The following is an 89,202-nucleotide window of genomic DNA, read 5'->3' on the forward strand; positions in this document are numbered from 1 at the left end:
ATGGGCATCCATTTACACAGACGTATCCTGTTAATCCACCAAATTATCACGGAGGAGGTCATTCACAATATCCTACTCGACCACTGCCAAATTATCCTAGTCAAGGCTATCCAAACCATAGTTATCCATCTTATCCAAGCTACCCACCACAAAATGGTGTGACGATTATTTATAATCATCAATTTCCAACCAAAACAGAATACTCAGGAAATAGCTACGGTTATGTGAATGGTGATGGTGGTTCAATACAAAGTTCAGAATATACCTTAATTACTGATTGGCGCCGTTATGGATTGCCCGATCCGCAAGTGGGCATGCATTGGGTTTATCAAAATGGGCGTTATGTGCAAATTCCAAATGGACGATAAAATGGAATGATTTTCCTTGAAATTGAAAGCGCTCTCTTTACGTAAAAAGGGAGCGCTTTTATTTTTAAGCCAACTCGTCATCTTCAGGGCGTGGCGTTTTGCCGTGAGGTAGGGGTTTTTCTGAGTGTTTGTCTCGTATAACCGATGGATAAGTCCAAGATGCATATCGCACCACCAAAATGGCAATCGCTAAAATGAGGATAGAACCTGTAATAATAACTTGGCTAATATCGGCTTTATGGTTGTGTTGAATATCTGAAATAAGTAATCGAGTGAGTGCTGTGATGGCGATATAAATCAGAAAACGTACAGGCATGTGATTGGTTTTAAAGTAAATACCAACCATCGCCCCCAACTCTAAGTATATGAATAACAATAATATATCATCAATGCTGGCATATTGTTTAACGGTTAAAATTTCGAATATGGTATGAACTGCTGACCATGCGATCATACAGCCAATAATAAATAGGGCAATGTAGTGAAAAGCTTCTACTGCAATATTGCCAAACTTGTCGAGGAGGTTTTCTACTTTCTCTATACGTGGGTCTTTGTTCATTTTATCCTCCAATATGTGCTTTTACGGTTTACGAAAATATCTATAGTAAAAAGCATGCAAGTTTCATGCACATGAAAGGCAAATGAAGAATCTTTGATATATTTTATGAGCTTCTTGATGTTAGTTTTAATATCGTTATTTGGATGGTGATTGAGAATAAAAATGTATTTACCTACTCATTTTCAACAAGAAAATATGGCTGAACTTTTTACTTTAATTGAAAAGAATCCTTTAGGAACTTTGATTGTAGTGCATGATGGTGAAATTGAGGCCAATCATATTCCATTAGCATTAGATTGTTCAGTTGGAGAAAGTGGCATTTTGCGTGGACATATTGCCAAAACGAATCCTTTATTTGAATTATTGGAAAATGCTCAATCTGCCTATGTGATTTTTCATGCTGATCAAAATTATATTTCGCCAAATTGGTATGAAGGAAAACAAGAGCACCATCGAGTTGTACCGACGTGGAACTATAGGATAGTACATGTCAAAGGAATAATTCGTAAGGTGAACGATGAAAAGTATTTACGTGGTATTTTGGCACGATTGACTCGAACTCATGAAGCAACACAACCGATTCCGTGGAAAATGGGTGATGCTCCGAAGGATTTTATTGAAGAACAGTTAGAGAAAATTGTTGCAATTGAAGTTGAGATTGAATCGATTGTTGGTAAGTTTAAAGTTAGTCAGAATCGGTCGAAACAAGATGTTGAAAATATAGAAAAGGCTTTGGAAAATTTAAACCCTAAAATGGCGCAGTCAGTGAAGAAATATTTTCCTCAATAGATTGTAATGAAGATAAATGTATTCAACTGCTAAAAAAAAATGCCCAAATAATTGGGCATTTTTTATTTTAAATTAAGCTTATGATTGTGTTGTGAAATAGCCTTCACTGAAGTCCATAATCACTTCAGAACCTGCTTTAATTTTCATAATACGTGAACTTAAATCAGGCAAGATACGTTGAATGAAGTAATGTGTAAGCGCAAGTTTGTCTTGATAGAACTGACCTTCTTTGTCTTTTGCAGCATTGGCAATTTTTGCAAACATATACGTGAAGCTCAGTAAACCTACAGCATGTAGATAATCTACGGCAGCAGCATTTGAGTACTCAGGATTTTCTTTTGCACGTTCAAGAACAAATTGAGTAATCATATCTACTTCAGTTGCAACATCTAAAGTTGCATCTTTAATGAAATTTAGGCTCGTGTCTAAATCATTGGCAAAATCACGGATTTCTTCAATGTATTCAGCAATGAATTCACCGTTACATTTAATGGTTTTACGACCAATTAAATCTTGTGATTGAACGCCATTTGTACCTTCGTAGATTTGTGCAATACGCAAGTCACGTACACATTGCTCCATACCCCATTCACGAATAAAGCCGTGACCACCGAAAACCATTTGCGCATCAATTACTGCATCAAATGCTGTATCTGTTAAATATGCTTTTGCAATTGGTGTTAAAAGTGCAACACGATTATTTGCTGCTGCAACTGCTTCAGGATCAGTTGAGAATTTTGTAATGTCTAATTGTTGGCCGACATAGACTGCAAATGCACGAGATGCTTCATTGTTTGCACGAGCATTGAGTAACATACGGCGTACATCGCCATGAACTAAAATGCTATCTGCTGGTTTCTCAGGAGATTTAGCACCTGTTGGGCTACGACCTTGTAAGCGATCAGTCGCATATTGTGCTGCATTTTGGTAAGCATATTCAGAGGCACCAAGACCTTGAATACCCATAGACAAGCGCTCGTAGTTCATCATAATGAACATCGCAGCTAAGCCTTCATTTTCTTTACCAACGAGGTAGCCTTTAGCAGCATCAAAGTTCATCACGCAAGTTGCAGAAGCTTTAATCCCCATTTTGTGTTCAATAGAACCAGGACCTGCTGTATTGCGCTCACCTAACGAACCGTCAGCATTAACAATAAATTTCGGTACGATGAATAACGAAATACCACGAGAACCCGCAGGTGCATTTGGTGTTTTTGCAAGTACGAGGTGGATGATGTTCTCAGAAAGATCGTGGTCACCACCCGTAATAAAGATTTTAGTCCCTGTAATATTGTACGTACCATCTGCATTTGGTTCAGCTTTGGTTTTGATAATACCCAAGTCAGTCCCTGAATGTGGTTCAGTCAAACACATCGTACCTGACCATTCACCTGTATACATTTTAGGTAAATAAGTTTCTTTTTGTTCTTGTGATGCATAGCTGTTTAACGCCATACCTGCACCCACAGAAAGAAGCGGATAAAGCATAAATGAGGGATTAGTTGCAAATAACATTTCATCTGACAGCACAGTCAGCATTTTTGGCATTGCCTGACCGCCCCATTCTTCATCAGCACCTAAGCCAATCCAACCGCCTTCAGCGTATTGTTGGAATGCGGCTTTAAAGCCAGCAGGTGTTGTCACTGCGCCATTTGCAAATTGAGCACCTTCTTCATCGCCTGAACGGTTTAAAGGCAGGGTTACATTTTGCGCAAATTTTGCCATTTCTTCTAAAATAGCTTCAGCAGTAGCAGCATCGACATGCGCTAAATTTTCATTTGATTGCCAGAATTGTTCTGCATTGAAAACATCATTCAGGATGAATTTCATATCCGCAAGAGGAGCGTTATAAATTGGCATATTGGTTCACCTATTGGTTTTTTGAATCGGATGACTTTAAATCAGTTTAATTGAACAGCATCAAAGCAGTCAGGAGATTTAAGGTAATTTATGTGACTATTTATGAAGAAAAAGGATAAAGAAAAAGGACCGTCAAAGCTATGACCGTCCTTTTCTATTTCTGCACTCAAGAGTGCAGAGTTTTGGTGTGTTTGTTCAAAAAACGACTTAGAATGCGAAGTCTTCTGGGCTTAGTGCCATGAGGGGATCAAGACCGCCTGCAATTACGTCTACATGTGAACGAACACGTGGAAGAATCTTTTTGAAGTAGAAGCGAGCAGTAGTTACTTTAGCCGAATAGAAACCAGTTTCAGTAGAACCTTCTGCCAATTTTTGTTGCGCAAGAAGTGCCATACGAGCCCATAGGTATGCAAGTGTTACATAGCCTGAGAAGTACATATAATCGACTGCGGCAGCACCCACTTCGTCAGGGTTTTGCATTGCTTTCATACCAATTTGCATCGTTAAGTCACCCCACTCTTTATTGAGTGCAGCAAGTGGCTCAAGGAACTCTTTCAAATCAGCATTGTCTTTGTTTGATTCGATAAATTTGTGCACAATTTTCGTGAAGTCTTTCAACATCGCACCTTGTGTACCCAATACTTTACGACCTAACAGATCAAGTGCTTGAATTTCAGTTGTACCTTCGTATAAGCAAGAGATACGTGTATCACGTACAATTTGCTCCATACCGTGTTCTGAAATAAAGCCGTGACCACCGAATACTTGTACGCCGTGTTTTGCAGACTCTGAACCTGTTTCAGTTAAGAATGCTTTTGCAATTGGCGTTAACAATGACAAGATATTGTCAGCAAATTTACGTTCTTCTTCAGTTTCACCTTGTTCAACGATATCTGCATATTGAGACAAGAAGTAGACCAATGCACGACCGCCTTCAGCAAATGATTTTTGCGTCATCAGCATGTTACGTACAGCAGGGTGAACAATGATTGGATCTGCTTCTTTTTCAGGTGATTTCGGACCTGAAAGTGAACGCATAGCTAAACGATCTTTCGCATATGCAAGCGCACCTTGGAAAGATGATTCAGAAGCTGTTAAACCTTGTACAGCAGTACCAATACGCGCAGTATTCATGAATGTGAACATTGCATGTAAACCACGGTTTTCAGGGCCAATTAAGAAGCCTTTTGCATTATCAAAATTGATGACGCAAGTTGCATTTCCATGAATACCCATTTTGTGTTCAATTGAACCACAACGTACAGCATTACGTTCGCCAATTGAACCATCAGCATTCACGTTGAATTTTGGTACGATGAACAGTGAAATACCTTTAGTGCCTTTAGGCGCGCCAGGTAAACGTGCAAGTACGATGTGGATAATGTTATCCGCCATGTCGTGTTCACCAGCAGAGATAAAGATTTTCTCGCCAGAAATTGCATAGCTACCATCAGCTTGTGGTTCAGCTTTAGAGCGGATAATACCAAGGTCAGAACCTGCGTGAGATTCTGTTAAACACATGGTACCTGTCCATTCACCTGAAACAAGTTTCGGTAAATACGTTTCTTTTTGTTCAGCAGAACCATGATGCTCAACGGTACGCACCGCACCATGAGAAAGACCAGGGTACATACCCCAAGACCAGTTTGCAGAACCGACCATTTCAGAAATCGCAGTACCCAATGAACCTGGTAGACCTTGACCACCATGTTCTTCAGGAACAGAAAGAGAAGGGAAACCAAGCTCTACATATTTATCATACGCAGCTTTAAAGCCTGTAGGTGTTGTTACAACGCCATCATTCCAAGTACAACCTTCACGGTCGCCGACTTGGTTCAATGGTGATAATTCATTTTCACAAAAATCTGCACCAGCTTCTAAATATTGGTCAACCAATTCACGGCTTACGGTGTCCTTGAATGCAGGGAGTTTTGCATAATGTTCTTCAGCATTTAATAATTCATGCAAAACGAATTGCATATCGCGTAAGGGTGCTTTGTATTGTGGCATATCGTTTTCCTCAATACTGGTTAAACCAGATTTATAATCTTAATAAATATTGATGATGTATCATTAAAAGAGATACATCTAAGTTCCGTTACATCGTGCAACATCTTAATGTCAGGTACAAGTATTTCATGTTGTTTTCACCGTGACTATGAAGTCAATAAAAACTTCAAATGTTGCAAAATTGCATTGAGTGTAAATGGTTTATATGAAAAAAGAATAATTGGAATGTTCCAATTCGTAAAAAGATATGTCCAAAAAAAATCGCTCAAATTGAGCGATTTTTTGCTTTTCAGATTTAAATTTTACGATGCTTTTAGTGTAGCCGTTGATGCAACAGGTGCAGACGCGGTATTTTGTGCTTTCGGTAATGGATTAAATTTTACAATACATGTACCGTCAACAGTTTGTTCGCCAAATTTAACTTGTACAGTTTTACCGTTGCTTTGACCTTGGCAAGCTTTGAAAATAGCTTGTTGTTGCACTTGACGTTGTGCAAGGCGTTGGTCAAATTGTTTCGTCAATTCAGCACGTTTTGCATCAGTTAGCATTGTATCTTGGTTCATCCCACCATGATGCATTCCATGGCGCATATGATCTGGGCGTGGTGTATTTGCATCGTCACGCATGTTTTTACGCATTTCTTTCATTGCTTTACGGTCAGCTTTGAAAATCATGTTACATGTACCATCAACACTTTGTTGACCCACTTTGACTTGAATGGTTTGACCGACAGTTTTACCATCACAAGCTTTTTGAATTTGCTCACGCATCTCTTTACGTTGCGCATGCATTTGTTTCATTTCTTCACGTTGTTCTGGTGACATTTTGTTATGGTGTTGATTGTGATCTTGACGATCCATCATACGACCATGATGATCATTTTTTGAACCTTGAGTTGATTGGCATGCGGTTAAAGCCCCCATGCTGATAACACTTGCTGTAACGAGTACGATTTTTGTCATTGCTTTCATTGTTACTACTCCAATGAATATTTTAAATTATGTTGATGGAGTTAAGATTAAATAATAATGATGTAGAAACAATGGAGAGAATTTTGAATCCGTGTTGAGTACAATGGAAAAATGAGAAGAAAAATGTGAGATTGTTTTGAAAATACGCCGTGTCCCCATCGCATTACGCTTGTTCCTGACAGTACTGTTAACAACATTACTGATTACGACAGCAAGTATGGGGGTTTTGCATTGGACAATGCAAAAGAACTTTGCCAAATATGTTGCCGATGTTGAGATGCAGAAGCTCGATCATCTCATTGATAATTTGGGCGGTGTTTACGGTATTTATCAAGACTGGGGTAATGCAGTTCAAGCACAAATTTTTCAAATTGAAGGTGATGCTGCACCCGATGATTATGATAAGTTGTCGCGTTGGTGGTTACGTCGACAGTATGATATTGCCTTACAGCAACGTTATTTTAAAGAACATACTTTACTTACGCCAATGACAGCGCAAGGTACCTTGTCTGAACAACAAAAAATGGATCAGGAAGAGTTGCGTATTCTCGAAGAGAACCTACCTTCCGAATATCAACCATTTGAAGGATTGAAGTTTCCGCTTAGTGAAAATCAAAGTTTATTTAGACCGCCTGAAAAAAATAAAGACAGTAAATCATCGACACAAACTATGATTTCACTCGATCAAAAAGATGGTAAGAAACGGTTCATTTCTATGCCTGACCGTTTAGGTTTAAGTTCGCGTTTATCTTTGTATGATGCACGTCGTCAATTTATTTTAGGCGAACCTGCGGGAGATCAGGTGTCGTATCGTCCAATTAAAGTCAATGATAAGGTAGTTGGCTATCTGGGCTTGAAACCCGTTTTAGATCAGGATGATGCGCTAAGTATTAATTTTTTTAGTAATCAAAAGCGTTATTTAGTCTTGATCTATATTCTGACTTTCTTAAGTAGTTTAGTGGCTGCATTATTATTGGCAACCTATTTTAAAACACCAATTCAACGTCTTTTAAAAGCTACGCAAGAATTGACTAAGGGTAATTTTCAGCATCAGGTAATTGTGAACCGTAATGATGAACTTGGAGATTTATCGACAGAGTTAAATCACTTAGCGACTATTCTCGATCAACACGAAAATTCACGCCGTCAATGGGTGGCAGATACCTCACATGAACTCAAAACGCCACTTGCTGTGTTACAAGCGCAGATTGAAGCGATGCAAGATGGTATTCGTAAACCTACTCCTGAGCATTTTGATGCAATGCTACGTCAGGTTAGCAGTCTGAAGAAACTCACTCAAGATTTGGCAGATTTAGCACAAGCCGAAGCGCAACAATTGAATTGTTATTTTGCTGCGGTAAACCCTTGGTCGGTGATTGTGCAAGAAGTTGAAAACTTTAAGCCGAAGTTTGAGCAAGCAGGCTTGAGTGTACATGCGCAAGGCGAGGGGACAATATTACAACTGGATGTTGACCGCTTTAAGCAAATTATTGTCAATTTACTGGGCAATAGCATTCGCTACACCGAAGCCGGTGGTGAAGTGCAGATTCATACACGCCAAGATGCTCACAGTTGGTCAGTCATTGTGGATGATAGCCCATTGGGATTAGATGACGCTCAATTGAAAAAACTCGGTGAGCGTTTTTATCGGGTGGATGATTCTCGAACTCGCAGTACGGGTGGTACAGGTTTAGGCTTGGCATTGTCATGTAAAATCGCACAGGCTTTAGGTGGTACATTACGTTTTGATCATTCGCCATTGGGTGGATTACGCTGTATTTTGACCTTTCCCAAACAACAGCCCTGAATTAATCATTGTATAAAAGGAAAAATCACGCATGAAACATATTATGCTAGTAGAAGATGAAGTGGAACTTGCACAATTGGTGCGTGATTATCTTGAGGCGGCTGGTTTTGAAGTCAGTATGTTTCATGATGGTCAGGAAGCTTATGACAGCTTTCAGCAACGCAAACCAAGCTTGATGATTTTGGACTTGATGGTGCCTCGTATGGATGGTTTGACCATGTGCCGTAAAGTTCGTGAACAGTCCGATTTACCCATTATTATGGTGACCGCACGTACTGAAGAAATTGATCGTGTACTCGGGCTCAATATGGGAGCAGACGATTATGTCTGTAAACCTTTTAGCCCGAAAGAATTGGTTGCTCGCGTACAAGCAGTTTTACGTCGTTTAGAGCGTAAAGCAGAACCTGAAGATCATAATCTTTTCCGTATGGACAAAGCACAACAACGTATTTGGTATCAACAAAAGTCGTTGAACTTAACACCAACTGAATTTCGTTTATTGGAATTATTTTTAGATCATGTCGGGCAGGTTTATTCTCGAGCACAGCTTTTAGACCATATTAACCCTGAAAGTTTTGATGTGGCTGACCGTGTTATTGATAGTCATATCAAAAACTTAAGACGTAAAATATCAGAAGCTGCTGAAACAGGGAATCGTCATGAATGGATTCAAGCTGTATATGGTGTAGGCTACCGTTTTGAGTATCCTGAAGATAACTTCTAAAGCTAGATTGCTTTTTTGTGGATAAATACAGGTTTATCCACAAAAAAATATAGATAAATAGACATCACTGAATTTTTACGTGTAAATAAAACAATAGATCATAAAAAATTAAATATTTATTGTATTGAAGAGTGAATTTTTAACGCTTGTTTTTGTACTTTTGTGAGCGTTTGTACCACCAATTCATAAGATGTGCTGATCAAATCTTCGAGTAATTCTTTGGAAATTTGCTCACCTTCATAAACTGAAATCCAATGCCGTTTATTCATGTGATATCCCGTGTGAATAGATGGATAAATATCACGTAACATATCGCCGTTTTCAGGTAGTACTTTTAAATTGATAAATGGCTGACCTTGTAATGTCGATGTCAGTAAAAATACTTTATTCATGACTTTAAAGACGGGAATATCCTCGCCGAAAGGATAGCTTAGTTCCGCTTGAGCTAAAGTCTTTGCAAAACGTAGCGCATATTGCTGAATATCATTTCCTGTCATGATGAGCTCCTATTATTTTCTAAGGATAAATTTCGATGGCTGTTCCATCATCAACGAGTTTCCAAATTTCATCCATATCGACATTTCTAACGGCTATACAGCCCCAAGTCCAATCACTTTTGGGTAAATATTGCATTAAACTTGATAATTTTTGAACTTGTGCTGTGGTTGCTGAACCATGAATCATTACATCGCCACCTGCTGAAACACCAAGCTGATCCGCTTTTCTCTTATCTTTTTCATTTGGATAAGAAATGTGGAGTGATTTATAAAAAGCACTTTGAGGATTGCGCCAATCGAGTGTATAGCGTCCTTCAGGTGTTTTACCGTCACCTTCTTGAACTTTGTGTCCAAGTGGATCAAAGCCAAGTCGCATGACATAACTGCGAATAATGTGTTCATCATGTAGAAGTTGAACTCTACGTTCAGCTTTATATACTTTGACTTCAGTAATAGGACTGTTTTGCCGAATTTTTTGTATTTCACTTACTGTTAAATTTGGGAGGAATTGCGCAGTGTCTGTTGTGGGAATATATTGAGCATATTTTTGATAAGCATAAACACTTAAAATACTGAGTGTCATTAAACCGAAAAGAAGAAATATCATTTTTTTATTCATAGGTGTTTTTTATACAGAGGCTTATGTTTTATTTTGCTTATTTGAAATATTAAATGCCATAGTGACTTTGTGTAGTATATTGAGAATTGATTGTTTATTAAAAATTAAATTAATTTAAGTATTTAATAAAAATAATAAATAAATGATAATTTATACAACATTTTATTGAGTTTTTGCCAAATAAACTATATTTTGAGCGGGCTTTATATTTATAAAAATGATTTTATTAAAAAGAGGGATTTCTGATGTTATTTAAAAAAACATTATTAGTAGTTATGTGCAGTACAGTGATGGTTGCTTGTGGTGGTGGTGGGTCATCATCTGGAGATAGTTCAACAAGTGGTGGTAATGGTAATGTTGTTGTTCCTACATCGGATTTAGATAAAGCGAAACAACTCATTGATACAACGAAAGCAATAATTTCTTATTATGATGGTTTTGAAGATATTGCAGACAATTATAAAACCCCAGTAACAGTGATTAATGATACGGCATTAGATTTAAGTCGTGGAACAGGAATGGTTCTACTTCTTGCTGAACTTGCTTTGGAAGATGCAAAAGGACAATCAAAATCATATAATGCTGATGCATTAGAAGCTTTACTTAAGCAAGAGGCAATTAACAATGATTATCCAATTGAATATGATTTAAAAAATAACACTCTAAATATTCAAGTGACAGCAGGTTCTGTTCAAGTAACTGGTTCAACGGATGTTGCTTATTGGGATGGTTTCAAGGATGGTATTTCTTGGGATTGGAGTAATTCGCAGTGGTGGATAAATAAAGGTAATTTTATTTATACAAACCAAGCAACGGTGAATGTAAATAATGTTGTGATAGAAGCCCCTTTTGTTTCCAATCAAAAAATATATAACTTTAAAATTGCGAAAGGTGGTGTGATTGATATCACCAATGTAGCTAAACAAAAAGCAAAATTTAGTTTTACAGAAGATAGTACAGCACAGTTAGTTTATGCTGTTTCAAATACAATGAATAATCAAGAAACTTTACCAACAACAGCGGCATTAACATTAAAAGGTTTAGTTTTTGAAAGTGCCGATGTGAAAGCGACATTAAGTGAGGTTTCATCTGAAGCTAAACAAGCCCAATTTAAAAATGGTGTTGAAACTGCCGAACAGCTGATTCCATATAAATTGACTTTGAAGGGTCAAGTTGCTTATCTAAAAGAAGTACTAAATTTAGATGTAACATTTAAGCTCAATAATGATTTATCTAAAGCTATTGATATGAGTGCTGGTGAAACATCAACAAGCTTTATCAATGCAGATTTGGCAGTCAAACTTGATGGTAATCTCAAAGGTGCAAATGCAGCACCAACACCATTTAGTATTGGGATTACAGCAAAACGTGCTGAATATACTAAAGGCAATGCAACTGTTGCATTGGCTGTAGATAAAAATGCATTAGATATTGAATTAACTGCAACGGATATTGATAAAGAATCACCAATTGTGAGTGGTTTAATCAAACATAAAAATGGTGCATTTGTACAGGTTGCAGATGTACAAAAATTTACTTCTGCAGATGTGAAAGTCGGCAGTACAAGTTATGGCACTATTACGAAAAATTCATCAGATCAGTATGTGACTAAATTTATTGATAATACGATTACTTACATTACTCCTTAAACTCTGACTTGAGAGAAGAGGACAGCATATGCTGTCTTCTTTCAAATTGAATGAAAAAAAATCTTATATTTTTAATGCTGTGCCCAACATGGGTATATGCGGAACAGTCTGTTCGTCTTTCTGTCAATGCTGAACTTTATAGTGAACCAGTATCTGTACATGCTTTTTTAGATGATTGGGAAACTTCGAATCTAAAAAAAGGAAAAAATGCTTTTGCTTCAGGGAAAATGAAACTTGAAACCCAAAAAGACAATTGGACATTGGGTTGGGTATGGAGTTATGACTATCAACTAAATTTTAGTGAAGACATGGCAAAGTTGTATTACCAAATTGAAAATGATCAACTTATTGATGGTAACAGGCGCTATGATTTAGAACTCGAAGCGCAGCATGTTGATACGGTTGGAACACGATTTGCCTATGATTGGAACATGGGCTCAAATTGGAAAGTTACAACCGGTGTAACAGCGCTAATTGGTCGTCATTATGTTGATGGAAATTTTAAAGCTACAGGTCAAACAACAAATATGACCGAGCTTATGGATCGTGTTGATTGGCTCAATGGGTATTTAGGTTATAGTTACGATAAACCTGCACTCAAAGAAGATGAATTGGGTTGGAATGGTAAGACCAATAAAGGTTATGGTTATAGTTTTGATTTAGGTCTGGCAGGGAAGATTGGTCAAAATTGGTCGGTCAATGTACAGCTTGAAGATGTATTGGCGCATCTTTATTGGGACAATGCACCTTTTACACGTTATTCACTCTCATACGATCAAGACGGTCGCCCGCGTATGAATATCGCAGGGCAACTAAGTACAACAAAAGAATATAAGCAAAAGTTACCTTATAAAATAACCTCTGAGATTCGTTATAAACCAGAAACTCAACCATGGAGCTTGAGCCTGAGTAGCTTTTCTAATGAATATTTAACTTTAGCTCAATTGAATGGGTTTTGGCAGACTGAGCCTATAAAATACGGTATTCATATTGAACCACAAACACAGTCTTTAGGTTTTTCTGCACAACACAAAAATATTGGCTTTAAATATATGGCAGATGATCTTGCAACAAATGATGCGCATCGCTTTAGTACGTATTTATATGCACAATATTTTTGGTGAGAGCCATAGAATTGAAGTTCATTTAGGTGTGTTGAGTTGTTAAGAAGAACAACTCACCATTACTTCAGGTACATCACTTGGCAAGGGGGCGAGGTCTTTTGCACATTCCAAATCAGGTTGCTTAGTAAAAGGCTGACTGAGTAATTTAAACAGTCGATCGACTTCTGAAAAATCACCGCGTTCAGCATGTTCAATTGCTTTTTGTGCCATGTGGTTACGCAGAATATAAATAGGATTGGCTTTAAGCATTTCAGCATCCAATTCACCTGTATTTTGATTTTTACGAATATTTTCATACTGAGTAAAAAAGTCTTCAAACTGACGACGATCAATACAATCATCTTTAATAGCTTCGTATTGTTTATTTTGCATACGAGTAAAGCTGTCGGTGTAATCCAGTTGCTCACTTTGTAGAATTCTTAAAAAAGCCATTGCACAATCGAAACTGTCTTTATGGAAAATTGGTAGACCTATTTTCTGACATAGACCATGGGTATAATTTTCTAAAAATGTCGGTTCAAAATGCTCAAGACAATTGGCTAAATCTGTTTTGAATTGTTCTTTAGTTTCAGGTTGGGTAAGTGGAATTAAATTATTTAACCAATTCCACAAATTCCAATGTGCCATACTCGGCTGATTTTGATAAGTATAACGACCATTATAATCACTATGATTATTGATCCAATTTGGACGGAAGCGTTCCATAAAACCGTATGGACCAAAGTCCAAAGTTGAACCTGTGATATTTAAATTATCGGTATTCATCACGCCGTGTGCAAAACCGACTAATTGCCATTTTGCAATCATCACAGCCGTATTTTGAATGACTTTAGTGGCAAAAGCTAAAATAGGCTGCTCTGCTTCTAAACATTCAGGATAGTGCCATTCGATACATTTTTGAGTAAATTCTTTCAGTAATTCAGGTTGATATTGATTGATCCACTCAAAATGTCCTAAGCGAATATGACAGTCTGAAGTACGGAGCATCATAGCACCAAGCTCTAATTTTTCACGCTGTACACCTTGAGCTGAAGATGTAAACCCAACCGAATTACTCGAAGGTACACCAAGTGAATTGAGTGCATGACCTGCTAAATATTCACGAATGACCGAGCGTAAAACTGCACGACCATCACCCATACGGGAGTAGGGGGTTGAGCCCGCACCTTTTAAGTGTAGGTCTATCGTCTGCTCATTTTTATTTAAAATTTGTGCGATGAGTAAGCCTCGACCATCGCCCAATTGTCCTGCCCATTGTCCAAATTGATGTCCTGCATACACCATTGCGAGTGGGTGAAATTCAGGAAATGTTTTTTGTCCGCTACAGATTTCAATCCATTGTGTTTTGTCTTCATCAGACCATTGTAATTCATCCGCCAATGTTTCGTTGAAATGTCCTGCTTTTGCACCTTTGAGCGGTGAAGGCATTTGCTCATGGTAGAGTTTTGGATTGAGTGATGGATAGCGTGGATTGAATTTCATAACAGAACATCAGCAAGGCTTTGCTGAAACTATAGCAAAGTTTAAAAATGGATTCGATGGTTCAAGTGTTGTATTCACATAGGCTTAATCTACAATGAATAACTTTGCCCCATTTTCTGTAGATGAGCGATGTGCTTCAGCATGATCTGCAACTTGATAACTCATTCCTGCTGTGAGTGTAAATATACGGCCATCTTCAAGTTCGGTGTGTAATTCACCTTCTAAGCAAAGGAGGATATGACCTTTATAACACCAATGGTCTGCTAAGTAATTTTCTGAATATTCAACCATTCGCACACGAATATTGTCAAATTGTTGAGTACGCCAAAGCGCATATCCGTGTTCACCTTCATGGCGAGTTGTAGGGATATTTGTCCAATTGGTAATCCCAAAAGGAATATGATTGATATTCACTTTGTTCTCTTTTATTTTAAAAGTTTAAGGTAAAAGAAAAGCTCCATTTCGGAGCTTTTCAATATTCATTAAAATTAAACAGTATTCTTTTTAATGCCACGCATCAACGTTTCTAAACGATCACGATGGAAAGCAAGTTTTTGTTCAACCAATTGAAAATCAACTTTAAGTTTGACATCCATTTGGTGAATCTTTTCAGCCACAGACGCTTTCTTCGCTTGAAGTTCTTGCTCTTTTAAAGCAGCCCAATCATTAAGCGTATGCGTAAAAGCTTCATATTCTTGTGAAACTTTGTGCTTCATTGCAAGAATGTCAGCATTGACATCATGACCATATACAGCAAGATCCTGTTGGGCATATTTAAAGCGCATCGCAAGTTCAGCTTTTTTGATATTAAAGCTAGGAATACGACGTAAATTTTTGGCTAAACCCAATTTAGAGCAAGACCAAATCAGCCATTTTGTTGGGTCATATTGCCACCATTTAACCCCATTACGATAGTCATATTGGAAGATGTGATGGTAGTTGTGGTAACCCTCACCCCAAGTCGCAATCGCAAGGACGAAATTATCACGCGCTGTATTTTCATCTGTATAAGGACGTTTGCCCCACATATGACACAGTGAATTAATAAAGAATGTAACATGGTGACTGAAGATTAAGCGCAATAAACCACCTAATAACAATACACCCCACATATCACCAGTTGCCCAACCAATTGGCAATAAAATACCTGCATGGACTGCAATAACCAATGGAATGTAGTATTTATCTTGGAACATCACGACTTTATCATTCAATAAATCGGGTGCATTTTTATAGTTTGAACCACCAGATGGATAGTTACGAAGCATCCAACCAATATGTGCGAACCAAAAACCATTGTTGATAGAATACGGATCTTTTTCCACATCATCAACATGACGGTGATGGGTACGATGACCTGAAGCCCAGAAAAGAATACTGTTCTGAACGGCAAAAGTTCCCATAATCATTAAAATAATTTTTAATGGCAGTGTTGCTTCATAGGCACGATGCGCCCATAAGCGGTGATAACCCGCAGTAATGCCTAGACTGCTTACACCAAGCAGTACAAACAAACTGATCCAAGCAGCTACGCTAAAATCATGATGCCACGCATAAAGTGGAATGGCGATCACAGCAACAATAGGAAGAAAAACTAGAGCAAAAACAGCGATCCAGTTAATCGGGGCTTTGGGTAGGGGAGCATTCATCTCCAACAGCACTCCTGAGAACCTTGCATTAAGGCTAAAAGTCAAAAATATAGTTTCTGTTTTCAGGCTATATATGACCACATATTAACATGAGTGAATAGGGCTTCACTATGATTAGTGTACATCTGTATTGTATAAAACAGTAACAGAATAAAACATAGATTTTAAGGGTTTGATCGAAAAAAAAGAATGACACTAAAGTCAGTAGATACGGAAGTGTTTTTTATTCAATTGAAATCCTATAAGACTGTAGAATTGAACTTCAATCCTATTGTTTATTAATTTAATTTATATAAAAAATAGGCTTTTATGTAAAACAAAAGTATTTATTTGATTTGTTCTAAAGCTATTTGCATCATTTTAGGAAAGTCAGTGATCAGTCCATCAATTCTTAGGTTACGTAAATGTTTGGCTCGTTCAATATCATTCACTGTCCATACACTGACCGCTAAACCTGCTTTTTGTGTTGTTTTGATTATCTCATCTGTTGCCAACTGATTCATCCAACCGATTTGACAACATTGTAATTCTATAGCTTGCTCAATGGCTTTTTCGCCAATGTCATTTTCTATGAGTAAACCATGTTTAAAATAGGTGTTTTGAAGGATTAATGCATGATGAATTTTAAGGTCAAAACTGGTGATTATGGCTGTATGCTCAAAGCCTCTGAGTTGTTGTTGTAATTCGGCAATTAATTTTTCAGCTTGTACTTGAGTATCTACTGCTTTGACTTCGACTTCAAGATGAGCAAAGTCATGCATGATGTTTAAGCTTTGGCGTAAGGTTGGTGTTACTTGCTTTTCCCAATCCATCCAAATATTGGCTTGATTGTAAGCTTCGAGTTGAGTGCTATCTAGTTGGTAGAGTTTTTGATCTATGGCAGTGGTTCTGAGGAAGTTGTCATCGTGCATAACAATTAACGCATCATCTTTGAGTTGCCGTACATCAAATTCGACTGCACGGATGCCTAAGTCATGGATATATTGAAATCCACCGAGTGTGTTTTCAGGTGCTTCTCCGCGCGCACCACGGTGTCCGATGATTTTCATAATGAACTCTATTTGCTTTTTTTCTAACTAAAAGTATAAGTTGAACATAACCGCATATTGTATTGAAACGTTAAATGAATTTTAAAAAATATCGGGTACTATATTTGCTCCGCAAGAGTATAAAGGGGAGGAGATCCCTCCCTAGCCCTCGCCTAAGAGGAGAGGGAATTTTTATTGTATATTTAAGCAAAATTAGATCAAATCGTCTCATTAATATTTTTTTGCCAAAGCACTTCGCTACCACCTTCCGCACGTTGTAATGCACGAGATGCAACAAAGAACCAATCAGATAAACGATTGAGTAATTGCAAAGCTGTAGCTTGAATATTTTGATCACGACTGTGTACTGTCATTAAGCTACGTTCTGCGCGACGACATACAGAACGTGCTTGATGCGTATAGCTACACACCAATGTTCCTGATGGCAAAATGAATTCTTTCAACATGGGTAAATCTTCATTCATTTTGTCAATTTCGTTTTCCAAATAGTCAATCGCAACTGATTGTAATAAATGATAATTGGGAATACACACTTCACCGCCTAAATCGAATAACCAATGTTGAATCAGGCTCAGTGATTTATCCCAAGGTGCTTTATCTGCAATGGCACTCACCGCAATTTGGGAACGCAATACGCCGACAATAGAATTCAGTTCATCGACATCGCCTAAAGCATCAATGCGTAAATCATCTTTAGCTACGCGTGAGCCGTCGCCCAAACCAGTCGTTCCTGAATCGCCTGTACGAGTATAAATTTTACTTAAACGGTGACCCATAATGTTTTTCCTTAAATTGCTAATTTATTTGTCTAGAGACGAAAAAGGATAATGCCATGTTCATGACATTATCCTCAAATTTTATGTACTTAGATTGTGCTTTAAAATCTTAGCATTTATCTTAATACTTAAATGTCACACCTGCCGATGCAAGACGACCACCATTCACATAGTAGTAACCATTGCTATACGATGTGGTTTTGTATTCGACATCGCCAATGTTTTGAATATTTGTGAAAAGTTTAACATTTGGATTTACATTCCAAAAAGCATTCACATCAACTGTTGCATAGCCTGAAACACTGCTATTTTTCGGTTTAGACTTTGCCGATACAGATGTGCTGATGCCATATACGTCGTTTTGAATTCCTGTCGTAAATGTCAAACTTTGACGTGAACGACGTGCGAGATCTTTATCTGTTTCTTTGTCTTTTGGCTGTACATAAGCATAAGACAAGTTGGCAAATAAATCGTCATTTGCCCAATCTAAATTGAACTCACCACCTGTAAAAGTAGCTTTTTTAACATTATATAAACGACCTTCGTAAGTGACAGGATCAGTTACATAAGTAATCAAATCATCGACTTCATTACGATAAGCTGAAATGCCTGCTTTTAAATTATCCGTAATTTTTTGATCTAAACCAATTTCATACGACATGCTTTCTTCAGCTTTGAGATCAGGATTACCCCCCCAACTTAAAGCATATAAATCGTTATTGGTTGGCGCACGGAATGCTGTACCAATATTGGTATAGACGCTAGTAGAAGGTAAAACTTGATAGCGAGCAGCAGCTTGACCTACAGTATGTGTACCAAAGGTTTCATGATCTTCGACACGAAGACCCAATTGTGTATGAAGTTTTTCAGTCTGATATTGATGTTGAACAAAGTAACCCGTACTTTCGACTTCTTTGTCGTAATCTACACCATAAAAACCACTTCCTGACACAACATCAGATTCAATATTTTTGGTTGCGACACCTGCTAAGATATTTTGTGTTGGCGTAAATTGCCATTTAGCAGTCAACTCGGCTTCTTTAGTGGTGTTGAAAATTGAATCATTTGAGTCATTTTGCTCTAAGTCATCTTTGAATTGTGACAAACGAGCATTTACTGAAAGGCTATCATTGACATTGATACGACCTTTAAGATTAATCACTTCATTTTTAAAATCTTGTGAAACATTTTTAAGACCAATCAGATTCCAATTTGCATCATTGATACCATCAACATAAGTTGCAGTACCTTGGTTTTCTGAATAGTCAACAGAAGCTGCATAGCGTTTTTTATCAATACCGAATTTTGCACTTACGCCTTTTTGATCATAAGCGCCTGCTTTGACATTACTGTCTTTAAAATCGGTAACTTGTGTACCATCTGATTCAAGACGTTGTCCGCGAATTTGGGCATATACACCATTTTCAGCAAGGTCAGCACCAATAACCGATTTATAAGTATTGTGTTCGCCAATTTCACCTGTAACAAATGCACCTGTTTTTTCAGGTGTTTTTGACACTAGCTGAACAACACCACCAATTGCATCTGTACCATACAATACAGATGCAGGGCCTTTAAGGACTTCAATTTGTTTGATGTCCGTGGTATCAATAAAGGCAAGTGAAGCTGAACCTGCTGAACCAGTATTGAGACGTACACCATCACGTAGGACAAGGGTATGCGTTGAATTTGTGCCACGGGTGAAAATTGATGCCGCTTGACCATAACCGCCATATTGCATCATATCAATTGATGCATCGCTCATGAGCAAGTGAGGTAATTCGGCAATTGGCGATTGTTCTAAAATATGAGGTTCAATAATTGAAATGCGTGCAGGAATATTTTCAATTTTTTCTTCTGAGCGCGTCGCTGTAATTACAATAGGTTGTAATTTGGCTGAGCTATTTACAGAAGATTCAGCAGAAACAGTAGTAGAAAATCCCATTGCAATCGCAATAGCACCTACAAGTGCGGTAGGTTTGAAAAGAATAGACATGATATGCTCCATACATTCACTCCCCGTGAATGATTGGTGGATGGGCACAACAGGCGGGTATCCGGACTTAAATATAAATATTGCATTGCAATATTGACATATCCACCTTCCCACAAAAAAATTGCAGTGGTGTAAATCTTATGACTTATAACGATATGCGGTTCATTTTACCGTTGCGGGGGCAGTGTCGGATTTCCACCAACTTCCCTAAAGCTAAAAAGCTTCGCTTGCTGTAAGTGGGCGAAGTATAAAGTTTGCGGAACATTTAAACAATGTCCTTTCGATCAGATGATAGAAACCATAAGTTTGTTCTTAAAGCTGGATTCCATCTACAGAAAAATACACAATAAAATTGATTGCTCTAGAATAATAATCAGACTGAACTACACGCAAGTTTAAAAAATTGGATTACAATGGTTCGCCTTGATATTCTCTATATGGCGATGTAACCCATAAAATCAGAGCGTTGAATATGCGTACCCGTGCCAAAATTTGTGGTATTACTCGAGTACAAGATATAAAAGCGGTGGTCGATGCAGGCGCAGATGCCATTGGTTTTGTATTTTTTCCACCGAGCCCACGTAGTGTCAATAAAGCCGAAGCAATTGCATTGGTACAGGCAGTTCCTACTTATGTGCAAGTGGTGGGTTTGTTCGTCAATGCGACGGCAGATGAAATTGCCGAAATTCTGAAAGATGTACATCTAGACATATTACAGTTTCACGGTGATGAAAGCCCTGAACAATGTCAGCAGATTGCCAATCACGTTAGGCGACGTTGGTATAAAGCGATTCAGGTTAAACCTGATGTGACTAGTGCTGAAATGATCGAAACGATTCAGCAATATCAACAAGTAGGTGCGAGTGCTATGTTACTAGACGCATGGCATCCTGAGCTCAAAGGTGGCACAGGGCATCGTTTTGATTGGACACAGTTCCCAAAACTCGATATTCCTTTAATTTTGGCAGGTGGTTTAACACCTGAAAATGTTGAAGATGCGATTCATACCACAGGTGCTTATGCCGTAGACGTAAGTGGTGGGGTAGAATCAAGCAAAGGTATAAAAGACCAACAACTCATAGAACGCTTTATGCAAGGAGTCCAACGTGGATCAGCAAAGTAATCAACAAGATAATTTACAAGATCAAGTGATTGACTATACCCAATTTCCTGACAAAAACGGGCATTTTGGTATCCATGGTGGACGTTTTGTATCAGAAACTTTAATGGCAGCACTTGAGGATTTAGAAAAACTCTATTTCCGTATGAAAGATGATGCACAGTTCTTGGCAGAGTTCGACCGTGATTTGGCGTATTACGTTGGACGCCCAAGTCCGCTATATCATGCTGAGCGATGGTCAAAAGAGTTAGGTGGTGCGCAAATTTATTTGAAACGTGAAGACCTTAATCATACAGGTTCTCACAAAGTGAATAACACCATTGGTCAGGCGTTGTTGGCTAAACTTTCAGGTAAAAAACGTATTATTGCCGAAACAGGTGCAGGTCAACATGGTGTTGCTACGGCAACAATTGCAGCACGTTTAGGTCTTGAATGTGTCGTGTTCATGGGGGCAGAAGATGTAAAACGTCAAGCCATGAATGTGTACCGTATGCGTTTACTTGGTGCGACGGTTGTACCTGTAGAAAGTGGCTCTAAAACGTTAAAAGATGCCATGAACGAAGCAATGCGTGATTGGGTAACAAACGTAGATTCGACGTATTATGTGATTGGTACAGTGGCAGGTCCACATCCATACCCTCAATTGGTTCGTGATTTCCAATCGATTATTGGTCGTGAAGCACGTAAACAAATTCAAGAGCAAGCAGGTCGCTTACCTGATGCCCTTGTAGCATGTGTGGGTGGTGGTTCAAATGCGATGGGCTTGTTCTATCCATTCTTAAATGATCAAGATGTGAAAATGTATGGTGTTGAAGCGGCTGGCTATGGCATCGAAACGGGTAAACATTCTGCACCATTAAATGCAGGTCATGTTGGCGTACTTCATGGTAACCGTACTTATTTGATGTCTGATGAACAGGGTCAGATCATTGAAACGCACTCAATTTCAGCAGGGTTGGATTATCCTGGTGTTGGTCCTGAACACAGTTTCTTAAAAGATATGCATCGTGTGGAATATGTACCAATCAATGACAATGAAGCGTTACAAGGTTTCCGTGATTTAACACATATTGAGGGAATTATTCCTGCGCTTGAAAGCTCACATGCAATGGCATACGTGACGAAACTTGCACCTACGATGTCGAAAGATCAAATTATTATTGCGACTGTTTCAGGTCGTGGAGATAAAGATTTGATGACCGTTGCGCGTATTGATGGCGTAGAAATGGTTGATATGTAAGGATTCAATATTCCCCCTTTTATAAATGTGAGGAATATTGTTTCTAAAGAGTGGATTTTAAAATGAGTTACTCTAAGTCCCCCCTTTAAAAAGGGGGATTTTTATTTTTAAGGATTGAAAATGTCCAACTTATTTATGGTTATGCTCGGTGGTCGTCATGCACGAGCAAATACAGAAGTGCATGATGTGGTTTTCGCAATCGGTGATACCTTACAAGAGACCTACCCTCAATTAAAAAATGTATGGTTTGGTGAAAAGAAAGGTTTACATATTGATGCATGGATGCAAATCAATGCTGTACAAGGTGAAGGAAGACATTATCAAATCCAATTTGCAGATACACAGCCAAATTTACATGATGAAAAACTTTGGCTGATTAATTTAGGAGGCTATGATGCTCGTGAATTTGGTGAATTGCATCGTTATATTTTGATTGTTGCTCCAAGTTCAGATTTAGCAAAACAACGAGGTAAAGCGTACTTTGCAATGCATTGGCAAAAACAACATACAGATCGTGTACTAGAGGTAGATGATTGTTTACCCATTGATTGCATTGGCGGGCGCTACATTAGACTGCTTGAAGGTCAATTTTTTCCCAATCAATGGGAAAATACTTACGTATGTGTTGATTAATTTATACTTAAGTCGAGTTGCTTTTTACAAATTAAAAATATTTATTAAGAACTAAATTACAATAACTTGGGATGTGTGTATAAATTTCAAACATTAATTTACAAAAAATAGGCGTAAGCTACATCTAAGACACATAAAAATATTAAGGTTGATACATAGCCATGTATTACTCATTTATCTCTAAATCAGTTTGTTGTGCTTTGGGAAGCTTCATTTTAGGTGCTTCTCTTAGCCATGCTACTGATGCATTTAGCCCAGAAAGTCCATGGATGCTGGGTGATTGGAATGGCCAACGTACCGCATTGAAGCAAAAAGGTTATGATTTTAACTTTGGCTATACTGGGGAGTTGGCAACGCTATTGGATTCGAAAGAGCATTCAAGCCATGGTACTGAATACGCTGACCAATTTGCGATTGGTACGCATATCGATTTAGAAAAAGTCCTTGGTTGGAAGGACACCGAAGCACAAATTACCGTGACTGAACGTAATGGTCGTTCGCTTTCTCAAACCTCTGATGCACTTAATGGTCATTTAAGTTCATCACAAGAAGTTTGGGGACGAGAACAAACTTGGCGTTTAACTGATTTTTGGATCAAGAAGCAATTTCTCGATCAAAAGTTAGATGTCAAAGTTGGACGTTTTGGTGAAGGCGAGGATTTTAATAGCTTTGATTGTGATTTCCAAAATTTAGCTCTGTGTGGTTCACAAGTTGGTAACTGGGTTGGTGATCAATGGTACAACTGGCCTGTGAGTCAATGGGCTGCGCGTGTGAAATATAATATTAACCCTGAAGTTTATGCTCAAGTTGGTGTTTATGAATATAACCCTGAAAATCTTGAGCGTGGAAAAGGTTGGAATCTCAGTACCGATGGTTCAAAAGGCGCAATCATTCCAGCTGAAGTGGTTTGGCAGCCGAAAATAGGGAATAAAAACCTCTCTGGTGAGTATCGTCTAGGATATTACTACAGCACTGCAGATGCTGATGTAATTAAAAACTCAAATGAAACTGATCACAAACAAGGTGGATGGGTCGTTGTGAAACAACAACTTACTGCACATCATGGTGATACTTCTCGTGGTTTAACTGGCTTTATAAACTTAACGTTGCATGATTCAAAGACCAATGCAGTTAGTGATATGCAAAACGTTGGCTTGGTCTATAAAGGCGCATTTGATGCTCGCCCGAAAGATGAAATTGCAATGGGCTTTGCACGTATTAGCATGAATGATGATGTCAATGATGCAAATCGTGTTAACAACACTATTGATACACGTGGTTTACAAAGTGAAGAATACGATGCCGAAATTTATTATGGCATTCATGCGACAAACTGGTTAACAGTTCGTCCAAATATTCAATATATTCGCCATGTTGGCGCTTATAAAAATGGCGAAAATACATGGGTTGGCGGCATTAAATTTCAAACAGCATTCTAATTTTTAGATGGCAGGTATTTGAGTTTGGTCGCTCTATCTTTTATGTCAAATGATGATCTTTAAGTTAGATCGGTCAGATATCTGTTATCTAAAAATTATAAAAGGTGTCCATAGTTGAGTTGTCTCAATATGGGCTTTTATAAGTCTTAAAAATAGGTGGTCATTATGAATACTCCATCTTCGGCAGGCTCAGTACTGAGAACCATTGCAGCAATTATTGCTGTAATCATTGGTTTAGTACTTCTGCTTGGAGGGATTTATCTTGCAGTGCTTGGTGGGTCTTGGTACTACATCATTGCAGGTTTACTCTTCATTGTTACAGCAGTTTTATTGCATAAATTAAAAAGTTCAGCACTGATTGTATATTCTGCACTTGTTCTAGGTACAGTCGTATGGGGATTGTGGGAAGTTGGTTCAGACTTTTTTGCACTCGCACCACGATTAGATATATTGGGCGTATTTGGTTTATTCTTATTAATTCCTGCGGTTACTCGTGGATTCCGTGAAACTAAAAGTGCAAAAATTGCATTAACAAGTACATTGGCAATCACCATTGCAGTGATGGTCTATTCAGTTTTTAATGATCCGCAAGAAATCCGTGGCACTTTAACCACGAAACAACCGACTCCTGCTTCGATTGAGGGTATTGCTGATGGCGATTGGCCTGCTTATGGTCGCACTCAATCAGGTTTACGTTATTCACCACTCACTCAAATTAATGAAACGAATGTCAAAGATTTGAAAGTTGCTTGGGAATATCATACGGGCGAGTTTAAAACTGAGAATGATTCAGGCGAAACCACCAATCAGGTCACACCAATTAAAGTTGGAAACAATGTTTACTTGTGTACCACTCACCAACGGTTGGTTTCTCTTGACCCAACAACAGGTAAAGAGAAATGGGTATATGATCCAAAACTTAAATCTGACAATACATTCCAACATTTAACGTGTCGTGGTGTTTCTTACTATGATGCAAATAATACAGTTGGCTTTGCTACAAGTTTACAAGCTAAAAAATCATCTTCTACAGAATGCCCTAAAAAAGTCATTTTACCTGTCAATGATGGCCGTATTGTTGCAGTTAATGCTGAAACTGGTAAAGCCTGTTCTGACTTCGGTCATAATGGTGAAGTTGATTTACAAAAAGATATGCCATTCCCTTATCCAGGTGGTTATATCCCAACATCTCCTCCTGTTGTCACTGGTACAACCATTATTATTGGTGGTTCGACTACAGATAACTTCTCAACTGAAGAACCTTCTGGTGTGATTCGCGGTTATGACGTAAATACAGGTGAGCTTCTTTGGGTTTTTGATACGGGTGCAGAGAATCCAAATCAGATCCCTGCTCCAGGTCAAAAATATGTTCAAAACTCACCGAATGCTTGGGCACCGTTGGCTTATGATGCAAAACTAGATATTGTTTATGTGCCTACTGGTGTTGGTACGCCTGATATTTGGGGCGGAAACCGTACGGAATTACATGAACGTTATGCAAATTCTATGCTTGCAATTAATGCAACTACGGGTCAATTGATTTGGAATTTCCAAACAACACACCACGATTTGTGGGATATGGATGTACCTGCGCAACCTACTTTAGCCGATATTAAAGATAAAACAGGGCAAACTGTTCCTGCAATTTATGTATTGACTAAAACAGGAAATGTTTTTGTTCTAGACCGTCGTACGGGTAAAGCAATTATTCCTATCAATGAACGTCCTGTACCACAAACAGTGAAACGTGGTCCGCAAACCAAAGGTGAGTGGTATGCTAAAACTCAACCATTCTCTGACTTCAACCTTGCGCCTAAAGATAATTTAACCGATAAACAAATGTGGGGTGCAACCATGTTTGATCAGTTGATGTGTCGTGTTTCGTTCCATAAATTAAATTATGATGGAATTTATACGCCACCTTCTGAAAATGGAACTCTCGTTTTTCCAGGTAACTTAGGTGTATTTGAATGGGGGGGGATGTCACTCAATCCTGACCGTCAAATTGCTGTAATGAATCCAATTGGCTTACCATTTGTTTCGAAACTGATTCCACAAGATCCAAATCGTGAAAAAACGGCCAAAGGTGCAGGTACAGAGGCTGGTGTTCAACCAATGTATGGCGTGCCTTACGGCGTTGAAATTAGTGCGTTTCTTTCACCATTTGGTTTGCCATGTAAACAACCTGCATGGGGTTATGTTGCTGGTGTCGATTTAAAAACGCATGATGTTGCTTGGAAACGTCGTATTGGTACAATTCGAGATAGTATGCCAGGTATTCCATTACCACCATTTAAAATGGGTGTACCAATGTTGGGTGGTTCAATTTCAACTGCGGGTAATGTGATGTTCGTAGGTGCAACTCAAGATGATTACATTCGTGCGATCAATGTCACTAATGGTGATGAACTTTGGAAAGGTCGTCTACCAGCAGGTGGACAAGCAACACCAATGACGTATGAAAGCAATGGTAAACAATACGTTGTAATCATGGCTGGTGGTCATGGTTCATTTGGTACCAAAATGGGTGATTCTATCGTTGCTTATGCATTGCCTGACAAATAATAATTCTCTTTAGTGATATATCCAAAAAGTCTGACTCGTCAGGCTTTTTGTTTTTTTATTTACAATTGTAGAGTTTTTTTTGAAAATAACAGTAATGCGTATAATGCAGACAAGACAGAACCTGATATCTAAAAAGATAATAGCATTGTAAGTAAAGGTCACCTCAAATTTTAGATGCAGAATAAACAAGGGACATATCGGGCGTATTTCTTTAAAAATACTTATCATAAAAAATCATAAGTAATGAATAAAAACATCAATGATCTGTATAAAATGACAATTTAAGATGAAAGTGTTGCTAATCAAGTCTTTGATGAATGCTTATCAATAAAACCGTTATAAAGTATGGAAAAAAAACATTTTATTGATAGATGAAATCTCGTTATATTGTGCATCGTTATAATGAATCTACTAGCTGTACGCCATGTATTTATATACTGATTTCGATCAACAACTGATCAATGAACGTGTTGCCCAATTCCGTGATCAAACGGAACGTTATTTAGCGGGTAAACTCACAGAAGACGAGTATCGCCCTTTACGTTTACAAAATGGACTTTATGTGCAACGTTATGCACCGATGCTTCGTATTGCAGTTCCTTATGGTTTGATGAACTCAAATCAGTTGCGCAAAGTCGCAGAGCTTGCAAAAGAATATGACCGTGGCTATGCACACGTATCAACACGTCAGAATATTCAGTTTAACTGGCCTGCGCTAGAAAACGTCCCTGATATGTTGGCTGAGCTTGCAACGGTTCAAATGCATGCTATTCAAACCTCAGGAAACTGTATTCGTAATACCACAACGGATCAATATGCGGGTGTCGTAGCGGGTGAAATTGCTGATCCACGTGCAACCTGCGAATTGATTCGCCAATGGTCAACTTTCCATCCTGAGTTTGCATTTTTACCACGTAAATTTAAAATTGCAGTATCTGCTTTAGAAGAAACAGATCGTGCTGCAACTGCATTTCATGACATCGGTGTCTATATCGTACGTAATGAAACAGGCGAGATGGGCTATAAAATCAAAGTGGGTGGTGGCTTAGGTCGTACTCCAATTATTGGTAGCTTCATACGTGACTTCTTGCCACGTGAAGATTTAATTGCCTATTTAGAAGCGGTATTGCGTGTGTATAACTTGCATGGTCGCCGTGATAATAAATATAAAGCACGTATCAAAATTTTAGTTAAAGCTCTGACGCCTGCTGTCTTTGCTGAAAAAGTTGAAGCTGAATTTGCTGAAACCATTAAAACTTTGAAAATTCAGCCTGAAATTTTGGAAAAATTAGACGAAGAATTTACACCGTTTGATTATCAAAATTATGTAGATGAAGATTTTACTGCACAGTTTGCAGAACATCCAAAATTCAAACAGTGGTTTAACATCAACACCAATGCCCACAAAGTTGCAGGTTATCGTATTGTGACGATTTCATTGAAACGTACAGGTGTTGCACCAGGTGATATGACCACTGAAGAAATGAATTTGATTGCAGATCTTGCAGATAAATATACTTTCGGTGAATTACGTACTACACACGAACAAAACATTTCTTTGGTCGATGTACCACAAAAAGATTTGTTCGAATTGTGGCAAATCCTTGATCAAAATAACTTAGCTCGTGCGCATATTGGTTTTATTACCGATATTATTTGTTGTCCGGGTGGTGATTTCTGTTCATTGGCAAATGCAAAATCAATTCCAATTTCAGAAGCGATTTCACGCCGTTTTGATGACTTAGATACCATTTATAACTTAGGTAAACTTGATCTTAATATTTCGGGTTGTATGAATGCCTGTGGTCATCACCATGTGGGTAATATTGGTATTTTAGGCGTAGATAAAAAAGGCGCAGAATTTTATCAAATTACACTTGGCGGTAATGCGGATCACGATGCATCGATTGGTGATATTCTCGGTCCATCATTTGCAGCAGACGTTGTACCTGATATTGTTGAAGAAATTTTAAATACCTATTTAGATTTACGTGCAGAAGGCGAAGAGTTTATCGAAACTTACCGCCGTGTCGGCATTCAACCATTTAAGGAGCGCGCATATGCTTAATACAGCACTTCAAGTCCTCTCTAAAGATGGCTCAATTGCAGACAATACTTATCAAGTGATTGGTGAAGATGGTGTATTACCGCAAGGTGATGTGGTTTTAACTGTTGAGCAGTTAGATCAAATTGGCAATATTTCAGGTAAAAAAGCACTCTATATTACTGTAGATGCTTCACCTGAAACCAATGCATTTCCGTTGGATCAGCTTGATGCAATCTTTATTGAATTTGCAGGCTTTAATGATGGTCGTGGTTACTCGTTTGCTGCATTGTTACGCCGTCAAGGCTACCAAGGCGAGCTTCGTGCAACAGGCGATGTTTTTAAAGATGTCTTGAATTATATGAAGCGCTCAGGTTTTGATACTTTCGTCATTAAAGAAGGTAAAGATATTCAAGAGGCTGCTTCAGGTTTGAATGATTTTAAAAATCCGTACCAAGCATCTACTGCTGTTGATAAAGCAAGTTATCAAACAGGTGCTTAATTCTGTTTGATCACTAAAAGCCTGCATAATGCAGGCTTTTTATTTTGTGGTGTTGAATAAAGATTTAGATATTTTTTATATAGTTGATGATGCTCCATTTTGGTGCGTGCTCATGTAATATGGGGTTACCTAAGTTTAAGGCAATAGGTTTATTGTTTTTGGAATATTCAAAATAAAAGTTCATACCTGATTTAAAAAGGTTCGGCATTCACTTTTATTTTTAGTCTTTTTATTTACTAAGTGACATCATTCTTATGCAAAATTCTATTCGTATTGGTATTGCTGGTTATGGCAATCTTGGGCGTGGTGTTGAAACTGCGATTCAAAAAAATCCAGATTTACAATTAGTCGGTATTTTTAGCCGTCGTGAACCAAAAATGGTTTCTCCATGTTTTGTGGAAACGCAAGTTTATGCTATGGATTCATTAAGTGATTTCCAAGATGAAATTGATGTTTTAATTTTATGTGGGGGCTCTAAAGATGATTTGCCACAACAAGGTCCGATTCTAGCGAGTCAGTTCAATACAGTAGATAGCTTTGATACGCATGCTCGTATTCCAGAATATTTTGCGGCGGTAGATGCACCTGCGATTGCTAATAAAAAAACAGCGATGATTTCAATTGGTTGGGATCCAGGGATGTTCTCAATTAACCGTTTATTTGGTGAAGCCTTATTACCTGACGGGGAAACGTATACCTTTTGGGGGAAAGGCTTAAGCCAAGGGCATTCAGATGCAATCCGTCGTATAGATGGCGTGAAAGCAGGCGTGCAATATACAATTCCATCGACAGATGCGATTGAAAAAGTACGTAGTGGTGTGCGTCCAACTTTAACGACTAAAGAAAAACATCAACGTGAATGTTATGTGGTACTTGCAGATGGTGCGGATGCAAAAATAGTCGAACAAGCGATTGTAACCATGCCAGATTATTTTGCAGATTACGACACGACTGTGAATTTTATTGATGGAGCGACATTGAAACAAAACCATCAAAAAATGCCACATGGTGGTTTTGTGATTCGTAGTGGTAATACGAGTGATGAACAGAATCAAGTGGTTGAGTTTTCATTAAAATTGGAGAGTAATCCTGAATTTACTGCGAGCGTATTGGTTGCGTATGCACGAGCATGTTATCGCTTGAACCAAATGCAACAGTATGGTGCGAAAACAGCATTTGATGTTGCGCCAGGTTTATTGTCGATGAAAAGCCCAGAACAATTACGCAAAGAATTACTTTAAGACCATTATTGAAAACTGAGTAGAATGCCGAATGAAAATTCGGCTTTTTTATTGAAAAATATTTGAAAAAGTTAATCACTACAATTTTTTTTAGTCCTCGGCGTTCTAAATTTGCAATGTTCTATGTTGTAAAACTGCCTACTTCTACAGCATGAATCTCTGCATAATTAATAAAAATAATTTATGGTGAATGCAATGTTGAATCAAAGCACAGGTGATCTTTCGCTACTCAAAGGTTGGAATGCAACCTTGCCGAATACGGATGTTATGCCCGTGATGTTTCTCGGACATGGTTCGCCAATGAATGCAATACAAACCAATGAATTTACACGCACTTGGAATAGTATCGGTGCCGAATTGAAAACGCAGCCTACAGCAATTCTATGTATTTCTGCACATTGGTTGACGCAAGGTGGGACGGCTGTCACTGCAATGCAAATGCCGAAAACCATTCATGATTTTGGTGGCTTTCCACAAGCACTTTTTGATGTGCAGTATCCTGCGCCAGGAAATAAATCTTTAGTGGATGCAACCATTGATGAAGTAAAAAGTATTCAAATTCACCAAGACCACGAATGGGGCTTAGACCATGGAACATGGAGCGTGCTTTGTCATGTGTTTCCACAAGCAACCATTCCCGTTGTTCAACTGAGTATTGATTATAGTCAAGGTGCGCAATATCACTATGATTTAGCCAAACAACTTTCCCAATTACGCCGTAAAGGTGTGTTAATTGTGGCAAGTGGTAATCTCGTCCATAATTTAAGGTTGATTCCGCGCGGTCAAATGAATGATTATTATGGTTTTGATTGGGCTTTAGAAGCCGATGCGAAAATGCAGAAATTTCTTTTAGAACATGACCATCAATCATTGATTAATTGGGATAAGCAAGGGCAAGCGTTTCATTTAGCCATTCCAACACCTGATCATTATTATCCAATGATTTATGCACTTGCATTGCAAGAAGATAAAGATGAGTTAAGTCTTTTTAATACGCAGGCTGTCGGCGGCTCAATTACAATGACTTCATTCCGTTTAGATCAAAATTGATGATGATATGAAAATATTGAATTCTAAAATGTCTAAGTGAATAAAAAGGTGAATGTTAAAGTTCACCTTTTTATATGCAATATTTAACTTCTATTTAACATTACGAGTTTTTAAAAGGACGTTTATTTTTAAAATAAGGGTGTATCAATAAATTTATAGAAGAACATTGTACCGAGTGTGGGCTCAAATAATAACGGGACTAAAAAACCATAAGCCGCACCCGTAATATGAGCACGATGTTCAATTGAAGGTGAATGTCCTGTACGAAGCGCATAAAAACTATAACAAAGATAAATGGTACCGAAAACAATCGCTGGTATTGGAATGAAAAAGAGGTAAATCATGCTCCATGGGTCGAATAGAATTGCACTAAACAAAACTGCATTGACTGCACCAGATGCCCCTAAGCTACGGTAAGCATTGAAATTTCTATTGTGTAAATAACCAGGAATTGCCGCAATAATAATTGCACTACAATAAAAAAGGACAAAGCCCATGCCATGTAAATAGTCTCTAAAAAACCACTCTACATGTCGCCCAAAGAAATACAACGTAAACATATTAAAGAAAAGATGAACGCCGTCATTATGAATGAATCCATGTGTGAGAAAGCGGTCATATTGTCCATGTTTAATGGCTGATATATTAAAAATCAGTCGATTCATAATATTACGATGTTGCCATGCCGCAATGGAGGTGAGAATCGTAATTAAAATAATCAGTAATGTGTGACTTAAGCCTGTAATCATTTTTGTCGCAAGAGAGTTATTTTCTTTACACTATAACCGATATTTTGCACAGTCCATAGGCTGTGGTTAGTCAAAATTATATTGAAAATGCCAGTTTATTCAGCGTTAAGTTGGCAATTGACCATCCATTTAATGCCAAATTGATCGGTGAATGCTCCATATAAAGCTCCCCAAAATGTTTCTGCTAAAGCCATTTCAATTTGACCGTTTACGGATAGTTTTTGAAATAAACGTCTAGCTTCTTCGACCTCATGTGCCTCTAAGTTGATTGAAATATAGTGATTATTACCTTTGCTGAAAGAGGGATGGCTTTGTGCACAAAACTGTTCAGTGGTATCAGAACCCATCAATACGGTAAATTCATTAATGGGTAGTGAAATATGTAAGAGATAATCTTGCTCATGTTCAGAAACTTGTACATCAGGTAGTTCTGAATAACGTTTGAGAAAAGAAAACTCACCTCCAAAAACGGATTGATAAAAAAGAAAGGCAGCTTCGGTTTCACCTTGGAAATTGAGATAATGATTAAGTTGCATGGTAAGCCTTGTTTATTGTTTTGAGGCATTTAATTTAGCAGAATAAATCTTAAAAAAAGATGAATCTTATGTATTTAAATGTGAATGGGAAATAAGAATATAAAAATTATAAATATAAAAAATCCCTCAATGGGCGAGGGATTTTTTATAGCAGTTTTAATTTAAAAATAAATTAAAGAATTTCAATCGCTACTGCAGTAGCTTCACCACCACCGATGCACAGCGCTGCAATACCTTTCTTACCACCTGTACGTTTTAATGCATGGATCAGTGTCAAAATAATACGTGATCCTGTAGAACCAACTGGATGACCAAGCGCACATGCGCCACCATTAATGTTGACTTTTTCAGCATCAAGTTTGAACTCATCCATTGCTGCCATAGTCACCATTGCAAAGGCTTCATTGATTTCCCAAAGGTCAACTTCTTGTGCATCCCAACCTGTTTTTTTCAAAACTTTTTCAATTGCGCCCACAGGTGCAATAGTAAATTCTGATGGATGCTGAGAATTTGATGCGTAGGCCACAATTTTTGCCAATGGTTTTAAACTTTTAATTGCAGCATGATCGGCTGTTGTAAGTACCAATGCAGATGCACCATCTGAAATTGAACTTGCATTGGCAGCGGTAATCGTACCGTCTTTGGCAAAAGCAGGGCGTAAGGTTGGAATTTTTTCAATATTGGCATTGAAAGGTTGTTCATCTTTATCAATAACCACATCACCTTTACGACCTGATACGGTTACAGAAACGATTTCATCTGCAAAATAACCTTCGGTAATCGCTTTTTGAGCACGTTGTAAAGAACGAATAGCAAATTCGTCCATTTGCCCACGTGTATAGCCACGGGTATTTGCCATGTCTTGCGCAAAAGAGCCCATAAGACGACCCGTTTCAGCATCTTCTAGTCCATCAAAGAACATATGGTCTTTCACTTCGCCATGTCCCATACGATAACCTGCACGTGCTTTTGGCAAGATATATGGTGTATTGGTCATCGACTCCATGCCACCAGCAACAATTATATCTGCTGAACCAGCTTTGATCGCATCAGCCGCTTGCATGACGGCTTTCATACCTGAACCGCATAATTTGTTAATGGTTACAGCACCGGTTGAATCAGGTAAGCCCGCTTGACGCATTGCTTGGCGTGCTGGACCTTGTTTTAAGCCTGCAGGAAGAACACAACCCATAATGACTTCTTGTACATCATTAGGTTGTAATCCCGCACGAGCAACAGCTTCTTTAATGGTTACAGCGCCGAGTTGTGGTGCTGTGACACTTGTAAGGCTACCTTGGAATCCACCCATTGCTGTACGGGCACCATTAACAATGACGATGTCAGTCATGATTTGTCTCTCCTAATGTGTTGTTTCCATCTTAAACGCTAGCAGTATATTGCAATTTACTCAGGATAAAAGTCCGAACTAAATCGAGAAACTGAACCCATGGGTTCTAATTGCATTTATCAGATTTATCAATACGAACGTGACCCATTGGACTCACTGGATAGTAATTATATTGCTGTTTATCATTAAAACTACAGTAGTGGAATCCGCCCGCTGCACCACGTGGTAGACCTGTATCACCTTGGAAGGTGAGGGTATTTTTAGTATTGGTGGCATTGTTGATAAAGCGAAAAGTACCATAACGAATTTCAGTTTTCAGCGTAGAATAAATTATTTCATTATTGTCAATTATTTTATTGTTATTAGTGTCTGAGAAAATAATTATTCCGTTGTGCCATTGGTTGATTTCACACTTTTCCATGTGTTCAGATGAGCACATTACAACTGTATTATGATGAGTAGAAGCTTGAGTCTTAGCTAAAGCGACTTGTTGGCGGACGAGTGCAGGTACTCTATTTAGCTCTAAGTTTTCTTGTAATTTGTGATACATCGGCAGTGCAAACGTCGCAATAATGCAGAGTACAGCAATAGTGATGACAAGCTCAATCAACGTAAAAGCACGTTGTTTATAATATAAGTACATGTTTTTATCCAATTTATTTTTTATAGTTCTTTAACTAATTTGCTTTTTAATTTATATTTGTTATCGAAGGCTTTCATAATAAAATATTTATTACTATCGCTTTCGATTGCTGTTAAAATACAGTGATTAGGAAGACTAAGCTATAATCGTTATAAAATTGAGTAAAAAATTACCGAATTACAACGGAAATTGTAAGTAATTTTGTCAATAATTTGCTTGATTAAAGTTATCAAGCACTTGGAAAATTTGCTAAGTGTTTGTATGATTCAACGTGAGTAGCTTAAAAATAATACTGGGGTATAGATAGAAAGCTTATCTCAGGAAGCCGAAATATTTAGGCTGAGCTTGAACAACAATTGTTATCTCTGGAGGATATCCATGAAATTGAGTCGTATCGCACTAGCTATGCTTGTTGCTGCACCTTTAGTTGCAGCTAATGCTGGCATAACTGTAACCCCATTAATGGTTGGTTATACTGTCCAAGACACTGATCATAACAACAATAAGTTAACTTCTAGTGCTGAACTACAAGACGATTTATTCGTTGGTGCTGCACTTGGTGTTGAACTTACGCCTTGGTTAGGCTTTGAAGCTGAATATAATCAAGTTAAGGGTGATTTAGACGGTAATACTGGTGGTGCTGAATACAAGCAAAGTACTATTGCTGGTAACTTTTATGCTACTTCTGATTTGATCACTAAAAATTATGATAGCAAAATCAAACCTTATGTATTGTTAGGTGCTGGTCAAACTAAAACTGATTTTGGTTCATATAGTCCTGATGATAAAAAAGATACTATCGGTAATGCTGGTGCAGGTGTATTTTGGCGTTTGAACGATGTTCTTTCTCTTCGTACAGAAGCTCGTAGTACTTATGACTTTGATGAAAAATACTGGCGTTATACAGCTTTAGCTGGTCTTAACGTAGTTCTTGGTGGTCACTTGAAGCCTGCTGCTCCTGTAGTAGAAGTTGCTCCAGTTGAACCAGCTCCAATGCCTGTTGCTCCAGCTGAGCCAGTTGTTGAAGATTTGAACATGGAACTTCGTGTGTTCTTTGATACAAACAAATCAAACATCAAAGATCAATACAAACCAGAAGTTGCGAAAGTAGCTGAAAAATTAGCTGAATTCCCGAATGCGACTGCTCGTATTGAAGGTCATACAGATAACACTGGTCCACGTAAGTTAAACGAACGTTTATCTTTAGCTCGTGCTAACTCTGTTAAATCTGCACTTGTAAATGAATACAACGTTGATGCTTCTCGTTTGTCTACTCAAGGTTTCGCTTGGGATCAACCGATTGCTGACAACAAAACTAAAGAAGGTCGTGCTATGAACCGTCGTGTATTCGCGACGATTTCTGGTAGCCGTACTGTAGGTCAATAATCATTTCGATGATTAATGATTGAAAAAAAGCGACTCAAATGAGTCGCTTTTTTTTGCTTGATTTTTAGAAAATAGAAAAAAATTAAGTTATTTGTACGCGATATAAAGTCAATAAAAAAAGCCACTCTCAAGTGACTGACTTCTTTATTGAATCAAATGAAGAGGGGAATCTTAGCTAAATTCACCTACTGAGCGTTCTTTTGCCCATTCTCGTAAAATAAATTTTTGTAATTTACCTGTTGATGTTTTTGGAATATCCCCAATTACGACATCTTTAGGTACTTTGAATCGTGCTAAGTGTTGCTTACAAAACTCAATTACATCTTCAGGTGTAGTCTCAGCACCTTGTTTAAGTTCAATAAAAGCACATGGAACTTCTTGCCAACGTGGATCAGGTTTTGCAACTACAGCAGCAGTCATAATGGCAGGATGGGTATAAAGTACTTCTTCGACTTCAAGGGATGAAATATTTTCACCACCTGAAATAATAATATCTTTTGAGCGATCCATGATTTTTGCATAGCCATCAGGTTGGCAAACAGCAAGATCACCTGTATGAAACCATCCACCTTTAAAGGCATCTTCAGTGGCTTGGGTATTTTTTAAATAACCTTTCATTACAATGTTACCACGGAACATGATTTCTCCCATGGTTGTGCCATCATTGGGAACGGGTTGCATGGTTTCAGGATCAAGTACACGCATACCATCTTGTAGCGGATATGGGACACCCTGACGTGAGTGCAATTGGGCTTGCTCTTGAATGGAAAGCTCACTCCAACCTGCTTGTGAAGCACAAAGTGCAGATGGACCATAGGTTTCAGTTAAGCCATAAACATGATTCACTTGTACACCAATATGATGCATGCCTTCAATAATTGCCGCAGGAGGTGCTGCACCCGCAACCATTACTTCTACACGATGATTAAATTTAATTTGTTGTGCTTTTGGTGTGTTGATCAGCATAGAAAGTACAATAGGTGCACCGCAGAAATAATCAACTTTGTGTTGATCAATCAATTGATAAACAAGTATAGGATCGACTTTTCGTAAGCAAATATTGGTACCGCCATTCGCAGCAATTGTCCAAGCAAAACACCAACCATTACAATGGAAGAGTGGGAGTGTCCATAGATATTTACAGCGTGGGGTCATTCCACAGGCAATAATATTACTTGCAGCATTAATATACGCACCACGATGGTGATACACCACGCCTTTTGGATTACCCGTTGTACCTGATGTGTAGTTCAGGCTAATCGCATCCCATTCATCATTAGGCAACTTCCATTCAAAATTTTCATCACCTGCTTGGAGCCAATCTTCATATTGAATCTGACCAATGCTGATTGCTGTTGCATGATTTTCATATTCAACATCAGCAACATCAATCACGAAAATTTCTTGTGAAACTAGAGCTAGTGCTTCTTGAGCTACCGCTGCAAATTCAGGATCGACCAGCAAAACTTTAGATTCTGCATGCTCAATCATAAATGCAAGCGTTTTTGCATCAAGGCGAGTGTTGAGTGTATTGAGTACTGCACCTGCCATGGGTACAGCAAAATGTGCTTCAATCATGGCTGGAATATTGGGCAATAAAACTGAAACAGTATCATTTTTACCAATCCCCAATTTTTGCAATTGATCTGCAAATTGGCGACAGCGCGTATAAGTATCGCGCCATGAAATACGGCGCTCACCATGAATAATCGCATCCTGATATGGATAAATGTATGCAGCACGTTCTAAATAACGCAAAGGCGATAATGCAACAAAATTTGCTGTCGTGCGAGGTAATTCATCGTAAGCACTAACCATGTTCAACTCCATCTATATTTATTGTATTTCCGTGTTTAAAAGATATGCATTCTTTGATGCGAATGCATTTATTCTTTAGTCGGGTGTATCTTTTATGTTGAAATAATGAGAGATTTTATGTGTAATAAAATATCAGGTTTTATATTTTAAGTTTATGATATTTATGGTTATTATTTGAATTTAATAAGTTGGTTAATGATGTCGATTGATCATGGTTTAAAAAACTGAACTAAGCAGTTTAGTTTTTTTATAATTTAATGGTGCTTCTCCCGTCCATTTTTTAAATGCCCGTCTAAATTCACGTAGTTCACTAAAACCCAATTGCGTACTAATATCAGTAATAGAGCAGTTATTATTCATTAATTGCATTGCTTTGTCTTGTAAAACCTCTTGACGAATACTCTGAAAATTTAGACCTTCAATCAGTAGAATTCGGCGTAGTTGTCGTTCGCTGATCTTAAAAAGTTGTGCAATGTGCTCCATATTTAAGCGTTCAGGTAAATGTTGTTCAATGAGATGATAAATTTTTTGATGGTAATCAGGTTGATTCATCTTTTGAAAAGAAGCATAAGTTTGCTCGCAAATTTGAATCGCTGCCATATAGTTCGCAGGGCTGTGACTATTTAAGGGATGACTTAGAATATTGGCATCAAAACGAATACAGTTTCGAGTTGCATTGAAGCTGATCGGACAGTTAAAAATATCTTGATAAAGCGAAATATTCTCAGGGGCTGCATAACTTAACTCAATGCTCAGTAAACTCTTGTGCTCCCCAATCATGCTTTTTAAAAAAGTGGTAATACTTGCAAGCACTTCATCACAGAAAAAAGGCAGAAGAAAAGCATTGGGCTGTCGTTCGGTAACAGTCAGTTCTAAAATTTGATGGTTAATTTGAACGTGTAAATCGAGTGCGCTTCCTGAAATAGGATGGTAATGCAGGCCAAGGTTTAATGCCTCTTCAATATTTCTACATGAGCGCATGGTAAAGCCTAAAATTCCCATTGAAATTAATGCTTCATTACTACCAATCAGTAAACCTAGAGGTAATTTGGGGTCATGGTGCTCTACCGCACGTTGAATGATGTGACTGATGGTTTGGAAATCAAGGAAACCTTCACCTTGGCGAAGTTGATTAAGATGAATATCTAGCCCATCAAACCATGAAGAATAATCGAGTTGATGTTGTTCAGCATAATGAATTAAGCCTGAAATGAGTGTAGGAGGCATGAAATGTGTTTGATTTTTATGTAGATGATGATATGGCATGTGTCCGATTTGCCCCCTATTTTTATGATAGTTTCCCCTATTGTATATTGCATAAATCTGCTTAACTTTCAATCAGGATTTATGGGTTTAAAATATCAGGGATGGTCTATGTATCATGTGGGTTGGAATAAACAAGAAATAAAAATTGAGCCAACAGGTTATGCAATGTTTGGTTATGGTATGTGGACGCATCGTGCAACAACAATAAGAACCGCACTTTATGCACGAAGTTTTAGTATTCAAGATGCATCTGGGCAGCGTTTATTATTGTGTTGTGTAGATTTGGGCTGCATTACTTATGCGATGCGTCAAGGGGTAGTGCAGCAATTACAACAACAATTGGGAACAGCATTTCAAGAGAGCTATTTCGCTTTAATGGCAACACATACACATTCAGCACCCGGTGGTTGCGGTTTTGAGGCTTTATATAATATGCCAACACCAGGATTTGTTCCTGAGTATTTACAAGCGATAGTGAATTCGATTGTTGAGAGTGTTGTTCAAGCGATTGCATCTGCACAAGATACTGAAATTCGTATGACATCTACGGCATTTTTGCCTGAAACTCCTGTGGCATGGAATCGTTCATTGCAGGCATATAACCGAAATACAGATGTTGAACAAAAAACTGAGCAGCAAACCCATTTAGCTATTCAACGTGAAATGCAATTACTCGGGTTTTATCGGCAAGGAAAATTACAATCGTTCATTTCGTTCTTTGGTGTGCATGCGACTTGTTTAGGTAATACCTTAAATGCCCACGATGGTGACAATAAAGGTTATGCCGCTGCATTTGCAGAACAGCAATTACTGCAATTGACTCAATCTGATGATGCTATAGCTATTTTTGCACAGGCGACAGCGGGGGATGTATCCCCACATTTTCATGGTAAAAATCAGTTAAAAATTCGTCAAAAAATTAAATGCGAGCAAGAATATTTATATGCCCAGAAAAATGGACAATATCAGGCAGAACAAGCCCTTCAAGCTCTAAATATTGAAAATACACAACTTATTGAGGGAGGTATTGATGCAATCCTAATGTATAGCGATTTGGCTAATGTTGAAATTTCACCAGAGTTTGCATTTGGGCAATTGAGGCAGAAAACAAGTCAGCCATGCCACGGTGTCCCTTTTTTTGCAGGAACACCCGTGGATGGTTTGGGTGCGCCAAAAGCGATTATTCATATCATGCATCTTGCTTCTAAAGCATTGCGTATAAAGCGTTTAAAAAATACAACCTCTGTTGAATATGAAAAGCACAAAGCGCTGTATGCATCGCAAGGGGTGAAAAATATTGTGATTGAAGCAGGTGATCATCGGCTTTTAGGGAAATCTTTGGATGTTGTTCCAAGTATTTTTGATCCTGTAATTGCTGAGATGAATCGTCAATATAAAGCAGGAGCAATTAAAGAAAGTTTATTGGTTCCACAGGTTATTCCTTTACAAATAATAAAAATTGGGCGACTTAGTCTGATTTGTTGTGCGGGTGAAATTACTACAGTGGCAGGTGCTCGTTTAGTACAAACAGTGAAACACCAATTATCGACTTCGGCAGATCAGGTTTGGTTGGCATCGTATTGTAATGATTATATGGGCTATATCACGACGTATGAGGAATATCAGCAACAAGCCTATGAGGGTGGTCATACTTTATATGGTCAATGGACACATGCAGCATTTCAGACAGTTTATCAACAACTTGCTCAGCAATTTAGTATACCTCAAGAGCAACGGCACTATGATGCAGTCACTCGCCCAAAAGACGTAATCAAAGCTGAATTAGACTTACGCACCAATCGGGGTAATTCTAAAACAGCCGTCACTCAAAATTGATATCAAGATGAATAAACAAAGCCATCCGCAATATCCACATCGTAGGAAAATAAGGGCTAAGGAGTAGCCAATGAGCATATTAAAAAAATATACATGGAACAATTGGTCGGGATTTCAAACATCAAATCCACAGCAAATTTTTAAACCGCACAATATTGATGAACTCAAAATCATTGTCCGAGATCATGACAAAATTCGTGTCGCAGGGGCAAGCCATTCATTCACGCCTTTAGTGGCAACAGATGCAACTTTATTGTCACTTGATCACTTATCAGGTGTAGAACATGTTGAACAAGAACAATGCACAGCAACAATATTAGCAGGGACTCGACTGTATGATTTAGATCAATTTTTACAGCCACTGAATCAATCGCTGATGCAACAAGGCGATATTGATCAGCAAAGTTTAGCTGGTGCCGTGTCAACAGGAACACACGGTACAGGCGCAGATTTGTATTGTATTTCAGGTTATGTAGAGCAGTTTGAATTGCTCACAGCATCGGGTGAATTGTTGCAATGCAGTCCTACGGAAAATAGCGATATTTTTAATGCAGGACGTGTATCGCTCGGCAGTCTAGGGATTTTGACCAAAATTACTATGCAAAATAAGCCACGTTATAAACTCAAAGAGCATGTGAAACTCTGTCCTGTGACCGATATGCTGACGAATATTCAACAATGGAAAACCGAGCATCGGCATATTGAATGTTTTGTCTTTTCACACAATGCTCAACTCATGTTGAAAACTTTGGATATGACTGATGAGGAAATTCAACCTCGCAAAAAATCTTGGCCATCGGAAGATGGTTTACTGACGATATGTTCTGAAATAAGTAAAGCCTTTCCATCGGCTAATCCGTATTTGCAAAAATTATTAGGTGTCTTTGTAAAACCGACGACTTTTATTGATTGGTCGAGTCAGATTTTTCCAACACCACGCAATACACGTTTTAATGAAATGGAATATCAAATTCCTGTCGATCAAGGTTTAGCGTGTTTGCAAGAAATTTTAGTGGTGATGCGAAAGCATAAAGTACAGACTTTTTTCCCTTTAGAATTTCGCTTTGTGAAAAGTGATGATATTTGGTTGAGTCCTTTTTATCAGCAAGATTCGATCTCCATTTCAGTGCATCAATACTATAAACAAGATCCATATTTGCTATTCAATGTTATTGAGCCGATATTACGTAAGTATCAAGGGCGACCACATTGGGGCAAAATGCATACGCTAAATCATCAACAATTACGTGAGCTATATCCTAAATGGGGTGATTTTATGCAGATTCGTGAACAGCTTGATCCAAGTAAAAAGTTTTTAAATCCATATTTACAAAAGCTATTTTATAGTCAATAACTGTTAAAGAAAATTATAGAAAATAACGAAGGAAATGAAATGGTTAAAAATGCTCAAGCACATGCCTTTTTTCAACAATTAAATCAGGATTTGCGTCATTCAGCATTCGGTTTACCTCGTTTAATTCTAGATGAGGATCAACTTAAACGAAATATACAGCATGCAGAGCAACAGCTACATAAAAATAAGCATTTAAAACCACGTTTGGTAGTGAAGTCTTTAGCGAGTTTACAACTTCTGCAAACTGTCGCTACACATTTTCAAACACAACGCTTTATGGTATTTCATTTACCGCAAATTTTACCCATTTTAGAAAGCTTTAGCTCGGCAGATGTATTGATGGGGAAGCCTATGCCTGCAAGTACTGTTGAATATTTTTATCTGAGATTTACATCTTGGAATACTTCAAATATTCAATGGATTGTCGATACACCACAGCGTTTAATTGCTTATTTGGATATCGCAAGGCGTTATGCTGTAAGGTTACAGATCAATATTGAAATTGATGTGGGATTACACAGAGGGGGAGTATCAAGTGCACAAGAATTGGTTGCACTGTTGAAAATCATAGAAGCACATCCTGAACAGCTTAAATTCAGTGGTCTAATGGGCTACGATGCACATGTGACCAAACTACCTTCTATTATCAAAAAAGCCGATGTGGCATATGCTGAATCACAGCAAATTTATCAACATTTTATAGAAATTATTCAAGCACAATTTCCGCAGCTTTGGCATGAGGAACTTTGTTTAAATGGTGGTGGTAGTCCAAGTTTTAATTTTCACGTGAAACAAAGTGTTTGTAATGATCTATCTTTTGGTTCAATGTTACTCAAACCAAGTGATTTTGACAGTACACATTTAGAAGCGTTAAAGCCCGCCTTATGGATTGCTAGTCCAGTGCTAAAAGTGCTTGAAAATACAGAATTACCAGGAATGCCATTGCTGAGTAAATTACCCCATAAAGATAAAGCTTTATTTATTTATGGTGGATATTGGATGGCAGATTATGTTTATCCGAAAGGAGCGCATCCACATTTGTTGTACGGACGAAGTTCTAATCAAGAGTTAGTGAATGTTTCAAAAACAACTCAAATTGATGTCGATGATTATGTTTTTTTAAGACCAACGCAAAGTGAAGCAATTATTCCGCAATTTTCTCAGCTTTATTGTTATAAAAATAATGTTTTTGAAGCATGGGAAACTTTTAGAGAGTAATTGTTATCATTGAGGCGAAACATATTTAGAGATGACTTTAATCGATTTTTTTAAGAATAGCTAAGGGTAAGATGTAGCTAATGGTTTATCAAACTGCATTAAAGGTGTAAAATTCTACGGACTTTAATTTTGTTCCACCGATTTTATCTTTTGAGCTCGTCTCGATCATAATCTCGCGGTGACATGCTCCATGGTACGGGGCATCACTCCTTAAGGATTTTTTATGCCTATTATCACATTGCCAAATGGCGATCAAAAAAGTTTTGACCAAGCTGTTTCTGTTATGGAAGTAGCACAGAGTATTGGACCTGGTCTTGCAAAAAATACAGTTGCAGGAAAAGTAAATGGTCGTTTGGTTGATGCAAGTGACCTCATTACCGAAGATGCTACGCTTGAAATTATTACACCTAAAAATCAAGAAGGTGTGGAAATCATTCGTCATTCATGTGCTCACTTGGTAGGTCATGCAGTAAAACAACTTTTCCCAGAAGCTAAAATGGTGATTGGTCCTGTCATTGAAGAAGGTTTCTACTATGATATTTGGATGCCACGCCCATTTACTTTAGATGACATGGCTGCAATCGAAGAGCGTATGAAAAAGCTCATCGATCAAGATTATGAAGTTATCAAAAAAATGACTCCTCGTGACGAAGTGATTGCAGAATTCACAGCACGTGGTGAAGAATACAAATTACGCTTGATTGCCGACATGCCTGAAGAAACACAAATGGGCTTGTATTACCATCAAGATTATTTAGATATGTGCCGTGGTCCGCACGTTCCAAATACTAAATTCTTAAAATCATTCAAACTCACTAAAATCTCTGGTGCTTACTGGCGTGGTGATGCGAAGAATGAACAACTACAACGTATTTACGGTACAGCTTGGGCAGACAAGAAAGAATTAGCTGCATATGTAAAACGTATTGAAGAAGCTGAAAAGCGTGACCATCGTAAAATTGGTAAAGCTTTAGACTTGTTCCATATGCAAGAAGAAGCACCAGGTATGGTGTTCTGGCATCCAAATGGTTGGACAATTTACCAAGTACTTGAACAGTACATGCGTAAAATTCAGCAAGACAATGGCTATCAAGAGATTAAAACTCCACAAATTGTAGACTTTACGTTGTGGGAAAAATCAGGTCATGCTGCAAATTATGCAGACAACATGTTTACGACACATTCTGAAAGCCGTAATTATGCGGTTAAACCGATGAACTGCCCATGTCACGTTCAAGTGTTTAACCAAGGTTTGAAGTCTTATCGTGATCTTCCAATTCGTTTAGCTGAGTTTGGTTCATGTCACCGTAACGAACCATCGGGTTCACTACACGGCATTATGCGTGTACGTGGCTTTACTCAAGACGATGCGCATATCTTCTGTACGACTGAACAAATTGGTCAAGAAGTTGCAGATTTTATTGCATTAACTTTGGATGTCTACAAAGATTTTGGTTTTGAAGATGTACAAATGAAATTGTCGACACGTCCTGAAAAACGTGTGGGTGATGATAAACTTTGGGATGTTGCTGAAAAATCACTTGAAGATGCATTAAATGCAGCAGGTTTAGATTGGGAGCTTCAACCAGGTGAAGGTGCATTCTATGGTCCAAAAATTGAATTTTCACTTAAAGACAGCTTAGGTCGTGTTTGGCAATGTGGTACAATTCAGTGTGACTTCAACTTACCATTACGCTTAGATGCATCTTATGTAACTGAAGATAACGATCGTGACCATCCTGTGATGTTGCATCGTGCAATTCTTGGCAGTTTTGAGCGTTTTATTGGTATACTGATTGAACATTACGCAGGATTCATGCCACCTTGGTTATCACCAATGCAAGCATGTGTCATGAATATTACCGATTCTCAAGCGGTTGCATGCGAGTCAGTGGTCGCAAAACTCAAAGAAAATGGAATTCGAGCAATTTCAGACTTGAGAAATGAGAAAATCGGCTTTAAGATTCGTGAGCGTACTTTAGAACGTATTCCATACTTATTGGTTCTTGGTGATCGTGAAGTAGAAGAAGGTACTGTAAATGTTCGTACCCGTTCTGGACAAAATTTAGGGACTATGTCAGTTGATGCATTTATTGACCTAGTGAAAGTAGCCGTAGCCGAACGTGGCCGGTATATTGTGGAGTAAGAAAGATTAAACAGCCTGACCGTAACCAACAACAAGGTGCTAAAAGCAATCGCCCTGCATTAAATGATGAGATTAAGGCTAAAGAAGTCCGTCTTGTTGCCGCAGATGGTGAACAAAAAGGTATCGTTTCACTTGCTGAAGCGCTACGTGCTGCTGAAGAAGTAGATCTTGACCTTGTTGAGATTGTGGCAAATGCAGAACCACCTGTTTGTAAAATCATGGATTTCAACAAACATTTATTTGATCTGAAGCAAAAACAGAAAGATGCTAAAAAGAAACAGCATCAGGTTCAGGTCAAAGAGATTAAGTTGCGTCCAGGTACTGACATTGGTGACTACAATATCAAGCTGCGTGCTATTCTTCGTTTCTTAGAAGAAGGTAATAAAGTCAAAATTACTTTACGTTTCCGTGGTCGTGAAATGGCTCACCAACAAATCGGCTTAGCTCAATTGCAAAAAATTGAAGCTGATGTTGCTGAGTTTGGTATCGTTGAGCAATCACCAAAAATGGAAGGTCGTCAAATGGGTATGTTACTTGGTCCTAAAAAGAAAAAGTAATCGCTCTTTGATTTAAAAAAAGCACTGCATAAGCAGTGCTTTTTTTATAGCTTTTATTTTACTTCAGGTGAAGCAAGTTGTTGTGTTACTTTTCGGCTAATTGGAATATGCCGAGGTAACTTTTCTTCAGGAATAATACGTTTCAATTCTATTTTTAACAAACCATGATCATAGTCTGCTCGTTGTACTTCAATATGTTCATCTAAGCGTAAAGATAGTTTAAATGAACGATCAGAAATACCTTTGTGTAAAAATTCAACCGTCGTATCTGACTTTTCTTCAGTTGCTTTACCTGTAATAGTGAGCACTTGGTTTTCAAGATTGATCTCAATTTGATCTTCAGTAAAACCTGCTGTAGCCACAACTATACGATAGTTATTGTCACCCGTTTTTTCAATATTATATAGCGGATAATTTGATACTTCACTTTGCATAGCATAATCGAACAAGTCATTGAGTCGGTCAAAACCAATACTACGACGGAATAATGGGCTGAGACTTAAATTGCTCATTGATAGAACCTCCTAAAATTAGCAAAGTTATATAAATAATATTTTTGTCTCTGCATTTGCAGAACCTACAGCAATTATTGCTGTACTTTAAATATAGGATTGCTTTTTTAGATTTCAAGAAAAAAATTAAAAAAAATAAATTTTCTTAATAGTGGGTTGTTAAATGGAAGAATTAATTAGAATAAATTCTACTGTTTATTGTAATGAAACATGCTATAACTAGCGATAAAGTTCAATAATGTGATGTAAAAAACGATAAAGGCAAAAGGTAACCAACATGATTGATTTATATTATTGGGGTACACCCAATGGTCATAAAATTACGATTGCTTTAGAAGAAATGGGGCTTGAATATCAAATATTTCCCATCAATATTTTAGAGAATGATCAATTTCAACCTGATTTTTTACGGATTTCTCCAAACAATAAAATTCCTGCAATCGTCGATCAAAATGGTCCCAATGGTGAGCCGATTTCTGTGTTTGAATCGGGTGCAATTTTACAATATTTAGGTCGTAAAACAGGTTTGTATTATCCTGAAAATGAACAAGACCGTGTTGAAGTTGAACAGTGGTTAATGTGGCAAATGGGTGGTTTTGGACCTATGCTTGGGCAGAATCATCATTTTGGAAAATTCGCCAAAGAACAAATACCATATGCGATTGATCGCTATGTAACTGAAACAAAAAGACTCTATGCTGTGCTGAATAAACAATTGATTGGTCAAAAAAATGTAGCAGGGGAATACTCGATTGCGGATATGGCAATTCTTCCTTGGGTGCTACGTCATGAATGGCAACAGATTGATCTTGATGATTATCCTTATGTGAAAGAATATGTCGAGCGTTTAACGGCACGTCCTGCGGTGCAAAGAGCATTATCCATAAAAGTTTAGTAAATATTTTGTGTTAAAATTAAAAACCACTTTGAGTGGTTTTTTTTTAGATTCATGATGATTGATCGGTAGGTATTGGTGATGAAAGATTTCTTTTTAAATTTTACGAAAATTTTAGAAACCAATTCAAAAATTTATTGGAGTATTATTGCTGGTATTGTTGCCTGTTTAATTTTATATATTGCTGAAATTATTCATATTCAAAGTGTTTATCCACATATTTCATCACAAGATCCAACGATAGTTCGTACTATTCTTGACTCAATTGCACAGCGTTATCAATGGGTGCGGATCGGAGCGATTCTAATTGCATTGATTGCTTCAAATATTCAGTATCGTAAAACGAAAAAAATGCTCAACTTATGATGTGTAGATAACAATGTTGGATAAGGAAATGAAGGTGACGTAAATATTTTTTGGACATTTCTTTATTTCCTTTGAATGCTTAATCGTTACAGTGAGTTTTTATCGTATTTTACAATACCAATGCGGTATTTGGGGTTCATTATTTTTCTCTTAATGAGCATTTTATGCTTAACTTTTTATCTTGTTGTTTTTTTAATTATAAATTTAAATAAAAAAGTTGAGCCTATTAATAAAGTATTTATTCATGAAGGTTTATACTGAAATTAATACCATAAAATTTTTTGCCACCATGATTTCTCTTGTATTTTAGGAATAATGACAACAAAGGGCTGTTCTACATTGAAATCAGATGCGATACCATTTTTCGTATAGGGTTTAAATTTCGCTTTATGGACTTGTTCTGTCACATACTGATCGAGTTGACTCAATCCTGAACTTTTAAGAATATAGATACTTTTAATTATTCCTTCTGAATTAGCGTTTATTCTGACAGTAAGCTCATAATTTCCTGTGGGAAAGTTAAATAAGTCATGGTTTTTTAAATGCGGTTTTTGCAACCACTGAACTTGTTCATATGTGACAATTTCAGCTTTTTGAGAGTATTCATTGGCTATGCTTGATGTTGATAAAGCGACTAAAAGTATGGTTAAGAAAATTATTTTATACATTTTGAGGATAATCTCTTTTGTTTTATGTCTTTATGATCTCAAAAAAGTAAGTTGATTACGATGGCTTATTTCTTATTATTCCTTTCTGCTTTTGGTGCAGCAACTTTACTTCCTTTGCAATCTGAAGCCATATTGGTTGGGCTTTTGTGGCAAGACCACTATTCTGTTGCTTTATTATTGATTTGTGCATCTGTTGGAAATATTTTAGGTTCATGTGTGAATTGGTTTTTAGGTTTACGCATTGAGCGTTTTAAAGATCGAAAATGGTTTCCTATTTCAGAAAAGAATATGCTGAAAGCTGCTGTGATTTATCAAAAATATGGCTTTTGGTCATTATTGCTGAGTTGGACTCCGATTATTGGTGATCCAATTACGCTAATTGCAGGTTTATTCAAAGAAAATTTTTGGCGTTTTTTATTGATTGTTGCTGTAGCAAAAACAGGCAGATATATATTTATCTACCTGATATTTTTAGGCATTTTCTAGAGTGATTTGTTTTTAATGACAATCATCCATTTTGAACTGAATTTCATCTTTTAACGTATGCTTTTTATACATCCATAGCGTTGATGCAGTACGTTTTAACTCAACTTTACTGTTTGAAAGGGCATTGTAAACAGCTTGATCAATCGCATTTACACCTGAAAGTTTTTTCAATTTAACTTGCGTTACTTCACCTTGCTTATTGACCTTAAATTTAAATTTCACAGTACGATCTTTAAATTTTAAAAGAGTTTGATCTAGGCTTAAGCTCGGTTGTTGCGAGTATTTAAATGCTGTTGATTTATCTTTGGACTGCCTATGCCAAACTTCTGAGTTGAAACTATATTTACATACAGCATTACTTTGAGTTTGATCAGTCGCATCTTTTAAACGAAGCGTAAATGTTTGATAACCCACAATAGATTTTTTATTGCCATTTTCTTGATGTGGTTTAACTTCAGCTTGTTCTACTGCGCGAATCAGTTTTTGATCGAGTGCTTTAACACCTGTACTTTCTTGAATATCAGCATCAGTGACATGACCTTGTTTATTGGCTTTTACACGAATAATTGCAGAACGATTTTGTCCTGAGAGCTCTGAGCTGTTGTATTGAATGCGTGGAAATTGAGTCCATTCAATACGTGTTGTGAGATGTGTAGACTCAGCCGTAATGGTTTCAGGTTCAAGTTTTTGTAACTGACTTGAGTCTGCTGCATGTGCCAAGCTAAAAGCACTGCTTATAGATAAAAGCGTAAGTTGAATGAGTTTTTTCATGTTGATATTCACAGAGCACAGACCGATGCAAAACATGTCAGGTTTAAAATGCCGTCAAGTATTTCCTTAAATGAGAATGATCGCAATAGAAAATTATGTATTGCCAGTTTTTAATCATTATTTTACACATGAGTTGACAGTACACCTTAAAGGTCTTTATCGGGGTGTTCAGCTTGAGTAATATCAAGTTTAAATAAGTCAGAAGTCTTCATCCAACTTAAAACGACAACAGCAATGGTCATACAACCACCAAAAACTGTAGCGGCAATTGTTCCCATGTATTTTGCTGCAAGTCCCGATTCAAAAGCCCCAAGTTCATTGCTACTCGATACAAACATACCATTCACAGCAGCCACACGACCCCGCATATTTTCAGGCGGATAAATCTGTAAAATGGTTTGACGAACAACCACTGAAATACTATCGCAAGCGCCTGTCATGGCTAAGGCAAATAAAGATAACCAAAGATAATTTGAGAATGCAAAAATGAGGGTAAAGACGCCAAATCCAGCAACAGCGAGGAGCATATTACGCCATGCATGATGTGTAGGTGGAAATTTGGTTAGCGCAATCATGGTGATCAATGCACCAATAGAGGGAGCTGCACGTAAATAGCCTAAACCTTCAGGCCCAATTTTTAAAATATCTTCAGCAAAAATAGGCAATAAGGCAATCACACCACCAAACAGAACTGAAACTAAATCAAGAGAAATTGCCCAAAGAACAATTTTAGTTTTCCAAATAAACCGAAAGCCTTCACTTAAACTGTCTTTTAAATTGCTGTGTTCTATAGGCGGGAACATACGTTTAGAAAGCAAAGAAATTAAAATAAAACAAACACTCAATAAGACTGCAACAGACAGCAGGCTTGTTTCACGTCCAATTCCTGCAAGCATGAAACCACCCAGCATTGGACCAATGATTACGCCACTTTGCCAACCAATGGTTGTCCATGTTGCCCCATTGGCATACAGTTCACGAGGGATTAAAAAAGGCTTTAAAGAAGTCGCGGAAGGATTGTAAAAACCACGAATGGTACCCAAGCCAAAAATTACTGCATAGATACCTAAAGAGAGGGTACTTACAGCAATTTGCCCATGATCGAACTGATGAAACAGCCACCATAAAATTAAAGGCATGGGAACGGCGAAAAATAGACAAATTCTCATAATCATTTGTTTATTAAATTTATCTGCAAAATAGCCACCCCAAAGAGACAAAGCAATAAAGGGGACGGCTTCAGCAAGTCCAATGAAACCAAGTGTTAATGGGTCTTTAGTAATTTGATACAAAGAATAAGCAACAATGATTTCTTGGATCAAAATTGCAAGCGTCAGACAAAATTGATTGATTGTAACAATCGAAAAATCACGATAACGAAGTGCGGCAAAAGCGTCATGTGCAGTGTTCATATTGGTCTTGTTTTATCATGATGTGACGATTATAAAGATTTTATTATATTTGGCTTAACATATTCCTGAATTTAAGATCGGAAATTACGCTAAACAAATGTTGAATGGCATCATGTTTCGCTTTTGTTTTAAGCAAAGATCCTTTAGAATGTCGGCTCCCTTACCTGCAGGTCGTCATCGCAATGGTGCGAACGTTCCGAACAGGTGTTCAAAAGAGGTTGTTATGCCTAAGATGAAAACTCGCCGTGGTGCAGCTAAACGCTTTAAAGCGACTGCTAACGGTTTCAAGCGTAAACAAGCGTTCAAACGCCACATTTTGACCAAAAAATCTGCTAAGCGTATTCGTCAATTACGCGGCTGTGTAATGGTTCACGTGAGTGACGTTGCTTCAGTTCGCCGTATGTGCCCATACATCTAAGGAGATTTATAAATGGCTCGTGTAAAACGTGGTGTACAGGCGCATCGTCGTCATAAAAAAATTCTTGCTCGTGCTAAAGGTTACTATGGCGCTCGCTCACGTGTTTATCGCGTAGCGTTCCAAGCAGTAATCAAAGCGGGTCAATATGCTTACCGTGACCGTCGTCAAAAGAAACGTCAATTCCGCGCTTTGTGGATTGCACGTATCAATGCTGGTGCTCGTCAAAATGGTTTGTCGTACAGCCGTATGATCGATGGCTTGAAAAAAGCTCAAGTGATCATCGACCGTCGCGTACTTGCTGACATCGCTATGCATGACTCAGTTGCATTTGCTGCTTTAGCTGAAAAAGCTAAAGGCGCATTAGCTGCTTAATCATCTTTGATGATTAAAAAAGACCGCTTTTTAGCGGTCTTTTTTATTTTGGTATCTCAACCTTATATTGATTCTGGAAATTTCTCAGTATGAGCTTCTCCCAGACGCCCTAAATACTGCACATTTTTACCCTTAATCCATACAAAATATCCAATACATCCAGCAAGGTAAGTGAGTTCTTTGAATTGTGGATACATAACTTGTCCAGATTGAGCACCTGCAATTGCCTGTTTGATTTTCTGTAGATCAAAATGTAGTGTAATTTCAGTAATTTCAGCCTTGAAGGAATGACGGATAAATTTACCATTGGGGAAATAATATGTGGTTTCGCCACAACGATAATCGACAAAATAGGATTCAATACCAATAGCGATTAATTGCTGAATAACATCACCGAAATGAATTTCACCTGTATTAGATTTTGTGAAAACAGATTGTATGGTATGAAGTTGAATCTGGCTGAAGTCTTTCATTTGAATTGCTCTATATTATGTTGATTTTATATGGATACTATTTGTTTTAAATGACTATAGGAGACAGTTGAATGCGTAAACAATACCATTTTCGCAAAGTCGGTGATAACACTTATATTTGGGATGTACATCGTTTGGTTGAATTAACGCAAGACCTGTCTGTAAAATCAGTTTTATTGACTGAAATTCAAGAACTTCATGAAGCTTATTGGTTTCCTCAAGGTTCTCCAACGACACAGCAAATTATTGAACATATTCAACTCATTCAGGATGCGGATCTTAGTTACCCAATTATTTTATGTATAGATGGGCGTGTGATGGATGGTATGCATCGAGTAGCAAAAGCTCAATTGCAAAAAGATACTCATATTCATGCAGTACGTTTTAAGCATATGCCTGAGCCTGATTTTATCAATGTTGATGAAGATGATTTGGATTATGATGAATAGAAGTGAGAATGTTTGAGTAAAAATTACACAATATTAACAGTAAAAGGTTATCACTTTAATACGTACTCGCATACATTAGAGATAACATAAAAATAATCGTGCTAGGAAAAAACATGCGTGTAGACATTCATGGCGTACAGCAGGGCACAATTGAAGTGGAACTAATGCTCTTGCCTCGCATTGGTGAAACCATAAGGGTGATGTATGGTGCGGATGCAGAGGTCACAGGTGAGGTGATAGGGTTAGAGCACTACATTAATCAACATGCTAATGATCATACTGTTATTTTAACAATTCGCCCAATTATTTAATGTGAATCGTATTAAGTTGTTTTAAATCAAATAAAAGTAGCTAAAATGGGCTCCTTTTTTATGTGTATATATTTATAAAAATGATGAAAAGAATAAATGTTATTGGGACATCGGCATCTGGAAAAACCACATTTTCTAGAAAATTGGCAGAAAGATTAAATTTAACTCATATCGAATTAGATAATTTATTGTGGTTAGATGATTGGCAGGAAACTCCTGATTTTGAATTTTTTCAGAAAATTGAACAAGCTATCGCTTTTGCTGATATGGATCCGACGAAACAGGGGTATGTGATTGATGGAAATTATAGTCGTACAACACATTTGACTTGGAAGGCAAGCGACACTGTAATTTGGCTTGATTTACCATTTTATCTCAATTTATTTCAGTCTTTACATCGTGCATTTGGTCGGGCACTGAGCCAAAAACCATTTTGGGAAAATTCAAATAATACTGAAAGTTTTTCCCGAATGTTTACACGTGATTCTATTGTTTTATGGATGATTAAAACCTATAAAAAGAACCGAAAAAAGTATATTGATAAAATGAATGATCCTCAATTTGCGCATGTTCAATTTATTCATATTACAACGAGAAAGCAGATAAGACATTTTTTAGAAAATTTGAAATGATGTAAAACGAGATGAATTGAAGGCGAGATGAATTAAGGGTGAAAGATGGGTGATATTCAATTTTTAAAAGAATTGCAGGAAAACGTTCGCAAAGGGCAACAATATAAATATCTATACTTTTGGGGGCATACGCAAAAAGTACAAGATCTGATTGATAAAAGCTGTTTTAGTCAGTGGTTTCCTGCAAAATTTGAGGTTAAAGGTGTGCAATATCAAAATACAGAACAGTATATGATGGCACAAAAGGCAAAACTTTTTGCGGATGAAAAAATTTTCCAAAAGATATTACAAACAGAGAATCCTGATAGGATTAAGGTACTTGGGCGACAGGTTGAAAATTATGAGGATGATGTTTGGAAGAAACATCGCTATGCGATTGTCGTCGACGGAAATTTAGCAAAATTTTCTCAGAATGAAAAATTAAAACAATTTTTATATAGTACCCATGAGCGTGTATTGGTTGAAGCCTCTCCAGTTGACAAAATTTGGGGCATTGGCTTGGCTGCGAATCATGAACATGTCCAAAATCCGTTGTTGTGGGATGGATTGAATTTATTAGGTTTTGCCTTAATGGATGTTAGAAAGCAACTCTTTTAATTTCAGTTGCTCTCTTATTGCTATTAGCGAATGTAAGATAAAATTACAAACCAAAATAGTAGGCGCAGACGCAAATAATAATCGTTAATAAAATTAAAGGAATAACTCCATATTTTGCTGATTTAACTTCAAGGTGAGCACTGAATTTTGGTGAAACTTTTGGTTTCGATGAATCCGAATCAAATGGAGAGGTAATTTCTTTGGGTGTTAAACGTGCAGTTTTATAGTGATTGGCAACTTTCACAATAAACTTCGCCATTAAATCATCTAATTTTTGCGAAAAATGTCGTAAATTCAATTGCTCATCAGGTGTGAATACAGTGCCATCCTCATGATAAGGGTGTTGGATTTTTTGTGTAATAAATAGTGATAATGCATCTAAGCGATGCAAACTTTCATGTGCATAATCAGCCTGATAATCGGTAGGTAATAGTGACATTTTTACATTGTTTGGATTAAAGCTTGTAGGACTTAGAGAGGCTTGAGTTGAATGATCTTCGCTTGTTTGCACTTGTTTTGAAGTCGATGTCGATGAATTAGAGCCACTAAAAGGTAAATGTAAATTGGCAGGTGGTGTGAAATCTTGAGCAAATTTACTATTAAAAAGCTCATTGTCTGTATATGCCTGAATATCATCCCAATTTGGTTGTATTAAATCTTGTTCTACACGTTTGATGAGTTTGCTATTTAGTTCAAAACGCCAAAGTGACTCGAAGCGGACATTGCTTCGTTGTGATGTGGGTACATCAAAATCATTGTCTGCTTGATACCATTCAGCTAGTTCTTTACCGAAAATCCATGCGGATTTTTTTTGTTTGTCATGGCTGACAATAAAATGTGTGATAGGTAAAAGTTCAACATTGCTATTCGGATTTTTTTCATCATTTAAAATAGATGAGTTGTGCAGACTGAGTTTGTATACGCCTTGCTTTTTTAAGCCCTCTAGCCAAATTTGAAAATGCTGTGCTAATAAATGTTGACTGATTAAATCTCGAAATGCAAAAGCATGCTGATTAAAAATGGCATGATCGACCCAATGGCTAAAACTCATATTTTGAGTGAGGTATTCATTGCCATAACTCACAAGCGTAAGTTGCTGTTTCCAAATTTGATCGAGTGCCATTCTTGTAAATCTCTATAATGAGATTGTTATTTTATACACTTTATAATTTAAATTTCTAGCACTGCAACGTAAATCTAGATGGAAAAAATGCGCTTAAGTTCTCAGGATGATTGAATATTTGTTGTCAGATTGAGAATGAGTGCTCAAAGTGGGGTGGTTCATCGGTATTTTCCTGTGTTCGGTCTTCATCCTATTGCATAAAAACTGTTAGAATAAAGGGTTATATTATTTTTTCTAAATTGTTGCTTTGAGAGTTACTATGTCATTGGAAGCCCTGACCACTGAAGCGCTCGCTGCGATTGCAGCAGCTCAAGACCTTGCGACACTCGATCAAGTTCGAGTGCAATTTACAGGGAAAAAAAGCCAACTTGCTGAGCAGTCAAAATCACTCGGTAAAATGGATCCTGAGCAACGTAAAGTCTTTGGTGCGCAAATTCACGCTGTGCGAGAAGCGATTACTGCTGCATTGACTGAACGCCAGACAGAATTACAAAAAGCAGCGTTAGAACAAAAACTTGCAAGTGAAATGATTGACATTACTTTGCCGGGTCGTGGTCAAACTGTGGGTAGTATCCACCCTGTAACTCAGGTTCAGGAGCGTATTTGCCAATTCTTTACCAAAGCAGGTTTTCTAGTTGCAACGGGTCCTGAAGTTGAAGATGACTATCATAATTTTGAAGCATTGAATATTCCAGGACACCATCCTGCACGTGCAATGCATGACACATTTTACTTTGATGTAAATCATTTATTACGTACGCATACTTCGGGTGTACAAATCCGTACCATGGAAACACAACAGCCACCAATTCGTATCGTGTGTCCAGGTCGTGTATATCGTAATGACTCGGATCAAACGCATTCACCAATGTTCCATCAAATCGAAGGTTTGTATGTTGCAGAAAAGACGAGCTTTGCTGAATTAAAAGGCTTACTTGTGAATCTACTCAATGAATTCTTCGAAAAAGATTTAAAAGTTCGTTTCCGCCCATCTTACTTCCCATTTACAGAGCCAAGTGCCGAAGTGGATATTATGGATGAACGTGGTAAATGGTTGGAAGTTTTAGGTTGCGGTATGGTGCATCCAAATGTACTACGTGCAGCAGGCATTGACCCTGAAAAATATACAGGTTTTGCTTTTGGTTTAGGTGTAGAGCGTTTTGCAATGTTGCGTTATAGCATCAATGACTTACGCATGTTCTACCAAAATGATGTGCGTTTCTTACGCCAGTTTGCTTAAACAGATTTTTTATTCATCTTCTCGTAATTATGAGAAAAGGATGAAACGAATTATTTTTTAGATTTTATAAATTCCCCTAAATCCCCTTTAAAAAAGGGGGACTTACATCCCTGAACTGGAGTAAGGATTGCTCTCTTTTTAAAGAGGGCTAGGGGGGTTAAGGAAATGAATGTATGAAAATTAGCGAAAATTGGCTTCGCACATGGGTTAATCCTGCAATTGATAGCGATACTTTATCCAATCAACTGACTATGTTGGGTTTAGAAGTTGATGGTATGGATCCTGCGGCAAAACCATTTACAGGTGTTGTAGTTGGTGAGGTACTCACCGTTGTTCAACATCCTGATGCAGATCGTTTACGTGTTACCACGGTCAATATTGGTTCGGGTGAGCCATTACAGATTGTATGTGGTGCACCAAATGTGCGTGTAGGTATGAAAGCACCTGTAGCAACTATTGGTGCGGTTTTGCCAGGCGATTTTAAAATCAAAAAAGGTAAACTTCGTGGTGTTGAATCACAAGGTATGCTATGCGGTGCTTCTGAAATTGACCTTGAAGATAAAATTGATGGTCTTTTAGAGTTACCAAGCGATGCGCCTGTTGGTATAAATATCCGTGAATATCTAAATTTAGATGATCACGTGATTGATATCAGCATTACGCCAAACCGTGGTGACTGTTTCAGTATCCGCGGGATTGCACGTGAAATTGGTGTAATTAACCAATTGTCTGTGACTGTACCTAATATTAAACACGTTGTTGCAACTATTACTGATGAAAAGAAAGTTGTAATTTCAACAGACGGTTGCCCACGTTATTTGGGTCGTGTAATTAAAAACGTCAATACTAAAGCGTCTACACCGATATGGATGGAGCGAGCTCTTGCACGTTCAGGGATTCGTCAGCATAGTATTTTGGTTGATATTACCAACTATGTGTTGATTGAATTGGGTCAGCCTTTACATGCCTTTGATGGTGATAAAGTTCAGGGTTCAGTTCAAGTTCGTCAAGCAACGGCTGCGGAAAAATTAACATTGCTCAACGAGCAAGAAGTTGAATTGTCTGAAAAAGTAATGGTGATTGCAGATGATGCAAAAGCCTTGGCAATTGCAGGTATCATGGGTGGTTTATCTTCATCTGTGACCGATGAAACTACTGAAATTTTCTTAGAGTCTGCATTCTTTGCTCCGCTTGCAATTGCAGGTCGTGCGCGTAGCTTTGGTCTACATACCGATGCATCACAACGCTATGAGCGTGGTGTGGACTTTGAATTACCAATGATTGCAATGCATCGTGCATCACAATTGATTAAAGAGCTTGCAGGCGGTGAGTTCGGTCCAATTACCGTTGCGGAACAAGCTGAGTTACTTCCGACTCGTGAAGCGATTGAATTAAATCAAGCTCAAGTTGATCAATTGTTGGGTTATCAGGTTGAATCAGACTTCATTACCGATGCATTGACTCGTCTAGGCTGTACAGTGACTGTTAAAGCTGTAGGTGAATGGACAGTAGTTCCACCATCACATCGTTATGATATGACTATTTACCAAGATTTGATTGAGGAAGTGGCACGTATTCACGGCTATGACAATATTCAAATGAGTCTACCTGTAATTGATGTGAAACTTGCAAAACATCAAGATCAATTTGAATTGCCACAATTGCGTCAAACTTTAGTGACTTTGGGTTACCAAGAAGCAATTAGCTTTAGCTTCTCTGATTTAAAACTTGAAAAACAATTGAATCCATCAGTAAATCCATTGGCATTAGCAAATCCAATCTCAAGTGATTTAGCAGTGATGCGTTCAACACTACTTTCAAGTTTGATTCCATGTGTTCAGTATAATATTAACCGCCAACAAAGTCGTGTACGCTTCTTTGAGTTAGGCTTACGTTTCGATTATCAAAATGCAAAAAATATTAATGATCTAAAGCAAATCCCAACTTTGGCAATGATTGCCGTTGGGGCAAAAACTGCTGAATCTTGGCATGGAAAGCCGCAGTCTATGGACTTCTTCGATCTTAAAGGTGAAGTGGAAGAACTTTTAGGCGCTGCGCGTGTACAAGCAGATTATGTTCGCTCAACACGTGAATGGTTACATCCAGGTCAGTCTGCTGAAATTTTAGTCGCTGGAAAATCAATTGGTTATCTAGGTCGTTTACATCCATCACTAGAGGATGAACTTGATTTAGGTACAACTTGGGTTGCGGAACTCGATCAGTTGGCTGTTTTGCAAACTTATGTATCTAATTTTACAGAATTATCACGATTTCCATCGGTTAGACGTGATATTGCGCTTTTAATTAGTGATAATATTAATGTTAGTGAAATTCAGCAACTTATCGGAAAAGCGGGCGGAGAGCTTTTAGACTCATCCTGGTTATTCGATGTGTACACTGGTCAAGGTGTTGAAAACGGCAAACGCTCACTTGCATTTGCATTGTTATGGCAACACCCATCTCGTACGCTCGAGGATGCTGAAATTAAGTCCGGTATGGATCATATTATTCAAGTGTTGGAAAGCACTTATCAGGCGACATTGAGGGCCTCATGACAGCATTAACAAAAGCAGAAATGGCTGATCATTTGAGTGAGCTTACGAGTTTAAACCGTCGTGAAGCGAAGCAAATGGTTGAATTGTTTTTTGATGAAATTAGCCAAGCATTAATTGCTGGTGAACAAGTCAAACTTTCAGGATTTGGTAACTTTGAGCTGCGTGACAAGCGCCAGCGTCCAGGTCGTAATCCAAAAACTGGGGAAGAGATTCCAATTTCAGCACGTCGTGTTGTGACATTTCGTGCAGGTCAAAAATTTAGACAGCGTGTGGGTACAGAACAGGAAGATTAATTTTTCCTAGTATGTTTCTCTATACAGAAGCTTCAGGTGATTCGTTACCTGAAGCTTTTTTATACTTGCAGATTTCAGTAATCTAAATTTGATAGTGAATTCGTTACTTGAGTTGTGAATAGGGTTACTGGTTGATCTCGTGGTTAAAGCTTGAAGGCTATTGCTGTGTTTATTTAATTCTTTGAATATTATTATTTATTTGGATGGTAATATTAAAATTGAGGTATAAAAAAAGAGAACCCAAGGTTCTCTTTTTTGATAATAATCTAAACGATTATTATTGAGCAGCAGAAGCTGGAGCAGCGTCAACAGCAGAAGCTTCAACTGGAGCAGAAGCAGCTTCAACAGCAACAGAAGCAGCTTCAACAGCAGCAGAAGCTTCAACAGCAGCTTCAGAAGCAGCTTCTACAGCTTGAGATGCAGCAGCAGTAGCATCAGTAGCAGCTTCTTCAGTTTTTTTAGCACAACCAACGAAAGCTAAAGTAGTAGCAACTGCAGCAGCAATAGCGATTTTTTTGAATAACATGGCATCACTCTCATAAATATTAGAGAAAAAAAAACCCAGGTTAGCCTGTTTTTTGCTTTTGCATGAGCAGTCTAACTGGTATGTCAGTATGCTATCACTGTATATTTTGAATTTCTACTGGCTAGATGAAAAAAAGTAGAAAATTTGATGAAAAAATGACATATTTTTAACAGTAAATTACAATTGAAAAGTTATTCTGGATTGGAAGGTTGATAGTAAGTGATTAAAAAATAAGTTAAAAATATAGATAATGTATTGAAAAATCATCACTTTGTAATTTTAGATACAGGGTTTTGATGAAAATGTGTACTTATGTAACTATTGTCAACCAATAAAAAAAGCCACTTATTTGAGTGGCTTTTTTGGAGATTTAAAAAATTAATTTGCAGCTTTACGTTTCATTTGATCAAAGAAATCATCATTTGTTTTGGTTTCTTTCATACGATCAAGCAAGAACTCCATTGCAGCTAGTTCATCCATTGGGTGAAGTAGCTTACGTAGAATCCAAACTTTACGTAGATTTTCTTCGCTCATGAGACGCTCTTCACGGCGTGTACCTGATTTCTTAATGTTCATGGCTGGGAACACACGCTTTTCAGCAATACGGCGATCAAGCGTAATTTCTTGGTTACCTGTACCTTTGAACTCTTCGTAGATCACTTCATCCATTTTACTGCCAGTTTCAATTAGGGCGGTAGAAATGATAGTTAGTGAACCACCTTCTTCAATATTACGTGCAGCACCGAAGAAACGCTTAGGGCGTTCAAGTGCATGTGCATCTAAACCACCAGTAAGCACTTTACCTGATGTTGGAATCACAGTGTTATAGGCACGTGCTAAACGAGTGATTGAGTCAAGTAAGATGACAACATCTTTTTTATGCTCAACCAAACGTTTTGCTTTTTCGATCACCATCTCAGCAACCTGAACGTGACGAGCAGGAGATTCATCAAATGTTGATGCAACAACCTCACCACGAACAGTACGTTCCATTTCCGTTACTTCCTCTGGACGTTCATCAATAAGAAGAACAATAAGGAAGACTTCTGGGTTATTACGTACAATCGATTGCGCGATGCTTTGTAATAACATTGTTTTACCCGCTTTAGGCGGTGCAACAATAATAGAACGCTGACCTTTACCAATCGGTGCGATAAGATCGACAACACGTGCAGTTAAATCTTCAGATGAACCATTACCCAATTCCATCACAAGTTGCTCTGTTGGGAAAAGTGGTGTTAAGTTTTCAAATAGAATTTTATTGCGTGAGTTTTCAGGTGTGTCGTAGTTAATTTGGTTAACTTTTAATAGTGCAAAATAGCGTTCGCCTTCTTTCGGTGGGCGAATCGTACCTGTAATGGTGTCACCTGTGCGTAGGTTAAAGCGACGAATTTGTGACGGACTTACGTAAATATCGTCTGGACCTGCAAGATATGAACCTGCAGCAGTACGTAAGAAGCCAAAACCATCAGATAAAATTTCCAGTACACCATCACCGAAAATTTCTTCACCATTCATGGCGTGACGTTTTAAGATGGCGAAGATAATATCTTGTTTACGGTTACGAGCCATTCCTTCAAGGCCCATAAACTCAGAAATTTTAATGAGTTCGCCAATCGGTTTTTTCTTGAGTTCAGTTAAATTCATAGGTGATCAGATTGATATAAGAATGTGTGGTACACAGATAGATAAGAAAGGAAGCAAAAGTCGTCCGCAGATCGAAAAACGAGCAGCAATTGTATGTGCACAATAACAAAACTCAGATTTCAAATAATTTTTTCGAGGAGAAAAAGTGTAATACAATTTCTATTGCCGAGCGGCGTCTTATGTGTTGTCTTTTAAGGAACTAGAAATGTAACTTTGGATTCCTTGATGAAAGAATATAAGTGAGATCAAGCGATTTGTCAATTTTCTGCTCAAAAAAATACGCTATCGAGGATAGCGTATTTGAAAAACAGATTGATCTACAAATTAGATGTTGTCATCTATGAATGCAGTCAATTTTGATTTAGGTACAGCACCGATTTGTTGAGCAACAACTTCACCGTTTTTAAACATCAATAATGCAGGAATATTACGGATGTTATAGTTCACAGCAGTTTCTTCACATGCAGTCACGTCAACTTTAACGATTTTTACTTTACCAGCGTATTCGTCAGAAAGTACTTCAAGTACTGGTGCGATTGCTTTACAAGGCGCACACCAGCCAGCCCAAAAGTCAACAATGACAGGGATGTCAGACTGTAAAACATCTGCCTCGAAGTTTGCATCAGTTGTATTTACGATATTACCAGACATGGATTTGGCTCCAAAAATTGAAAAGATGTATCTATGCTATGAATATAAGTATTACATAGTCATCTTTAACTATGTAGGGGATGTTTGAAATTTTCGTCTTTTAGGGTGACTTTGTCCAATTGATGCTCACGATACTGGTTATCGGATTCATCTCTATTGTCATACAAATGTCATATATGTATAAAAAATGGGAGACTGTTAAATTGTGTGCATAAATGGCTTTTAAATTGCATGTATGTGAATTAATCTAAGCAACAATTCTAAATGAGTTTGTACAAATCATGTCTGATTTTTTGATTGATGAAGAGTTACTTGCAGCCATAGATATGGGATCAAACAGTTTCCATTTGGCGATTGCCCGTGTAGATCATGGCGAAGTAAAAAAAGTTGCTTCGATGTCAGAAAAGGTTCAGCTTGCCGCAGGGTTAGATGAAAATAAAAATTTAACAGAAGCTGCACAGCAACGTGGTTTGGCATGTTTAGCACGTTTTGTTGGACGTTTGAGTTCAGTACAGGCCAATCGCTTGCGAATTGTAGCGACCAATGCATTAAGACAAGCCAAAAATGGACAAGAATTTATACAAAAAGCGGCAGAAATTTTACCCAAGCCGATTGAAATTATTGCAGGTCGTGAAGAAGCCCGCCTGATTTATTTGGGTGTCTCACATACTATGGCGAACAGTGGTCGTCGTTTAGTGATTGACATTGGTGGTGGTTCGACTGAACTGATCATTGGTGAAGAGTTTGAACCTATTCATACTGAATCATTACAAATGGGCTGTGTTGCTTATACAAAAGCGTATTTCCCTGAGGGTGAAATCAGCCCAAAAGATTTTGATAAAGCTGTGGTTGCCGCACGTAAAGAAATGTCAGGTATTGCCAATACGTATAAGGCTGAAGGTTGGGATACGGTTGTTGGTTCGAGTGGCACAATTAAGGCTTGTCGTCAGATTTGTATCAATATGGGTTGGAGTGATGATCAAGAAAGCCTGACTCGTCAAGGCTTGGATAAACTCAAAGAGAAATTGCTGAAGTTTAAACATATTTCAGATATGGATTTTGATGGCTTAAAAGAAGATCGTCGAGCGGTACTACCTGCGGGCATCGCTATTCTATATGCTATTTTTGAAGTCTTAAATATTGATAAATTGATTTACTCCGATGGCGCATTACGTGAAGGTGTGATGTATGACCTATTGGGACGTTTTCAGCATGAAGATATCCGTGATCGTAGCGTACAAGCAATGATGGGGCGTTATGGTGCAGATCCAAAACAAGCTGAACGCGTGGTAAGCACCGCACAACATTTGTTTGATGGTGTTGCGACAAAACTGAATCTGAATAGTGATGATAGTGATTTATTACGTCGTGCTGCATATTTGCATGAAATTGGTCTAGCCATCAGTCATAGTGGATACCATAAGCATAGTGCATATTTACTACAGCATTCTGATATAGCCGGTTTTTCACAAATTGATCAAAATTATTTGTCACATTTGGTCGCTCATCATCGCAGAAAGTTACGTAGCGATGCGCGAATTGATGCGCTCAGAGTCGGTGGAAACAAGCTTGTTTATCTTTGTCTCTTGTTAAGACTTGCTGTTTTACTCAATCATAGTCGAAGTGATGAGATGCTTCCTGCCATTGAATTACAGGCAGTGAATGAGCAACAATGGCAACTCAGTGTTTCCGGTGATGCCAAACAATGGCCTTTGCTTATAGCGGATTTGCATGATGAGCAAGTACAGTTTAAGCATTGGGATATTGAGCTGAGTATTCATTCGGAACAGTTTATCAATTAACAACTGATTGAAGAGTTATCTTTCGGTGAATCAGGGATCATTCTCGAGTTATGAAAAGTAAAGCTGCCCAGTCTAAAGCCTGGAAAACGGTTCAAATTGCACGTCATCCAGAGCGTCCACAATTTCTAGATTATGTCGGTGATATATTCACTGAATTTGATACATTGCACGGCGATCGTGTGTATGGTGATGATGGTGCAATGATTGGTGGATTGGCTCGCCTTGATGGTCAGCCAGTGATGGTCGTAGGACAACACCGTGGTCGCAGTACCCGTGAGAAATTGCAACATAATTTTGGGATGAGTAATCCTGAAGGTTACCGTAAAGCACAGCGTTTAATGGATATGGCTGAGCGTTTTAATTTACCTGTTTTTACTTTTATTGATACCATGGGTGCATACCCTGGTGTTGGTGCAGAAGAGCGTGGTCAAGCAGAAGCAATTGCGACAAGTCTTGCGCAACTTTCAAGTTTAAAAGTGCCTGTAATTGCAACGGTATTGGGTGAAGGCGGTTCTGGTGGTGCCTTAGGTATTGGTGTTGCAGACCGTGTGATTATGCTCTCTCATAGTATTTACTCTGTAATTTCACCTGAAGGTTGTGCATCTATTTTGTGGAAAACAGCTGAAAAAGCAGAACAAGCAAGTGAAGCTTTGGCTTTAACAGCAGATAAATTGCAAAAAATGGGCATTGTAGAATACGTTGTCGATGAAGGTGAAGGTGCACATTTACATCCTGAGCAAATTATGGATCAGCTCAAAGCTGTGCTGAAACAGGCGCTAGAAGAATTACAACCGATGAGTGCTGAAGAACGATGCGAAGCACGTTACCAACGTTTAATGAAATTTGGCAGCGACAATTCAGGACTGACACTCTAAGTCAGTACAGTCGATTCACCGACCAAACAACCTTTCTGATTGGATGCAGTGGTGGCATGGATTCCATGCTGCTTCTGCATTTAATGTCTGCGCTTTTTCCGCGAAAAGTCCGTGCAATCTATATTAATCATCAACTGCAAAAAGTCAGTGACGTGTGGGCGATTTTTGTACAAGAACAATGCCTAAAACTAAATATTCCTTGCATCATTCAAAATGTCGATGTGCAGCAGGGTAATCTTGAAAATCAAGCACGAGAAGCACGTTATCAGGCTTTTGCCAAGCACCTAGATAAGGGTGAAATTTTAGTTTTAGCACATCATCAACAAGATCAAGCTGAGACTTTACTCTTGCGCTTACTTTCGGGTACAGGCGTTCAAGGAATGGCGGCGATGCGAAGTATCGATATTCAACAAAAAATAAATCAGGATATTCACATTTGGCGTCCACTATTGAATATCTCTCGTGAGCAGATTTGCCAATGGGTACAACAATCCGATATTCAGTATGTTGAAGATCCAACAAATTTAGATACACACTATGATCGTGCATGGTGTCGGCATGAATTGTGGAAGATTTTGCAAAGCCGTTACCCCAAAATGCAACAGGCTTTGGCAAGAACGACTGTGCTTATGCAAGATGCTGATGAAATCTTAAATGAAGTTTTACAGCAAGATTTGGCAAAATGTGGCGATGCAACACAACTTGATTTAACCGCCTTTTTACAATTATCGGAAGCAAGGCAAAGGCAATTCTTATCTGCTTGGATGAGAGGTGATGAGCAATATCGTCCAACTTTTGATATGGTAGAACGCCTACAACGTGAAGTGATTGAAGCACGTGAAGATGCTCAATCGGCATTGCACAATCATGGTTTTTATTATGTACGCTATCAGGGCATATTGTATCGTTTAACTGAAGATGTATATTTAGCTGAACGGAAAAATGACGTGCCACAGCATACGGATATTATTTTTAAACTCAATACCGTACAAAAATTAATAGCAGGGCAGTTTCATATTGAGAATGTATTTCCGAATCTTTTTGGGCAAGATCAACAAATTGAAAAAAAAATAACAATGGGATTAAGTCCTTTATTATTAGGAAAAAAATTACAGCTCACACTGCGCCAAGGTGGTGAGAAAATTCATCTATATGGACGTGTCGGCAGTTGGCCGTTGAAAAAAGCTATTCAACAAGCACATATTTTTCCATGGATGCGTCATACAATTCAAATATTGAGCATAGATAATGTTATGCTTGGGGTCTTTACGCCAAAAGGTTTCTGGCTTGCGCAATCTGAGTATTGTGTTGAGGCTGGATGGCAACCAACGTTGATCTCCTGTTTTTAAAAATCCAGTTTATAAATCATGGTCGGGTGTGTTTCATGGGTACAGCTTTAAATTGTAATATTGGTTTCATCGGTGGTGGTAATATGGCACAGGCATTGATCGGTGGTCTGATCAGCCGTGGTTTGCCTGCTACTCGCATCACAGTTTCAGATCCTGTTGATGTGATTCGTGAACGATTACAGGAAAAAGATGTTCATGTTACTAGTGATAATATTACTGCAATTCAAAATGCCGATGTCGTAGTTTTGGCAGTAAAACCACAAGTCCTGAGCCAAGTGCTAAAACCACTTCATGGTTTGCTTGATGATAAATTAATCATTTCGATTGTGGCGGGTGCAGAGATTAAAACTATTGCAGACCTGACCAATGCTACTCGTATTGTCCGTGTGATGCCAAATACACCTGCATTGGTACAAACAGGTGCGCATGGTATGTATGCACATGAAAACGTGGATACTCAGGATCGCGATCTTGCTAGTCAAGTTTTAGCGGCTACAGGTTTAACGCTTTGGGTTAATACGGAAGCACAAATTGATGCAGTTACAGCGGTGTCAGGTTCAGGTCCTGCATACTTTTTCTATATGATGGAAAGTATGATTCGTGCAGGTCAAAACATGGGACTAGATGAAAAAGTTGCAACAGCATTGACCTTGCAAACAGCTTTAGGTGCGGCACAGATGGCGATTACAAGTGCAAGTTCACCTGCCGAATTACGTAAAAATGTTACATCACCGAATGGTACAACGCAAGCGGCACTTGAAGTTTTTGATCGTGCCCAAATCTCTCAAAATATTCAGACTGCACTTGCTGCTGCACAAAAACGTAGCCAAGAACTTGCACAAGAAATTAGCAATAACAGTAAGTAATTAATTGAATTAGGAACGCTCCAGTATGGGTATAGATTCTGCTCAGATGTTTGGCATTGTGATAAACGTAGCCATTTTGCTCGTATTTTTCCGTTTTTTAACGCAATTGGCGATGGTGAGCCCATATAATCCAGTTGTGTTGTCAACTGTGAAAGCGACTAAAATTGTCGATATTTTTGGTCGTATTTTTCCTACTTTAGCGAAAGGACGTGTTAATACTGCGGCATTGGTATTAATCATTATTTTGTACTTGCTTAAAATGTTTGGTGTGATGTATTTAAGTGGTCATATGATCACAAGCCCTGTGCATCTGCTCATTTTAACTTTTGTCAGTATGATTCAAGATTTGATTCGCTTCTGTAGAATTTTAATTTTCGCGACTATTATTTTGAGTTGGGTGGTAATGTTTACCCAATCTCGATCACCTTATATTGAAGTAATTCAAGAGCTTGCAGAACCATTGTTGGCACCATTCCGCCGTTTGTTGCCGAATACGGGTATGATTGATTTATCTCCAATTTTGGCGTTCTTGGCATTGATGATTGCTGAGCGATTGATGGATGAAGTTGCACGTACATTGTTGATTGGTTTTTAATTCATTCTAAAAATATGAATGAAGACATAAAAAAGGACTCTTTAAAGAGTCCTTTTTTATGTCTAAATTTTAATATTGGATTATAGGTGTTTTAATGTGCTTCATCCCAGTTTTTACCTTTACCTACTTCAACCAAAAGCGGTACAGATAAGGTAACAACTTTTTGCATGACATCTTGAATTTTTACAGAAATTTCATCTGCAATGTCTTCATCGACTTCAAAGACCAATTCATCGTGTACTTGTAAAAGCAGTTTTGCTTGATTTTTTGGCAAAATTTTATCGACTTCAATCATTGCCATTTTAATGATTTCCGCAGCAGAACCTTGTAGTGGTGCATTAATTGCAGCACGTTCAGCACCTTTACGAACCATCATATTACTGGCTTTAATATCAGGCGTATACAAACGGCGACCTGTAATCGTTTCAACAAAACCTTGTTCCAACGCAATCTGACGGGTACGTTGCATATATTCATAAATACCCGGATAGCGATGGAAGTATTGCTTAATATAGTTTTGTGATTCTTCACGGGTAAAGCCAAGCTGACGGATTAAACCAAACTCAGACATGCCATACAGTAGACCAAAATTTACTGCTTTAGCTTGACGACGTTGATCTGAAGTTACATTTTCAAGGGCAACACCCAAAACTTCTGAAGCAGTACGACTGTGAACATCTTGACCGTGGTTAAAAGCATGAACGAGAGCCTCATCTTGTGAAAAATGAGCCATTAAGCGCAATTCAATTTGAGAATAATCGGCTGCAAGTAAGATGCGTCCTTCAGGTGCAATAAATGCTTGACGAATTTGACGACCAATATTTTCACGAACAGGAATATTTTGTAAGTTTGGATCTGTAGAAGACAAACGACCTGTTGCAGTCAAAGCTTGATGGTAGCTTGTATGCACACGTTGTGTTTCAGGATTGGCTTGTTTAAGTAAGCCATCTGTATAGGTGCTTTTGAGCTTGGTTAGACCACGGTATTCAATGATGAGTGCTGTAATCGGATGGTCAATTTTTTCTAAAATGGCCTCTGAGGTACTGTATTGACCTGTCGCAGTTTTTTTACCGCCTTTTAGTCCCATTTTTTCAAAAAGTACTTCACCGACTTGTTTAGGTGAAGATACATTGAAACTTTCACCTGCAATTTCAATAATTTGGTTTTCAAGATCTTGAATGGTTTCAGAGAAGCTAATACTCAATTGATCGAGGAAGTTTAAATCGAGTGCAATGCCGTTTTCTTCCATACGTGTTAGAACACTTGCAACAGGCACTTCAATGTTATGTAAAATGCTTGAAAGCTCAGGTAATTCCTTCAACTTACGATCAAGTACTTCGTATAAGCGGTAGGTAACATGTGCATCTTCTGCTGCATAGTGTGCAGCCGTTTCAATCTCAATTTGATTAAACGTTTTTTGTTTTGCACCTTTACCTGCAACTTGTTCAAATGTCGTAGTTAAATGGCTTAAATAAACACGCGCAACATCATCCATACCATGACGGGTGGCAACTGAATTGAGCACATAAGATGCCAACATGGTATCAAAGTACCATCCTTGTAAATGGATACCATGATTTTCAAAAATATGTGCATCATATTTTAAATGATGCCCAATTTTCTCAACGCTAGTATCTTCTAAAATCGGTTTTATTTGCTGAATAATGGCTTCACGATTCAACTGTTCAGGTGCACCTTCGTAATCATGTGCAAGTGGAACGTAGTAAGCATCTTTTGCATCAAAAGCCACTGAAAACCCAACCATTTCAGCAACACGGTAATCTAAACTTGTTGTTTCAGTATCAATCGCAAAACGTTTTTCTGTACTTAAGCGTTGGAAAAGCTGTTCCCAATCGGCTTGAGTCAGTATTGTGTGGTACTGTGCTTCCCCTAAGAGATCATCATCACTTGTACTTTGGGCTTGATCGGTAATAGATATTATTTCTGGGGTTGGTTCAGTTTTTACAATTTGCGTAGATGCTTGTTTGTAAACTGCTCCATTTGGATTGTTCGGGTGGTCAAGGGATTGTAATTGATTACGAAACTCTAATTCGGTGTAAAGGTTGCGCAATACATCTACATTGGGGTCGGTGAGTTTTAAATCTTCATAAGTGATATTGAGATCAAGATCAATCACAATGCTGGCAAGTTGATGATCAAGTGCAATACCTTCAACATTGTCTTTTAAGTTTTGACCAACTTTACCTTTAATATTATCGACATTTTCTAAAATGCCACCAATTGAACCGTATTCATTTAATAGTTTTGCTGCTGTTTTTGCACCGACCCCAGGTACACCACGAATACCATCTGATGCATCGCCCATCACGGTTAAATAGTCAATAATTTGATCGGGACGTACGCCAAACTTTTCAATTACCCCATTTACATCCATGGGTTTATCTTTAAAGCTATCTTCCAAAGTCACTTTGTCCGTGACCAACTGTGCCATGTCTTTGTCACCTGTCGAAATCAGGACTTGATGACCTGCGGCTTCGGCACGTTTTGCTAATGTGCCAATAATATCATCGGCTTCTGCACCAGGAAGCATATGCAATGGAATACCCAATGCACGAATGAGCGCATGTAGATAGGGAATTTGCTGTGCAAGTTCATCTGGCATACTTGGACGGTCACCTTTATAAATCGGTGAAAGTTCATGGCGGAAGGTTGGCTCTGGCGTATCAAAAATCACCGCCATATGCGTAGGTTGAATTCGGCGCATCAATTTTTGAATTGCAGAAATCGCACCACGGATCGCATTGGTCTGTAGTCCAGTCGATGTCGTTAACGGTGGGAGTGCATGAAAGGCACGAAATAAAAAGTAAGACCCATCGACTAATACAAATGGTGGCATTGATGATTTCTCAAAATAATGAAGCTAGGCATAGTTTACATGAGTTTGGATAAAAATGAGCTCAGGGTGACGGGAAAGGTCGGATGTACTATGATGCTATGATTCAAAATGAATGACTGATCTTTCTTTTTAATTCAGGATAGTCCATGCAATCACAACAAGAAGAACACAATACAACATCGAACATGGAGTCGGGTATAAGTCCCCAATATTCAGCTATACCAAATGACTATGGTTGGTTGACTAAACTCAATTTTTTGGTTTTAGCATGTTTTGGGATGGCTTTCCTGATTTTAGACGATGAGCCGAGATGGATTAGTGCAGTCGGATTATTTTTTTGTTTTATGTTGATTTTTGTCTTGAATGCTTTGAGTAAGCAACAACACATGATCTTGTTCCAACAAAGGCAAATTCAAGATTTATTGCAAGTACAGCGGTTGAATACAGCTAAAGAATTGAATAAAGAGAAATCCTCAGACCTTCTCAAAGCTGAAAGTAAAGAATTAGAAAGGTATGAACAAAATATTCATGTTCAAATGCTGGAACAGATGGAGTCAGATCATTTTGATCAAGTCTTTACACCAAATAATGGCGCAGAAGTTTTACATGATTCAGTTTTATCGGATCAACAGAATATTTCCACAACTTCTAGTTTAAATCCTTCAAATTTAGCAGATACGAATGAAGAAGGTAGTTATGTAAAAGACGATTTTGTGAAAGAGAGCGAGTACATAGAAGATTCACAAGTACGTTATGCAGAGAGTCAGTCACAACAAGCAGAACACAATGCACAATCTATAAACCAATCTGATCAAAGTAAAGAAAGTACCTTATTAAAAGACCTGAAAGGTATGACTTCGCTATGGAGTGCTTTTGTTGAATGGTTCAAAGGTGGAAATAGTATTGTCCGTATCGCTATTATCATTTTATTGATTGGGGTGATTTTACTATTACGTTTTGCTAGTGAATATTGGCAACCGACATTAAGTACAAAATTAGCAGGCATTGCTGTTGCAGGTGGCGTACTGACCGCAGTCGGGTATTGGCTACGCAACAAACGTTATGGTTATGCGATTAGTGTGCAAGGTGCGGGCTTAGGAATTTTATTCCTTGTTTTATTTAGTGCTTTTAAGCTCGCTGTTATCACTTCTGTCGCACTGAGTTACGGTTTACTCATTGGCTTGCTCGCCGTGACATTATTACTTGCTTTGAAACAAAATGCACTGATTTTGGCATTTATAGCCCTTGGAAGTGGTTTTATTGCGCCGTTTATTTTAAATACAGGCAGTAATAATATACCTGCACTGTTTAGCTATTATCTTGTGCTAAATATAGCTTTAGCTGTGATTACTTTCTTTAAACCGTGGCGTATCTTAAATACCATTTCATTGCTTGCAACCTTTGGTGTCGGTGGACTAAGTATTTGGCTCAAAGCACAACCTGAACAATATGCCATGTTGAGTATATTGGTTTGGCTACATTTTGCTTTATATCTGTTTGTTTCAATTCGCTACAGCCAAAATATTGCACAGTATAAAATTGCTTTTAAAAACATACCATTGATAGATACTGCATTGATTTTTGCTACACCATTTATGGCGTTTACCTTATATGCAGGCTTGGTCTATCACAATCAGACAGCATTGAGTGTTGCAAGTGCAGTATTAGCATTGGTGTATTTTGTGGTGGGCTATGTTTTACATAAGAAGTCACAAACTTTGACATTGTTGATTCAAAGTTTTTACGGTTTAGGATTAACTTTCCTTGCACTCATTTTGCCTTTTGCTTTTGATGCCCAATGGACGAGTACAGGGTGGGCAGTACAGGCATTGGCACTGATTTGGATGGGTTGTCGTCATCATTTAAAAAATAGTGTGTTGTATGGTTTAGTTTTACTTGGGGCGAGTAGTGCTTTTTGGCTGAAAAGCATTTTATTTGATGGAAACTTGAGTGTACTTGCTGTGTGTTTCCTGACTTTAGCTTATTTAGCAAGTGCTTATATTTTTAGCACACCTGAGCTGAATGAAAAATTGATCAATGATGATATTGGTATAGATCATATTGATACAGAAGATGCCGTTGCAACGCCATCGGTACAGCAAATACAAAATAGTGCATTTTTAAGCAAGATGATGCAGTCTGCAACACTCGGAAGTTTGTTGATCTTACAATTTGTCGTTGTGTTGTATTGTTTTATGGTGGATCAAAATGATGTGCTCGTTAAAAATGCTGAATTAATGGCAGTCTTGACACTTGCATCAATAGTAATCGCTGTGCGTGTTTTTCAAGTTCAGCAACTGTCTAAAAATATGCAATTGTTTGCAGGTTGTGCGCTGTTTTACTTTGCCATGATTCCACTGGTTTTATGGCAGACCGATATCATTTCAATATGGTGGACATTGCAAGCATTAAGTATGCTAATTATCACGTGTTTATACGCTGTTCCATCTATACGAAATGCCTCTACAGTTTTGTTGTGGGCGAGTGCTATTTGTGCAATATCTGCTATTTTCGGTGAGCAAAATTTACGTTATATCGTCGTAGTTTTATTGATCGTAGTCAGCACATTTATTGCGTATTGGTTATGGTATAAAGTCAAACCTGCATCCACTCAGATTGATCGAACAAGTGCCTGTTTGAATCTTAGTTTGTCATTCATTTTTGTTCCATATGTGTTGTATAAAATATGCGATTTGATGCAATGTGATTTATACAGTATCGCTTTGCCAATGTTGTTGTGGTGGGGCATTCTTACATTAATTTATCGCTTCAAACATCAAGTGCTTGATCAAATTTGGTTGTCACTGAGTATTATTCTTTTATTTATTGGTGTGAGTGAAATTGCAGTATTGAGTGCTTTTATTGCAAAAAACTTTCAGTTTTGGACGATTGAACCTGTCTATCAAATACCGATGTTAATGACTATTGCCTTGTGGTTTATGGTCTTTATCTTCTGTCTAAAAGTTTTCACTAAGCAAATGAAGTTATTCTTAAAACAGTTCTTTATGTTGCTTGCTGTTTTGTTGATGGCAGTCTTTGGTGGATTGTTGGCATCGAATCAACTCGCATTTATTCCAATGCTGTTGTTATTGCCTGTTGTTGTCTTATTAGCATCGTTAAAAGTGAAGCCTTTACAGTTTTTACAGCCTTATTGGCAGGCCAACATCAGTATTGTCCTTGTTGGTGGTTTGAGTGTATGGCTCATTAGTCTATTGCAAAATGGACAATGGAACTTGCCGTATATCACTTTACTCAATCCGATGGATGCTTTAAGTATCGGCATTTTTGTGATCTGTATTTTTGCGATGAAACCATTAATACAAACGCAAGGACGTGAACTACAAATTGCCAATATGGCAATCATGATTGTGACAGGTTTAATGCTGATCAGCAGTGTGATGTTGCGTAGTTTACATCACTATATGAACTTGCCTTATTGGTCGGTTGAGGCTTGGCAGAATGGTACAGTTCAAGCAAGTTTAACGATTCTTTGGGTGGTACTAGCACTGATTTTGACCACCTTTGCGAGCAAAAAGTCGTTACGTCATGTGTGGATGCTCGGCATTGCTGTATTGGCTTTGGTGATTGCAAAATTGATTTTCTTAGATTTGTCACACACACATACCATTACACGCATTGTTTCCTTTATTGGTAGTGGTTTGGTGATGTTGCTGATTGGTTACTTTGCACCGCTACCGCCTGCACAAAAAATTGTTAACCAATTGGCTGAAGATGGTGACGAGAGTAAAGACCAACCTAAAAATTAGAAATGTTGTTGTAGAAAAAGACAATCCATAAAACAAAAAAAGGATGGCATGATCACCATCCTTTTTTTATGTTTAGATCAAAATTCTAAAATTTATAACTTAGGTTCACGCTTAATTTCTTGTGTATTGGCATAGCGATCTAAATCTTCATCGGTTAATGGTTGTTGAGGTGTTGGACGATCTACAAAACCAATTTTAGGGACTGGAATCTCAATTTGATTATCTACAAAGCGGTTACGAATTAGCTCATGAATTTCATCTTTCACTTGTAAATAATTATTTTGCTTACACCAAAGGGCAAACGTGATCTCAATCGAAGATTCAGCAAAAGAAGAAACCGTGACACGAGGCTTAGGGTCGGCTAAAACCAATGGATAGGCTGTGGCAATATCAATCAGCACGGAACGCACTTTATTGATATCTTCATTAAAATTGATTGGTACAGTGAGTGTAATCCGTCGAATCGGAAACTTTGATAAATTATGGACGGGGGCACGAATCAGTTGTTCGTTTGGTAAGCGTACGTAAACATTGTCCATAGTGAGTAATTTTACCGATAATAAGTCAATTGAAATAACTTCACCTTCAATCGTATGACCACGAATGAGGGTAATTTGAATGGTATCGCCAATTTCAAAAGAACCTTCACCAATAAGGAATAAACCACTAATTAAATTTGATGCAGAGGTTTGTGAGGCAAAACCCAAAGCAACGGTTAAAATCCCTGCTGCGCCTAAAAATACACTGAGTTTAAAACCAGCCTCTTTCAGGCTAGTCATTACAAAAATCATGAAAATAAAGTAAAAAATACCACGTCGCCATACAAGACGTTGATGGGCGTTAAATCGGACGCCAATTGTGCGAATAAAAGCATTAGAAATGAGACGGGCAAGAAAAAAACCAATCACACATAAGACAAGTGCAACTAAAATTTCACTTAGCCGATCTGTATTGATATTGGTAAATACACCTTTAAAGCTATCGAAAATATCTTTAGGAATCGTTGAGTTGGACATATAGGACTCCTAAAAAAATGAATCGAACATATTAAATAATGCACCACCTGGTGCACGAGGTGGATGTACGTAAACAACTTCACCTGCAAGTGGTGGTGTGCGATTTTCAATTTTAATTCGAGATGGACGATCACTTCCTTCGTATAACACTTTAATTTGTGATGTCCATAAACGACCTGTACTTTCACTATAAAACAGAGGTAATGCAGGAACAGGAACATTCATACGGTCAAAGCGTAATTGATGGCTGCTGACATTATGAAAATCAATTGGTGTCACTGCACGAAAAGCGCGAGGACGCAGTAGCTTTAATTCGGTACGACCATCAACAGAAGTGGCATAACACATGTCACCTGTACGATGATCTGGACCAAACCATGTATCTTTTGGCTGAATGACGGGAATATCGAACAATGGCTCTTTTTGTGCCTGAACATAGCCTGAAATCCACAGTGGGGTACTAATATACAAAGTCCCTCGTTGTCCTGCGGGAATATAAATTGGATCGACAGGACGAATCACCACAGAGCGATCCGCAAGCCGTGGTAACAACTGAAACGTATTGTGCGTTTCACGGAACATATAGCGTTCAACATGGACAGGCTGTGGAAAGGCAAAATTAACATCTTGAATGCTATGCCATTGTTGCTCATAGTCGTACTGAAATTGCGGACGATAATATTCCAGTCGCCATTCCTGTAAACCACGGGTCAAGCGAAGCATCATCGAGCCAAATTGCCATGCTTTGGATTGATGGAGCTCAAAATGCTGATCGCCCCACCATTTTAAATTGGGCAATTCAGGTTCAAGAAGTTCATTCGTTGTCAACAAAAGTGCCATTCCTATATTGAATTCTTTTAAAAAACAGGCTTCACGCTGTCATGCGCATAGCGTACACTCAAAGCAATTTTAATCATTAATATAACTTGTAATGCAAGCACTGAAACAATTACAAATACCTTATAGTTTTGCGAAACGACACGGAGTGTTGCTACGTTATGAAGGCGATCAAGTCTTTATTGTCCGTCGTCAGGATACTGCACAAATTGCGATTCAGGAAGCACGCCGTTACGTTGGACGTGTGGCACAGTATCAATTATGTTCAGATACCGATTTTAACAATATGCTCAGTTCAAGTTATGCAGGTGAAACGGGTGAATCACAACAAGTTGCCGCAGGTTTAGAAGATCATCCTGACTTACTTAGCCTTGCTGATCAAGTGCCAGAAACTGAAGACTTGATGGATCAGGAAGATGATGCACCAATCGTTCGTTTAATTAATGCATTATTGTCCGAAGCAATTCGTGTGAGTGCATCCGATATTCATATCGAAGCTTTTGAAAAGAAACTTTCGGTTCGCTTACGTGTCGACGGTCAACTACGTGAAATTGTTCAACCACGCCGTGAGCTTGCACCGCTTTTGGTTTCACGTATTAAAGTTATGGCAAAACTTGATATTGCTGAAAAGCGTGTGCCGCAAGATGGTCGTATTTCTTTGCGTCTTGCAGGGCGTGAGGTCGATGTCCGTGTGTCAACATTGCCATCTTCGCATGGCGAGCGTGTAGTTATGCGTTTGCTCGATAAGCAAGCAGGGCGTTTGAACATGACTCATTTGGGTTTGATGAAACCTGATTATGATCGTTTAACGCAGTTGGTACATCGTCCGCATGGGATTATTTTGGTGACTGGCCCTACAGGTTCGGGTAAAACCACGACGCTTTATGCTGCACTTTCTGATTTGAACGATGGATCTAAAAATATTTTGACCGCTGAAGATCCAATTGAGTATCAACTCGAAGGGATTGGGCAAACGCAGGTCAATACCAAAGTAGATATGACTTTTGCTCGTGCGTTAAAAGCCATGCTTCGCCAAGATCCTGATGTGGTGATGGTCGGCGAGATTCGTGATTTAGAAACGGCTGAAATTGCAGTCCAAGCGTCTTTAACAGGTCATTTAGTATTGTCAACGCTACATACCAATACAGCTATTGGTGCGGTAACTCGTTTAAAAGATATGGGAATTGAACCATTTCTTTTGGCCAGTTCTCTTATTGGCGTAATGGCACAGCGTTTGGTGCGTACTTTATGTTCACACTGTCATACGTTCCGTGAAGCCGATGATTTTGAAAAAGATATTTTTGAAAATGTTACAACGGAACATACTTTGAAGTTACCTGTACCACAAGGTTGTGATCATTGCTCACATACAGGGTTTACAGGTCGTACTGCGATTTATGAAATTGTTCCTGTTGATGAAGCGATGCGCCGTTTAATTCATGGTCATGCAGCAGAGTACGAGCTTGAAGAGTATGCACGTCAGCAAACGGGTTCAATCCGTGATGATGGTTTACGTAAGGTGTTGGTAGGTAAAACTACAATGGAAGAGGTTTTACGTGTAACGAATGAAGCCGCGGAGTGATGTGTTTGTTTACTGTCCTAATTAAAGTTGTGGGACAATGATTAAATCCTATGTGTGAAACGCAAAAAATCATTAAAAAAGCGCAATCGGTGGAGATTGGGCTTTTTTATTTTGTGTGAAATATTGATTAATCACATTTAAAATTTTGTTTCGCATAAGTGTATTGTGGTGGTTTTAGCAAAATTTACATATAAAAAGAGTTTCCTGAATGATTGGAAAAATTGCTACTTTGGGCCACTAAAATTTAACATTTTTATATTTATTTACTAAATTTTTCCCAATAATTCAATTTTTTAGAAATTAGCTATACTAAAAATAAATTTGGAACATGTAAGGCAAGGCTTTTCCCCGTACTACAAGATTGGATATATAGATCAAATGAGGTTGTAATACTGGGGTCAATTTGAGCATGTACTCCAAAAACTTGTTTGAGCTGTTCTATGTAATACGTAATAAACTCTATTTCACTATCAAAACTCGATAGACTTCTTAAATTACCCTGAAAATTTTGTAGACTACTCATATCGGGTGGAATATTAAAACATGTCACATCTACGCTAAAAGACTTAATTTGATACATTTCAGGTTGAATAATTTTTTGCCCATTTTTTTCAATTTCTTTAAAAAATGGTTCAATTGGAATGAGGTAGAGTAATGTTTCTAAACCATCAAACATTGAGAAGATAAGGCTATTATTGATCAATATTTTCTTCGGAACACCTTCTAAACTTCGTTTTTCTATTTCCTTATAAATCACATCCATTTGTTTCAATGGTCGCCCATCAACTTCAAATTGAATAAAGTAATCAGCGATTCGATTCAGAAAAAGCATTTCCCCTGTTCCCGCTATTGCTCCTCGACTCCAGAGTTTTATTTTTTGTACATCATCATGTGCCAAGTGCAATATTTTTGTTTCTACATCATATGTCATTGCTCTTTTATCCGCTGCGATCAGAATACAGTCATCTAAATGTGCGGCAATAATCATAGTCATGTTTCAATTACTCCAATTTTTGTTATTTTATGATAAATTAATTGAATTAATTCACATAGAGTAATAATAATGGCTGGTGGTTCTCGTATTGTTATCAATGATCAAGGGATTACCATCTCTACAAACGGAAAAATTATTTTTCAAGCAGGACAACATAAATTTGAAGGCGGACAGAAAGTAAACGTCCAATTACCTCAGATGCCAGATGCACAGAATCCCTATGTCCTACAATACCTCGTTAAAAATAAAGAAAATATAGCAGTATCCAATAAGCCTTATATTTTAATGGATGAAGACGGTAATATTCAGCGTGGCTTAACCAGCGATGATGGATTTATAAAACTTAAAACAACCCCATCGGCCCAAACTATCGTCACAAGAATAATGATGAATGATGTTGAAGAAGCCAACGAAGAAGAAACAGACGAAGAATAGGTTTGAGATATGCACTACAGTCGTTTAAAACTTACAGTACAAGCACCTTTAAAACTAAAGGATTTGACTTGTAAGTTTGTCGTTATTAATAATAATACCAAGAAAAAAATTGAGTTTGAAGAACGATTTAATGAGCAGGGTTTAACTGGATGGACTGAAATTTATAATTTGAATACTAGTTTAATTTATGAAGTTTATTTACGTGGAGAAATTCTTCAAAAAATTTCTGTAAAACCATATAAAGATAAAAAAACACATAGCGTTTTTACCATCAAAGTAACAGCTGAAATGACGAAAAATGTAAAAGAAAACATTAAAGAAATTTATTTAAATGATGGTGAAGTTGCTTGGTATTTAATTAAAAAGACTGAAACCATGCTCGATTGGGCGAAAAGAGTGTTTAAAAAGTCTTTGATTGCTTCTGACTGGGACATTCTTCGAGCAAATAATCCCCATATATCCAATATGGCACCAATTCGATTACTAACACCAGGAATGGTGGTTGTTCTTTCCAACTCAACAACAGCAAAAGAGCTACCACAATATAAAAAAGATGCTCAAGAAGCCCAAAAAAACTTAGAACAAATGAAAAAAGACAAGGACTTCGATGCTGAGTTCTTTGCCCAAAACTATGAGTTTTTTTATGATGCCCTTAATGACAGTAGAACTGAAATAACAAATACAAATATTTTTATAAATAATGATCATCCTTTAGTTCAGAAGTTTGATAATACACAAAATGATAGTGGTGTCGCATGGGGAGCAATCGCAAAAGGCGGTATTGATGGTGTATTAAGCTTTACTGATGGAGCTACCCAACGGATGCATAGAATCCATGGTGAATTAGCGTTAAAAATGGCTGAGGAAAAGGCAAAGGGATCTTCTTTAGCGAATCCCAAAAACTTCAAAGCATTTAGAAAAAAATATGCACATCTATATGACGAACTAAATAGAGAATCTGCAAAAAAATTATTTAAATGGGATCAATCAATTAAGACCAATAATATGCGACGTATGATTGGTCAGTCATCTCTTGCTAGAGGAGTGACTTATAAGGGCGGTATGAAAGAATATGTTAAAAAAATGACTGAACTCGGCAAGATGAGTAAATCCATAAAAGGTGGAGGATATTTGTTTCTAGCTTTAGATATTTACAATGCAGGTGATGCAATTGTAAATGCTAAACCTGAAGAAAAAGCCAGAACAACAGTAGTGGAAAGCTCTAAAATTGCAGGTGGTCTGGCAGGTGCTGCATTCGGTAGCTTCGTTGTTATAACAATTGCCTCTGGGGGTACTTCACTCATTGTTTTAGGAGTGGTTGCGGGAGCTTCGGCCTTACTTGGATGGAGTGTTGGTGAGGTTGCGGGATGGGGATCTGGAAAAGCTTATGATATTATTGAGGAAAAGATAAATTAAATGGATATCTTTTTTACTTTACTTACAGAGATTCCATTAATATTTTTTGGTTTTTTGTTTCTAATAATTTTCTTTTTATCTTACTTAATACAATACAGTTATATTTCTTATAACTTAAAAGGTATCTGTAAAATTATTTTTAATGATGATAAATATTTTAAATTTCCATTAGAACCGTTTAATTGCTTTTTTATTAGTTTATTACCTGTTGTTTTTTGGAGAGAAACTCTAAATATAAAAAAAGGAGTTAATTTTAAAAAACTTTATGGACAACAATTTTATTACCTAATAAATAAAACTCAACTGAATGAGATGCTAATAAAGTATCCTAAATTATTTTATATTCAATACATAATTTATGCATCAAGCATCTTGTTTTTTTTATTTGGTGGACTTGCTTATATTTTAGATAAATATTTTTAAAAACTAAATTACATTCTAAAAATGCGACTATAACTCTGTCGTGGTTCATTCTTTAAAATTACTCACTTTTATTTCTAAAACCTGTAATTGTTTGATCAGAGCCTTGTTATTATCTTGAAGTTCCGTAATTGTTCGCTCAATTTATTTACTAATCGTACTAATTTGTTTGAGTTCTCATTTCTATTTTGGCTGTTTGAAGACTCTCTAACGGACTCTTGATTACCTTCTAAAGTCCAAAAAAATGATAATCTATCAAATAATAGTGGTGTTGCATGAGGAGTTGTTGGTAAAGGTGGCATAAAAGGTTATATCGACAAAATGAGTGAACTTGGGAAAATGAGTAAATCTATAAAAGGTGGAGGATATTTGTTTCTAGCTTTAGATATTTACAATGCAGGTGATGCAATTGTAAATACTAAATCTGAAGAAAAAGTAAGAACTACTGTTGTGGAAAGCTCTAAAATTGCTGGTGGTTTAGGAGCTGGAGCTGTAGTAAGTTTTATTGTTGTAGGTCTTGCAACAGGCGGAACAGGTTGGGTTGCTCTAGGTGTTGTCGCTGGTGTTGGCGCTTTAGCAAGTTGGGGATTTAGCGAAGGAGCAGGATTTGGGGCGGGTTATATTTATGATAAAGCGAGCAATAGAAAATGAAACACTTCTTCAATCTACTAACCACAGACTATATATTTACTTTATTTGTGTTTGGATTTGTATTTTTATTTATTTTCTTTTTATGTTCATTTTTCTTATATGTCTATATAAATATTAATTTAAAAAATATATGTAAAATTATAGTTGATGATGAAATGTGGTATAGAACACCTTTAAGTCCCTTAACATTTCATTTGTTAAGTGCATTGCCAATAGTTTTTGGGAAAGAATATTTAAATATTAAATATAATATTAAATTTAAAAAATTATACTCAAAAAATTATTATTTTGCGCTCAATGAAAGTGAATTAAAGGAATTGATAAATAAATACCCTGTTTTTTTTAATACACAGTATTTTATTCTATTTTCAGGAGTTTTATTTATTCTTTTTATAGGTATTGCTACAATTTTAAGTAAGTTTTTATAAAAATACATTTAAATCCTAGACGAGTAGAGTGGAATTGAGTTAATAGAGCTAGTTGTTAGAAAAGACTATGATTTTTTTAATGATTAATGAGAATAAAATATAATGAATAAACTCTTATTGTTCATAGAAATAATGCCATTAATATTTTTGTGTATTGTTTTTTTCATTCTTTTTTCTGTTTTTTATAGTTCAATATATTTATATTTCTTATAATTTAAAGGATATCTGTAAAATTATAGGAACTGGCGCCGATAGAAGTATAGAAAGGATGATCAATTAAAATGTTAGAAAATTCTTTTGAAATAATTTTTGCAGTTGTTGGCTCTCTTTGGATTTCTTGTTCATTAATATCCAGCTTTAAAAGTTATGTATATGTTAAGAAAAATCTTAATTCATTATCTAAATTACTCTTTGGTAATCCTAAATATTTTAAAAAATTAGATCTAACTAATTTCTTTTTAATACAGACAACAACAGGAATCATTGCAGCAGCTAGATTCAGAGAACTAAAAATACTAAAAAGAGATACGGTTTTTTCTAAAGGGTTATTTCCATTAGCACCTAACCTCAATGATAAAAACCTTAATCTATTATTACAAAATCATGGCGATTGGTATAAATCTGTTGTACAAAATATAATTTTTTCTTCTATTTGCTTATCAATTTTAGCCATATTACTCTTGTAGTTAAAATGAATATTAATTAACTTACATGCTGAACCCACGACTATAACTCTGTCATGGTTCATTCATTCTTTAAAATTACTCACTTTTATTTCTAGGACCTGTAATTGTTTGATCAGAGTCTTGTTTTTATCTTGAAGTTCCGTAATTGTTCGCTCAATTTATTTACTAATCTTACTAATTTGTTTGAGTTCTCATTTCTATTTTGGTTGCAGGCTCTTGATTGCTTTCTTGATGTTTTGATTGTCCTACCGTGTTACTACAACTGCTTGCGTAAATAGACTTAACTCAGTAATCATGACTAGATAAACATAATGGACATTATGTTTAATAATTTTATTAGAAATCAATTAAAGTGTCTATATTATAATCAAGAAGCCGACTAGAAAAAAAATCGGCTTATTTGAAGTAAAGCTATTCTAATGTTTGATTTGAAATCAAACAATTACATTCAAAGTCACATCAATATTGCCACGTGTTGCATTTGAGTATGGACAAACAATATGTGCAGCATCAACTAGTTTTTGTGCTTCTGTTTGCTCCAAACCTTCTAAATGAATATTTAAAGTCACTTGAATCCCAAAACCTGTTGGAATAGGGCCAATACCGACATCACCTTCAACAAAAACATCAGGCGTAATTTTCAAATGATCACGATTAGCTACAAACTTCATTGCACCTAAGAAACATGCAGAATAGCCCGCAGCAAAAAGCTGTTCAGGGTTAGTACCACCACCTGCACCGCCCATTTCTTTAGGTACTTTCAACTGAATATCTAAAATACCATCTGAAGATGTTGCACGACCATCACGACCACCAGTTGCTTTCGCATGTGCGGTATAAACCACCTTTTCTAAAGACATTTTTATATCCTAAAATATTTATTTGAAACACTATCCTGTATTAAAATGCAGAATTAATAAGCAGTTTTTTTGTAAATATAATGTCTAAATAAAAAAGAATTAAAGTGGACCTGTATTATTTCTAAAATCAATCAGATATTGCCCATTTTTTTGCTTTTGAATCTGACTAAAAGAAAAGGTTTGAGGCATTTCTTCTGTACCTTTAAGCATGTATTCAGTATTGATTTTAAAGGTCTTGGATTTTTTAAATTGTTGCTCTAAAGCAGTAATACCATCTAAATAAAACTCACGATCATCTTGTTGAAAATAAACAGCAATTTTACGTAACTCTTGAATTAAACAACTTTGACAAAGTGTATGATTTTTTTCAATATAGGTTGAATTTAGCATAAGCTGAATGTTGAAACCATAAGATTCACAACCAACATGTTCAAGTCGTATAGTTTGCTTATTTTCGAGTTGTGCTGTTTCTAAGCCATATAAAATAGGGAAATCATCAGTCGTATTTTTAATTGAAAATGTATGATTCTGAACTTTATTCTTTAAAAGTACTGGTTGGGCTAAACCTCGAACACATTCTGTTTCTGAGTTTTTTTTTGCAATTGCATACAGATCATTTGATTTTGCAAATACCGAGCCACAAGTGAACGAAAGAAATACAGGTATAAGGGGTAAAAATATTTTCATTGTTATCGCTTTAAAGTTGCAATGAAAATATTAAAAATGAGTTCATGAAAAAACTCAAGACTTACGTTTTACTTTATTTAAAACTTTAGAGTTGAATTAATTGTCGATGTTGCATAAGTGGCATTGATGCACGTATGGTATTTTGTTCTTCTAAATCAAAAGGTACAGTTAAAAGTCGGGTACCTTCATTATCTGTAATTTGTAAAATTTGTCCACGGGAGTTGGTTGCTCCTGCATGCCCCCAAGTTTGGCGCTTTTCACCATGCCAACCTTGCTGCGCTGCGCCTAAAACTTGACATTGACTATCCATAGCGCGTGCTTGGAGTAATAACTGCCAATGCATTTCACCTGTTGTATGGGTAAAAGCAGCAGGGGCAGTCAAAATATTTGCACCATGCGATCTAAGCATCAGTGCAAGTTCAGGAAAGCGTAAGTCATAACACACCATTAAGCCAATATTGCCAAAGGGTGTTCTTGCCACAACGACATCTGTACCAGGTTCAAAAAACTTAGATTCTTGATAACCACCGACTGCGTCACCAACTTGCACATCAAACAAATGAATTTTGTCATATCGTGCTTCGGTGCGTTCAGGGCTAATACATAAGCTCACAGTACGAACACGACCATCTTCAATGATTGAACCATCAGGACGAAAAGGGCATGGGAGAGTACCCGCAACAATCCAAATTTGATGTCGATACGCTAAGTGTTCAAGACGTTGTTGAAATTCTTCGAAACGCTCAGCTGTATCGCGTTGTTTACCAGCGGCGAAACAAACAAAATTCTCAGGGAAAACAACCAAAGATGAACCTAAAGCTTTACTTTTTTGAATCAATGATTCAATGACCATGAAGTTTGCTTCAATGTCATTTTGAGAATTCATTTGAACAACGGAAAGTAAAGTCATGCTCTATCCTTGAAATATTTTGGAAGAATAGTTAAGCATTTTGCTTATCAGCAGATATACAGTCCATCGTATCTTGCTGTTTTTCAAGTTGCTTCACCAATGGCTCAAACATATTTTGATTATTTTCATTGAGTTTCATGAGTGTTCTATGTGCATCTAATACCGTGCATAGCATTGTATTGTTTGTGATGTTGTCATCAATCAGTGCTTTAGTACAGACATTAGGATCACCACAGTAATTTAAAATGACAAAAACTTGCCCTAGCCCCATGCTATTGGCTAGAGTAGAAATATCGGGATTTGTAGAGAGCATTACTGCTTGAACATGGTGGATTTGTCTAAGTTTTAAGCCTAGTTTAGCCAAAATACCTAAAACAGTACTGTCAATAAAAGTAGTTTGGGTTAAATCAACAAGTGCGCCGGTAACGTTTTCTTGCTGTTCAATTCTCGCCAAAAGTTTGTCTAAGCTTATACAAGACTGGGCTCGCACTTCACCAATGAGTTTGAAGATATGCGTTCCATTCAAGCTTGCATATTCAACATGACCTGTTGACATATAAATGCCATTTGAAGAAAAGGATTTGAAAATTATCACATAGCGCAACTCGATACTCAAGCATTTGCATAGGTATAAATAGTCTATAGTGATGTAGGTTATTGATTATAAATCTAATTCATTCTTCTGAGGCTGAGGATGGCAATATCATCCGCAACGTGATCTGGTGCACGGAATGATTGATTTTGCAAATGATAGACCAGTTGAGCGAACTGTTCATTCAAACCGCCACTATATGGTTCGAGTGCACCATCGGAGCAAATAATGAATCGTGCATGCTTAGTCAATGTTGTCGTAAATTCTTCAACTTCGAGGTCTTCTGTTAGACCTAATGGAAAGCTACTGGTATTTAAAACACGAGGGGCTTGATTTGGTTCAAAGATAATAGGTGGAGGATAATGACCTGCACTAGACCATTTTAAGGTATGGGTTTCGAGGTTTAGCGTACCTGCAACCATTGTAATGTGTTTTTCAATATTTTCTTGAACTAACATACCATTGAGTTTTTTGATTAATTCTCGTGGTGTTTTAGAGCGACCATGAAATGCAGCCATCCAAGAAGTGAGGAGTGAGCTTGTTACACCATGGCCAGAGACATCAGCAAGATAGAAAATAATTTCTTTATCGCTTATTTTCCAATAATCATACCAATCACCCGATAAATAAGCCGAAGGTTTAAATAACGTTTCAACTTTATAATTGAGTAACTCAATTGGATTAGGGAGTAATTTTTTTTGTAGTTCCGCTGCAGAAGGTAAATCACGACTATCTTGATTGCGTTTATATTGAGCATCTATTTTTTGTAAAGATTGTTCAGGATCGTTTGGTAAACGATTCCAAATCCATCCTGCCAATGCACCCAATTCCCACGCTTGAGAAAGTTCAGAACCTTCATTTTCATGCGCAATAACAACAGTAGGTAAAGACCATTGATGTTCCAAATAGTCATGTACATCCGCAATTGCAACAAGTGTAGAGTCACATTGCCCAAGATCTTCGATGCGGATCATTTCTAAACTCGGAAGTGCATTTAGAACAGCATCTAAATGGGGGATAAGTCGAGTGGGTTGAATGAAATACATAGAATGAAATTAAAAACCTGAGCGTTGTAAAATAAATATATTAGACGATGTCAAATCAATCGCCAAGTATTGGCGTAAAACAAAAAAAAATTACGCCAACATTAGCTAAATCGTATTTCTTAAAATAGTGTAAGAAAATATTCAATTATTTTTTTGAATTGCTATCTACGTCACTGTCGTCATCCTGCTCATCAACAAAAGAAACAGTTTCTTCACCATTCCCTTTTTTCTCAGCAATTTTAAATGCTACACGTTGTAGGTAAATGTCACGAATAGATGCGTACCTATCACCTTGTAAGACTTTATCTACATCAAGTAAGTTCGATCGGGCATCAATAGCACTCATTATTGTATGCCCCCAAGCTAATTCAGTTTTATCATGATCACCTAAAATGTAGGTCATCGGTTTAGCATAACCTTCAACTGGATAGTCTAAAGCTGCACGAAACGAACTTGGTCCCATAATAGGTAACATTAAATAAGGGCCACTTGGTACGCCATAGTAGCCTAAGGTCATTCCTAAGCTTTCTTCTTCTGTAGGTAATCCAAGACGACTTGCAGGATCAGCCAAGCCTAAAGATGTCACTGTATTAATAGTAAAACGGCCCAATGATTTGGCTGCACGGCTAAAACGACCTTGGGCAAGTTGATTGACGGCATTCCATGGTTCAGACATATTTTTACGGAATAAACGATATGAGCCACGAACTTCACCAGGTACTTTTTCTGAGTATTGAACTGCTAAAGGACGAGCAATATTACGATCAAGCATGTCATTAAAAGCAAATACCTCACGGTTTAGCGGTTGCAACGGATCTTTAATGCTGTCGTCTTGTGCAGCATTTGCATCAACTTTTAAGTTTTCTGCTTTAATATTTTTCAAATCTTTCAACGCATCAAGACGCGGATGTTTATTATGTTCTGTTGTGTTTACCACATCTGTTGGTATAGGTTCTACAGCATCGTTTTCAGCTGAATCACTTATTGCTTCAGAAATGATAGCTTCTTCTTGCGCGAAAGCGGGTGCAGCGAAAGCAAGAGAAAACATACTTGCCCATAAAAAATTAAAACGATGCATAGGAATCCTTTTTTGCAATTTTCTTTGCCATAATGATTGGATTAAAAAGAGTTAAAACTATCTTAACAGGTGTAACCCATAATGTATTAAAACAAATATGGTTAAAAAGTGTGAATAAATATGATAAATGGGTATAAAATAACCACTCAAACACGAATTAAGAAAATAATTTAAAAAAGGTATTGCGTGGTATAAAAAATACTGTAGAATGCACATCCATCGGCGGTGATGAAGATTAAAACTCCTTGATAAACAAGGACTTGATTGAATTGATTAAGTTTGGTTTTGAAAAGAAAGTTTAAAAATAATATTCATTACCTGTTGACTTTTTAGAGATAGAGAGTAATATAGCCGACCTAGCTTGATGATGACGAATCATTGAGAAGATCATTAAGAATATATGAAGAACAACTTGTGTGGATTTTTACTGGTTAAT

82 protein-coding genes and 1 riboswitch (1 of these 83 cut by a window edge) are annotated in these 89,202 nt (G+C 37.5%); of the genes, 45 read left to right on the forward strand and 37 right to left on the reverse strand.

The window, feature by feature from the left end; translation table 11 throughout:
* Positions 1-368, forward strand: the 3' portion of a protein-coding gene (locus tag ACK1JC_RS02710; protein WP_409510315.1) for an RcnB family protein. It extends 157 nt beyond the left edge of the window; the window shows 368 of its 525 coding nt (coding positions 158-525); its start codon lies beyond the left edge, outside the window; the stop codon is at positions 366-368.
* Positions 369-432: 64 nt separating this feature from the next.
* Here the strand turns inward: ACK1JC_RS02710 and ACK1JC_RS02715 are convergent, their stop codons facing one another.
* Positions 433-927: a phosphate-starvation-inducible protein PsiE gene (locus ACK1JC_RS02715; RefSeq protein ID WP_409510316.1), complete on the reverse strand. Its 495-nt coding sequence runs from the start codon at positions 925-927 to the stop codon at positions 433-435.
* A gap of 162 nt (positions 928-1,089) precedes the next feature.
* Here ACK1JC_RS02715 and ACK1JC_RS02720 point away from each other — a divergent pair, with 162 nt between their 5' ends.
* A complete protein-coding gene (locus ACK1JC_RS02720) occupies positions 1,090-1,716 on the forward strand; it encodes an FMN-binding negative transcriptional regulator (RefSeq protein ID WP_409510317.1) in 627 nt (208 codons plus the stop codon).
* A gap of 78 nt (positions 1,717-1,794) precedes the next feature.
* On the opposite strand, the gene ACK1JC_RS02725 is transcribed toward ACK1JC_RS02720, so the two are convergent.
* The 3 genes from ACK1JC_RS02725 to ACK1JC_RS02735 form a co-directional block, all read right to left on the reverse strand.
* Positions 1,795-3,576 carry an acyl-CoA dehydrogenase C-terminal domain-containing protein gene (locus ACK1JC_RS02725; RefSeq protein ID WP_409510318.1) on the reverse strand — a complete coding sequence of 594 codons (1,782 nt, stop codon included), beginning with the start codon at positions 3,574-3,576 and terminating at the stop codon, positions 1,795-1,797.
* A 207-nt stretch (positions 3,577-3,783) separates the two neighbouring features.
* Positions 3,784-5,586, reverse strand: coding sequence for an acyl-CoA dehydrogenase C-terminal domain-containing protein (locus tag ACK1JC_RS02730; RefSeq protein WP_409510319.1), 1,803 nt, complete (start codon positions 5,584-5,586; stop codon positions 3,784-3,786).
* 302 nt (positions 5,587-5,888) lie between these two features.
* Positions 5,889-6,557, reverse strand: a complete 669-nt coding sequence (locus ACK1JC_RS02735; RefSeq protein WP_409510320.1) for a hypothetical protein — start codon at positions 6,555-6,557, stop codon at positions 5,889-5,891.
* A gap of 136 nt (positions 6,558-6,693) precedes the next feature.
* Between ACK1JC_RS02735 and baeS the strand changes: the two genes are divergently transcribed.
* Together baeS and ACK1JC_RS02745 are read left to right on the forward strand one after the other, a co-directional pair.
* Positions 6,694-8,364 carry a sensor histidine kinase efflux regulator BaeS gene (gene baeS / locus ACK1JC_RS02740; protein ID WP_409510321.1) on the forward strand — a complete coding sequence of 557 codons (1,671 nt, stop codon included), beginning with the start codon at positions 6,694-6,696 and terminating at the stop codon, positions 8,362-8,364.
* A gap of 31 nt (positions 8,365-8,395) precedes the next feature.
* Positions 8,396-9,088, forward strand: coding sequence for a response regulator (locus ACK1JC_RS02745; protein ID WP_409510322.1), 693 nt, complete (start codon positions 8,396-8,398; stop codon positions 9,086-9,088).
* Between the two features lie 116 nt (positions 9,089-9,204).
* Here the strand turns inward: ACK1JC_RS02745 and ACK1JC_RS02750 are convergent, their stop codons facing one another.
* Together ACK1JC_RS02750 and ACK1JC_RS02755 are read right to left on the reverse strand one after the other, a co-directional pair.
* Positions 9,205-9,585 (reverse strand): MmcQ/YjbR family DNA-binding protein, encoded by a 381-nt coding sequence (locus ACK1JC_RS02750; RefSeq protein ID WP_409510323.1) that lies wholly within the window; start codon positions 9,583-9,585, stop codon positions 9,205-9,207.
* A gap of 19 nt (positions 9,586-9,604) precedes the next feature.
* The gene (locus ACK1JC_RS02755) at positions 9,605-10,204 is read right to left on the reverse strand and encodes a murein L,D-transpeptidase family protein (RefSeq protein WP_409510324.1); all 600 of its coding nucleotides are present in this window, start codon (positions 10,202-10,204) and stop codon (positions 9,605-9,607) included.
* Positions 10,205-10,449: 245 nt separating this feature from the next.
* Between ACK1JC_RS02755 and ACK1JC_RS02760 the strand changes: the two genes are divergently transcribed.
* Positions 10,450-11,853 (forward strand): hypothetical protein, encoded by a 1,404-nt coding sequence (locus ACK1JC_RS02760; RefSeq protein ID WP_409510325.1) that lies wholly within the window; start codon positions 10,450-10,452, stop codon positions 11,851-11,853.
* Between the two features lie 50 nt (positions 11,854-11,903).
* Positions 11,904-12,977, forward strand: a complete 1,074-nt coding sequence (locus tag ACK1JC_RS02765) for a hypothetical protein (RefSeq protein ID WP_409510326.1) — start codon at positions 11,904-11,906, stop codon at positions 12,975-12,977.
* 39 nt (positions 12,978-13,016) lie between these two features.
* Here ACK1JC_RS02765 and ACK1JC_RS02770 read toward each other — a convergent pair whose 3' ends face one another.
* The 6 genes from ACK1JC_RS02770 to ACK1JC_RS02795 form a co-directional block, all read right to left on the reverse strand.
* Positions 13,017-14,459, reverse strand: a complete 1,443-nt coding sequence (locus ACK1JC_RS02770; RefSeq protein WP_409510327.1) for a protein adenylyltransferase SelO — start codon at positions 14,457-14,459, stop codon at positions 13,017-13,019.
* A gap of 84 nt (positions 14,460-14,543) precedes the next feature.
* Positions 14,544-14,873: a DHCW motif cupin fold protein gene (locus tag ACK1JC_RS02775; protein ID WP_409510328.1), complete on the reverse strand. Its 330-nt coding sequence runs from the start codon at positions 14,871-14,873 to the stop codon at positions 14,544-14,546.
* A gap of 74 nt (positions 14,874-14,947) precedes the next feature.
* On the reverse strand, positions 14,948-16,108 hold the full coding sequence (locus ACK1JC_RS02780; protein WP_409510329.1) for an acyl-CoA desaturase: 1,161 nt from the start codon (positions 16,106-16,108) through the stop codon (positions 14,948-14,950).
* 326 nt (positions 16,109-16,434) lie between these two features.
* Positions 16,435-17,157, reverse strand: a complete 723-nt coding sequence (locus ACK1JC_RS02785) for a glycerophosphodiester phosphodiesterase (protein ID WP_409510330.1) — start codon at positions 17,155-17,157, stop codon at positions 16,435-16,437.
* A 197-nt stretch (positions 17,158-17,354) separates the two neighbouring features.
* On the reverse strand, positions 17,355-17,933 hold the full coding sequence (locus tag ACK1JC_RS02790) for a cob(I)yrinic acid a,c-diamide adenosyltransferase (protein ID WP_409510331.1): 579 nt from the start codon (positions 17,931-17,933) through the stop codon (positions 17,355-17,357).
* A 121-nt stretch (positions 17,934-18,054) separates the two neighbouring features.
* Complete coding sequence (locus tag ACK1JC_RS02795; protein WP_409510332.1) at positions 18,055-19,929, reverse strand: TonB-dependent receptor plug domain-containing protein; 1,875 nt, start codon at positions 19,927-19,929, stop codon at positions 18,055-18,057.
* A gap of 34 nt (positions 19,930-19,963) precedes the next feature.
* Positions 19,964-20,175, reverse strand: a riboswitch (cobalamin riboswitch).
* A gap of 226 nt (positions 20,176-20,401) precedes the next feature.
* Between ACK1JC_RS02795 and ACK1JC_RS02800 the strand changes: the two genes are divergently transcribed.
* From ACK1JC_RS02800 to ygiD, 9 genes are all read left to right on the forward strand, one after another.
* The gene (locus ACK1JC_RS02800; protein WP_409510333.1) at positions 20,402-21,052 is read left to right on the forward strand and encodes a phosphoribosylanthranilate isomerase; all 651 of its coding nucleotides are present in this window, start codon (positions 20,402-20,404) and stop codon (positions 21,050-21,052) included.
* Positions 21,036-22,289: a tryptophan synthase subunit beta gene (gene trpB, locus ACK1JC_RS02805; RefSeq protein WP_409510334.1), complete on the forward strand. Its 1,254-nt coding sequence runs from the start codon at positions 21,036-21,038 to the stop codon at positions 22,287-22,289. The genes ACK1JC_RS02800 and trpB overlap by 17 nt, the downstream gene beginning before the upstream one ends.
* 120 nt (positions 22,290-22,409) lie before the next feature.
* Entirely contained in the window at positions 22,410-22,922 is a 513-nt protein-coding gene (locus ACK1JC_RS02810) for a DUF1543 domain-containing protein (protein WP_409510335.1), read from the forward strand.
* Positions 22,923-23,083: 161 nt separating this feature from the next.
* Positions 23,084-24,361, forward strand: coding sequence for a carbohydrate porin (locus ACK1JC_RS02815; protein ID WP_409510336.1), 1,278 nt, complete (start codon positions 23,084-23,086; stop codon positions 24,359-24,361).
* A gap of 165 nt (positions 24,362-24,526) precedes the next feature.
* On the forward strand, positions 24,527-26,926 hold the full coding sequence (locus tag ACK1JC_RS02820; RefSeq protein WP_409510337.1) for a glucose/quinate/shikimate family membrane-bound PQQ-dependent dehydrogenase: 2,400 nt from the start codon (positions 24,527-24,529) through the stop codon (positions 26,924-26,926).
* Between the two features lie 424 nt (positions 26,927-27,350).
* The gene (locus ACK1JC_RS02825; RefSeq protein WP_409510338.1) at positions 27,351-28,994 is read left to right on the forward strand and encodes a nitrite/sulfite reductase; all 1,644 of its coding nucleotides are present in this window, start codon (positions 27,351-27,353) and stop codon (positions 28,992-28,994) included.
* Positions 28,987-29,472 (forward strand): DUF934 domain-containing protein, encoded by a 486-nt coding sequence (locus ACK1JC_RS02830; protein ID WP_409510339.1) that lies wholly within the window; start codon positions 28,987-28,989, stop codon positions 29,470-29,472. The genes ACK1JC_RS02825 and ACK1JC_RS02830 overlap by 8 nt, the downstream gene beginning before the upstream one ends.
* 254 nt (positions 29,473-29,726) lie before the next feature.
* Positions 29,727-30,713: a diaminopimelate dehydrogenase gene (locus ACK1JC_RS02835; RefSeq protein ID WP_409510340.1), complete on the forward strand. Its 987-nt coding sequence runs from the start codon at positions 29,727-29,729 to the stop codon at positions 30,711-30,713.
* 195 nt (positions 30,714-30,908) lie between these two features.
* The gene (gene ygiD, locus ACK1JC_RS02840) at positions 30,909-31,763 is read left to right on the forward strand and encodes a 4,5-DOPA dioxygenase extradiol (protein ID WP_409510341.1); all 855 of its coding nucleotides are present in this window, start codon (positions 30,909-30,911) and stop codon (positions 31,761-31,763) included.
* 128 nt (positions 31,764-31,891) lie between these two features.
* On the opposite strand, the gene ACK1JC_RS02845 is transcribed toward ygiD, so the two are convergent.
* From ACK1JC_RS02845 to ACK1JC_RS02860, 4 genes are all read right to left on the reverse strand, one after another.
* Positions 31,892-32,512 (reverse strand): rhomboid family intramembrane serine protease, encoded by a 621-nt coding sequence (locus ACK1JC_RS02845; protein ID WP_409510342.1) that lies wholly within the window; start codon positions 32,510-32,512, stop codon positions 31,892-31,894.
* Between the two features lie 95 nt (positions 32,513-32,607).
* On the reverse strand, positions 32,608-33,048 hold the full coding sequence (locus tag ACK1JC_RS02850) for a VOC family protein (RefSeq protein WP_409510343.1): 441 nt from the start codon (positions 33,046-33,048) through the stop codon (positions 32,608-32,610).
* Between the two features lie 172 nt (positions 33,049-33,220).
* Positions 33,221-34,396, reverse strand: a complete 1,176-nt coding sequence (locus ACK1JC_RS02855; RefSeq protein WP_409510344.1) for a thiolase family protein — start codon at positions 34,394-34,396, stop codon at positions 33,221-33,223.
* 106 nt (positions 34,397-34,502) lie between these two features.
* On the reverse strand, positions 34,503-35,039 hold the full coding sequence (locus ACK1JC_RS02860) for a Tfp pilus assembly protein FimT/FimU (RefSeq protein ID WP_409510345.1): 537 nt from the start codon (positions 35,037-35,039) through the stop codon (positions 34,503-34,505).
* Positions 35,040-35,417: 378 nt separating this feature from the next.
* On the opposite strand from ACK1JC_RS02860, the gene omp38 reads away from it, so the two are divergent.
* Entirely contained in the window at positions 35,418-36,425 is a 1,008-nt protein-coding gene (omp38, locus tag ACK1JC_RS02865) for an outer membrane protein Omp38 (RefSeq protein WP_409510346.1), read from the forward strand.
* A 171-nt stretch (positions 36,426-36,596) separates the two neighbouring features.
* On the opposite strand, the gene ACK1JC_RS02870 is transcribed toward omp38, so the two are convergent.
* Together ACK1JC_RS02870 and ACK1JC_RS02875 are read right to left on the reverse strand one after the other, a co-directional pair.
* Positions 36,597-38,243, reverse strand: coding sequence for an acyl-CoA synthetase (locus ACK1JC_RS02870; protein WP_409510347.1), 1,647 nt, complete (start codon positions 38,241-38,243; stop codon positions 36,597-36,599).
* 216 nt (positions 38,244-38,459) lie between these two features.
* Positions 38,460-39,509 (reverse strand): AraC family transcriptional regulator, encoded by a 1,050-nt coding sequence (locus ACK1JC_RS02875; protein ID WP_409510348.1) that lies wholly within the window; start codon positions 39,507-39,509, stop codon positions 38,460-38,462.
* A 108-nt stretch (positions 39,510-39,617) separates the two neighbouring features.
* Between ACK1JC_RS02875 and ACK1JC_RS02880 the strand changes: the two genes are divergently transcribed.
* The 5 genes from ACK1JC_RS02880 (at position 39,618) to infC (ending at position 46,620) form a co-directional block, all read left to right on the forward strand.
* A complete protein-coding gene (locus ACK1JC_RS02880; RefSeq protein ID WP_409510393.1) occupies positions 39,618-41,345 on the forward strand; it encodes a neutral/alkaline non-lysosomal ceramidase N-terminal domain-containing protein in 1,728 nt (575 codons plus the stop codon).
* 70 nt (positions 41,346-41,415) lie between these two features.
* The gene (locus ACK1JC_RS02885) at positions 41,416-42,699 is read left to right on the forward strand and encodes a D-arabinono-1,4-lactone oxidase (protein ID WP_409510349.1); all 1,284 of its coding nucleotides are present in this window, start codon (positions 41,416-41,418) and stop codon (positions 42,697-42,699) included.
* Positions 42,700-42,738: 39 nt separating this feature from the next.
* Complete coding sequence (locus tag ACK1JC_RS02890; RefSeq protein ID WP_409510350.1) at positions 42,739-43,917, forward strand: alanine racemase; 1,179 nt, start codon at positions 42,739-42,741, stop codon at positions 43,915-43,917.
* Between the two features lie 223 nt (positions 43,918-44,140).
* The gene (thrS, locus tag ACK1JC_RS02895) at positions 44,141-46,063 is read left to right on the forward strand and encodes a threonine--tRNA ligase (protein WP_409510351.1); all 1,923 of its coding nucleotides are present in this window, start codon (positions 44,141-44,143) and stop codon (positions 46,061-46,063) included.
* A gap of 5 nt (positions 46,064-46,068) precedes the next feature.
* Positions 46,069-46,620, forward strand: coding sequence for a translation initiation factor IF-3 (infC, locus tag ACK1JC_RS02900; protein ID WP_409510394.1), 552 nt, complete (start codon positions 46,069-46,071; stop codon positions 46,618-46,620).
* 53 nt (positions 46,621-46,673) lie between these two features.
* Here the strand turns inward: infC and ACK1JC_RS02905 are convergent, their stop codons facing one another.
* The gene (locus ACK1JC_RS02905) at positions 46,674-47,132 is read right to left on the reverse strand and encodes an Hsp20 family protein (RefSeq protein WP_409510352.1); all 459 of its coding nucleotides are present in this window, start codon (positions 47,130-47,132) and stop codon (positions 46,674-46,676) included.
* A gap of 277 nt (positions 47,133-47,409) precedes the next feature.
* On the opposite strand from ACK1JC_RS02905, the gene ACK1JC_RS02910 reads away from it, so the two are divergent.
* Together ACK1JC_RS02910 and ACK1JC_RS02915 are read left to right on the forward strand one after the other, a co-directional pair.
* Positions 47,410-48,027 carry a glutathione S-transferase N-terminal domain-containing protein gene (locus ACK1JC_RS02910; protein ID WP_409510353.1) on the forward strand — a complete coding sequence of 206 codons (618 nt, stop codon included), beginning with the start codon at positions 47,410-47,412 and terminating at the stop codon, positions 48,025-48,027.
* Between the two features lie 81 nt (positions 48,028-48,108).
* Positions 48,109-48,393 (forward strand): hypothetical protein, encoded by a 285-nt coding sequence (locus ACK1JC_RS02915; protein WP_409510354.1) that lies wholly within the window; start codon positions 48,109-48,111, stop codon positions 48,391-48,393.
* Positions 48,394-48,656: 263 nt separating this feature from the next.
* On the opposite strand, the gene ACK1JC_RS02920 is transcribed toward ACK1JC_RS02915, so the two are convergent.
* Positions 48,657-49,061, reverse strand: a complete 405-nt coding sequence (locus ACK1JC_RS02920) for a TonB family protein (RefSeq protein WP_409510355.1) — start codon at positions 49,059-49,061, stop codon at positions 48,657-48,659.
* A 60-nt stretch (positions 49,062-49,121) separates the two neighbouring features.
* Between ACK1JC_RS02920 and ACK1JC_RS02925 the strand changes: the two genes are divergently transcribed.
* A complete protein-coding gene (locus ACK1JC_RS02925; protein WP_409510356.1) occupies positions 49,122-49,547 on the forward strand; it encodes a YqaA family protein in 426 nt (141 codons plus the stop codon).
* A gap of 12 nt (positions 49,548-49,559) precedes the next feature.
* Here the strand turns inward: ACK1JC_RS02925 and ACK1JC_RS02930 are convergent, their stop codons facing one another.
* Both ACK1JC_RS02930 and ACK1JC_RS02935 read right to left on the reverse strand, forming a co-directional pair.
* Positions 49,560-50,318 carry a TonB family protein gene (locus ACK1JC_RS02930; protein ID WP_409510357.1) on the reverse strand — a complete coding sequence of 253 codons (759 nt, stop codon included), beginning with the start codon at positions 50,316-50,318 and terminating at the stop codon, positions 49,560-49,562.
* A gap of 146 nt (positions 50,319-50,464) precedes the next feature.
* Positions 50,465-51,730, reverse strand: a complete 1,266-nt coding sequence (locus ACK1JC_RS02935) for an MFS transporter (RefSeq protein ID WP_409510358.1) — start codon at positions 51,728-51,730, stop codon at positions 50,465-50,467.
* 223 nt (positions 51,731-51,953) lie between these two features.
* On the opposite strand from ACK1JC_RS02935, the gene rpmI reads away from it, so the two are divergent.
* Together rpmI and rplT are read left to right on the forward strand one after the other, a co-directional pair.
* Positions 51,954-52,148 carry a 50S ribosomal protein L35 gene (gene rpmI, locus ACK1JC_RS02940; RefSeq protein WP_004278281.1) on the forward strand — a complete coding sequence of 65 codons (195 nt, stop codon included), beginning with the start codon at positions 51,954-51,956 and terminating at the stop codon, positions 52,146-52,148.
* A gap of 12 nt (positions 52,149-52,160) precedes the next feature.
* On the forward strand, positions 52,161-52,520 hold the full coding sequence (rplT, locus tag ACK1JC_RS02945) for a 50S ribosomal protein L20 (RefSeq protein WP_004723060.1): 360 nt from the start codon (positions 52,161-52,163) through the stop codon (positions 52,518-52,520).
* Between the two features lie 62 nt (positions 52,521-52,582).
* Here rplT and ACK1JC_RS02950 read toward each other — a convergent pair whose 3' ends face one another.
* On the reverse strand, positions 52,583-52,993 hold the full coding sequence (locus tag ACK1JC_RS02950; RefSeq protein WP_409510359.1) for a DUF1398 family protein: 411 nt from the start codon (positions 52,991-52,993) through the stop codon (positions 52,583-52,585).
* A gap of 71 nt (positions 52,994-53,064) precedes the next feature.
* Here ACK1JC_RS02950 and ACK1JC_RS02955 point away from each other — a divergent pair, with 71 nt between their 5' ends.
* The 4 genes from ACK1JC_RS02955 to ACK1JC_RS02970 all read left to right on the forward strand — a co-directional run bounded on the left by ACK1JC_RS02955 (position 53,065) and on the right by ACK1JC_RS02970 (position 54,982).
* Positions 53,065-53,442, forward strand: coding sequence for a hypothetical protein (locus ACK1JC_RS02955; protein ID WP_409510360.1), 378 nt, complete (start codon positions 53,065-53,067; stop codon positions 53,440-53,442).
* A 113-nt stretch (positions 53,443-53,555) separates the two neighbouring features.
* Positions 53,556-53,753, forward strand: coding sequence for a hypothetical protein (locus ACK1JC_RS02960; RefSeq protein WP_409510361.1), 198 nt, complete (start codon positions 53,556-53,558; stop codon positions 53,751-53,753).
* An 83-nt stretch (positions 53,754-53,836) separates the two neighbouring features.
* Positions 53,837-54,385, forward strand: a complete 549-nt coding sequence (locus ACK1JC_RS02965; RefSeq protein ID WP_409510362.1) for an adenylate kinase — start codon at positions 53,837-53,839, stop codon at positions 54,383-54,385.
* A 45-nt stretch (positions 54,386-54,430) separates the two neighbouring features.
* Positions 54,431-54,982, forward strand: a complete 552-nt coding sequence (locus ACK1JC_RS02970) for an NADAR family protein (protein ID WP_409510363.1) — start codon at positions 54,431-54,433, stop codon at positions 54,980-54,982.
* A gap of 43 nt (positions 54,983-55,025) precedes the next feature.
* On the opposite strand, the gene ACK1JC_RS02975 is transcribed toward ACK1JC_RS02970, so the two are convergent.
* Positions 55,026-56,105, reverse strand: a complete 1,080-nt coding sequence (locus tag ACK1JC_RS02975; RefSeq protein WP_409510364.1) for a hypothetical protein — start codon at positions 56,103-56,105, stop codon at positions 55,026-55,028.
* A gap of 259 nt (positions 56,106-56,364) precedes the next feature.
* Between ACK1JC_RS02975 and pheS the strand changes: the two genes are divergently transcribed.
* The 3 genes from pheS to ACK1JC_RS02990 all read left to right on the forward strand — a co-directional run bounded on the left by pheS (position 56,365) and on the right by ACK1JC_RS02990 (position 60,193).
* Positions 56,365-57,345 carry a phenylalanine--tRNA ligase subunit alpha gene (gene pheS, locus ACK1JC_RS02980; protein WP_409510365.1) on the forward strand — a complete coding sequence of 327 codons (981 nt, stop codon included), beginning with the start codon at positions 56,365-56,367 and terminating at the stop codon, positions 57,343-57,345.
* Between the two features lie 173 nt (positions 57,346-57,518).
* Positions 57,519-59,900: a phenylalanine--tRNA ligase subunit beta gene (gene pheT, locus ACK1JC_RS02985; protein WP_409510366.1), complete on the forward strand. Its 2,382-nt coding sequence runs from the start codon at positions 57,519-57,521 to the stop codon at positions 59,898-59,900.
* Entirely contained in the window at positions 59,897-60,193 is a 297-nt protein-coding gene (locus ACK1JC_RS02990) for an integration host factor subunit alpha (RefSeq protein ID WP_004723042.1), read from the forward strand. Before pheT ends, ACK1JC_RS02990 begins: the two co-directional genes overlap by 4 nt.
* A gap of 277 nt (positions 60,194-60,470) precedes the next feature.
* Here ACK1JC_RS02990 and ACK1JC_RS02995 read toward each other — a convergent pair whose 3' ends face one another.
* The 3 genes from ACK1JC_RS02995 to trxA form a co-directional block, all read right to left on the reverse strand.
* Complete coding sequence (locus ACK1JC_RS02995) at positions 60,471-60,719, reverse strand: hypothetical protein (RefSeq protein ID WP_409510367.1); 249 nt, start codon at positions 60,717-60,719, stop codon at positions 60,471-60,473.
* Positions 60,720-61,097: 378 nt separating this feature from the next.
* A complete protein-coding gene (gene rho / locus ACK1JC_RS03000; protein ID WP_409510368.1) occupies positions 61,098-62,366 on the reverse strand; it encodes a transcription termination factor Rho in 1,269 nt (422 codons plus the stop codon).
* A 324-nt stretch (positions 62,367-62,690) separates the two neighbouring features.
* Positions 62,691-63,017 carry a thioredoxin gene (gene trxA, locus ACK1JC_RS03005; protein WP_409510369.1) on the reverse strand — a complete coding sequence of 109 codons (327 nt, stop codon included), beginning with the start codon at positions 63,015-63,017 and terminating at the stop codon, positions 62,691-62,693.
* A 281-nt stretch (positions 63,018-63,298) separates the two neighbouring features.
* On the opposite strand from trxA, the gene ppx reads away from it, so the two are divergent.
* Genes ppx through ACK1JC_RS03030 form a run of 5 tightly spaced genes read left to right on the forward strand, consistent with a single transcriptional unit; the run spans position 63,299 to position 68,504 of the window.
* Positions 63,299-64,819, forward strand: a complete 1,521-nt coding sequence (ppx, locus tag ACK1JC_RS03010) for an exopolyphosphatase (RefSeq protein WP_409510370.1) — start codon at positions 63,299-63,301, stop codon at positions 64,817-64,819.
* A 50-nt stretch (positions 64,820-64,869) separates the two neighbouring features.
* Positions 64,870-65,694, forward strand: coding sequence for an acetyl-CoA carboxylase carboxyltransferase subunit alpha (locus tag ACK1JC_RS03015; RefSeq protein WP_409510371.1), 825 nt, complete (start codon positions 64,870-64,872; stop codon positions 65,692-65,694).
* Positions 65,631-67,043 (forward strand): tRNA lysidine(34) synthetase TilS, encoded by a 1,413-nt coding sequence (gene tilS, locus ACK1JC_RS03020; RefSeq protein WP_409510372.1) that lies wholly within the window; start codon positions 65,631-65,633, stop codon positions 67,041-67,043. The genes ACK1JC_RS03015 and tilS overlap by 64 nt, the downstream gene beginning before the upstream one ends.
* 35 nt (positions 67,044-67,078) lie before the next feature.
* Complete coding sequence (proC, locus tag ACK1JC_RS03025) at positions 67,079-67,909, forward strand: pyrroline-5-carboxylate reductase (RefSeq protein WP_409510373.1); 831 nt, start codon at positions 67,079-67,081, stop codon at positions 67,907-67,909.
* 25 nt (positions 67,910-67,934) lie between these two features.
* Positions 67,935-68,504: a YggT family protein gene (locus ACK1JC_RS03030; protein WP_409510374.1), complete on the forward strand. Its 570-nt coding sequence runs from the start codon at positions 67,935-67,937 to the stop codon at positions 68,502-68,504.
* A gap of 91 nt (positions 68,505-68,595) precedes the next feature.
* Here the strand turns inward: ACK1JC_RS03030 and polA are convergent, their stop codons facing one another.
* Positions 68,596-71,361: a DNA polymerase I gene (gene polA / locus ACK1JC_RS03035; RefSeq protein WP_409510375.1), complete on the reverse strand. Its 2,766-nt coding sequence runs from the start codon at positions 71,359-71,361 to the stop codon at positions 68,596-68,598.
* Between the two features lie 146 nt (positions 71,362-71,507).
* Between polA and ACK1JC_RS03040 the strand changes: the two genes are divergently transcribed.
* Positions 71,508-75,128, forward strand: coding sequence for a DUF2339 domain-containing protein (locus tag ACK1JC_RS03040; RefSeq protein ID WP_409510376.1), 3,621 nt, complete (start codon positions 71,508-71,510; stop codon positions 75,126-75,128).
* Between the two features lie 92 nt (positions 75,129-75,220).
* On the opposite strand, the gene ACK1JC_RS03045 is transcribed toward ACK1JC_RS03040, so the two are convergent.
* The gene (locus tag ACK1JC_RS03045) at positions 75,221-76,144 is read right to left on the reverse strand and encodes a mechanosensitive ion channel family protein (RefSeq protein ID WP_409510377.1); all 924 of its coding nucleotides are present in this window, start codon (positions 76,142-76,144) and stop codon (positions 75,221-75,223) included.
* 9 nt (positions 76,145-76,153) lie between these two features.
* Complete coding sequence (locus tag ACK1JC_RS03050) at positions 76,154-76,975, reverse strand: hypothetical protein (RefSeq protein ID WP_409510378.1); 822 nt, start codon at positions 76,973-76,975, stop codon at positions 76,154-76,156.
* Positions 76,976-77,075: 100 nt separating this feature from the next.
* Here ACK1JC_RS03050 and gspE point away from each other — a divergent pair, with 100 nt between their 5' ends.
* Positions 77,076-78,563, forward strand: coding sequence for a type II secretion system ATPase GspE (gspE, locus tag ACK1JC_RS03055; RefSeq protein ID WP_409510379.1), 1,488 nt, complete (start codon positions 77,076-77,078; stop codon positions 78,561-78,563).
* Positions 78,564-78,867: 304 nt separating this feature from the next.
* On the opposite strand, the gene ACK1JC_RS03060 is transcribed toward gspE, so the two are convergent.
* A complete protein-coding gene (locus ACK1JC_RS03060; RefSeq protein WP_409510380.1) occupies positions 78,868-79,557 on the reverse strand; it encodes a hypothetical protein in 690 nt (229 codons plus the stop codon).
* A 45-nt stretch (positions 79,558-79,602) separates the two neighbouring features.
* On the opposite strand from ACK1JC_RS03060, the gene ACK1JC_RS03065 reads away from it, so the two are divergent.
* From ACK1JC_RS03065 to ACK1JC_RS03085, 5 genes are all read left to right on the forward strand, one after another.
* Complete coding sequence (locus tag ACK1JC_RS03065) at positions 79,603-79,992, forward strand: DUF2345 domain-containing protein (protein ID WP_409510395.1); 390 nt, start codon at positions 79,603-79,605, stop codon at positions 79,990-79,992.
* A 9-nt stretch (positions 79,993-80,001) separates the two neighbouring features.
* The gene (locus tag ACK1JC_RS03070; protein ID WP_409510381.1) at positions 80,002-81,408 is read left to right on the forward strand and encodes a hypothetical protein; all 1,407 of its coding nucleotides are present in this window, start codon (positions 80,002-80,004) and stop codon (positions 81,406-81,408) included.
* Positions 81,409-82,149: 741 nt separating this feature from the next.
* On the forward strand, positions 82,150-82,479 hold the full coding sequence (locus tag ACK1JC_RS03075; protein WP_409510382.1) for a hypothetical protein: 330 nt from the start codon (positions 82,150-82,152) through the stop codon (positions 82,477-82,479).
* The gene (locus tag ACK1JC_RS03080; RefSeq protein WP_409510383.1) at positions 82,476-82,907 is read left to right on the forward strand and encodes a hypothetical protein; all 432 of its coding nucleotides are present in this window, start codon (positions 82,476-82,478) and stop codon (positions 82,905-82,907) included. Before ACK1JC_RS03075 ends, ACK1JC_RS03080 begins: the two co-directional genes overlap by 4 nt.
* A gap of 281 nt (positions 82,908-83,188) precedes the next feature.
* Entirely contained in the window at positions 83,189-83,593 is a 405-nt protein-coding gene (locus tag ACK1JC_RS03085) for a hypothetical protein (RefSeq protein ID WP_409510384.1), read from the forward strand.
* Positions 83,594-84,027: 434 nt separating this feature from the next.
* Here ACK1JC_RS03085 and ACK1JC_RS03090 read toward each other — a convergent pair whose 3' ends face one another.
* The 6 genes from ACK1JC_RS03090 to ACK1JC_RS03115 form a co-directional block, all read right to left on the reverse strand.
* Positions 84,028-84,453, reverse strand: coding sequence for an organic hydroperoxide resistance protein (locus tag ACK1JC_RS03090; protein WP_409510385.1), 426 nt, complete (start codon positions 84,451-84,453; stop codon positions 84,028-84,030).
* A 99-nt stretch (positions 84,454-84,552) separates the two neighbouring features.
* Positions 84,553-85,140 carry a hypothetical protein gene (locus tag ACK1JC_RS03095; RefSeq protein ID WP_409510386.1) on the reverse strand — a complete coding sequence of 196 codons (588 nt, stop codon included), beginning with the start codon at positions 85,138-85,140 and terminating at the stop codon, positions 84,553-84,555.
* 85 nt (positions 85,141-85,225) lie between these two features.
* Positions 85,226-86,050: a carbon-nitrogen hydrolase family protein gene (locus ACK1JC_RS03100; RefSeq protein WP_409510387.1), complete on the reverse strand. Its 825-nt coding sequence runs from the start codon at positions 86,048-86,050 to the stop codon at positions 85,226-85,228.
* 31 nt (positions 86,051-86,081) lie between these two features.
* Positions 86,082-86,606: an anti-anti-sigma factor GigB gene (gene gigB / locus ACK1JC_RS03105; RefSeq protein WP_409510388.1), complete on the reverse strand. Its 525-nt coding sequence runs from the start codon at positions 86,604-86,606 to the stop codon at positions 86,082-86,084.
* Positions 86,607-86,719: 113 nt separating this feature from the next.
* Positions 86,720-87,688: an RsbU family protein phosphatase GigA gene (gene gigA / locus ACK1JC_RS03110; RefSeq protein ID WP_409510389.1), complete on the reverse strand. Its 969-nt coding sequence runs from the start codon at positions 87,686-87,688 to the stop codon at positions 86,720-86,722.
* Between the two features lie 145 nt (positions 87,689-87,833).
* The gene (locus ACK1JC_RS03115) at positions 87,834-88,766 is read right to left on the reverse strand and encodes a VacJ family lipoprotein (protein ID WP_409510390.1); all 933 of its coding nucleotides are present in this window, start codon (positions 88,764-88,766) and stop codon (positions 87,834-87,836) included.
* Between the last annotated feature and the right edge of the window lie 436 nt (positions 88,767-89,202).

Source organism: Acinetobacter sp. TY2, assembly GCF_046269225.1.
Lineage (GTDB): Bacteria > Pseudomonadota > Gammaproteobacteria > Pseudomonadales > Moraxellaceae > Acinetobacter.

Bases quoted from the DNA above. Each gene is read 5' to 3' on its own strand.
- ACK1JC_RS03040 (WP_409510376.1), top strand. From the start codon at position 71,508: ATGCAATCACAACAAGAAGAACACAATACAACATCGAACATGGAGTCG.
- ACK1JC_RS02910 (WP_409510353.1), top strand. From the start codon at position 47,410: ATGATTGATTTATATTATTGGGGTACACCCAATGGTCATAAAATTACG.
- ACK1JC_RS03015 (WP_409510371.1), top strand. From the start codon at position 64,870: ATGAAAAGTAAAGCTGCCCAGTCTAAAGCCTGGAAAACGGTTCAAATT.
- ACK1JC_RS03060 (WP_409510380.1), bottom strand. From the start codon at position 79,557: ATGACTATGATTATTGCCGCACATTTAGATGACTGTATTCTGATCGCA.
- ACK1JC_RS02935 (WP_409510358.1), bottom strand. From the start codon at position 51,730: ATGAACACTGCACATGACGCTTTTGCCGCACTTCGTTATCGTGATTTT.
- polA (WP_409510375.1), bottom strand. From the start codon at position 71,361: ATGCCACCATTTGTATTAGTCGATGGGTCTTACTTTTTATTTCGTGCC.
- ACK1JC_RS02905 (WP_409510352.1), bottom strand. From the start codon at position 47,132: ATGAGCAATTTAAGTCTCAGCCCATTATTCCGTCGTAGTATTGGTTTT.
- tilS (WP_409510372.1), top strand. From the start codon at position 65,631: ATGCGAAGCACGTTACCAACGTTTAATGAAATTTGGCAGCGACAATTC.
- ACK1JC_RS02815 (WP_409510336.1), top strand. From the start codon at position 23,084: ATGTATTACTCATTTATCTCTAAATCAGTTTGTTGTGCTTTGGGAAGC.
- ACK1JC_RS02850 (WP_409510343.1), bottom strand. From the start codon at position 33,048: ATGCAACTTAATCATTATCTCAATTTCCAAGGTGAAACCGAAGCTGCC.
- ACK1JC_RS02725 (WP_409510318.1), bottom strand. From the start codon at position 3,576: ATGCCAATTTATAACGCTCCTCTTGCGGATATGAAATTCATCCTGAAT.
- ACK1JC_RS02960 (WP_409510361.1), top strand. From the start codon at position 53,556: ATGCGTGTAGACATTCATGGCGTACAGCAGGGCACAATTGAAGTGGAA.
- pheS (WP_409510365.1), top strand. From the start codon at position 56,365: ATGTCATTGGAAGCCCTGACCACTGAAGCGCTCGCTGCGATTGCAGCA.
- omp38 (WP_409510346.1), top strand. From the start codon at position 35,418: ATGAAATTGAGTCGTATCGCACTAGCTATGCTTGTTGCTGCACCTTTA.
- ACK1JC_RS02870 (WP_409510347.1), bottom strand. From the start codon at position 38,243: ATGGTTAGTGCTTACGATGAATTACCTCGCACGACAGCAAATTTTGTT.
- thrS (WP_409510351.1), top strand. From the start codon at position 44,141: ATGCCTATTATCACATTGCCAAATGGCGATCAAAAAAGTTTTGACCAA.
- ACK1JC_RS03030 (WP_409510374.1), top strand. From the start codon at position 67,935: ATGGGTATAGATTCTGCTCAGATGTTTGGCATTGTGATAAACGTAGCC.
- ACK1JC_RS02780 (WP_409510329.1), bottom strand. From the start codon at position 16,108: ATGAATGCTCCCCTACCCAAAGCCCCGATTAACTGGATCGCTGTTTTT.
- ACK1JC_RS02745 (WP_409510322.1), top strand. From the start codon at position 8,396: ATGAAACATATTATGCTAGTAGAAGATGAAGTGGAACTTGCACAATTG.
- ACK1JC_RS02715 (WP_409510316.1), bottom strand. From the start codon at position 927: ATGAACAAAGACCCACGTATAGAGAAAGTAGAAAACCTCCTCGACAAG.
- ppx (WP_409510370.1), top strand. From the start codon at position 63,299: ATGTCTGATTTTTTGATTGATGAAGAGTTACTTGCAGCCATAGATATG.
- gspE (WP_409510379.1), top strand. From the start codon at position 77,076: ATGCAAGCACTGAAACAATTACAAATACCTTATAGTTTTGCGAAACGA.
- ACK1JC_RS02760 (WP_409510325.1), top strand. From the start codon at position 10,450: ATGTTATTTAAAAAAACATTATTAGTAGTTATGTGCAGTACAGTGATG.
- ACK1JC_RS02920 (WP_409510355.1), bottom strand. From the start codon at position 49,061: ATGTATAAAATAATTTTCTTAACCATACTTTTAGTCGCTTTATCAACA.
- ACK1JC_RS02955 (WP_409510360.1), top strand. From the start codon at position 53,065: ATGCGTAAACAATACCATTTTCGCAAAGTCGGTGATAACACTTATATT.
- ACK1JC_RS02950 (WP_409510359.1), bottom strand. From the start codon at position 52,993: ATGAAAGACTTCAGCCAGATTCAACTTCATACCATACAATCTGTTTTC.
- ACK1JC_RS02890 (WP_409510350.1), top strand. From the start codon at position 42,739: ATGGTTAAAAATGCTCAAGCACATGCCTTTTTTCAACAATTAAATCAG.
- ACK1JC_RS02765 (WP_409510326.1), top strand. From the start codon at position 11,904: ATGAAAAAAAATCTTATATTTTTAATGCTGTGCCCAACATGGGTATAT.
- pheT (WP_409510366.1), top strand. From the start codon at position 57,519: ATGAAAATTAGCGAAAATTGGCTTCGCACATGGGTTAATCCTGCAATT.
- rpmI (WP_004278281.1), top strand. From the start codon at position 51,954: ATGCCTAAGATGAAAACTCGCCGTGGTGCAGCTAAACGCTTTAAAGCG.
- ACK1JC_RS03100 (WP_409510387.1), bottom strand. From the start codon at position 86,050: ATGACTTTACTTTCCGTTGTTCAAATGAATTCTCAAAATGACATTGAA.
- ACK1JC_RS03095 (WP_409510386.1), bottom strand. From the start codon at position 85,140: ATGAAAATATTTTTACCCCTTATACCTGTATTTCTTTCGTTCACTTGT.
- rplT (WP_004723060.1), top strand. From the start codon at position 52,161: ATGGCTCGTGTAAAACGTGGTGTACAGGCGCATCGTCGTCATAAAAAA.
- ACK1JC_RS02720 (WP_409510317.1), top strand. From the start codon at position 1,090: ATGTATTTACCTACTCATTTTCAACAAGAAAATATGGCTGAACTTTTT.
- ACK1JC_RS02970 (WP_409510363.1), top strand. From the start codon at position 54,431: ATGGGTGATATTCAATTTTTAAAAGAATTGCAGGAAAACGTTCGCAAA.
- ACK1JC_RS03075 (WP_409510382.1), top strand. From the start codon at position 82,150: ATGAGTGAACTTGGGAAAATGAGTAAATCTATAAAAGGTGGAGGATAT.
- ACK1JC_RS02885 (WP_409510349.1), top strand. From the start codon at position 41,416: ATGAGCATATTAAAAAAATATACATGGAACAATTGGTCGGGATTTCAA.
- ACK1JC_RS02880 (WP_409510393.1), top strand. From the start codon at position 39,618: ATGTATCATGTGGGTTGGAATAAACAAGAAATAAAAATTGAGCCAACA.
- ACK1JC_RS02770 (WP_409510327.1), bottom strand. From the start codon at position 14,459: ATGAAATTCAATCCACGCTATCCATCACTCAATCCAAAACTCTACCAT.
- gigB (WP_409510388.1), bottom strand. From the start codon at position 86,606: ATGTCAACAGGTCATGTTGAATATGCAAGCTTGAATGGAACGCATATC.
- ACK1JC_RS02755 (WP_409510324.1), bottom strand. From the start codon at position 10,204: ATGAATAAAAAAATGATATTTCTTCTTTTCGGTTTAATGACACTCAGT.
- ACK1JC_RS02785 (WP_409510330.1), bottom strand. From the start codon at position 17,157: ATGAAAATCATCGGACACCGTGGTGCGCGCGGAGAAGCACCTGAAAAC.
- ACK1JC_RS02925 (WP_409510356.1), top strand. From the start codon at position 49,122: ATGGCTTATTTCTTATTATTCCTTTCTGCTTTTGGTGCAGCAACTTTA.
- ACK1JC_RS02835 (WP_409510340.1), top strand. From the start codon at position 29,727: ATGCAAAATTCTATTCGTATTGGTATTGCTGGTTATGGCAATCTTGGG.
- ACK1JC_RS02825 (WP_409510338.1), top strand. From the start codon at position 27,351: ATGTATTTATATACTGATTTCGATCAACAACTGATCAATGAACGTGTT.
- ACK1JC_RS02730 (WP_409510319.1), bottom strand. From the start codon at position 5,586: ATGCCACAATACAAAGCACCCTTACGCGATATGCAATTCGTTTTGCAT.
- ygiD (WP_409510341.1), top strand. From the start codon at position 30,909: ATGTTGAATCAAAGCACAGGTGATCTTTCGCTACTCAAAGGTTGGAAT.
- ACK1JC_RS02855 (WP_409510344.1), bottom strand. From the start codon at position 34,396: ATGACTGACATCGTCATTGTTAATGGTGCCCGTACAGCAATGGGTGGA.
- ACK1JC_RS02975 (WP_409510364.1), bottom strand. From the start codon at position 56,105: ATGGCACTCGATCAAATTTGGAAACAGCAACTTACGCTTGTGAGTTAT.
- ACK1JC_RS02810 (WP_409510335.1), top strand. From the start codon at position 22,410: ATGTCCAACTTATTTATGGTTATGCTCGGTGGTCGTCATGCACGAGCA.
- ACK1JC_RS03090 (WP_409510385.1), bottom strand. From the start codon at position 84,453: ATGTCTTTAGAAAAGGTGGTTTATACCGCACATGCGAAAGCAACTGGT.
- gigA (WP_409510389.1), bottom strand. From the start codon at position 87,688: ATGTATTTCATTCAACCCACTCGACTTATCCCCCATTTAGATGCTGTT.
- ACK1JC_RS02995 (WP_409510367.1), bottom strand. From the start codon at position 60,719: ATGTTATTCAAAAAAATCGCTATTGCTGCTGCAGTTGCTACTACTTTA.
- ACK1JC_RS02800 (WP_409510333.1), top strand. From the start codon at position 20,402: ATGCGTACCCGTGCCAAAATTTGTGGTATTACTCGAGTACAAGATATA.
- ACK1JC_RS02795 (WP_409510332.1), bottom strand. From the start codon at position 19,929: ATGTCTATTCTTTTCAAACCTACCGCACTTGTAGGTGCTATTGCGATT.
- ACK1JC_RS03115 (WP_409510390.1), bottom strand. From the start codon at position 88,766: ATGCATCGTTTTAATTTTTTATGGGCAAGTATGTTTTCTCTTGCTTTC.
- ACK1JC_RS02860 (WP_409510345.1), bottom strand. From the start codon at position 35,039: ATGTACTTATATTATAAACAACGTGCTTTTACGTTGATTGAGCTTGTC.
- ACK1JC_RS02990 (WP_004723042.1), top strand. From the start codon at position 59,897: ATGACAGCATTAACAAAAGCAGAAATGGCTGATCATTTGAGTGAGCTT.
- ACK1JC_RS02845 (WP_409510342.1), bottom strand. From the start codon at position 32,512: ATGATTACAGGCTTAAGTCACACATTACTGATTATTTTAATTACGATT.
- ACK1JC_RS02750 (WP_409510323.1), bottom strand. From the start codon at position 9,585: ATGACAGGAAATGATATTCAGCAATATGCGCTACGTTTTGCAAAGACT.
- ACK1JC_RS02875 (WP_409510348.1), bottom strand. From the start codon at position 39,509: ATGCCATATCATCATCTACATAAAAATCAAACACATTTCATGCCTCCT.
- ACK1JC_RS02790 (WP_409510331.1), bottom strand. From the start codon at position 17,933: ATGGGTCACCGTTTAAGTAAAATTTATACTCGTACAGGCGATTCAGGA.
- ACK1JC_RS02830 (WP_409510339.1), top strand. From the start codon at position 28,987: ATGCTTAATACAGCACTTCAAGTCCTCTCTAAAGATGGCTCAATTGCA.
- proC (WP_409510373.1), top strand. From the start codon at position 67,079: ATGGGTACAGCTTTAAATTGTAATATTGGTTTCATCGGTGGTGGTAAT.
- ACK1JC_RS02930 (WP_409510357.1), bottom strand. From the start codon at position 50,318: ATGAAAAAACTCATTCAACTTACGCTTTTATCTATAAGCAGTGCTTTT.
- ACK1JC_RS02820 (WP_409510337.1), top strand. From the start codon at position 24,527: ATGAATACTCCATCTTCGGCAGGCTCAGTACTGAGAACCATTGCAGCA.
- ACK1JC_RS02915 (WP_409510354.1), top strand. From the start codon at position 48,109: ATGAAAGATTTCTTTTTAAATTTTACGAAAATTTTAGAAACCAATTCA.
- ACK1JC_RS03070 (WP_409510381.1), top strand. From the start codon at position 80,002: ATGCACTACAGTCGTTTAAAACTTACAGTACAAGCACCTTTAAAACTA.
- ACK1JC_RS02735 (WP_409510320.1), bottom strand. From the start codon at position 6,557: ATGAAAGCAATGACAAAAATCGTACTCGTTACAGCAAGTGTTATCAGC.
- rho (WP_409510368.1), bottom strand. From the start codon at position 62,366: ATGAATTTAACTGAACTCAAGAAAAAACCGATTGGCGAACTCATTAAA.
- ACK1JC_RS02965 (WP_409510362.1), top strand. From the start codon at position 53,837: ATGAAAAGAATAAATGTTATTGGGACATCGGCATCTGGAAAAACCACA.
- trxA (WP_409510369.1), bottom strand. From the start codon at position 63,017: ATGTCTGGTAATATCGTAAATACAACTGATGCAAACTTCGAGGCAGAT.
- ACK1JC_RS03080 (WP_409510383.1), top strand. From the start codon at position 82,476: ATGAAACACTTCTTCAATCTACTAACCACAGACTATATATTTACTTTA.
- ACK1JC_RS03045 (WP_409510377.1), bottom strand. From the start codon at position 76,144: ATGTCCAACTCAACGATTCCTAAAGATATTTTCGATAGCTTTAAAGGT.
- ACK1JC_RS03085 (WP_409510384.1), top strand. From the start codon at position 83,189: ATGTTAGAAAATTCTTTTGAAATAATTTTTGCAGTTGTTGGCTCTCTT.